Source organism: Cytobacillus sp. BC1816 (assembly GCF_051353635.1).
GTDB lineage: Bacteria > Bacillota > Bacilli > Bacillales > Cytobacillaceae > Cytobacillus > Cytobacillus oceanisediminis_C.
The window spans coordinates 2,957,193-3,072,535 of sequence record NZ_CP195611.1 but is presented as its reverse complement, the minus strand read 5'-3'; the positions used below and the strand labels follow the sequence as shown (position 1 = coordinate 3,072,535).

General features: G+C 39.3%; 106 protein-coding genes and 6 pseudogenes (2 of these 112 cut by a window edge). 80 read left to right on the top strand and 32 right to left on the bottom strand.

The window, feature by feature from the left end; all coding sequences use genetic code 11:
- On the top strand, positions 1–95 hold the 3' portion of the coding sequence (locus ACR42H_RS15675; RefSeq protein WP_436371693.1) for a hypothetical protein. It extends 256 nt beyond the left edge of the window; the window shows 95 of its 351 coding nt (coding positions 257–351); its start codon lies beyond the left edge, outside the window; the stop codon is at positions 93–95.
- 501 nt (positions 96–596) lie between these two features.
- Here the strand turns inward: ACR42H_RS15675 and ACR42H_RS15670 are convergent.
- Complete coding sequence (locus ACR42H_RS15670) at positions 597–815, bottom strand: GNAT family N-acetyltransferase (RefSeq protein ID WP_436371691.1); 219 nt, start codon at positions 813–815, stop codon at positions 597–599.
- Positions 816–1,305: 490 nt separating this feature from the next.
- Here ACR42H_RS15670 and ACR42H_RS15665 point away from each other — a divergent pair, with 490 nt between their 5' ends.
- The 3 genes from ACR42H_RS15665 to ACR42H_RS15655 all read left to right on the top strand — a co-directional run bounded on the left by ACR42H_RS15665 (position 1,306) and on the right by ACR42H_RS15655 (position 3,316).
- Entirely contained in the window at positions 1,306–1,950 is a 645-nt protein-coding gene (locus ACR42H_RS15665; protein ID WP_436371689.1) for a hypothetical protein, read from the top strand.
- Positions 1,951–2,377: 427 nt separating this feature from the next.
- Complete coding sequence (locus ACR42H_RS15660; protein WP_436371687.1) at positions 2,378–2,596, top strand: hypothetical protein; 219 nt, start codon at positions 2,378–2,380, stop codon at positions 2,594–2,596.
- Between the two features lie 153 nt (positions 2,597–2,749).
- Positions 2,750–3,316 (top strand): competence protein ComK, encoded by a 567-nt coding sequence (locus ACR42H_RS15655; RefSeq protein ID WP_436371685.1) that lies wholly within the window; start codon positions 2,750–2,752, stop codon positions 3,314–3,316.
- 89 nt (positions 3,317–3,405) lie between these two features.
- Here ACR42H_RS15655 and madM read toward each other — a convergent pair whose 3' ends face one another.
- Together madM and madL are read right to left on the bottom strand one after the other, a co-directional pair.
- Entirely contained in the window at positions 3,406–4,170 is a 765-nt protein-coding gene (madM, locus tag ACR42H_RS15650) for a malonate transporter subunit MadM (RefSeq protein WP_113881679.1), read from the bottom strand.
- Positions 4,151–4,564, bottom strand: coding sequence for a malonate transporter subunit MadL (madL, locus tag ACR42H_RS15645; RefSeq protein ID WP_436371683.1), 414 nt, complete (start codon positions 4,562–4,564; stop codon positions 4,151–4,153). The genes madM and madL overlap by 20 nt, the downstream gene beginning before the upstream one ends.
- A 287-nt stretch (positions 4,565–4,851) precedes the next feature.
- Between madL and ACR42H_RS15640 the strand changes: the two genes are divergently transcribed.
- The 11 genes from ACR42H_RS15640 to ACR42H_RS15590 all read left to right on the top strand — a co-directional run bounded on the left by ACR42H_RS15640 (position 4,852) and on the right by ACR42H_RS15590 (position 15,692).
- On the top strand, positions 4,852–5,517 hold the full coding sequence (locus ACR42H_RS15640) for a GntR family transcriptional regulator (RefSeq protein ID WP_113881681.1): 666 nt from the start codon (positions 4,852–4,854) through the stop codon (positions 5,515–5,517).
- A complete protein-coding gene (gene mdcH / locus ACR42H_RS15635; protein WP_436371681.1) occupies positions 5,514–6,440 on the top strand; it encodes a malonate decarboxylase subunit epsilon in 927 nt (308 codons plus the stop codon). The genes ACR42H_RS15640 and mdcH overlap by 4 nt, the downstream gene beginning before the upstream one ends.
- A 30-nt stretch (positions 6,441–6,470) precedes the next feature.
- The gene (mdcA, locus tag ACR42H_RS15630; RefSeq protein ID WP_436371679.1) at positions 6,471–8,117 is read left to right on the top strand and encodes a malonate decarboxylase subunit alpha; all 1,647 of its coding nucleotides are present in this window, start codon (positions 6,471–6,473) and stop codon (positions 8,115–8,117) included.
- A gap of 19 nt (positions 8,118–8,136) precedes the next feature.
- Positions 8,137–9,006, top strand: a complete 870-nt coding sequence (locus ACR42H_RS15625; RefSeq protein ID WP_436376959.1) for a triphosphoribosyl-dephospho-CoA synthase — start codon at positions 8,137–8,139, stop codon at positions 9,004–9,006.
- Between the two features lie 18 nt (positions 9,007–9,024).
- Complete coding sequence (locus tag ACR42H_RS15620) at positions 9,025–9,336, top strand: malonate decarboxylase subunit delta (protein ID WP_113881684.1); 312 nt, start codon at positions 9,025–9,027, stop codon at positions 9,334–9,336.
- Positions 9,314–11,005 (top strand): biotin-independent malonate decarboxylase subunit beta, encoded by a 1,692-nt coding sequence (locus ACR42H_RS15615; RefSeq protein ID WP_436371677.1) that lies wholly within the window; start codon positions 9,314–9,316, stop codon positions 11,003–11,005. Before ACR42H_RS15620 ends, ACR42H_RS15615 begins: the two co-directional genes overlap by 23 nt.
- Positions 10,999–11,646, top strand: a complete 648-nt coding sequence (locus ACR42H_RS15610; RefSeq protein WP_436371675.1) for a malonate decarboxylase holo-ACP synthase — start codon at positions 10,999–11,001, stop codon at positions 11,644–11,646. Before ACR42H_RS15615 ends, ACR42H_RS15610 begins: the two co-directional genes overlap by 7 nt.
- Before the next feature lie 251 nt (positions 11,647–11,897).
- Positions 11,898–12,449 carry a hypothetical protein gene (locus ACR42H_RS15605; protein ID WP_436371673.1) on the top strand — a complete coding sequence of 184 codons (552 nt, stop codon included), beginning with the start codon at positions 11,898–11,900 and terminating at the stop codon, positions 12,447–12,449.
- Positions 12,450–12,680: 231 nt separating this feature from the next.
- Positions 12,681–13,370 (top strand): hypothetical protein, encoded by a 690-nt coding sequence (locus tag ACR42H_RS15600; protein WP_436371671.1) that lies wholly within the window; start codon positions 12,681–12,683, stop codon positions 13,368–13,370.
- Positions 13,371–13,628: 258 nt separating this feature from the next.
- Positions 13,629–14,546, top strand: coding sequence for a heme o synthase (cyoE, locus tag ACR42H_RS15595; RefSeq protein ID WP_436371669.1), 918 nt, complete (start codon positions 13,629–13,631; stop codon positions 14,544–14,546).
- 483 nt (positions 14,547–15,029) lie between these two features.
- Complete coding sequence (locus ACR42H_RS15590; RefSeq protein ID WP_436371667.1) at positions 15,030–15,692, top strand: DNA alkylation repair protein; 663 nt, start codon at positions 15,030–15,032, stop codon at positions 15,690–15,692.
- Positions 15,693–16,125: 433 nt separating this feature from the next.
- On the opposite strand, the pseudogene ACR42H_RS15585 reads toward ACR42H_RS15590, so the two are convergent.
- Positions 16,126–17,359: pseudogene (locus ACR42H_RS15585) on the bottom strand (IS110 family transposase).
- Between the two features lie 511 nt (positions 17,360–17,870).
- On the opposite strand from ACR42H_RS15585, the gene ACR42H_RS15580 reads away from it, so the two are divergent.
- Together ACR42H_RS15580 and ACR42H_RS15575 are read left to right on the top strand one after the other, a co-directional pair.
- On the top strand, positions 17,871–18,380 hold the full coding sequence (locus ACR42H_RS15580; protein WP_394138927.1) for a DinB family protein: 510 nt from the start codon (positions 17,871–17,873) through the stop codon (positions 18,378–18,380).
- A 202-nt stretch (positions 18,381–18,582) separates the two neighbouring features.
- Positions 18,583–18,762, top strand: coding sequence for a hypothetical protein (locus tag ACR42H_RS15575; RefSeq protein WP_436371665.1), 180 nt, complete (start codon positions 18,583–18,585; stop codon positions 18,760–18,762).
- A 216-nt stretch (positions 18,763–18,978) separates the two neighbouring features.
- On the opposite strand, the gene ACR42H_RS15570 is transcribed toward ACR42H_RS15575, so the two are convergent.
- The 3 genes from ACR42H_RS15570 to ACR42H_RS15560 are packed head-to-tail and all read right to left on the bottom strand — an operon-like array spanning position 18,979 to position 21,720.
- Positions 18,979–19,803 (bottom strand): ABC transporter permease, encoded by an 825-nt coding sequence (locus ACR42H_RS15570; protein ID WP_113885173.1) that lies wholly within the window; start codon positions 19,801–19,803, stop codon positions 18,979–18,981.
- Between the two features lie 17 nt (positions 19,804–19,820).
- The gene (locus ACR42H_RS15565) at positions 19,821–20,627 is read right to left on the bottom strand and encodes an ABC transporter ATP-binding protein (RefSeq protein WP_113885174.1); all 807 of its coding nucleotides are present in this window, start codon (positions 20,625–20,627) and stop codon (positions 19,821–19,823) included.
- Positions 20,628–20,652: 25 nt separating this feature from the next.
- Positions 20,653–21,720, bottom strand: coding sequence for an ABC transporter substrate-binding protein (locus ACR42H_RS15560; protein ID WP_436371662.1), 1,068 nt, complete (start codon positions 21,718–21,720; stop codon positions 20,653–20,655).
- A 476-nt stretch (positions 21,721–22,196) separates the two neighbouring features.
- Here ACR42H_RS15560 and ACR42H_RS15555 point away from each other — a divergent pair, with 476 nt between their 5' ends.
- From ACR42H_RS15555 to ACR42H_RS15535, 5 genes are all read left to right on the top strand, one after another.
- A complete protein-coding gene (locus ACR42H_RS15555; protein ID WP_113885176.1) occupies positions 22,197–22,742 on the top strand; it encodes a helix-turn-helix domain-containing protein in 546 nt (181 codons plus the stop codon).
- Positions 22,743–22,785: 43 nt separating this feature from the next.
- Positions 22,786–24,831, top strand: a complete 2,046-nt coding sequence (locus tag ACR42H_RS15550) for a hydantoinase/oxoprolinase family protein (RefSeq protein WP_113885177.1) — start codon at positions 22,786–22,788, stop codon at positions 24,829–24,831.
- Positions 24,832–26,580 (top strand): hydantoinase B/oxoprolinase family protein, encoded by a 1,749-nt coding sequence (locus tag ACR42H_RS15545; RefSeq protein WP_436371660.1) that lies wholly within the window; start codon positions 24,832–24,834, stop codon positions 26,578–26,580.
- A 1-nt stretch (position 26,581) separates the two neighbouring features.
- The gene (locus tag ACR42H_RS15540) at positions 26,582–26,911 is read left to right on the top strand and encodes a cupin domain-containing protein (RefSeq protein WP_282139635.1); all 330 of its coding nucleotides are present in this window, start codon (positions 26,582–26,584) and stop codon (positions 26,909–26,911) included.
- A gap of 95 nt (positions 26,912–27,006) precedes the next feature.
- Positions 27,007–28,356, top strand: a complete 1,350-nt coding sequence (locus ACR42H_RS15535) for a purine-cytosine permease family protein (RefSeq protein ID WP_113885180.1) — start codon at positions 27,007–27,009, stop codon at positions 28,354–28,356.
- Between the two features lie 62 nt (positions 28,357–28,418).
- On the opposite strand, the gene ACR42H_RS15530 is transcribed toward ACR42H_RS15535, so the two are convergent.
- The 3 genes from ACR42H_RS15530 to ACR42H_RS15520 all read right to left on the bottom strand — a co-directional run bounded on the left by ACR42H_RS15530 (position 28,419) and on the right by ACR42H_RS15520 (position 31,014).
- Positions 28,419–29,417 carry an HAAS signaling domain-containing protein gene (locus ACR42H_RS15530; RefSeq protein WP_436371658.1) on the bottom strand — a complete coding sequence of 333 codons (999 nt, stop codon included), beginning with the start codon at positions 29,415–29,417 and terminating at the stop codon, positions 28,419–28,421.
- Positions 29,404–29,751, bottom strand: coding sequence for a PadR family transcriptional regulator (locus ACR42H_RS15525; protein ID WP_113885182.1), 348 nt, complete (start codon positions 29,749–29,751; stop codon positions 29,404–29,406). The genes ACR42H_RS15530 and ACR42H_RS15525 overlap by 14 nt, the downstream gene beginning before the upstream one ends.
- 639 nt (positions 29,752–30,390) lie before the next feature.
- Positions 30,391–31,014, bottom strand: a complete 624-nt coding sequence (locus ACR42H_RS15520; protein WP_436371656.1) for a LysE family translocator — start codon at positions 31,012–31,014, stop codon at positions 30,391–30,393.
- Between the two features lie 112 nt (positions 31,015–31,126).
- Here ACR42H_RS15520 and ACR42H_RS15515 point away from each other — a divergent pair, with 112 nt between their 5' ends.
- Positions 31,127–31,672: a helix-turn-helix domain-containing protein gene (locus ACR42H_RS15515; protein ID WP_436371654.1), complete on the top strand. Its 546-nt coding sequence runs from the start codon at positions 31,127–31,129 to the stop codon at positions 31,670–31,672.
- 214 nt (positions 31,673–31,886) lie between these two features.
- Here the strand turns inward: ACR42H_RS15515 and ACR42H_RS15510 are convergent, their stop codons facing one another.
- A complete protein-coding gene (locus ACR42H_RS15510) occupies positions 31,887–32,855 on the bottom strand; it encodes an NAD(P)-dependent alcohol dehydrogenase (protein ID WP_436371652.1) in 969 nt (322 codons plus the stop codon).
- A gap of 299 nt (positions 32,856–33,154) precedes the next feature.
- On the opposite strand from ACR42H_RS15510, the gene ACR42H_RS15505 reads away from it, so the two are divergent.
- Together ACR42H_RS15505 and ACR42H_RS15500 are read left to right on the top strand one after the other, a co-directional pair.
- On the top strand, positions 33,155–33,481 hold the full coding sequence (locus ACR42H_RS15505; protein ID WP_035329701.1) for an ArsR/SmtB family transcription factor: 327 nt from the start codon (positions 33,155–33,157) through the stop codon (positions 33,479–33,481).
- 88 nt (positions 33,482–33,569) lie between these two features.
- Positions 33,570–34,085, top strand: a complete 516-nt coding sequence (locus ACR42H_RS15500) for an SRPBCC domain-containing protein (protein WP_113885189.1) — start codon at positions 33,570–33,572, stop codon at positions 34,083–34,085.
- 353 nt (positions 34,086–34,438) lie between these two features.
- Here the strand turns inward: ACR42H_RS15500 and ACR42H_RS15495 are convergent.
- Positions 34,439–34,690 (bottom strand): annotated as a pseudogene (locus ACR42H_RS15495) (alpha/beta hydrolase); the annotation flags it as partial.
- Between the two features lie 534 nt (positions 34,691–35,224).
- Here ACR42H_RS15495 and ACR42H_RS15490 point away from each other — a divergent pair.
- From ACR42H_RS15490 to ACR42H_RS15480, 3 genes are all read left to right on the top strand, one after another.
- A complete protein-coding gene (locus ACR42H_RS15490) occupies positions 35,225–37,084 on the top strand; it encodes a GAF domain-containing sensor histidine kinase (RefSeq protein WP_436371649.1) in 1,860 nt (619 codons plus the stop codon).
- Entirely contained in the window at positions 37,059–37,706 is a 648-nt protein-coding gene (locus ACR42H_RS15485) for a response regulator (RefSeq protein WP_113885192.1), read from the top strand. The genes ACR42H_RS15490 and ACR42H_RS15485 overlap by 26 nt, the downstream gene beginning before the upstream one ends.
- A gap of 361 nt (positions 37,707–38,067) precedes the next feature.
- Entirely contained in the window at positions 38,068–41,709 is a 3,642-nt protein-coding gene (locus ACR42H_RS15480) for a S8 family serine peptidase (RefSeq protein ID WP_436371647.1), read from the top strand.
- 578 nt (positions 41,710–42,287) lie between these two features.
- Here ACR42H_RS15480 and ACR42H_RS15475 read toward each other — a convergent pair.
- A pseudogene (locus ACR42H_RS15475) lies at positions 42,288–42,877 on the bottom strand (IS3 family transposase); the annotation flags it as partial.
- Positions 42,878–43,380: 503 nt separating this feature from the next.
- On the opposite strand from ACR42H_RS15475, the gene ACR42H_RS15470 reads away from it, so the two are divergent.
- Positions 43,381–47,433, top strand: coding sequence for a S8 family serine peptidase (locus ACR42H_RS15470; RefSeq protein WP_436371645.1), 4,053 nt, complete (start codon positions 43,381–43,383; stop codon positions 47,431–47,433).
- Between the two features lie 343 nt (positions 47,434–47,776).
- On the opposite strand, the gene ACR42H_RS15465 is transcribed toward ACR42H_RS15470, so the two are convergent.
- On the bottom strand, positions 47,777–48,289 hold the full coding sequence (locus ACR42H_RS15465; protein WP_113885196.1) for a DUF3189 family protein: 513 nt from the start codon (positions 48,287–48,289) through the stop codon (positions 47,777–47,779).
- Between the two features lie 294 nt (positions 48,290–48,583).
- Here ACR42H_RS15465 and ACR42H_RS15460 point away from each other — a divergent pair, with 294 nt between their 5' ends.
- Entirely contained in the window at positions 48,584–49,102 is a 519-nt protein-coding gene (locus ACR42H_RS15460; protein WP_436371643.1) for a YhcN/YlaJ family sporulation lipoprotein, read from the top strand.
- 71 nt (positions 49,103–49,173) lie between these two features.
- On the opposite strand, the gene ACR42H_RS15455 is transcribed toward ACR42H_RS15460, so the two are convergent.
- On the bottom strand, positions 49,174–49,647 hold the full coding sequence (locus ACR42H_RS15455; RefSeq protein ID WP_436371641.1) for a hypothetical protein: 474 nt from the start codon (positions 49,645–49,647) through the stop codon (positions 49,174–49,176).
- 232 nt (positions 49,648–49,879) lie between these two features.
- On the opposite strand from ACR42H_RS15455, the pseudogene ACR42H_RS15450 reads away from it, so the two are divergent.
- Positions 49,880–50,203 (top strand): annotated as a pseudogene (locus ACR42H_RS15450) (DinB family protein); the annotation flags it as partial.
- A gap of 592 nt (positions 50,204–50,795) precedes the next feature.
- Here ACR42H_RS15450 and ACR42H_RS15445 read toward each other — a convergent pair.
- Both ACR42H_RS15445 and ACR42H_RS15440 read right to left on the bottom strand, forming a co-directional pair.
- Positions 50,796–50,927 (bottom strand): hypothetical protein, encoded by a 132-nt coding sequence (locus ACR42H_RS15445; protein ID WP_258549840.1) that lies wholly within the window; start codon positions 50,925–50,927, stop codon positions 50,796–50,798.
- Between the two features lie 531 nt (positions 50,928–51,458).
- A complete protein-coding gene (locus tag ACR42H_RS15440; RefSeq protein WP_113885199.1) occupies positions 51,459–51,617 on the bottom strand; it encodes an aspartyl-phosphate phosphatase Spo0E family protein in 159 nt (52 codons plus the stop codon).
- Positions 51,618–52,042: 425 nt separating this feature from the next.
- Between ACR42H_RS15440 and ACR42H_RS15435 the strand changes: the two genes are divergently transcribed.
- The gene (locus ACR42H_RS15435) at positions 52,043–52,204 is read left to right on the top strand and encodes a hypothetical protein (protein WP_436371639.1); all 162 of its coding nucleotides are present in this window, start codon (positions 52,043–52,045) and stop codon (positions 52,202–52,204) included.
- A 160-nt stretch (positions 52,205–52,364) separates the two neighbouring features.
- Here ACR42H_RS15435 and ACR42H_RS15430 read toward each other — a convergent pair whose 3' ends face one another.
- Positions 52,365–52,730 carry a winged helix-turn-helix transcriptional regulator gene (locus tag ACR42H_RS15430; RefSeq protein WP_113885200.1) on the bottom strand — a complete coding sequence of 122 codons (366 nt, stop codon included), beginning with the start codon at positions 52,728–52,730 and terminating at the stop codon, positions 52,365–52,367.
- A 211-nt stretch (positions 52,731–52,941) separates the two neighbouring features.
- Here ACR42H_RS15430 and hxlA point away from each other — a divergent pair, with 211 nt between their 5' ends.
- From hxlA to ACR42H_RS15345, 17 genes and pseudogenes are all read left to right on the top strand, one after another.
- The gene (gene hxlA, locus ACR42H_RS15425; protein ID WP_113885201.1) at positions 52,942–53,574 is read left to right on the top strand and encodes a 3-hexulose-6-phosphate synthase; all 633 of its coding nucleotides are present in this window, start codon (positions 52,942–52,944) and stop codon (positions 53,572–53,574) included.
- 5 nt (positions 53,575–53,579) lie between these two features.
- Positions 53,580–54,137: a 6-phospho-3-hexuloisomerase gene (hxlB, locus tag ACR42H_RS15420; protein ID WP_436371636.1), complete on the top strand. Its 558-nt coding sequence runs from the start codon at positions 53,580–53,582 to the stop codon at positions 54,135–54,137.
- A 499-nt stretch (positions 54,138–54,636) separates the two neighbouring features.
- Positions 54,637–54,909, top strand: coding sequence for a Na-translocating system protein MpsC family protein (locus ACR42H_RS15415; protein ID WP_436371634.1), 273 nt, complete (start codon positions 54,637–54,639; stop codon positions 54,907–54,909).
- 238 nt (positions 54,910–55,147) lie between these two features.
- Positions 55,148–55,350 (top strand): annotated as a pseudogene (locus ACR42H_RS15410) (N-acetylmuramoyl-L-alanine amidase); the annotation flags it as partial.
- A 112-nt stretch (positions 55,351–55,462) separates the two neighbouring features.
- Positions 55,463–55,942 carry an ArsR/SmtB family transcription factor gene (locus ACR42H_RS15405; protein ID WP_436371632.1) on the top strand — a complete coding sequence of 160 codons (480 nt, stop codon included), beginning with the start codon at positions 55,463–55,465 and terminating at the stop codon, positions 55,940–55,942.
- 21 nt (positions 55,943–55,963) lie between these two features.
- Positions 55,964–56,461: pseudogene (locus tag ACR42H_RS15400) on the top strand (SRPBCC family protein).
- Positions 56,462–56,803: 342 nt separating this feature from the next.
- Positions 56,804–57,505 carry a FadR/GntR family transcriptional regulator gene (locus ACR42H_RS15395; protein ID WP_436371630.1) on the top strand — a complete coding sequence of 234 codons (702 nt, stop codon included), beginning with the start codon at positions 56,804–56,806 and terminating at the stop codon, positions 57,503–57,505.
- A gap of 33 nt (positions 57,506–57,538) precedes the next feature.
- The gene (gene kdgD, locus ACR42H_RS15390; RefSeq protein ID WP_436371628.1) at positions 57,539–58,468 is read left to right on the top strand and encodes a 5-dehydro-4-deoxyglucarate dehydratase; all 930 of its coding nucleotides are present in this window, start codon (positions 57,539–57,541) and stop codon (positions 58,466–58,468) included.
- 52 nt (positions 58,469–58,520) lie between these two features.
- Positions 58,521–59,984 (top strand): alpha-ketoglutaric semialdehyde dehydrogenase GucD, encoded by a 1,464-nt coding sequence (gucD, locus tag ACR42H_RS15385; protein ID WP_436371626.1) that lies wholly within the window; start codon positions 58,521–58,523, stop codon positions 59,982–59,984.
- Between the two features lie 125 nt (positions 59,985–60,109).
- Positions 60,110–61,165: a tripartite tricarboxylate transporter substrate-binding protein gene (locus ACR42H_RS15380; protein WP_436371624.1), complete on the top strand. Its 1,056-nt coding sequence runs from the start codon at positions 60,110–60,112 to the stop codon at positions 61,163–61,165.
- A 69-nt stretch (positions 61,166–61,234) separates the two neighbouring features.
- Positions 61,235–61,645, top strand: coding sequence for a tripartite tricarboxylate transporter TctB family protein (locus ACR42H_RS15375; protein WP_436371622.1), 411 nt, complete (start codon positions 61,235–61,237; stop codon positions 61,643–61,645).
- Between the two features lie 16 nt (positions 61,646–61,661).
- On the top strand, positions 61,662–63,176 hold the full coding sequence (locus ACR42H_RS15370) for a tripartite tricarboxylate transporter permease (protein WP_436371620.1): 1,515 nt from the start codon (positions 61,662–61,664) through the stop codon (positions 63,174–63,176).
- Between the two features lie 33 nt (positions 63,177–63,209).
- Entirely contained in the window at positions 63,210–64,559 is a 1,350-nt protein-coding gene (gudD, locus tag ACR42H_RS15365; protein WP_436371618.1) for a glucarate dehydratase, read from the top strand.
- A gap of 259 nt (positions 64,560–64,818) precedes the next feature.
- Positions 64,819–65,838: a 2-hydroxyacid dehydrogenase gene (locus ACR42H_RS15360; RefSeq protein ID WP_436371616.1), complete on the top strand. Its 1,020-nt coding sequence runs from the start codon at positions 64,819–64,821 to the stop codon at positions 65,836–65,838.
- Positions 65,839–65,993: 155 nt separating this feature from the next.
- Positions 65,994–66,740 (top strand): SDR family NAD(P)-dependent oxidoreductase, encoded by a 747-nt coding sequence (locus ACR42H_RS15355; RefSeq protein ID WP_436371614.1) that lies wholly within the window; start codon positions 65,994–65,996, stop codon positions 66,738–66,740.
- Between the two features lie 361 nt (positions 66,741–67,101).
- Positions 67,102–67,302 (top strand): hypothetical protein, encoded by a 201-nt coding sequence (locus ACR42H_RS15350; RefSeq protein ID WP_436371613.1) that lies wholly within the window; start codon positions 67,102–67,104, stop codon positions 67,300–67,302.
- A 179-nt stretch (positions 67,303–67,481) separates the two neighbouring features.
- A complete protein-coding gene (locus tag ACR42H_RS15345; RefSeq protein ID WP_436371612.1) occupies positions 67,482–69,245 on the top strand; it encodes a Rieske (2Fe-2S) protein in 1,764 nt (587 codons plus the stop codon).
- Between the two features lie 454 nt (positions 69,246–69,699).
- On the opposite strand, the gene ACR42H_RS15340 is transcribed toward ACR42H_RS15345, so the two are convergent.
- The gene (locus ACR42H_RS15340; protein ID WP_436376957.1) at positions 69,700–70,803 is read right to left on the bottom strand and encodes a GerAB/ArcD/ProY family transporter; all 1,104 of its coding nucleotides are present in this window, start codon (positions 70,801–70,803) and stop codon (positions 69,700–69,702) included.
- Between the two features lie 751 nt (positions 70,804–71,554).
- A complete protein-coding gene (locus tag ACR42H_RS15335) occupies positions 71,555–71,692 on the bottom strand; it encodes a hypothetical protein (RefSeq protein WP_436371610.1) in 138 nt (45 codons plus the stop codon).
- A gap of 285 nt (positions 71,693–71,977) precedes the next feature.
- Between ACR42H_RS15335 and ACR42H_RS15330 the strand changes: the two genes are divergently transcribed.
- A complete protein-coding gene (locus ACR42H_RS15330) occupies positions 71,978–73,480 on the top strand; it encodes a multicopper oxidase family protein (RefSeq protein ID WP_436371608.1) in 1,503 nt (500 codons plus the stop codon).
- A 119-nt stretch (positions 73,481–73,599) separates the two neighbouring features.
- Here ACR42H_RS15330 and ACR42H_RS15325 read toward each other — a convergent pair whose 3' ends face one another.
- From ACR42H_RS15325 to ACR42H_RS15315, 3 genes are all read right to left on the bottom strand, one after another.
- The gene (locus ACR42H_RS15325) at positions 73,600–74,508 is read right to left on the bottom strand and encodes an EamA family transporter (RefSeq protein WP_436371607.1); all 909 of its coding nucleotides are present in this window, start codon (positions 74,506–74,508) and stop codon (positions 73,600–73,602) included.
- Positions 74,509–75,178: 670 nt separating this feature from the next.
- Positions 75,179–76,177, bottom strand: coding sequence for an NADP-dependent oxidoreductase (locus tag ACR42H_RS15320; protein ID WP_436371605.1), 999 nt, complete (start codon positions 76,175–76,177; stop codon positions 75,179–75,181).
- 41 nt (positions 76,178–76,218) lie between these two features.
- Positions 76,219–76,554, bottom strand: a complete 336-nt coding sequence (locus ACR42H_RS15315) for an ArsR/SmtB family transcription factor (RefSeq protein ID WP_436371603.1) — start codon at positions 76,552–76,554, stop codon at positions 76,219–76,221.
- Positions 76,555–76,945: 391 nt separating this feature from the next.
- On the opposite strand from ACR42H_RS15315, the gene ACR42H_RS15310 reads away from it, so the two are divergent.
- Positions 76,946–77,716, top strand: a complete 771-nt coding sequence (locus ACR42H_RS15310) for an alpha/beta hydrolase family protein (protein ID WP_436371601.1) — start codon at positions 76,946–76,948, stop codon at positions 77,714–77,716.
- A gap of 286 nt (positions 77,717–78,002) precedes the next feature.
- On the top strand, positions 78,003–78,752 hold the full coding sequence (locus ACR42H_RS15305) for an SAM-dependent methyltransferase (RefSeq protein WP_436371599.1): 750 nt from the start codon (positions 78,003–78,005) through the stop codon (positions 78,750–78,752).
- A gap of 1,060 nt (positions 78,753–79,812) precedes the next feature.
- Here ACR42H_RS15305 and ACR42H_RS15300 read toward each other — a convergent pair.
- Complete coding sequence (locus ACR42H_RS15300) at positions 79,813–80,280, bottom strand: hypothetical protein (protein WP_436371597.1); 468 nt, start codon at positions 80,278–80,280, stop codon at positions 79,813–79,815.
- Positions 80,281–80,501: 221 nt separating this feature from the next.
- On the opposite strand from ACR42H_RS15300, the gene ACR42H_RS15295 reads away from it, so the two are divergent.
- The 5 genes from ACR42H_RS15295 (at position 80,502) to ACR42H_RS15275 (ending at position 83,561) form a co-directional block, all read left to right on the top strand.
- A complete protein-coding gene (locus ACR42H_RS15295) occupies positions 80,502–81,140 on the top strand; it encodes a CPBP family intramembrane glutamic endopeptidase (protein WP_436371595.1) in 639 nt (212 codons plus the stop codon).
- Between the two features lie 213 nt (positions 81,141–81,353).
- Positions 81,354–81,854 (top strand): DinB family protein, encoded by a 501-nt coding sequence (locus ACR42H_RS15290; protein WP_436371593.1) that lies wholly within the window; start codon positions 81,354–81,356, stop codon positions 81,852–81,854.
- Positions 81,855–81,994: 140 nt separating this feature from the next.
- Positions 81,995–82,141, top strand: coding sequence for a hypothetical protein (locus ACR42H_RS15285; RefSeq protein ID WP_436371592.1), 147 nt, complete (start codon positions 81,995–81,997; stop codon positions 82,139–82,141).
- Positions 82,142–82,293: 152 nt separating this feature from the next.
- Positions 82,294–82,431, top strand: coding sequence for a hypothetical protein (locus tag ACR42H_RS15280; RefSeq protein WP_436371590.1), 138 nt, complete (start codon positions 82,294–82,296; stop codon positions 82,429–82,431).
- 35 nt (positions 82,432–82,466) lie between these two features.
- Positions 82,467–83,561: an MBL fold metallo-hydrolase gene (locus ACR42H_RS15275; protein ID WP_436371588.1), complete on the top strand. Its 1,095-nt coding sequence runs from the start codon at positions 82,467–82,469 to the stop codon at positions 83,559–83,561.
- Between the two features lie 238 nt (positions 83,562–83,799).
- Here ACR42H_RS15275 and ACR42H_RS15270 read toward each other — a convergent pair whose 3' ends face one another.
- Positions 83,800–84,840, bottom strand: coding sequence for a DUF3231 family protein (locus ACR42H_RS15270; RefSeq protein ID WP_436371586.1), 1,041 nt, complete (start codon positions 84,838–84,840; stop codon positions 83,800–83,802).
- Positions 84,841–85,432: 592 nt separating this feature from the next.
- On the opposite strand from ACR42H_RS15270, the gene ACR42H_RS15265 reads away from it, so the two are divergent.
- Positions 85,433–85,771, top strand: a complete 339-nt coding sequence (locus ACR42H_RS15265; RefSeq protein WP_436371584.1) for a VOC family protein — start codon at positions 85,433–85,435, stop codon at positions 85,769–85,771.
- Between the two features lie 377 nt (positions 85,772–86,148).
- Complete coding sequence (locus ACR42H_RS15260; RefSeq protein WP_436371582.1) at positions 86,149–87,780, top strand: metal ABC transporter solute-binding protein, Zn/Mn family; 1,632 nt, start codon at positions 86,149–86,151, stop codon at positions 87,778–87,780.
- A gap of 432 nt (positions 87,781–88,212) precedes the next feature.
- Here ACR42H_RS15260 and ACR42H_RS15255 read toward each other — a convergent pair whose 3' ends face one another.
- On the bottom strand, positions 88,213–88,743 hold the full coding sequence (locus ACR42H_RS15255; RefSeq protein WP_436371581.1) for a GNAT family N-acetyltransferase: 531 nt from the start codon (positions 88,741–88,743) through the stop codon (positions 88,213–88,215).
- A 379-nt stretch (positions 88,744–89,122) separates the two neighbouring features.
- Here ACR42H_RS15255 and ACR42H_RS15250 point away from each other — a divergent pair, with 379 nt between their 5' ends.
- Positions 89,123–90,397 (top strand): IS110 family transposase, encoded by a 1,275-nt coding sequence (locus tag ACR42H_RS15250; protein ID WP_436371579.1) that lies wholly within the window; start codon positions 89,123–89,125, stop codon positions 90,395–90,397.
- A 433-nt stretch (positions 90,398–90,830) separates the two neighbouring features.
- Here the strand turns inward: ACR42H_RS15250 and ACR42H_RS15245 are convergent, their stop codons facing one another.
- Positions 90,831–91,271, bottom strand: a complete 441-nt coding sequence (locus tag ACR42H_RS15245; RefSeq protein WP_436376955.1) for an Lrp/AsnC family transcriptional regulator — start codon at positions 91,269–91,271, stop codon at positions 90,831–90,833.
- Positions 91,272–91,393: 122 nt separating this feature from the next.
- On the opposite strand from ACR42H_RS15245, the gene ACR42H_RS15240 reads away from it, so the two are divergent.
- From ACR42H_RS15240 to ACR42H_RS15230, 3 genes are all read left to right on the top strand, one after another.
- Positions 91,394–91,810 carry a carboxymuconolactone decarboxylase family protein gene (locus tag ACR42H_RS15240; protein ID WP_113885218.1) on the top strand — a complete coding sequence of 139 codons (417 nt, stop codon included), beginning with the start codon at positions 91,394–91,396 and terminating at the stop codon, positions 91,808–91,810.
- Positions 91,811–92,409: 599 nt separating this feature from the next.
- The gene (locus ACR42H_RS15235; RefSeq protein WP_436371577.1) at positions 92,410–92,955 is read left to right on the top strand and encodes a hypothetical protein; all 546 of its coding nucleotides are present in this window, start codon (positions 92,410–92,412) and stop codon (positions 92,953–92,955) included.
- A 124-nt stretch (positions 92,956–93,079) separates the two neighbouring features.
- Positions 93,080–93,625, top strand: coding sequence for a helicase (locus ACR42H_RS15230; protein WP_436371575.1), 546 nt, complete (start codon positions 93,080–93,082; stop codon positions 93,623–93,625).
- A 363-nt stretch (positions 93,626–93,988) separates the two neighbouring features.
- Here the strand turns inward: ACR42H_RS15230 and ACR42H_RS15225 are convergent, their stop codons facing one another.
- Positions 93,989–95,545, bottom strand: a complete 1,557-nt coding sequence (locus ACR42H_RS15225; protein WP_436371573.1) for an amidase family protein — start codon at positions 95,543–95,545, stop codon at positions 93,989–93,991.
- A 446-nt stretch (positions 95,546–95,991) separates the two neighbouring features.
- On the opposite strand from ACR42H_RS15225, the gene ACR42H_RS15220 reads away from it, so the two are divergent.
- The 3 genes from ACR42H_RS15220 to ACR42H_RS15210 all read left to right on the top strand — a co-directional run bounded on the left by ACR42H_RS15220 (position 95,992) and on the right by ACR42H_RS15210 (position 97,634).
- Complete coding sequence (locus ACR42H_RS15220; RefSeq protein WP_436371571.1) at positions 95,992–96,690, top strand: MBL fold metallo-hydrolase; 699 nt, start codon at positions 95,992–95,994, stop codon at positions 96,688–96,690.
- 119 nt (positions 96,691–96,809) lie between these two features.
- Positions 96,810–97,019 carry a hypothetical protein gene (locus ACR42H_RS15215; protein ID WP_436371569.1) on the top strand — a complete coding sequence of 70 codons (210 nt, stop codon included), beginning with the start codon at positions 96,810–96,812 and terminating at the stop codon, positions 97,017–97,019.
- A 135-nt stretch (positions 97,020–97,154) separates the two neighbouring features.
- Entirely contained in the window at positions 97,155–97,634 is a 480-nt protein-coding gene (locus ACR42H_RS15210; protein ID WP_436371567.1) for a GNAT family N-acetyltransferase, read from the top strand.
- Positions 97,635–98,096: 462 nt separating this feature from the next.
- Here ACR42H_RS15210 and ACR42H_RS15205 read toward each other — a convergent pair whose 3' ends face one another.
- Positions 98,097–98,861 (bottom strand): SDR family oxidoreductase, encoded by a 765-nt coding sequence (locus tag ACR42H_RS15205; protein WP_436371565.1) that lies wholly within the window; start codon positions 98,859–98,861, stop codon positions 98,097–98,099.
- Between the two features lie 242 nt (positions 98,862–99,103).
- Here ACR42H_RS15205 and ACR42H_RS15200 point away from each other — a divergent pair, with 242 nt between their 5' ends.
- The 7 genes from ACR42H_RS15200 to ACR42H_RS15170 all read left to right on the top strand — a co-directional run bounded on the left by ACR42H_RS15200 (position 99,104) and on the right by ACR42H_RS15170 (position 104,347).
- Positions 99,104–99,496 (top strand): MerR family transcriptional regulator, encoded by a 393-nt coding sequence (locus ACR42H_RS15200; protein WP_166672542.1) that lies wholly within the window; start codon positions 99,104–99,106, stop codon positions 99,494–99,496.
- Positions 99,497–99,680: 184 nt separating this feature from the next.
- Positions 99,681–100,001 (top strand): thioredoxin, encoded by a 321-nt coding sequence (gene trxA / locus ACR42H_RS15195; RefSeq protein WP_436371562.1) that lies wholly within the window; start codon positions 99,681–99,683, stop codon positions 99,999–100,001.
- Between the two features lie 204 nt (positions 100,002–100,205).
- The gene (locus ACR42H_RS15190) at positions 100,206–101,402 is read left to right on the top strand and encodes an MFS transporter (protein WP_436371560.1); all 1,197 of its coding nucleotides are present in this window, start codon (positions 100,206–100,208) and stop codon (positions 101,400–101,402) included.
- 257 nt (positions 101,403–101,659) lie between these two features.
- Positions 101,660–102,430, top strand: coding sequence for an SDR family NAD(P)-dependent oxidoreductase (locus ACR42H_RS15185; RefSeq protein WP_113884721.1), 771 nt, complete (start codon positions 101,660–101,662; stop codon positions 102,428–102,430).
- 488 nt (positions 102,431–102,918) lie between these two features.
- A complete protein-coding gene (locus tag ACR42H_RS15180; protein WP_436371557.1) occupies positions 102,919–103,590 on the top strand; it encodes an ArsR/SmtB family transcription factor in 672 nt (223 codons plus the stop codon).
- A gap of 388 nt (positions 103,591–103,978) precedes the next feature.
- Positions 103,979–104,104: a hypothetical protein gene (locus ACR42H_RS15175; RefSeq protein ID WP_436371555.1), complete on the top strand. Its 126-nt coding sequence runs from the start codon at positions 103,979–103,981 to the stop codon at positions 104,102–104,104.
- Positions 104,105–104,182: 78 nt separating this feature from the next.
- The gene (locus ACR42H_RS15170) at positions 104,183–104,347 is read left to right on the top strand and encodes a carboxymuconolactone decarboxylase family protein (protein WP_436371553.1); all 165 of its coding nucleotides are present in this window, start codon (positions 104,183–104,185) and stop codon (positions 104,345–104,347) included.
- 195 nt (positions 104,348–104,542) lie between these two features.
- Here the strand turns inward: ACR42H_RS15170 and ACR42H_RS15165 are convergent, their stop codons facing one another.
- The gene (locus ACR42H_RS15165; RefSeq protein ID WP_113884723.1) at positions 104,543–105,055 is read right to left on the bottom strand and encodes a CBO0543 family protein; all 513 of its coding nucleotides are present in this window, start codon (positions 105,053–105,055) and stop codon (positions 104,543–104,545) included.
- Between the two features lie 596 nt (positions 105,056–105,651).
- On the opposite strand from ACR42H_RS15165, the gene ACR42H_RS15160 reads away from it, so the two are divergent.
- The 3 genes from ACR42H_RS15160 (at position 105,652) to ACR42H_RS15150 (ending at position 107,752) form a co-directional block, all read left to right on the top strand.
- The gene (locus ACR42H_RS15160; protein WP_436371551.1) at positions 105,652–106,767 is read left to right on the top strand and encodes a flavin monoamine oxidase family protein; all 1,116 of its coding nucleotides are present in this window, start codon (positions 105,652–105,654) and stop codon (positions 106,765–106,767) included.
- Between the two features lie 81 nt (positions 106,768–106,848).
- Entirely contained in the window at positions 106,849–107,157 is a 309-nt protein-coding gene (locus tag ACR42H_RS15155) for a hypothetical protein (RefSeq protein WP_436371549.1), read from the top strand.
- A gap of 109 nt (positions 107,158–107,266) precedes the next feature.
- The gene (locus ACR42H_RS15150; RefSeq protein WP_113884725.1) at positions 107,267–107,752 is read left to right on the top strand and encodes a PaaI family thioesterase; all 486 of its coding nucleotides are present in this window, start codon (positions 107,267–107,269) and stop codon (positions 107,750–107,752) included.
- 534 nt (positions 107,753–108,286) lie between these two features.
- Here ACR42H_RS15150 and ACR42H_RS15145 read toward each other — a convergent pair.
- Positions 108,287–109,024 carry an IclR family transcriptional regulator gene (locus ACR42H_RS15145; RefSeq protein WP_436371547.1) on the bottom strand — a complete coding sequence of 246 codons (738 nt, stop codon included), beginning with the start codon at positions 109,022–109,024 and terminating at the stop codon, positions 108,287–108,289.
- A 177-nt stretch (positions 109,025–109,201) separates the two neighbouring features.
- On the opposite strand from ACR42H_RS15145, the gene ACR42H_RS15140 reads away from it, so the two are divergent.
- The 4 genes from ACR42H_RS15140 to ACR42H_RS15125 all read left to right on the top strand — a co-directional run bounded on the left by ACR42H_RS15140 (position 109,202) and on the right by ACR42H_RS15125 (position 114,069).
- A complete protein-coding gene (locus ACR42H_RS15140) occupies positions 109,202–110,056 on the top strand; it encodes a dimethylarginine dimethylaminohydrolase family protein (RefSeq protein WP_436371545.1) in 855 nt (284 codons plus the stop codon).
- Between the two features lie 40 nt (positions 110,057–110,096).
- Positions 110,097–110,900 (top strand): dimethylarginine dimethylaminohydrolase family protein, encoded by an 804-nt coding sequence (locus tag ACR42H_RS15135; RefSeq protein WP_436371543.1) that lies wholly within the window; start codon positions 110,097–110,099, stop codon positions 110,898–110,900.
- Positions 110,901–110,951: 51 nt separating this feature from the next.
- The gene (locus tag ACR42H_RS15130; protein WP_436371541.1) at positions 110,952–112,586 is read left to right on the top strand and encodes a M20 family metallopeptidase; all 1,635 of its coding nucleotides are present in this window, start codon (positions 110,952–110,954) and stop codon (positions 112,584–112,586) included.
- 76 nt (positions 112,587–112,662) lie between these two features.
- The gene (locus ACR42H_RS15125) at positions 112,663–114,069 is read left to right on the top strand and encodes an amino acid permease (RefSeq protein WP_436371539.1); all 1,407 of its coding nucleotides are present in this window, start codon (positions 112,663–112,665) and stop codon (positions 114,067–114,069) included.
- Between the two features lie 811 nt (positions 114,070–114,880).
- Here the strand turns inward: ACR42H_RS15125 and ald are convergent.
- Positions 114,881–115,343: the final stretch of an alanine dehydrogenase gene (ald, locus tag ACR42H_RS15120; RefSeq protein WP_436371537.1), read on the bottom strand. The gene runs 671 nt beyond the window's last position; 463 of the gene's 1,134 nt are visible here — the last part of the coding sequence; its start codon lies off the right edge, out of view — the gene reads right to left on this strand; its stop codon occupies positions 114,881–114,883.

The window sequence follows — 115,343 nt, the reverse complement described above, 5'->3', positions numbered from 1 at the left end:
TGGAAACTATCGACAGCATTCGCAACTCATCAAAACAACTAAAGCCATTGGTGAAAAAGCTGATCCCTTATTTAGAAAAATTTAAATCAACATAATATATAACGGAATTTCTTTAACCCGGCTGTAAATAGCTATGATTTGTTTGTAAGGTTAGTCATTAGATTATATCTGTCACACGCTCTCTCAAATGCCAGTATTTAATTTTGTCTAGAGATGCTTTGGGCAATACTTTTTTGCGCTTTTCTAAAAACTTATTTCCATCATCAAAGCATAATCATAAAGACAAGCATGCAATAGATTTAAAGCAAAAAGTCTCTTAGATAAGTTTTCTGCTGAACATAGAAACGATACTCAAAGGGATAGCAGACACGGAAGCCAGAAATGCTAGCAGGATAATGACTTCAAGCTTGTTATCTAACCTTTCGACTGATGTTCTTGATAATATAATTATAGATAAGTGTATGATAATAATGGGAGCCAGGGCGATATAGAATGAAACCGCTGTAAAAATTTTTAGATCTATTCTTCCCAAAATCTTTACCTCTCCCAAAAAATTTTAATTACAAATCTGAACGCTTTCAGTTTGTGTTCTGGGATTAGTTGATTTTAATAGATAATAGCTGTAAATCAAGGCGGGAAATACTCCATGAGTTCTGTACATTGAACGTACTTATTTTTTTATAATAATTAACCGCTTCATCACTCTGCCATACGATGACAAATTCATTTTCATTGTCTTTGACCCATTTATTAATGGTACTTAATAGTTTGCTTCCAATGCCCGCTATTTTTAAATTCCGGAATGGTATAGACATTGGTCATATAGACAAATTAGTGTGTTATTCTGCCAGGGCGGGGCACTTTTTATAGTATCTCCATGTAGATGTGTGAATTAATTTCCCCTTGATCCTCTGCAATCCAAATATACCATTGGCTGCTATTTAGGGTATTCTATAGAAATGTTCGACATTCTATTTCAAATTCGTTATAAGTGGCGTCTTTTTTGGCTCTCATCAAATTCAATGGTATTATCCCATCTCATGTTTATTAACTTATCGATGTCTTTTGCCTCAGCAGGCCTGATATCACTTAGGTGCACCTCGTTTATCATTATTACTTATTTTACATATATTCCCTTTTAATAGGTTCTACTCTACTGCTCTGCTTTTTGAATATTATTTTGTTATTTAACAGAGAAAACAACCGTTCACCCTTCCGATTTTTTGAGAACCCTCCCTGATAAGCTATGAATATACCAACTAACAGGTATTTAACAAGAGAATTTATTAACAGGGGGAAAAAATTATGAGAAACAAGCATTTATTACGCCTAGTGTTGCTGTCATCATTTTTAATGATGGCAGGATGCAGCAGTGAAAAAGCAAAGGAAACAGGGACTGAAGCGGAACAAACGATAAAAGAAGAAGATCAGAACAATGCAGAAGGAAATGAGGCTGTCAAAGTTGATAAAGGTCTTTTAAATGTAGAGGTAACGCTGCCAGCTTCCATGTTCGAAGGGGAAGATATGGATAGCTCCATTGCAGAGGCTGAAAAGGAAGGCATTAAAGTCACCAGGTATGATGATGGCTCTGTCACTTATAAAATGTCTAAGAGTAAGCATAAGGAAATGATGAAGGAGATGGAAACTGAGCTGCAAAAAACCATTGCGGATACAAAGAATGGCGAAGATTATCCATCTGTAAAAGAAGTTTCTCACAACAAGGATTACTCTGAGTTTACCTTAGAGGTGGAAAGAGAAGCTTACGAAAATAGCTTTGATGGTTTTGCTGTGTTTGGACTTGGACTATCCGGAATGTTTTATCAGCTATTCAATGGGGTGGATCCGAAGGAATACGAAGTAAAGATCTTGGTTAAGGATACCGCAACCGGCGAAGTATTCGATGAAATCATTTATCCGGATGCGATGGAAGAGACAGGGGAAGAATCTTAAAATATAAATGAAGTTGGCGTGCCTTTGAAAAGATAAGGTACGCTTTTTTGATATCATAAATCAATAATCCGGACCATCTGCAGGCACATTCCAAACTCAGCTTGCCTCATGAATGATTGTCACAAAATATTCGAAATTAGAAAATAAATTTTCTTTGTTTGCTCCTGATTTTTCAGATAATAGCTAAAAAGAGGGAGGGGGCGAGTTATTTGTGACATAAATCACAAACAGAACACATATTTTAGGCCCTTTAATTTAAAGCATATATTATAATTATTCTTCCCTAACCTGTCAATAGTTTGGAAACAGTGTGAGTAAACAAAATCGATTCAAAGGCAATAACAATATCTTGGTATATTTAAAAAATAATTTACAATAATCAGACAAAATGCCTATAATAGACCTCGGGAAGGAGGTATTACAAATATTGGTGTATATTCCAGGACTATGGGATTATTTCGGTTTGGTGAAAGGTGCCAGCCACTCAGCTGTCCAATGTTATTTTGAAAGCGCTTTTTTATATGGAGAAAGCATAGGAAGTGGCGGAGATTTCAAGGAACTGTTGATTGGGAATTACTTTTACCTGGAGAAAAGCAAAGGAATATTAATTGAGATTTCGTATTGGTTTGAGGATCAAAGGAGGTGAGTCATTTGTAAACCTAATAAAAACCCTCAGGCAGGTCCTGGCAGACGATAGCCTGAGAGTCTCACTGAGATGGAGTATACCAGCTCATAAGTTAGTATACTCCTTAAATATCATTTTTTAAATAGTTAAATTAAAAGGAGGGTTTTGCTAACAATGAAAGCAAAACAAATAGTCAGTTATATTATTGTTCCCGAAACGAAATCGATTAGAGCGGAGTTTAATGATAATGGGGAATGCCACAGTCTCGTTTTGGAAAGTGACTATACGTTTAAGGTAGATATGAAACCTGCTGAGATCATTGATGAAAGCCTCAAGTATTATGGATTTGACTTGAATGGTGCCATCAGCGGTTCGAGAGCCATTCTTGGCCAATGCAAGGCTGTCCCTGTACGAATTCCAGGAGAGATTAACATGTATTGGTTTCCTCATACTTCGCCGGGGCAGGAGGAGTGCGTGTGGTTTGCTCTGCATCATGTTGAAGCTATCCTGGCTGAAGATCATGGCCTTTCAAACGTTTATGTGAGTGGCGGACATTGCTTTAAGCTGAACGCTGCTGAAAAGGATCTTACTTATAAATATGATCGGACAGAGAAGCTGGAATCAAGAATATCCAAACGCACGGTGAACACCTTCAGCTTTATTATGGAACGAACAACGAAAACCTACACAGTTGAAAAAGGGAAGAGGAATTACATTATCACAAGGAAAAAAGATAAGTAGAAGCTGGAGCCTGTTCCGATAAACTGGGGGCAGGCGCCCATTACAGCAGAAAAAAGCGGCACAATGCCGCTTTTACTGATTTAATGTATTTAGCCGAACACAGCTTTTGTCATTAAAAATAAAACAGAAGGTGCCATCAGACAGCCCAGTCCGGTGTAAAAGGTTGCTGTAACCGCTCCATAGGGCACCAGCTTTGGATCGGTAGCAGCCAATCCGCCGGCTACTCCGCTTGTCGTTCCCATAAGTCCTCCGTAAACCATTGCTGTGCGGGGGTTGTTAAGGCCGATATACTTTGCGACAAAAGGTGTTCCGATCATCGTAAGAATGGATTTTACTAAACCTGCTGCGATACTGAGAGTAATGACTTCTGAGCTTGCTCCAATCGCCGTTCCTGTTACGGGCCCAACTATGTACGTTGCAGTACCGGCACCAATTGTTGTAAGGCTGACCGCGTCTGTATATCCAAATGCCAGGGCAATTCCGACTCCGACCACAAAGGAGAGGACAACACCCAAAAAGAGGGAGACAACGCCATTTACACCAGCCTTTTTGATTTCACTGAAGTTGGCGCCGAAGGCAGTTGCCACAATGGCAAAGTCACGGAGCATGCCTCCTCCCATCAATCCGATTCCAGCGAAAATGCCGATATCCGATAGGCCTTTTTCTCCGCCGGTTACCATTCCGCCTATATAGGCGAGCACTAACCCCAGAGCTATGGCAATGGCTGAACCATGTATCCTTCCTTTTGTTAGTTTATCAGAGAGGTAATAAGAAACTAGCATTGTCAGCCCAACGACAGTAAAAGCAACGATAAGACCATTGTCCGTAAGAGCATTACCTAATGTTTCTAACACGCTGATCCCCTCCAGTCATTTCACTTTCAAGCGTTTCGTTTGCGTTGCCGCCCTTGCTTAAAAGAGGTACAATAGCCCAGCTGATGACGACTGCAGCTACTCCCGCTGTGAGGGCAAGAGGTCCTCCGTCCAGAGCTGCAGCCACATTTTGCTGTGCTGACATGGCAATAACGATGGGAATATACATGGCACTCCAGAACGATAGCCCTTCCTGGGTCGGAGCCTTTAATTTATCTTTTTTCTTCAAGTATTCAGCCAGAAGAATTAACATCAGCATGGCGATGCCTACACCGCCTACATTTGCGTCGATTCCAAGAATGTTTCCAAGAAGATCTCCCAAAAATACACCCGTTAATAAGCAAATAGATAACAAAGCAACCCCGTAAATAACCATCTCATCTCTCCTTTAATATTTTTGCTTTGGGCTAAGGAATAGAGAAGCAAAGAATCTAGTATTCTGACTGAACATAGGGGCCGGTAATAAATTTTGAAAAAAAGAAAGCGTTTGCATTTTTTTAAATCTACAGTCGACTGTATTCCTAGAACTCATCATAAAACGAATGAAAAGACGAAGTCAATTAATTTTTAAAATTTTCTCAAAATATTGAATTATCCAAAAGGCAACGTTATAATTAAAATCGACAGTCGACCAAATATTTTTAGACTGAAGGAGACAGTGTCATGAAAGCAGATAAATTTAATCAAAATGCATTATCAAATCATATAGCAGAGCATATCACCGAACAAATCATTAAGGGAGAGCTGGTTCCAGGGGATAAATTGATTGAGCATATTTATGCCGAAGAGTATGGAACAAGCCGTGCACCAGTAAGAGAGGCCATTTACTTGCTTTCGATTGAAGGACTTGTGGAAAGGATACCCCGAAAAGGAGCCGTCGTTAAGGATTATACAGAAAATGAAATTTATGATTTGCTGGAAATTCGCATCATGCTTGAGTCAATGGCTATGGATAGAATCAGCAGAAACGGAATCGATGAGCATGAGCTGAAAAAAATGAAAGAGCTCCTGGACAAGATGAACGATGTTACGGATGTTCATCAGTACACACTGTTGAACCACTCTTTTCATACTGCGCTTGTGGAAATGAGCAAAAGTGAAACGATCAAGACCATGTATTCCCGGCTTGGATGGCCATTGCTGAGAATACAGAGTCTTTCTTTTGCCAGCCAGGGAAATATTGAAAAGTCAGTGCGTGAACATGAACTGTTAATTGGCCTTTTAAAAGATGGGAAATTAGACGAGGCAGCAGAGTTGCTGACAAGGCATAATCAGGATGTAATAGCCAGCATGAAAAGAAAGATGGGCAAGCGGGAGGGTATGCAATGAAGCTTGCATTCGTATTTCCCGGCCAGGGCTCCCAAAAAAATGGCATGCTGCACAGCCTGCCGGACCACCCAGCGGTTCTTGAGGTTCTGCAGGAAGCAAGAGAAGTAATGGGGGAAAATGTCTTTACTCTTGATACTGACAAAGCCTTAAAGTCCACTGTTTCTGTTCAATTGTCTTTGCTTATTGCTTCAGTGGCTGTATCAAAAGCATTTAAAGCAGAAGGGGTGATGCCGGATTTTGCTGCAGGCCATTCAGCCGGAGCCTTTGGAGCTGCCGTTATGTGCGGGGCGGTGGATTTTACCGATGCTTTGGAGATTGTAAAGCTGAGAGGAGAGCTGATGGAGCAGGCTTTTCCATCGGGCTATGGGATGGGGGTGATTACTGGTTTTGATGCCAGGACTGTAAACGAAATCGCTGCAGCCATTTCTTCGGAAGAGTATCCGGTATATCCCTCGAATATTAATGCAGCTGATCAAGTAACCATTTCCGGCTCCATTCCAGGCATCAAAAAGGTTCTTGATCAAGCCGGTCAACGCGGTGCAAGAACAGCCGAGCTTTTGAATGTAAGTGTGCCATCCCATTGTCCTTTGCTGAAATCAGTCGGTGATTCCTTATATGACAAGCTTGCTTCTGTCAATGTCCGTGTCCCGGCTATTCCATATGCCGGCAATCGGACAGCCAGGCTATTAAGAGATTCGGAGCAAATTCGAGAAGACCTCGCTTTTAATGTTTCGCATCCAGTCCGCTGGTATGAAATCAGCTCTTTGCTTTGTGAGTATGGCACAAGGCTTTTGATCGAGATGCCTCCAGGGAATGTCCTGACCACTTTAAATAAAAGAACACTGCCTGGTGCCCGATCTGTCTCTGTGGATGAAAACGGGTTAGATAATTGCCTTTTCCTGGCAAAGAAATTTTGTTCTTAAAAAATATTTTAATAGAAAGGGGATTTTATCATGCAGGCTGCCAAACAGCGATCATGGAATACACGTCTTGAAGCCAAGCAAAAACGATTAGAGAAAATGAAGGGCATCACCAGCAATCGAATTATTCCAACACGCCAAATTGTCGAGGCTCTAGAAACACTGATTATGCCGGGGGATCGGGTGGTGCTTGAAGGAAATAATCAAAAACAGGCATCCTTTCTTTCAGCTGCTCTAGCTCAGGCTGACCCGAAAAAATTATTCGATTTGCACATGATCATGTCCAGCATTTCCCGTCCTGAACACCTGGATGTGTTTGAGTACGGCATTGCCAGCAAGGTGGACTTCTCATATGCTGGCCCGCAAAGTCTCAGGATGGCGCAAATGCTTGAAGATGGGAAGCTGACAATGGGAGAGATTCATACATATGTAGAGTTATATGGAAGGCTCTTCATTGATTTGATTCCTTCAGTGGCTTTAGTGGCTGCGGATAAAGCTGATTCAGAAGGCAACTTATATACAGGTCCTAATACGGAGGAAACACCAACTCTGGTTGAAGCAGCAGGCTTCAGCAGCGGAATTGTCATTGCACAGGTGAATGAACTGACTGACGAATTGCCTCGCGTAGACATTCCCGGCTCCTGGATTGATTTTGTTGTTGTTGCTGACAAGCCCTATCAGCTTGAGCCGCTATTTACACGTGATCCACGCCATATTACAGATATTCAGATTCTGCAGGCCATGATGGTCATAAGGGGAATCTATGAAAAACACGGAGTAAAATCACTGAATCACGGGATAGGCTATAATACTGCCGCGATTGAACTGCTTCTCCCTACCTACGGTGAATCTTTAGGCTTGAAGGGGAAAATTTGCAGGCACTGGGCTTTGAATCCTCATCCTACTCTCATCCCGGCCATTGAAAGCGGATGGGTAGAGAGTGTGCATTGTTTTGGCGGAGAAGTCGGAATGGAAAAATACGTCGCTGCCCGGCGTGATGTGTTTTTTACCGGCCATGATGGAAGCTTGCGCTCAAACCGGACCCTTTGCCAGCTTGCAGGACAATATGCAGTTGATCTATTTGTGGGCTCCAGCCTGCAGATTGACGAAGCAGGGAATTCTTCAACCGTAACGAGGGGGCGCCTTGCCGGTTTCGGGGGAGCGCCGAATATGGGACATGATCCGGGAGGGAGGCGCCATTCCTCTCAAGCTTGGCTTGACATGATGACGGACACGGACCCGCTTGCGCGCGGAAGAAAATTGGTTGTTCAGGTAGCTGAAACCTTCCAAAACGGAAATAAACCTGTATTTGTTGAATCGCTGGATGCTGTAGGCGCTAAAGCAGATATTGGTCTTGAAACAGCACCTGTCATGATTTATGGGCAGGATGTGACACATATAGTCACCGAGGAGGGCATTGCCTATCTATATAAAACGGACAGCATGGAAGAGCGGAGGCAGGCCATCGCAGCCATTGCCGGTGTGACTCCAATTGGCCTGAAGCATGATGTAAGGGCGACGGAAAAATTAAGAAGAGAAGGATTAATCGCTCTGCCGGAGGATCTCGGAATTAGAAGGACCGATGCAAAGCGATCCCTGCTGGCTGCCAAAAATGTTGAGGAGCTTGTGGAATGGTCGGATGGGTTATATGAACCGCCTGCCAAATTTAGAAGCTGGTAAAGGGGGCTAAATGGAAACAATGAAAGACGTAGAATCTTACAGCCTATATCTTGGGAAGCTGGCAGTACAATCACTCATTGAAGAGGCAGAGCTGACGCCAAAACCAGGACTGGTCGATAAGAAAAGCTCCGGCTCGCATAGGGATATGTCTTTAAACACAATGATACGGTCAGCTTATGCACTTGAAGATACTTTCAGGGAAATAGCTGAAATAAGCTTTAACAGGACTCCTTCTCGGGAGCTGCGCGAAGAGATTGCGATGATTGGCAGGCGGGGTGAACAGGAAATGTTCCAGTCTACAGGTGGCGTAAATACCCATAAGGGAGCGATATGGGCATTAGGCCTGCTCGTTTCAAGTGCTGCAATGGACCTGGGAAAAAGCCCAGGCAAAGTGGTAGCGGTTCAGGCAGGGAAGCTTGCCCGTTATGAAGATCGAAACATGCCTGCTGATAAAACAAATGGCAGCCGGGTGAAAGCAAGATTTGGAGTGGGCGGAGCAAGGGGAGAGGCCGAGCAAGGCTTTCCCCATATCAGACAGATAGCGCTGCCAGCTTTAGCTGAATCAAGAGGAAGAGGTCTGAAGGAGGATTTTTGCAGGCTAAATGTACTTATCGCACTGATGGCAGAGCTAAATGATACATGTATTTTGCATAGGGGAGGTGCGGAAGCCCTCGAAATTACTAAGTCTGATGCAAAGGAAATAGTAATGGCAGGAGGAGTTTCTGCCGACAAAGGATGGCAGTTATTAGAACAATTGGATCAATTGTTATGCAGCATGAATGTATCACCGGGCGGAAGCGCTGATTTGCTTGCGGCTGCCATTTTCCTGGATTATCTGGATCAGAATGTGCAAAGCGAGTTTAAGAGATTAGAGGCCTTACAAATTTAGCAGAAGGAGAGCTGCCGAATGGAAAAATTAAACTTTCGCTTTCCTGCAACTCAAATGCTTGAATCAAATGCCCATGTGGGAGTTGTAGGATCAGGCGACCTGGAGATTTTAATGGAGCCATCCGACCAAGGGTATGCAGATGTAACAGTCCGTACAGGTACCACGGGCTTTAATCAAATATGGGAAAAGGTATTAGAACGATTTTTCAGCCAGCATGCTATTTCAGCAAACATTAAAATCAATGATTTTGGGGCAACCCCGGGCGTTGTATCATTGAGGCTTTCACAGGCATTGGAGGTGGGCAAAAATGCTGGATACATTAAAAAATAGCTTTGTAGAGTGCGGAGGCAGAGAGCGTGCAAGAGTGCTTATGGATGAAGGCACATTCAGGGAGCTGTTAGGACCATTTGAAGGCCTTGAATCCCCACACCTGGAACCGCAGGGCATTGTTCCCCAAAGTGATGATGGGGTTGTGATTGCTAAAGGAACGATCGAAGGAAGGCCGGCAGTCGTCATCTCCATAGAAGGCAGCTTTCAGGGAGGCGGTATTGGAGAAGTTTCCGGTTCGAAGATAGCTGGTGCTTTAGAGATGGCACTTGATGAAAATAAGTCAGGCCATATCATCATTCCCATTTTCATCTTTGATACAGGGGGTGTCAGACTCCAGGAAGCCAACTATGGCCTCTTATCCATTGCCGAAATAGGCGCAGCGATCGTGGCTTTAAGGAAATACGTGCCTGTTATAGGAGTCATTCCCGGGAAAATTGGCGCTTTTGGCGGGATGTCCATTAATGCAGGCTTATGCAGTACGTTAATCATTACCCGTGAAGGACGGCTTGGATTAAATGGGCCAGAGGTAATCGAGCAGGAAGCGGGGATACAGGAGTTTGATTCAACTGACCGTAAGCGTATATGGAACACGATTGGAGGCAGACAAAGGGTGGCTGCCGGTTTCGCCGATATTGAGGCTGAGGATGACATCGCCTCTTTCAGAAAGGCCATATTGTCTGCCATCCTGCAGGGACCTGTGGAAAAGCCAAGAAGCTCACAGGTTGAAAGATATCTTGCTTTTCTTGGCTCTATAAATACTTCAGCCGTGCTCACTCCTCAGAAAGTACAAGATTTGTGGGCAGAAACTGACTATTATTATTCAGAAGAGTACGATAGCGCTAATAAAAATAATGTTGTAAAAATCAAAAGCAGGGGGCATAGATGGTTTAACCTTTTGTCAGCCGGCAGCAAAAATATCAGTGCAGTTCCTTCGGTTTTATGCTCCGATTCAAATATCGGCAATGAATCTGTTCGTTTCCTGGCAGTTGTCCCCGATCAATCAAGCCGGTTCCCTCGAGCCCGTTCTGGTGAATTTGGCCTGGAGCAGGGATGGATGATCGCCAAGCATGTTCGTGATGCGATCGAAGAAGATAAATATAAGGAAGATAAACGCGCAATTGTAGCGGTCGTTGATGTTCCTAGCCAGGCTTATGGGTACCGTGAAGAGCTTTTGGGAATCCATCAGGCATGTGCTGCAGCCGCAGATGCCTATGCAACAGCTAGATTGGCAGGCCATCCGGTCATTGCTTTTATTCCAGGAAAGGCTATTTCAGGGGCTTTTTTATCCCATGGATTGCAGGCGAACCGATTAATTGCCTTGGATGATGAAGGCGTCAATGTCCATGTGATGTCCAAAAAATCAGCTGCAAGAATCACGCAGAGAACTATTGAAGAACTTGAAGAAGCTGCAAAAAAAGTGCCGTCAATGGCTTATGATATCCGGTCATTTGAAAAATTGGGTGCGCTCCATGAACTGATTTCCGATCTAAATGCCGATGCTCCAGGGGAAACTGACCGTGACGTCATCTTTAACAGCATCCAGGCAGCAATCAAAGATATCCAAAATAGCCCGAGTGATTTGAGCAGCAGGCTGTCCTCAGATTTTGCCAAAGAAGAAGGAAGATCCGCTTCCATTTTAGTCAGAAAGATGCTGGCGGACCAATGGTAATCGAGCCGCATGACTTATTGAAGATTGACGCAAAACATCTCATAAGCCATTCACCAATTCCGGACTGGGCAATTCAAGCACTGAACATAGCACCCTATGTGGTTGTCCGGAGGGCACATGCTCCGAAAGGGCAGATCTCCGTAGGGATTAGGGGGAAGGCAAGGAATGAAAGATTCGGTGCATTTCTGCCAGCTGATTCGTTCATTTGCCAAATCAAGCCTGAGGATTTAACTGAAAGCACTCTTTTTGAAAATAAGCCATCACCTGTATTCTTATCTCTTAAATTAGCAAGTGAGATATTGGTGAAACATAAGCTGGTATGGGGGCCAGGAGGGAGTGCCGGATTTGAATTGGCCACCGGAATTGTATCTGTAACAGCGGAGAGCGATCTTGATATTGTACTCCGTGCCCCGAAGCCAATCCCTATTCATATAGCAGCAGAGATCATCCATGCAATGAAGAGCTGCCCTGCAAGAGTCGATATACAGGCTGAAACGCCAGCAGGTTCGTTTTCTTTATTGGAGTATGCCAATGGTTCAGCCACAATGCTGGTAAAAACGAAATTTGGACCAATACTCTGTGAAAACCCTTGGAAAAGTGAAATGAATAAATCAATGGAACTGTTGAAAAACCCTTCTTAGTAAATTAAGAGGGGTTTTTTGAGCTTTAGCAGTCTTTCAATCTCTTTAACTGCCGGATGGAAGTCCCAATTTTACAGTTTTAAAAGGATGTGAGAAAAAGTGTCGAATTAAAGAAAAGTAAAAATTTAACATTGTAAGGGGTTTAAACAGATTATGAAAAGAAATTGGCTGATTATTTTCGCTATTCTCATCACTCTTTTTATTGCAGACAGATTTATAAGGCCAGGAATGGAATCTGCAGGAGTGGAAAGGTGAAGGAAGAAACCAAGATTAACAGGGAAGAGCTTAAGGTTGAAGATTACGAGAAGATATATTTAAGGGCAATTAAGAAAGCGGAGAGTTATGACATAAAAGACAGGGAAGTTTTAAGATGGATAGTAAAAGGAATAGCAAGCAGGGAATTGGATCATAAGCCGGAATTAACGAAAAAGGCACTGATCAGGAATGCCAGGGAAAAAATTCAACTGGAAAATGCCAATATCCAATATGCGGAAGTAAAATATGACATTAGAGCGACTGAACAAGAGATGGAAGCATTGGCGCATGAACAATTAAGACACCTCTTGTCAGATATTTCTTTAGATGGATATCTCAGAGCATTTGCAAAGACTTATAATTTAAGTCCAAAGGAAGTGCTGCTGGAGATCGAAAAAAGTTCCCTTATGGTAATGGTTACGAACGAAAAGCTGTACCCAAAATTAGCGGAAGCATATAATTCGGATGACCGTGCAGAAGTAAGCAGAAAATATGGAAGTGAAGTAAAAAGCTTTATGGCGGGTGTAGATCCGGAGATTGATGCATAGTTTTGGATAATTCTGCCCATAGGGAACCTCACCATCCAATTAAAATTATGAATACTATCCTTTACTGCTTCCATCTAAATAATACTCCCCAAAGTAAGCACCTGACCTACAAGTACCGTACAGGACAAAAAGGGCAGGTGTTTTAGTTTTCCTGATCCACCCAGCTGAAAATTTAATAGGCTTGCAATTTATACCATTTTCACAGTCTCAGCGACTAGAACTAATCTGCTGGTGAATTCTGCAGATGACCGAATTGAACCGCAAGCCGGCTGGAGCATTTCGGCTGAAAATCCGGAAGATATTATTCATGGCTTCTCTCAATTAAAGATAAAGAAAGAATACAAGTTAAGAGGATATCAATATTTCAGCGGAGGAAACGGCAATGGAATTGTGTGGGCGATTCCAGCTTCAGAGGAACTTCTTCATCCTGACATCTGTGACCGTTTAGATGAAATGTTTCTTAGCCCGCCCAAGCCTGAAATTGCCCTGGATGATTTTATGGGTGCGATTGATGGTGACAAATCTCCATTATCTTATCTGCAGGCGGCGATTGCATGGCATGAGCTTCATGAATTTGGGGCTATGTGGCATGGCTGTTCATGGGGGCAGGATCGGATATTGCCGTTTACGGATGATTACAAAGAAGAAATGCTTTCTGAAATCGACGATCCAGATGAAGATTCAAGCATAGCAGATTACTTGAATTTCATTCACCCATGGGATGAACTCAAAGAAATTCCCGATATCCTGAATCCTCATTTCTTCTATCAAAATGGAAAACCGACAGTCGTTTTCTATACGATCAACGATATTGGCTATTATAAATTAAGCAGGTACACCCATACCTTTGAAAAAGAAACTTATATTCAGAAAGTAGAACGTGAAGAAATTGGAGCAGGAGACGGCGGTATTATTTTTTAGAGTCCTTATCCAGTAAAGTGATACAAAGCTGTCACGATTATAAGCCCCTTTTCAATGTGAACAATGGTAGAATGGACAAAGAGAACTATGCACCTGAGCAAGGTTCTCTTTTCAATTTGACATTTGCATTTCAGCATAGTGATTTTTCAGAAATCATTAAGTGGCAACACCTGTTATAATAAGTGTATACTGTTTATCTAATTAGTATTTTTTTAGATAGAGAAGAGAGATAATCAATAAAAGGGGAATAGATCGATCATGAAAGAGGAAGCAACCCTGAAAATGCAGGGACGGCCTTTATCAAAGATCCTCGCACTGACAGTCAAGACAGGGATTATAAAATCAAACCTGATCCCGATGTTTGCAGGATTAACATTGGCCTTATATACCTATGACTTCGGCCTTTTGGAGAAGCTGCCTGAAATTTTACTGGCCTTTATTGGCTCAAGCCTGGTAATGGGGGCAGCCGGGGCTTTTAATAACTTATATGACCGTGACATCGACTCGATTATGAAGCGGACTCAAAGCAGACCAACTGTTACAGGGGAAATTAAGCCACAGCAGGTTTTATGGCTTGGTTCCCTCATGTCTGTTTTTGGAATCCTCGCTCTTGCCTTCACGACTCCTTTGGCGGGCTTCCTTGGGTTTTTGGGGCTGTTTTTTTATGTGGTTCCTTATACGATGTGGAGCAAGAGAAGAACCATTTACAATACGGAAATCGGAAGCATTTCCGGTGCGATGCCGCCGCTCATTGGCTGGGCTGCCATCCATCCAGATATCACGCATCCTGCGATCCTTGGTTTGTTTATCATCACGGTCATTTGGCAAATGCCGCACTTCTATGCGATTGCCATTCGGAAGCATGATGAATATAAAGCGGCAAACGTTCCGATGCTGCCCGTAGTAAAAGGGGTCAGAAGAACGTATATCCAGACGAATATTTATTTGATCGTTTTGATCGGGATCAGTTTTCTGTTAGGCTCCTTAAGCCTTGGCCTTATGCTTGTTGCCCTGCTGTTGGGGATTATTTGGCTGGGCATAAGTGTATATGGCTATAAGCGTATGGATCCGGAGAAATGGGCGAAATCCCTGTTTATTTTTTCGCTTGTTCACATGACAGTCCTGTTTTCGACGGTTATTATATACTCGATTATGGGGATTATATTTGATTTGTAAAAAGGAAATCATCAAGCCTCCAGATGTAATAAAATTTAAATTGTAGTTAAGTTATCTAAAAAATTTGATACAGCATTCCGTTTCAGGGTGCTTTATTGATAAATGGCATAAAAAATGACGTGTGAATGGCACACGTCATTTTCCTTATTTATTAAGGTTTTTAAGTCTCCTTCATCGTTTTTGACATAGTAATTGACATTATATTTTATATTGGACAATAAGTAATGTACGATTAAAATGTAGTGCCAAAATAGTGTCAATTTCAATGCCACTTGGGCTGCCGGCATTATCTTTTTTTTCTTATTCAACTAACGGGGCTGCTTAGTTGAACAATATAGGTGGAGAAAGCTTTAATACGATATATTCTACATTATTAAAAAAGGTAAACTTTACTGCAATAAGACTTATAACGAAATTAAGTTCTTGATATATCCCGTCAAGGACATATTATGAAACAGTGCTCTTATAAAGGAGTTGTATAAAATGGATGAAAAAAAAGGCACAAAAATAAAACGCTCTTCAAAAGCAGAAAACATTCTAACTCAGATCAATAGTAAAACTAAGCTAGGCGACTTACGAAAAATCGCGAAGGACATTAAAAAAGATCATGAACTAGCTATGGAATTTTGGTCAACCGAAGAGTTTTTGCCCAGACTATTAGCAATCTTAATTATGGACAAAAAACTTCTTTCACAAGATGTGCTAAATAAGCTTGATAAGGATATGCAGACTCACACTTTTGATGAGCGAAATAACTTAATGGATTGGTTGATGGCTAATCAGCTCACCAAAGACAAGAAGAAAATTGCATTGATGGAGTCATGGGAAAATAGTCCTTCTGCTCTTCAAAGGCGAGCTTTCTGGTATTATCAAGGGCGATTGAGATGGACTGGACAAACACCGCCTGATAACACCACAGACCTGCTATCTGCATTAGAAGCTAATATTATGCAGGAAGAACCGGAAGTTCAATGGGCTATGAATTTCACCGCAGGCTGGATAGGCGTTTATGATGAAAAGAATCGTGCACGTTGTATTAAACTTGGTGAGAAAACGGGTCTTTACAAAGATGAAATAGTAGCAAAAGGATGTACTCCCAGCTATTTGCCGGAGTTCATTACGATTGAAGTTAACAAACGGACATAAAAATTAGTTACCTCTGAAAAATTTATTAGGGTTTAATTCAAATAAAGGAATTCAAAGCCTGAATATGAAAATTGTAATAGTCTTGGACCGAAAAATAAAGAGAACATCGCGTTAATAGCAGCTAGTCAGTGACCTATGCAAGGAAGATGTAAAGGATTAACTTACTATCTCTTTTTGATCTGTAGGGCGCTTATCTTTAAGAAGATCAACTTTCCAGCTGCACAGTACAAGGATACTGTTCAGTAGGAAATAAAAAAGGACGATAGCCATAAAATTGGTAATGGTCCTTCTTCAACTAAACCAGCTAATAGTTTGTCAACATTTTTCAATGAAATTGAATTTTATATTATGGTATGCTAAAAATAAGCATGTCAAATAACCTTCCTAACCTGGATGTTTGGAAGGTTTTGCTTTTATTAGTCCATTTGGGTAACTAAGCTAGATCTTGGAAAGTCGTTCTGCTTTCAAAAGGGCATAAATCCATTGTAAAAGCTTATTGGCACAGGCTATTATTGCTACTTTAAAGGGTTTTCCTTCTTCCCTTTTTTTTCATAGAATTCTCTCAACCTTTTATTGCGAGGGATTAGTTCCTCCGTCGTTTTGCTTTTCCTGGAATCCCGAATAGCACACCTAACGGCCATATACAGTGTATGCCTAAGTCGGCTTGAACCTCTTTTGGTAATCCTGTTTACGGTTCCTCTGAATTTACCTGATTCAAAGATACTCGGGTCAATACCAGCAAATGCGACAAGCTTTTTAGGGTGATCAAACCGTTCAATCTCGCCAATTTCGGAAATGATCGTTGCAGCGATCTTTTCCCCTATCCCAGGGATTGATTGGATGATTTTATATTCTTCAATATCTTTTGCCAAGGCATCTATCTCTTCTTCAAATTTGGATAGATGCTTTCGGTATTCCAGAAGCATTTTTATATACATTTCCACGCTTAAAATGTGGCTTTGGTAGAGATTTTCCCTAAAGGGATTTTGCCTTGCGGCAGCTAAAAGGGCTATTGCTTTTGTCTTAGCCCACTTGATGGAGCGCCTTGGACATAACTTTTTTATTGTGTTAGTAACTGTCTCTTCGCCTGCTTCTAAGATACTTTGAGATGTTGGAAATTCAAGTAAGGTGAGTAGAGAGACAACAAAATATAAGTCCCCAAAAACTCCTCTATATACTGGAAACACCTGATCCAAGACGGCTTGGAATTGCAGTTTTGTTTGCACATAAATCCCCGTAATATTTTCGTGCTGTCTAGTCAGGTTTCGAAGTTCAAGAGCTGGATACTGCGTTTTTTATAAGGCTCCAAATCCTCTTTGTAATACATCTCGCAGAGATGATTGGCATCAATTATATCTGTCTTTACCTTTCTTAAACTTGAACTCTTTGCCCGATATGAGACTAAAGGGTTAACAATAATGATCAAGTATCCTTTTTCCTCAAAATAATGGACTACCGGAGTATGATAGTGACCGGTTGACTCCATGACTAATGGAGGATTTTATCCCAGTTATTCTCTCAACATCTGAGAGAAAGGAATGCAGTTTTTCCAGACCTTCAAGAGTGTGTTCAACTTTAAAGCTTTTTTGATAAGGTTTTTTCTTATCCAGGAAAGCTTGTATCTGGCTTTCACCTTTGGCTACATCCAGTCCAACCACTGGATTCATTGGCTTCTCCTCCTAAATCATATTTGCCGGTACCCCTAATCCTTCTTGCAGTATCATAGCTTCGCTTGTTATACGAGATCAACGTCCCAACCAGCCTCAATCATGTTTCTACAAGTAGGGGGCGAACGGTTTAGTTGACGGGATAAAGTCCCACGGGTGCTTACGTTCTACCCCGGCTACGGTTATCATATATCGATATAAAAAATGGTCAATCAGAAATATTTTCATTTCTAGTTGACCTTATAATACGAACGGGTGCTTTTCTTAAATAAAAATTGTTTATTCATTTCCATAAGTCTATTAAAATGCCAAAAATCCCTGCTTTTTGATTGATATCAGGGATTTTTTCTATGTTTAATCATTATGGTTTATTTTGAAAACACTACACTACATTTAATTTGCAATTATTTTGCGGTAATGAAATTAAATATCAAAAATAAAGGAAATATCTTCTTGACAGTCGAATATTAGCCTAGAATCATCATTAACTATTCCGATGAGGAGGATTCTTGTGCGTCCACGACCATTATTTATTGAAAATCCAGAGCATGATAGATATGTTAGTCTTGTGCCAGATGGAGATATTGAAGAAATACTTAGTAAGCAACGAACTAAGACCATTACCCTCTTAAGCAGCGTATCAGAGGAGTCAGCAAGGAAGGCGTACGCACCAGGGAAATGGACTTTAAAAGAAGTGATTGGGCATATGACCGACTCGGAACGTGTGATGTCGTATCGAATGCTTGCCATTGCACGAAATGAAAGTGCACCACTCCCAGCAATGGATCAGGATCAATACGTTTCTGCGGCAAACTTCAACAAATTATCCTGGAAGCAGTTATTAGCTGGTTTAGACACGGTACGCTCCAACACGTTAAGCCTTATTTCAACCATTGATGATGCAGCGTGGGTTCGTAATGGAACTGTAATGAACAGCCCAGTTTCGATAGGTACCATTGCATATGGCATTGCCGGGCACGAGTTACACCATATGAAAGTGATTAGTGATAAATACTTATAAGTCTTTTTCTATTAATGAAAAAACCTAATTTCTCATTTAATGCTGAAAAATTAGGTTTTTTAATATTGAAACTTCCTTAACGTTGTAAATCTGTTTTTTCCTGACGCTACCCCTTATAGCGAATTTACTATACTTTCAATCAGAACTAAGGAGATAATTTATGTTGGATTTTTAAAAACAAAAGAAAAAATCATTGCCTTAGATGAATCAGATGCTAAAAACCATTGAAATGATGACCGCCGCTTATTTGGAAATGGCAAAAGACGGAAAAGGTGACTTTACAAGCGATAAATGTGTAGATGAACTAATAAAGATAGTAAATAATATCCCTGGACCAGATGTACTAAAAGAGATGTATAAGAAAAAGCAACAAGAGAATTAAATAAAACTACTTCTTCAACAAACGGATGCTTTAATTTAAGATGGGCCGGAATTTATAACAAAGAAAACTCGCCAAATTTTAGGGCGAGTTTTGTTTTTTTTATATTTCATTTGAAATGCCAAATGGACTGATAATTCGGTGCATTTTTTTTAGAAAAGCACCTCCTATCGGAATCCTTTACAAATTTGAGAGGGGCTTATTTTATTACTTAGAGAGTTAATCTTTTTGCGGTCGCCATGAAGAAAAATGTTTCTCTAATAATCCAACTAATCCAGAAAGGATAAGACCAGTTATCGTAATAACAAATATCCCAACGAACATTCTAGCTGTTTGCAAATTCTGGCCATCAATGGTTAATTGAAAACCAATACCTGCAGATGAAGCAAATAATTCACCGACTACTACCCCGATCAAGCCCTGTCCAATACCCAAACGGATGCCTGCTAATAAAAACGGAACAGTCGAAGGCAAGGCAATCGTTTTAAAAACTTGAAACTCGCTAGCTGTAAAGGTGCGAGCGGCTTTTATCAAGTTTTGATCTAGTGTCTGCATTGCTTTTTGTGCATTTAAAACAATTGGGAAAAATGCCATCAAAAAGACAATCAGCATTTTGGATTCAACCCCAATTCCTAATGCAATAACGATTACAGGTAATAAAGCTACTTTTGGTGTAACATATAATCCGGAAATAAAAGGGTTCACAATGGCATTAAAGATTTTATTCCAGCCCGAAAGTACACCAATAGGTATCCCGATAAGGACTGCGAAAACAAAGCCTATTGCAAACTCATACCCGCTTACGCCCATATTGCTCCAAAATGCAGGTTCCTGCACCATTACAACAGCTGCTTGAAATATCTCGGAAGGCGAACTAACAAACAGTGGGTCAATCCATTCTTTTTTAGAAACTAATTCCCACCCTAAAATAAATAAAGCAACCGAGAAGACACTTATAACGATAGTAAAGTCTTTTTGTCTTAAAACTTTTGGCTTTTCCTTTATGAGCTTCCTTGTTTCCTGAGTAATTTCAGTGTTTGCCATGGCCCGCTCCTTTCCCTTTAATGAAAACCTTGTTTAGTAGATTCTTTTTCTATCAAAGACCAAATATAATCTATCTGTTTTAAAAATTCAGGATCCCGTTTTATATTTAAATCCCGTGGTCTTGGAATTGTAACATCCACTATATCGACAACCCTGCCTGGTCTTGCTCCAAATACGAATACCCGATCAGCCAAATATACTGCTTCATCTATTTGGTGGGTAATAAATAAGCTTGTTTTCTTAGTTTCATTCCAGATTCGAAGTAACTCTTTCTGCATAAATTCCCGTGTTTGAGCATCAAGCGCGGAGAATGGTTCATCCAGTAATAAAAGAGAAGGCTCTACTGTTAATGCTCTTGCAAGATTAACACGCTGCTGCATACCTCCGGATAATTCATGAGGATAATGATTTTCGAATCCTTTCAGCCCAACCATCTCAATATACTCTTTCGCCTTTATCTTAGTTTCCCTGGACACTCGTTTTTGAATCTCAACGCCATATAGCACGTTCTGAATAACAGTACGCCAAGGAAAGAGACTTGGAGTTTGAAAGACAACAGATCGATCAATGCCAGGTCCATTTATTTTTTTTCCATCGAGTAAAATGTAACCGCTGCTTGGTTTTATTAGACCGGCAACTGTATTTAAAAAGGTTGTTTTACCACATCCACTGGGTCCAACGATACAGATAAATTCGCCTTCCTTTATATTTAAATTAATATCTTGAAGCGCAATGACTTCTGTACCCGTTTTATTGTTCACATAAGTTACGTCAAGATCATTTGATGATAGTTTATAGGTTTGTTCAATCGCTGCTCCACTCACTATATTCACCCCATTTCATTTAGAATTATTCAGGAAATGCTTCCTCTATATATTCATTTGTCCAAATACTCCCAGGTTCTGTATCCTGTTCCTTCGTAATTCCAGTTAAATCTCCAAATTCAACCAAAGGAACTTGAGCATTGTCCCATGATTCTTTAGTCATTTCTCCATATCCCTGGAACGTATCTTTTAAATCTATTAATGAATTTTCTAAAACCTTGCGGTCAGTTCCTTCGAAATAAGAAGCAATGGACTCTGCAGCTTCCTTTGGATTTTCACGAGTAAATTCGATTCCTTTTCCAATAGCCCGAACCACTTTAGCAGCTATGTCAGGGTTCTCTTTAAGATATTCCCGATCTGCAAATACAACCTCCCAAACCATGTTCGCATATGTGGGCTCTTCACTCGCTTTAATCACAAGTTCTCCTACGCCTTCATCCTTGACTTGTGTGGCAAATGGAGGTGAACTGATACCACCTGAAACCACGCCTTCCTTCATACCGCCAATTTTAGGTCCGGTGCCAGCTAATTTCACCATTTTAACTGTCGATGGATCTATGCCATGTAATTGCATTAAATATCTTGTATAAATGTCCCCTGAATCTCCGACTACATTTGTCCCGATGCTTGCGCCTTCTAAGGCAGCAACACGGTCTTTAAGGGGATCATCTATATTGATATTCTTTTCTTCCATGTATTCATTCGATAAGGCAATCTCAAAGGTGAGCGCAGAATTTAGAGATTGAATAGCTACAAGATCTTCACCTTTTTCCAGTGGTACAAACATACTTCTGGGTCCAGAAATCGCAAACTGAGCTTGTCCTGATAATAAGGAAGCAATCACTTGTGAACCGCCGCCCCCAGAGGCAATTTCAGCTTTAATTCCTTCTTCTTCCAAGAAACCTTTTTCAACGGCTGCATAAAAAGGTGCCAAAGAGAGAATTCTAGCTGGTTCAGAAAAAGTAATCTTGGTCAATTTCTTCCCGTCTTTACCAGTTTCGTTTGTTGTTTGATTGTTTCCACCACCAGAACATCCTGCTAAAACTAAAGCTAAAACTAATAGGAGCACGGCTCCACTTTTCTTAATAAGCATATAATCCCTCCTAAAAATTATTGTGTGTTTTATATTTAAAACACTGTTTTGTATACATTAGCAATTATAGCATTATTTTTTGAAAATTAAAATATTTCGGAGTTAGAAAACGCAGATTATTGATGCCTGAATTCCAGGGTGCTTTCCTTAAGAAGCAATATCCCTCTTTATATTGTCAACTCGATCGGCAACAATAAAATTTAACATTATTACAATAAACGTGTGCATATTTGCCAAAGAATGAAGGGGATAGGGAATAGTTTAAATAATGAGCTAAGAAGCAAAGTCAGGATTATAAACATCAGAGTTAATTTATGTTTTAACTTTTCCGAAAAAAAATCAGGCTCCATCATTTTATTTTAAATTTTCTTTTAATTTTAAATATTTTATGATATTATACTTTTTAATTACAGTATTACTAAAACTTAATTACACTCATACTGTATTTTTTCAGTTCTGCTTCAAAGGAGTTCATTATGGAAGAAATTTATAAGAAAATAAAAGATTTAAGACTTCAGCATGGCTATACCTTAAAAGAATTAAGTGAACGTACTGATTTGTCAATCAGCTTTCTTTCTCAAGTGGAGAGAGGGGCAACTTCATTAGCTATTACCTCTTTAAAAAAAATAGCGGATGCATTAAATGTTAAAATTTCTGAGTTTTTCGAAGATGAGAAACCAAATCAGAATTTTATGGTGAAGGCAAGTGAGCACAAGCCGTTTAATATCAAGGGATCGGAATTTACTTATGTTCGAGTAAATGGTGAATTTCCAGGCAGAAGCCTTGAACCTCTCTTGGTTACATTAGCCCCTAACCAAAAACAGATACAGCAATTTGGACATCCGGGTGAGGAATATTATTACGTATTAAAGGGATTTGTTATTTTTCATGTAGATGGGAAGGAATATGTTGTCAGGGAAGGTGATTCCATTCACTTTCCATCCGCTTACCCGCACACGATGGAAAATCCTATTAATGAAGAATCAAGATTACTCTGTGTTTTAACGCCAGTTATTTTTTAATTGGCTGATAATAAATATCTCATTTTATGAAAGGTGGAGTATCATGCGTGTAGCTACAGATATTGGCGGGACTTTCACTGACCTGGTTTATGTGAATGATGAAGGTGAAATTGGGGTTGCTAAAAGCCATACCACACCTCCCCATTTTGAAAAGGGAGTGATCGATGTTATTGAGAAAAGTGAAATCGATCAGACAGCCATCAAGACTTTTATCCATGGTACCACGGTAATTATCAATGCACTTACTGAACGTAAAGGGGTCAAGACAGGTTTAATTACAACCAAAGGTTTCCGTGATGTGCTTGAAATTGCCAGAGGAAATCGCCCGGATCTTTTTAATGTCCGATACGAAAAGCCGGTGCCTTTTGTCGAGCGCTATTTACGCCAGGAAGTAGAGGAGCGCTTGAATTATAAAGGTGAGGTGCTTGCTCCGTTAAACAAGGAACAGTTAACGTCTGTTATTAACTATTTCAAGGAACAAAAAGTAGAAGCTATTGCTGTCGCTTATTTACACTCTTATGTTAATCCAGTACATGAAATTGAGACTGTGGAATTAATAAAAAAGCTATGGCCTGAAGCAGCCGTTACAGCATCATATGAAGTGACAAAGGAATGGCGGGAATATGAGCGGACAAGTACCACGGTTCTTAATTCATATGTTAAGCCGATTGCTGCTACCTATGTAAACCGTCTGCATAATAAATTAGTAGAAAACAAGACTGAAAGCCAGAATTACATAATGCAGTCAAACGGCGGAACAACAACCTTTAATAGTGCAAAACAAACCCCTATTAATATGGTAGAGTCCGGACCTGTTGCGGGGATTTATGGTGCGGCAGTACTTGGTGAGATCTTGAATGAAAAAAATATTATTGCTTTTGATATTGGCGGAACTACTGCAAAATGTTCATTGATTAATCAGGGAGAAGTAAAGGTTTCAACTGATTATTTTATCGAAAAAAATGAACGAAGTGCTGGTTATCCAATAAAAGTGCCAGTTGTTGATATCGTTGAAATTGGCAATGGAGGAGGTTCAATCGCATGGATAGATGGTGCGGGTTCTTTAAAGGTTGGTCCTCAATCTGCAGGCGCATTACCTGGTCCAGTGGCATATGGACAAGGAGGTACAGAACCAACAACTACTGATGCGAACCTTGTAACGGGAAGGCTTTCTCCGAAAAACTTCGATTATGAAGTAGATTTAGATAAAGTAAAGTCTGCCATTAAAGAGAAAGTTGCCGATCATTTTGAAATGACGGTTGAAGAAGCTGCATTAGGGATTATTCGAATTGCAAACTCCAATATGCTGAATGCGTTAAAGCTTATATCAGTAAGAAAAGGACATAATCCCCGTGAATTTTCATTGGTCGCTTTTGGCGGCGGAGGATCTATGCATGCACCTGCATTGGCTAAAGAGCTGGGTGTGAAAAAAGTGATTGTTCCAGTAGCCTCTTCCGTGTTTTCTGCATGGGGAATGCTCATGACTGACTTAAGGCATGACTACATCCAGACATATATCAGAAGAATAAATGAACTCGATCCTGCTGAGCTGAATAAAGAATGGAATTCAATTGAAACACAAGCACTTAAACAATATCAGGAAGAGGGCGTTTCGGAGGAAAAGGTCTTATTTGCGAGATTTGCAGATATTCGATATCTTGGGCAGGAGCATACTGTAAAGGTTCCTGTTCCGAACGGGGAATGGTCTGATGAAACCCTTAAAGAAGTGGTAAAGCGCTTTGGCGATCTTCATGAACAGCACTATACTTTTAAGCTTGAAGGTACACCAGCAGAAATTGTTAATCTGCATTTAACAGCTTTTGGGAAGGTACTAAAACCTCAGTTGAAAAAAATTAGTTCTAGAAGCAGCAATATACAAGAAGCATACAAAGAAACACGGCCGGTCTATTTTGAAGAGGAGGGCTGGGTTGAAACAAAGGTATATCACCGCAGTTTATTTGGTGAGGGCATGGAAATTTCCGGGCCAGCCATTGTAGAGGAACAGTCTGCTTCTACGGTTATTTATCCAGGTCAGTCCTTGACTGTAGATGAATACGGAAATCTAATCATTGAAACAGGGGTGGAATAAATGACGCAAATTGTTCGCAGTAAAGTAGATCCATTTACACTTGAGATTGTGAAAGATTCACTAGTTGCCATCGGAGATGAGATGTTTATTGCCCTTGCCAAAACATCAATGAGCCCCATTATTTATGAAGTCCTGGATTATGCGAGCGGTCTTACGGATGCGAAAGGGCAGCTTTTGACTCAAGGGAATGGTGTTACAGGATTTATTGGGATGCTTTCAGATATGGTAAAGCAAACACTTAAGAAATTCGGGGATGGAAAGCTAAAAGAGGGCGATATTATCATCATTAATGATTCATATGGCGGCGGCGGTTCCCATCTTTCTGATGTTGGACTGGTGATGCCGATATTTTATAAAGGAGAAATTGTTGCTTTCTCTGCCAATAAGGCCCATTGGACTGAGGTGGGAGGAAAAGATCCAGGTTCCTTCAGCAACGATGCTACAGATATATTTCAGGAAGGCTTGCAGTTTCCAAGTGTAAAGCTCTTCAATGAAGGCGAAATCAATCAGGCTATTGTCGATATCATCGAAGCGAATGTCCGATTCCCGGAATTGTCGCTGGGAGATATGTGGGCTCAGGTTGCAGCCCTTAAAACAGGTGAAAAACGGGTTAAGGAATTATGCGAAAAGCACGGGAAGCAATTATTTTTATCATCAGTTGATTATCTGCTTGACCACGGAGAACAGCTTGCGCGTCAGGAATTAACCAAGCTTCCAAAGGGTACTTTTCATGCAGAAGGATTTATTGATGATGATGGCTTTGGAAATGGCCCTTTTCAAATCAAAGTCAAAGTAACCATCTCCGATGAAAAATTCGTTGCTGATTTCAGGGGCAGCCATCCTCAGGTTCCGGGACCTGTTAACTGTTCTTATACTGCACTTGTCTCGGCAGTTAGAACGATTTTCCTTGCCATTACGAACCCATCGCAAGATGCGAACGATGGAGTGTTTCGCCCATTGGAGGTTATTACGGATAAAGGTTCAGTTCTTTCAGCAGAAAGGCCAGCTCCTGTTTCAATCTATTGGGAGAGCATGCTTGCAGGAGCTGATTTGATCTGGAAGGCTCTTGCTCCTGTAATTCCACATAGGCTTAATGCCGGTCACCTTTTATCTGTTTGTTCGGTCGTCTTATCAGGATTGCATCAGGATACAGATGAACCCTTTTTAATTGTTGAACCTTCAGTTGGCGGCTGGGGTGCATCTGAAGGCCAGGATGGTGCGAGAGGGCAATTCTGCATTGGTGATGGGGAAACATATAATGTCCCAGTTGAAGTGGCTGAAACAAGGTATGGAATTATGGTTGATGAGTACAGCTTGCATACGGATGGAGCCGGAGCAGGAGAGTTTATTGGCGGTTCAGGTGTTATTCGCTCTTATAAAGCCCTGACTGACAACCAAATGGTTTCCGTAACTTTTGGACGGAATAAGTTTGTTCCATGGGGAATGAATGAGGGCAAGGAAGGTTCAGCTAACCAAGTTTATATTGAAAAAGCAAATGGTGAAGTCGATGGTCCATTTGGGATCTATCCTAGGTACCCGCTGAATAAAGGTGATGTCGTAAAATTAGTCACTGCCACAGGCGGCGGATACGGAGAGTCTTACAAGCGTCCTGCAGAAATGGTAGCCAAAGATGTGAAAAATGGCTATATCACTGTGGCGCAGGCAGAAGCTGACTTTGGGGTAAAAGTAAATGAGAAAACATATGCTGTCGAAGGTTTAACAGAAGAACGTCAGAGGAGAGGTGAATAAAGTGGATGTATTAAATATAGAAGATATCCAGATTGATTCGAATGCCGCAGTTCCTCTTAAAACTGTATTCTCACAAAAAGCATTAGCTGGAGATTTGAAAGTTGGAACGGTTGTCATTCCTCCAGGAAAGAGAGTCCCTTTAACAGGAGTTTCGAATCACAAAGAAAATGAATATTCGATTATAGTAAAAGGTTCAATTGTCACCGAAACGAAGGGAAGAACCTATCGGGTTTCAAGCGGAGATGCAACCTTTATCCCTGCAGGGCAAGAACATATTGCCTACAATGACAGTGATGAGGATTGTGAAATTGTGTGGGTTTTGGTTGGTTAACATTTTCATAATAAAGGCCTTGCATGGGCAAGGTCTTTATTATAAGAAAATTTTACAGAATATTCCGATATAAAATAAAAAGGAGCTGGACAGGGATGGAGGATGTGTCTTTAAGGAAAACCGGAGGAAAAGATGAAGCTCTTGCTTCTGTGCCAATAAATGAAAGGCAGCACTGGATATCACCTGCCATAATTTTTGGGGGACTTGAATTTACAATTCCAGTTTTAATGGTAGGTGCAACATTGACAGCAAGCTTTGGTCTCGGGAAGTTGTTCTGGATCTTGGCAGCAGCTTTGTTTATTTTCCAATGGATCGGTAATGCCCTTGCAGGATACATCGGTGCAAAAACTGGCCGCTCATCGTCAGTGATTGCCAGAACAAGTTTTGGGTCCAATCAGGCACGATTTATTGTAGGATTGACTATATTTATCGTTTCAATGGGGTGGTGGGCACTCCAGACAGCTGTGGCAGGAAATGCCATAGCAGCGATGTTTGGAATAGATTATCAGACTGAGTGGTTCCTTTGGGCTATTGTAACTATCATTGCCGGCCTTCTATTTGCCCTTCCATCCATTATTGGATACTCATCCATGAAGTGGACAGATTATTTAGCTGTCCCAGCTGGATTATTATTAATTGCAGGCGGTATTTTCTATGCTTTAAAAAATATTGGCTGGGAAAAGATAGCATCCTGGAACCCTGAACCACAAATGACTTTTCTTGCTGCCGTCAGTTTAGTTATTGGCATAAACGTTTCACAATGGGTTATTGCTTCAGATTATACACGCTATGCAAAGCCATCTGTAAAAGACAATGTACTAATACCCTTGGGTATAATCGCTGTTGGTTTCCCGCTATTCTATGTAGGCGCCATCATGTCCATAGGGGTTGGCGATGCGGATATTGTAAATGTCATGATGAACTTAGGATTTCCGGTATGGGGATTCCTCATCTTATGGTTAGCCACTTGGACCAGTCAATTAGTAAATAACTATAGTATGGGCCTGGCATTGGCTAATATGCTGAATGTTAACTCTAATAAAGGGAGAGCCTTGCTGACTTTGGCTGGTACGATCATTTCCATTGTCGTTGCTTTAGCAGGTATACTGGATTATTTTATGGATTTTCTTTATATGACTGCTTTAATTTATCCAGCCATTGGCGGTGTTATGATGGCAGATTTCTTTTTTATCAGAAAACAGCAATGGACCGATAATAAAGGATGGAATTGGATGGCGACCATTGCATTAGCAGCAGGAACTTTTGTTGGCTATTATACTCAATATGTACATTCTTTTGGCCTCCCAGCTGTCCAGTCCATAATTGCTTCAGCAGTTGTTTATATCATTGCCATGAAAATCAAAGCAAGAGTGGCACCTGATCACTTTACCGAGATTAGCAGCCAGCCAGACTTATATTCTTCTGATAATGTTAAAATTCTATAATCTATTCAATAAAGCCTGTTCTCTATTTTTTGAGAACAGGCTTTATGATTTTAAACTTCACATTATTGAATTCTTGATTTGCGTATCCCATCAAAGATACTCATTCCAGCATAAAAGATAAATACAATCATAATGCCGCCAAGCAGCCAGTTTTTAAATTGAGCGGCTGAAATCGAGAATAAATCGCTCATGTAGGCTGTGAATTTAGGCTGGAGCAAATTCGGATTCAGCAGGATGAAGATGAACACGATGGTGGCGAACAGTTCAAGGATGGTGTTGAAGATCGCCATTCTTTTGGTCCATTGGCCAATGATTAATTTGTAGAGTGCCAACCCCACTTCGAGCGCAATGATGACCACAACAATTGGCCAGTACCCGAGCAGAACCTCCTGGTTAACTGCGGCAATCTGGAACTCCAGTCCTTCACCGCCGCCTCTATAGATTCCCATTAGCCGGTCTGCATAAAAGTAAAGGGTTGCCCAAATGGCAGTCCACATCAAGCTTCCGAAAACCTCGAACTTGGAAATGGCTTTCTTCTTCGGAATATAGGTGATGCTTTTCAAGTCTTCCGGAGTCCACGGTTTTAAGCTTGGAGACAACGGGTGCTGCTCTTTTCCTTTATCCATCCGCTCAATAACGGCGAACACAATCGTCAGCCAGAAGAATACCTGGACCGCCACTTCAATCAGTCTCCAGATTCCATAGCCCATGAAACCGAGCACCGCATTAATGATGGTATCATCGCGGTTAAAATCGAAAATGAACTCGGCAGCAACGGAAATCAATGCAATCGCTGCGGCAATCGGCAGGATCATTTTTAATAGAGACACATAAACATCAAAATAGCGCGGTCCAATGAGATGCATCGGCTGGTCCCGGTATCCGGCCGCTAAAGCGGCAGGGCTTCCGAGTTTACCGAGGACCTCCTTAACATCCTCCTCAGTGTAATCATCCGGAAGCATATCCCCAATCGTTGACTTCAGCTCGAGAGCGATATCCGCACGGCTCTTTTCAGGCAGCCTCCGGGTCACTTCCTGTATATATACCTCAATTAAATTCATCTTCCTCATCCCCTTTCAACAGCCCGAACAGCTGTTTTGAATTCTTGATCCATTCCTCTTTTAACTGCAGAAAGGTCTCCAGCCCCAGTTCGCTCAAAACATAATACTTGCGCGGCCGGCTTTCGGTATGATCCCAGCTGCTTGTCACTAGCTCCTGTTTTTCCAGACGCCGCAGCAATGGATATAACGTGCTCTGATCAATATTTATGCCGGAGTCCTCCAATAATTGAACTAGCGAATACCCATATTGCGGTGTCCGCAGCTGGCTTAGAACAGCCAGCGTCAGTGTTCCTCTCCGAAGTTCTGTTGTTAACGAATTCAGCAGCGTACTCATTTACTCACCTCGCTTGATATACTATATGTCATACACTATATGGTTTATACTATGTATCATACAGTATGGACGTGACAATAATCAACTGCTTCTTTTCAGTTTTTTATCTGGCACTGCTAGGATAAGCCGTTAGTTGTGCAGGGAAAAGCTCCTTTTGTAATACAGTTTCAGGTGGGCAATGTATTCATTTTTATAACATCGGGAGAATGGTCTGTCCAAATGAATTTTCAGAAATATGATGGTTCTAAAGGAGGTGATAGTATGCTTGGTTTAGGAAAATGCTGGTGGTGTGAACTGCTGCCATCAGCTTGTGAGGGATGTGCCTGCAGCATTCTCAGGAATGCGCGGAAGGGTCAGGAGTTTTTGCTTATGCTGAAAGGAACTGCGGAATTTTAGCTTTAGGTCCTGGTTAAAACCCTCAGCCTACAGAGTTTTCTTTTGTCCGATTTAAAGAAGAGACGTGCTGCGCAATTTTTACTTTCTCCCAGCAGCCAGGAGCAGTTCCGGCAGAAAGGGAATTTATCATTGATTGCCGAAGCATTGCTGCTCTTTCACCATTACCTTTTCCTCTCTAAATTGAATACTGGCTTAACGTGGGAGTAAAAAAAACATTGGGGTTATCCAATGTTTTTTTACAATCTAATGCTGTTTATCCAAGGCGAGCTTTAATCCAAATCCAATTAGCACAAGGCCTGTTGCTTTATCCATAACCCTTTGAACTTTCGGGGACATTAGCCATTCCCGCATATAATTAATGAAAAAGACATAGATGAAAAACCAGGAGATGCTCAGCAGTGTGTATATAATTCCCATGATGATCAGCTGCTGTGTTGCGTTTTCGCCTGTCTTCACAAATTGCGGCAGAAAGGTTAAGAAGAACATCGCAACCTTTGGATTCAGCACGTTCGAAAGCAGTCCTTGTTTAAAAGCAGACTTTTTCATATTGGATTTAACCTCAGGTTCTATACCAGCATCTTTCTTCTTTTTCATCGAGATGAACGAAGATAACCCGAGATATATCAAATAGACAGCCCCGGCATATTTTATGATTTCGAATGCAGCAGCAGACTGCATTAAGATGGCTGATAGGCCGAAAGCAGCCGCAAGGGTATGCACTAAAGAACCGGCTGTAATCCCAAGTCCCATTTTATAGCCATCTGCTCTTCCGTCTGCAATCGTCCTTTTTGTAATAAGGGCAGTATCGATTCCTGGACTCATGACCACAAACAAAGAAAGAACCAAAAACGTAAAGAAATCATTCATTTTCTTCACTCCTTGCTGATGTGTTAAAATACAATTTAACAAACGTTAAATATAATTTAACACATGATGATCATATTTTGTTAAATATTAAAAAAAATTAAGGGGCGGGGTTATGGAAAATATAGATATAGGCAAAAAAGTGGAGAAATTCAGGAAGGAGAAGGGCTATAGCAGCAGAGAATTAGCCAGAATAGCTGACATTACTCCTTCCATGTTAAGCCAGATTGAACGGGGGATCGCGAATCCTTCGATTCAGACCTTGAAGGTTTTAGCAAAGGCCCTTGATGTTCCTACCTTTAGCTTTTTACTCGAAGAGACGAATACAGAAGATTTAGTTGTACGATTCAATGAACGTAAAAATATGGTTGTTGAAAATATATCCTATGAATTATTATCGCCTGATTTTACAGGGACACTGTCAACTGCAATCATGAATATCCCTCCGGCGACCTCCTCATCGGAGAAGCTTTTGGAGCATAAAGGGGAAGAGGTTGCTTATGTATTGGAAGGAAAAATCAAGGTGTACCTGGATGAAGCTGAATACATATTAGAAGCTGGTGACAGTGTCAAAATACCAGCTTATATGAAGCATAAGTGGGAAAATAATTTTGATGGAAAAGCTGCTATCCTTTTCTCTGTGACTCCGCCATCCTTTTAATCTGGGACCCGCTTCCAATGGGTGTGGGCATTGAACCGGAGTCAGTTACTGGGGAAGGGGCGGATCTAAGATGATCCATAAATAAAAGAAGAATGCTGATAAAAGCTAAAACCCATGCAGCCCATGTCTTTCATTTTGGGGGAGATGACTGCCTATTTCGGTTTAACCTTCTCCTTCTCCTCCCCCACACTGAACACACAAAGAATCTTAACCTCTAGGAAGCTTCTGCAATTGTAATGATTACTTTTCCTTGAGCGTGCCCTTCTTCAAAGTATCTGAAAGCTTTGTCCACTTCACTAAATTTAAACAATCGATCAATGACCGGCTTTACTTTGCCGGTTTCAAGAAGTTCGCTCATAAAAAACAGGTCTTTTTGATTTTGCCTCTGCAGCATGCTGCTCATTTTTTTGTTTCCGGTTAAAGAAATCCACGGGCCCATGACCATTGCCTGTGTAAATTGTGCTCCTGAACCACCGGCAAGCACATAAGTTCCATCAGGCCTTAAAGCCCGCTTATAAACTGAAATCGGCTGATACCCGTTAACAGCCAGAATCAGGTCATACTTCTCTGTCCTTTTGGTGAAATCCTCCTTTTGATAATCGATGGCATGGTCCGCTCCGAGAGTACGCAAAATGTCTAAATTTCTTGTACTGCATACGCCGGTAACTTCAGCACCAAATGATTTGGCAATTTGTACGGCGAAAGTTCCTACACCGCCTGAGGCCCCATAAATCAAGACCTTCTGGCCTGCCTGAATATTTCCTTTATCTCTTAAGGCCTGGAGTGCCGTGACTCCCGCCATGGGCACTGCGGCCGCCTCCCCGAAGGAAATATTGGCTGGTTTTAATGCCAGGGCCTTTTCAGGGACAGATACAAATTCAGCATAACCGCCCCACCCGAAGCCTGAGAGATCTCCGAACACATTATCGCCTGGCTGAAACTGCGTGACTTTTTTGCCGACTGCTTCCACCTGACCGGCTATGTCACCTCCTGGTATCGTGTGTTTTGGTTTTAGAAGACCGTAAACAAAGCGTGCCAGGTATGGTTTTCCTTTTAAGAGGAGAAGATTCCCATAATTCACAGATGCTGCGTGAACCTTTACAAGTACCTCATGATCCTTTGGAACTGGTTTATCTAGATATGTCAATTTAAGATTATCTGGCGAACCGTATTTTCGATACACGATTGCTTTCAGAAAAAATCCCTCCTAATTTTCCAGGTAATACATGAATTCGTTTAAAATGACATCTATTAATACTATTCGAGGAAGAAATATTCAAGACTATATTCCTTCTTTGACTGATGAAGAGGGCCCTAAAGGGTCAATGTAGCCTATTTTTCAAATTATTTATAATATTCCTTTACAGGAATATTCCTTATGATGTATATTGTTATTAAGGAAAGTTAAACTAAGGAAGCGGGGGTGGGATCGACAATAGAAATAGAAAAAGAGAACACAATTACACTGGGAGATGATTCAACATGAACGGGCAAATTTTCAGTGCCCTGGCTGAGCCCAACCGCCTGGATATCATTGACCTGCTGCTGGAAGGAGCACTTCCGGTGGGGGATATTGCAAAAAAGCTTGATTTAAACCAGCCTCAAACCTCCAAGCATCTTCGCGTTCTTTGTGACGCTGGCCTCGTGGAGGTTCAGCCGATCGCCAACCGCCGGATTTATAAAATCAGGCCTGAACCGTTTCAAGAACTGGATAGGTGGCTTGATTCCTATCGTCGATTATGGGAAGGCAGGATGGATAGATTGGATGATTACCTTAATGTATTGCAGGGCAAAAAACCTTTGAATTGATGGAAGAAAAATAGACGAAGGCTAAACAAGATCTGTCCCTTGAGCTACAGACGGCTTTACAAATACAGCTTCTAATGGAGGAGTAACAATGTCAAATAATGCAATGCTTTCAAGAGTTGAAGATGAACGAGTGCTTGTATTGGAGCGCGTATTCGATGCACCGCGCGAGCTTGTCTTTAAAATGTTTAAAGAGCCGGAACACCTGAAACATTGGTGGGGCCCGAGAGGCTGGGAGCTCCCAGTTTGCAGTGTTGACTTCAGACCTGGCGGAGTATGGCATTATTGCATGAAGTGTGTTGATCGGAATCAGGGCCAATTCTATGGCATGGAATCTTGGGGCAAGGGGATATACAAGGAAATTAGCGAACCGGAGAGCATCAGCTATACGGACTATTTTTCCGATGCTGAAGGGACTATTAACGAGGAAATGCCTTCTACTGAAGTGACTCTGGAATTTGTGGATGTGGACGGCAAAACAAAATTAATTAACCGTGGAGAATATGTATCCGCAGAGGCGCTTCAGTCCGTAATGGAAATGGGTATGCTGCAAGGTATTACAGATACTTGGAATCGTCTGGAAGAGCATTTGAACGAGGTCAAATAACGAAATTTAACATAAGGCAAGAATTGCTGCAAATATATTATTTAACATGGCGTTGATCCAAGAGGGGATTAACGCTTATTTTATGAAATAACTTTTATTTGCGAAACTTTAATTTCTAAAAAAGCTAAATTTACAGGAAATCTCAGTTTTACTCTATAGTACATAGAAATCTATTTTAAGTAACAATTTGTAATTTGGGCCAGGTGTCATAATGGATTTATAAAACTAAGGCAGTTTCAAGCCAATTAAAAAACCGTTTTCCTAACTTACTAGGAAAACGGCTGAATAATTAATGATAACAATCTTCTGTTTTAATTTATACCACACATCTAAATTTTAAAATGACCTTATATTTAAAGGTTTTCTTTATAGAAAGCTTCTAGTTTTTTAACAGCCTGACTAACTGGTTCTGGTTGGTGGTATAAATCATAGTGAGATGCACCTTCAACAATAAACAAATCCTTTTTATCGGAAGCTGCTCTATTATAAAGTTCATGACCATCTTTATAGGAACCGAATGCACCTTGTACGTTACCAACAATAATCTGTAACGGTTGCGTTAGTAGCTCTTCGACTAAATGGAAAGCATCAAAACCTATCAACGAAGCCTGCTTGCGTGTCTATAAAAATAAAGGTGCAAATCAAATGGTTAGATGGGAGCTTATTAGATCTCTCGCTTAAAATTAAACAATCGGACTAATTTAGGAATTCTGATAGATAATCAAACTGATATTTTTAATTGGATATAGATAAAGACACTACGGTAATACTTCTGTACTATAAAAATACCCCTTAAGATGAATAGCTTTAGGCAACTTAATTTGAAATAATAAATTCAACAAAACCTTGAATAGGTTTTGCCCAGCATTGGTTAGTGGTTTCGCCATTAGACTAGTGTCTGGGTTTTTTATATTTTTTGAGGTCTCATAATTCTAAACTCATGGGGAGTTTAAGTATCTACTTCCCTCTAATCTGAGTGTATTGACTGCAAAGGTTCTTAACCCATTCTTTACGAAAGAAAAGTTTATACTTCTCCTCGCTTATTATCAGATCTACACTATTTCTTTTTGTTGTATTTTAATAGTTATAAAGATAAAATCAAATAACAGAATATTCTTAATCAAAGGAGGTGGAAGAGGTTGGAAAAATACCTTTTTAAAAAAAGAGAAGAGTATTCCAAATATTTTCTTTGGATTATTTCCATGATAGGATGGACAGTTATTTTACTTTCAGGTTTCCATATTGAAAAAGTAGATGATTTTTTGATTTTCATACTTTTAGTTGTATTTTTATTTATTAGTGAGTATTATCCAATGCCAATATGGAAAGGTTTTACATCCGTATCCTTTCCCCTTGTATATATACTCTATCTTGCCTACGGTTTTCCCGCTATGTCTATTACATATGCATTTGTTATCCTTTTAGTCTACATATTTAGACGCCGTCCTTTGCGAATAATTCTTTTCAACCCCGCCCAATTGGTCTTGAGTTTTTTTGCCAGCTTATACATGCTGCAGCTCTTTCATCCGATGATAGAGAGATTAATCGAAATCTCGACTGTAAGAGGAATCACAGAGTACCTCTTTCTACTCTGCTTCTTTAGTATTTTTAATAATGCAATCGTGGATATTTTGCACCTCATACGACCGCAATTATACTCAGTTAAGATGTGGAAGCAAAAAACACTTACGGAATTAAGCAGTGCAGCTGTATCGCTTGTATATGGAATTCTCCTTTACCTTCTAGGAGGTCTAGACCGAGGCGAAGTCGATATTTTTTCATACTTTTCCTTTTTTTCACCGTTAGTGGGATTCTCCCTTATAAGCTCAACCATTACGAGACTTAAAAGGGAGAAAAAAAGAATGAAAGCACTTTTTTCAATGACGACAGAATTAAATCAAATGCTTCCAACAAAAGAATGGCTGTCTACTCTTAAGAAAAGCTTTAATGAGTTAATTAAAGTAGAGGCAAGCATCTTATGGATTAAGGAAGAGGGAGAGTGGAGGCTGCGTTTTCAAGATGGGAGGACAGTTCCAGGATTCAGTGTAAGAACGGTAACATTAGAGGGCTTTGAAGAAATAAGAAAGCCAACTTTATACACTTATGGAAAAAAAGAAGATGGAATTGCTACAGAATGTTTTGAAAAGGATTTAAAAACATTCGTTTACTCGCCTCTCGTTGTTGAAAATGAAGCAGTAGGAATGTTCATTGTGGCAAGAAGCCTGACCAAAAGCTTTGAAGATCATGAGGTACAATCCATTGCTACACTTGCCAATCAGCTTGCTGTAAACATTAAAACGAGAATGCTAATTACGGAAAAGGAAAAGCGTATTATTTTAGAAGAAAGAAATCGGATTGCTAGGGACATTCATGACGGAATCGCTCAAACTTTAGCAGGTGCAGTTATGAAGCTTGAAACGGCAGAGAAAAAATTCAGTAAACATCCTATTGAAACGAAAAAATTAATAGAGGAAAGTATTAAAGGACTACGGGAAAGCTTGAAGGAAGTTCGTGAATCTATTTATGCATTACGCCCGTACCCAACGGAAAGAGTAGGTTTAACAACTGCTATTTCTAACAAAATTGAAGATTTACGCCAGGAATATAATCAAGCTATTTATTTTGTAATTAGAGGAAACGAGATTCAGCTTAGTCCTATGGCAGAAAAAGTATTATTTGACACTTTTCAAGAAAGCATTCATAACAGCATAAAACATTCAATGGCATCAAAAATAGATATCTTATTATGCTATCAAACCGAAAATATTTTATTGAAAATCAAAGATAACGGAAAAGGTTTTTCACTTTTTCAGGCCATGCTTAAAGCTCGTAATCAGCCACACTTTGGCATACTGCAAATGAATGATGCTGCTGATAAGATCAATGCTTCGTTGCAAATAGACAGTAAGGAAGGAGCTGGAACAATAGTGACGATGAATATACCGAAAATGGGATTAGAAGGGGGAGACATAGTTGATCAAGCTTATGCTAGTAGATGACCATGCAGTTCTTAGAGATGGATTAAGGAATATTTTAGAGATGGAAGAAGATGTTCAAGTAGTTGGGGAAGCGGTATCAGGGGAAGATGCTCTTATAAAAGTAAACGAATGCAAACCAGATATCATATTAATGGATATCAATATGCCTGCTAGAAGCGGTGTAGAAGTTACGGGTATTTTAAAAAAACAGTTCCCTGGCATAAAAATACTTGTGCTCACCATGCATAGCCATGAAGAGTTTTTTATGTCAGCGATTCGCGAAGGAGCAGATGGTTATCTATTAAAGGACGCCCCTTCCTATCAGGTAGTAGAGGCTATTCGAACAGTTGCACGTGGCGAGTCCGTGATACACCCTTCGATGACCAAAAAGCTGCTTTCATTCCATCAACAAAAGAATATTGAAAATGAAGACACTGCATTAACCGATCGAGAAAAGGAAGTTCTCTTTTGCCTAGTTGAAGGTTTAAGCAATAAGGAAATAGCAGGCCGCCTATTTATAAGTGATAAAACCGTAAAGATACATGTTAGCAAAATCTTTAAGAAATTAAATGTAAAAAGCAGATCGCAAGTTGTGATTTTTGCGGTGCAAAATAAGCTAGTACCGATTCACATAGGTTCCTGAAATAGGAACTTTTTTTATGCATTTATTAAAAGATCTTCTCATTCCCTCTGAAGTTATTCCCGGCGTCTACTAATACTTAAGTAGTAGAGAAGATAGTACGCTAGCAAGAGCATTTTACCCCTTATGCATAATTCTTGTTTTGATCAAATCATGAGAGAATACCAAAAAAGGCAAGGAGATGAAAATGGATGAAGTTTAAAGTGTTGTTATAAGTTTAGGAAAATTTGAAATGACCATCCAACGGTTATTAAGCCAACAAAGGAGGTCATTGAGAAACGGGGAAATTGTTTTTCAGTATCGATAGACTTTTTATTTAGTAGATAAAAAGTTTTTCGAGGTTAACATTTTGAGGGGAGGAAGAATGTTGAATAGAAAACAAAAACAGGTTAGAGCATTCAGTATGATAGCAACTTTCCTAATGATCTTTTCACTTATTGCACCTGGACTTGCAGGGGCAGAAACAAGTGGTAATAACTCGGCGAGCGCCGAGCGTGGTGCCGTCGAAGTGACAACAGCGGCTAGCGGCTCGACGGACCAAGCCCGCACCAAAGCCCGTAAGAAGGGGACATATCTCATCCAGATGGCTCTGGACCCGGTCGTTACCTATGAAGGTGGCGTGAAGGGCTTGAAACCGACGCGCCCCCACAAAGGCAGCAAGATGAACCCTGCTGCGCAAGAGGTGGAGGACTATGCCGAACATCTGAGAGGTCGCCAACGAGCAGCGCTGACGAAGGTTAACGGAGGCAGCCCAATCTACAACTATGTCTATACGTACAACGGCTTCACAGCGCAGCTAACTGGCGACCAGGCCACCAAGCTGGCCGAGCAGCCTGAGGTCTTAGCAGTGCACGAGGATGTGCTGCACGAGATCAACACCGCCTCGACGCCAAGCTTCCTCGGATTGGATGACGAAGACGGCCTCTGGGAACATCTCGGCGGGCCGAACGGAGGCAGGAAAGTTCCAGGAGCCGGTGAGGACATCGTGATCGGCGTAATCGACAGCGGGATCTGGCCGGAAGCAAGCAGCTTCTCCGATCGCGATGAAAACGGCAAGCGCACCTATTTGGGCAGGCCGAAGGACTCCCGAGGCACCTGTGCCTCGGCCGAGACGGTCGGGGACGACTCTTGGGACGCGAACCTGTGCAATAGCAAGCTAGTGACTGCCCAGTACTTCAACGCCGGGTGGGGCGGAAACGACGTGTTGAAGGAGACACGTCCGTGGGAGTTCCTCTCACCGCGTGACTACAACGGACACGGCACCCACACTGCCTCAACGGCAGCAGGTAACCACGGAGTTGACGTAACCGGGCCGGCGGAGGTATTCGGTGAAATCAGCGGCATCGCTCCACGCGCGCGGATCGCCGCGTATAAGGCGCTCTGGTCCACTGAGGACGGATCGACTGCCAACGGCTACACCTCTGACCTGTTAGCCGCGATTGAAAGTGCGGTTGCTGACGGTGTCGACGTTATCAACTACTCTGTCTCCGGCACCAGCACGGACTTCCTCGATCCCGTCGAGGTCGCCTTCCTTAACGCCGCGAACGTCGGCGTGTTCGTCTCAGCCTCCGCGGGGAACTCTGGACCGTCCACTTCGACGGTGGCCCACCCGAGTCCCTGGGTGACGACAGTCGCAGCTGGAACCCACAACCGGGTTACCACAGGCACAGTCACACTGGGCAACGGCAAGAGCTACACGGGCGCCTCGGCAGCTGCTTCAGCCGTCGGCCCTGTGCCGCTCATCTCAGGCAGAGACGCAGCGTTGGACGGAGCCAACAAGAATTTGGCGGCACGTTGCTACGCCGACATCGACAATGGTGGAAAACCGGTGCTTGACCCAGCTAAGGTCGAGGGTAACATCGTCCTGTGTGAACGTGGCGGATCGACGGCCCGGATCAACAAGAGCCTCGCAGTCGCAGACGCTGGGGGTGTCGGCATGATCCTTGTCAACGCGTACGAGAACACTCTGAACTCTGACTTCCATGCAGTTCCTACGTTGCATTTGGCCGACTCGGCCCTTGCCGAATTGAAGGCATACGCTGCCACGAACGGTGCGACCGCCACCATCTCCGCGGCGCGTATTGAAGACGGCGCCGAGGCTCCTTACATCGCTGAGTTCTCCTCCCGAGGCCCACTCGTGGCTGGTGGCGGAGATGTACTGAAGCCGGACCTCATCGCTCCGGGTCAGGACATCCTAGCCGCGGTTGCGCCCCCGGGTCAGGGTGGCATGGAGTATAACCTGATGAGCGGTACCTCTATGTCGGCGCCGCACGTGGCCGGTCTCGCAGCCCTGCTGCGCGACCTTCACCCGGACTGGTCGCCTATGATGATCAAGTCCGCGCTGATGACTACCGGGTCTAACGTCCTCGACGGCGATGCCAACGATCCATCGGTGACCTTCGGCCAGGGCGCCGGGCATGTGCAGCCTAACGACGCTACCGACCCCGGCCTGGTCTACGAGAGCAACGCCGAGGACTGGCTTGCCTTCCTGTGCGGGTCCACACAGGGTGTCGATGAGGCGGTGTGCGATAATCTAAAACAATCGGGCCACTCCTTAGACCCGAGCGACATGAACACGCCATCGATAGCGATCGGGCTGCTTGACGGCACCCAGACGGTCACCCGCACGGTCACCAACGTCGGGGAAACGAAGGCCACTTACACTGCGTCCGTCACTGGCCTCAAGGGTGTCGACGTCAAAGTTGAGCCGAGTACTCTCACCATTGAACCGGGGAAGAGCGCATCGTTCTCTGTCACCTTCACGCTGACCGACGCCGAGGAGTTCACCTATAACGGTGGGCAGCTGAGCTGGGCAGATGGCACGCATACTGTACGCTCGCCTATCGTACTTCGGGCACGTCAGGCCGGTGACGAGGAATGGGCCGCACGCTACGACGGCGAGCGGGGCCAATTCGGCACCTCAAAAGACTCTGGAGAAGAGCTCCTGTTGCACCCGGAGGGAAAGAGGGTGTACATGAATGGGACGAGCGCACCGCCAGTGGCGGGTGGATTAGTCACAGACATCCTCACTGCCGCCTACGACCCTGACTCCGGTGAGGAGCTGTGGTCAGTTCAGTGGGACGGCTCAGAGGGCGGATCTGACGAACCGGGCGGCTTCGGGATGAGCCCGGACGGAGAGACATTGTACATTGCAGGCACTAGCGGTGGGGACGCCGTCTTAATGGCCCTCAACGGTGCGACCGGCGAAGAGCTGTGGCAGGTGAGGCAGGATGGTCCCGGCGCCGCATCGGACGTGCTGAAGGACATAGTGGTTAGCCCGGACGGGTCGACATTGTATGTGACCGGGTACTCCAACATGGGAGGGACCCAGTTGGACTACGCCACAGCCGCCTATGACGCTGCGACCGGCGCTCAACGCTGGTTGTCCTACTACGATGACGAGGTGGAAGGCACCGACGACGCCCGTGCCATTGCGGTGAGCGCGGACGGCGGGACGGTCGTCATTACTGGGCAAAGTGCCGGCGAGGGCACTGGCCTTACCGACTGGGGCACCGTGGCCTATGACGCTGCCACGGGCAAGCAAATCTGGGATGTCCTGCACAATGGCTCCCAGGGCAGAATCGATGTTGCCGACTCGGTCGCGATCGTCGGTGACACCGTGATCGTCGCGGGTGCTGTCAGCAACCTCAACGCACAAACCGACTGGCATACTGTCGGATACGACCTCGCCACGGGCGAACAACGTTGGGTCTCAGAGTATGGAGGCTCGGGGACCGACGTTCCGCGCGCTGTGGCTCCGACGCCTGACGCCAGCACGGTCGTCGTGACCGGAAACGTCGACGGTACCAACATGGACTACGCCACGATAGCCTATGACGTCGCAACCGGTGAGGAGTTGTGGGTCTCGGTACACAACGGTACGGCTAACGGCTTGGACATTGCTTGGGACGTTACCGTCACCGAGGACGGCACTCGGGCAGTCGTGACAGGAGAATCCACTGATACGGCGACACGGAGCGACTACTTCACATCGCTTACGACCTAGAGAACGGTGAGAAGGTGTGGTCGGCCGCCTATGATGCAACAGCCGCGCCGGATGGTGCAAGTGCAGTCGCAGTCGACGCCAGAAAACGAGTATTCGTCACCGGCTCGAGCAACAGCTCTTTAGATAAGGAGTTCGGACTGGACTCTAACTTCGACGCTGCGACCGTGGCCTACCTCGAACCGCTTGAGTAGATCACCAAGGTCTGTAACCATATCAGCCTCCCTTTTGTAAAATTTGAGTATTAATAGAATAGAAAAGACGAGTCTGCGATAAGTGAAGAGACCCAGTTAAATGAGACATGGAAAAAACACCCCCTGAGTCGTATAAATAAATACGATATTAAGAGGGTGTTTTTCTTATGGGAAGAAAGAAGAACTTTTATTCAGAAGAAACAAAAATGAAAGCCATTGAAATGAAATTGTCAGGACAATATCCGAAATCATGAAATTATGGAGGAGTTAGGGATCATTAATCATTCACAGAGTAATTAGGATGATGCTTTAACATCGGCTTTTGCCGCCTGAGGCTATCATGCCCGCCACTCCATATAAAGCATGCGGACAATTAGAGTTTAGTGACTAAGCTACACCTCTAATATAGTTTTCTAACTCTTGAGGGGTTTTGTAGCCTATACTTCCGTGAATTCTCTTAGTACCAGCCTTCAAATAAAGCTATTTTCGCCGATTGATAATCGATATATGTGACATGATGGATCTCTTCTTTTGTCAAAATGGCTTGAATGACACCATGCAAGCATTATCGTATGGCATCCTTTATTACTGATTGATTGTCTGATTCCTTTTGATTGACACCTTTTCAAACTCGTCACTGGTATATTGAGATCCTAGATCCGTATGAAGAATCTGCCCTATATCGGGTTTTTGCGTTTCATACGCATTATTGTACGCTTTAATGACTAGATCCGTAGTCATTGTTCGTGAAAATGAATAACCAATAATTTTTTTGAATGTAAATCCATGACAAAAGCCAAGTAGCACCAACCATCCCTAAGTGTCTTGATATAGGTGATGTCTCCAGCCCATTTTTCATTAATGGTTTCGGTGGTGAAATCCTGTTCAAGCAGATTTTCACGTTTTTCCACTGTGTGTTTACTGGAAGAAGTGCGATATTTTTTCTGTGTGATCGAACGAATCCCGGCCTTTTTCATTTCCCCTCTGAAGTTATTCCCGACGTCTTACTAAAACTTAAGTAGTAGAGAAGATAGTACGCTAGCAAGAGCATTTTACCCCTTATGCATAATTCTTGTTTTGATCAAATCATGAGAGAATACCAAAAAAGGCAAGGTGATGAAAATGGATGAAGTTTAAAGTATTGTTATAAGTTTAGGAAAATTTGATATGACCATCCAACAACCGTTTACGACATTTGCGAATGAAACATTCAAAGATGATAAAGAAGGTATGAAGATAGCAAAACATCCTACTCTTGTACATTCACTAAAGCTAAGGAATCTACTTCTTTTATTTTAGTCAGTGATCTTAGTGTTATCTTACCCACTAAGATGGTAGATTTAAACGGTTATTAAGCCAACAAAGGAGGTCATTGAGAAACAGGGAAATTGTTTTTCAGTATCGATAGACTTTTTGATTAAGAGTTTTTCATGGTTTAAATTATTAAAGTTCTATTTTAATTGAGAATGGAGGAATAATTTTGGGAAAGGAAGTATCATCGAAGCTTTCAAAGGGGCTGTCGACTTTTGCGTTAGCAGGTGCTTTGGTCATGAGTGGGTTGCCTTTGGCACAGCCACATTCTGTCGTAGCAAAGACGGAGTCTGTTGTGACATATAAAGAAGTATTGAACAATATAACTCCAGAACAAAGACGGGTCATAAAAGTGATTACGAGCGCGTCTGCAGATGTAGGTATCCAGCTTCCTTCTACGATTGATCTATCAAGTGATAAAGAAATTTCAGTCATCGTAGAGTTTAAAGGAAATGCACCTATGACAAATGTATTGCTTGAAGAGTTGAAAGGTAATAAGCTTTCGATTAACGATGCGAAAGCTCAGGTAGAGAAAGAACATAAGAATTTTAAAGAAGATCTTAAGAAGTTAAAGGTAAAAGGAAAGATTACAAGTTCTTTCCAGGAATCCTATAATGGGGTATCAATGTCACTGCCTGCATCTCAAGTTAGCAAACTAGCAGAATCCAAACATGTAAAGAACATTTGGGAAAATCAAAAGGTAGAGCTAATACAACCGGTTAGTAATGAAGCTGAGCAAAGCAGTATATATATAGGGAAGCATCCGCATGAAATGTCACAGGTGGATAAGCTTTATGAGAAGGGTTTGACGGGGAAAGGAGTCAAAGTAGCTGTTCTTGATTCGGGAATTGATTATAATCATCCGGATCTGATGGATGCCTATAAAGGCGGATATGATTTCGTAGATGAGGATAACGATCCGATGGAAGCGACCTACGAAGAGTGGAAGGAATCAGGACAACCGTTATACAATCCAACGCTGTATTACACGTCTCATGGCACTCATGTGTCCGGGATCCTTGCAGGTCAAGGGGATGGCAAATCGCCATTATCGGTAAAAGGAGTGGCACCTGACGCAGATTTATATGTTTATCGCGTCTTAGGGCCTTATGGATCAGGGACAATCGAAGATGTTCTTCAGGGAATTGAACAATCCTTAAAAGACAAGATGGATGTGATTAACCTTTCGCTTGGAGATGTTCTGAATGATCCGCTCTCGCCATTATCGGCTTCCATTAACAATGCCGCTCTTGCTGGTGTCACGCCTGTTCTGGCCGCAGGAAATGAAGGCCCGGGACTTTATTCCGTTGGATCACCGGCCACATCTGCGCTTGGCATTACAGTTGGATCAACGGATACAAAGGTAAGCTATCCCAATTTCACGGGAACACTTCAATCTAGCCAGTTGCAAGGAAATATTGAACTTCGTTATTCAACGTCTGAATTAGGAGTCAATCCTCGTGATTTAAAAGGAAAAACACTTCCAATAGTAGATGTTGGTCAAGGGACTGAGACAGAGTATGAAGGAAAAGATGTAAGGGGCAAAATTGTATTAATTCAAACGGGGGGCACCGAACGACTAAATGTCGCATTTTCCATTGCAAAAGAAAAAGGCGCGGCTGTAGCCATTGGCTATTCCAAATACGGAGGATTTATTTCCGATTCGTTCCCAGAAGACCCACATTTGCTTCCGGCTTTCACGATGGAAGGCAGTTTAGCAAAGGAATTATCGAATGCACTGAAAACAGAAGAAGTGACGGTAACATTTGATGAAATTAAAGAAAGAGAAATAGAAAGGGATGATTATATTTCTTTCTTTAGTTCAAGTGGTCCTGCAAGACTTACGTATGATATAAAACCGGAAGTGGTCGCACCGGGCGGGAATATTTTATCTACAGTGCCAAAGTACTACTATCAAGTGGATGATTACAAACAATCCTATGCAAAGTTCTCTGGCACATCTATGGCAGCACCTCATGTGGCTGGAATCGCAGCCCTGCTTCTTCAAGCAAATCCAAAGAGCGCCCCCGATGACATTAAGGGTATGCTCATGAATACAGCAGATGATTTAGAGCCGAACTACAGTGTTTTTGACTTGGGTGCTGGGAAAGTGGATGCGCTTGAAGCAGCTGAAGCATCGCTCCTTATTCAAGTAAAGGATACGGCTCCTCATATGAAAAATGGTAAATTTAAGACCGTAAAAGACTTAACAGGTGCTTTAAGCTTTGGCACCAAGTTTGTAACGGGTTCTGATATTGTAGACTCCCGAGAGATTTCTCTGCAAAATCGTTCGGATCAAGATCAAGAATACTCAGTTGATATAAGCTTTAATGTGAATGCGAGAGGCTCTTTAGACGGACAGAAGCAAGGGGTAGAGCTGAAGACTGCTGAAACCGTTGCCTTGAAAGCAAACGGGAAAAAAGAGATATCAGTTAACCTGCTCATACCAGAAGCAGCAGAAATAGGGATTTACGAAGGGTATGTGACGTTTACCAATGTAAATCAGGAAGGTGAGGTCTATCAGCTTCCATTTGCAGTACGAAAAGTGAAAGAGGGTGTAGATTATGTTGAATCTTCTAACTTTTTATCTACAGTACGAGAAAATGGCTATTCAAGTTCTCCAAGCTTAAATGGAAGTTTTTCACTGAACTCTCACATGAAGAACATAGACATTTTCCTTGTGGATACAGAAACTAATAAGGAAATTGGCTTCCTTGGAAGCATGGATGGAAGGTTTATTCAAGAGAATACACATGTTAACCTTTATGGTTATTTTAACGGCAGTTATTACCCATTAACGAATGATCCCCGTCAGCCGATTGCTTATGAAACCAAAGAAGCTATTCAAGGGACTTTTAAAACAAAATTTGTATTTACAGCTGATGATGGTAAACAAACGATTATCGAAAAGCCGTTCGTCCTGGATAATGAGATGCCAACCCTTCACACAGAACTCAAAGAGAGAATCATTGAAGTGGATTCTGATGCTTCCTTCATCATACCAGGGGCGATTCAAGATCCGCAAATCGACCTTGCTAAGGGAGCGGGAATAGAAGTGAATCAAGGGAATAATCGTGTGACATACCTAGCCAGCGACAGGGGGTATGATCAGTATGCTACTGTTAATGAAGCAGGAAACTTCCAAATTAACGGTTATTTGCCTAGTTACAGAAAGGTAGTTTCCTATACGGTAAAAGGAATGGACAGGGCGGGAGTTAATTCCCTTCAAAAAGAATATTTCTACGTAAGAAAGGGAACTCCTTATCTCGCTACTGTACCTGACAAGGAAGAAGTGAAGACAGGAGAAAACATTCACTATTCTGTTTCAGCTCATAACCACGTGGCATGGAAACAATTAACTAATACTTATACATTTAATAAAACGAATTTAAGTATAGATACTGTTGAAGTGGTAGATGAATTGAAAGACAAGGTGATATTGGAAACAGCGGAAACGCCTCAAGGAATGTCCATTACATTAACATCAAAAACAGGCGAAGCCATCGATGCTTCTGAAAGCGGGATATTATTGAACATTGAAGTAAACTTGAAGAATAATACATTTTACAGCAGCTATCTTCCATTAACATCAAGCGGAATTAAACTGACGAAAACAGATAATACCACTATTGCTTTAGAAGGAATTTCTCCTTCTGTCAAAGTATGGTCCAGCCTTTCTGAACTAACAAGCGAGATGAATGGTGAAGCAGTATTCCTTCGTGATAAGTATGGAAAACTTTTAACCACAGATATTGACTATAAGCAACTTGGCGCAGTCATTAAAGCTGTAGATCAGGCAGGCAATGAATATCAAGGTGAAGTGATTAATGATGGCAAATTCAAGATACTGCTGCCGTCCACACAAGAAAACATGACACTTATATTTGAAGCACCAGGCCATTTTAAAGTAGTAAAAGAATTCCAGATCGGCCGTGAAGCAGGATATGGGGAGCAACAATTTATCCAATTCTTCCCGGCAGTTGCAGGAGATGCCAATAATGACCAAATCGTGGATATCAAAGATGCTGTCTATCTAGAAGAACATTGGAGAACAGCTGATCGCCAGGCAGACTTCAATTTTGACGGCAAGGTTGATATGGAAGATATGAAATATATCCAGAACAATTTCTTAAAGGTGAATCCGATGGTGAAAGTGAAGGATAAACCTAAAGAAAAGTTAGCCGGAAGAAACCTTGAGGATATTGTGAATGGGTTGAAGTGATGAATATGAAAGCTATATAGAGATTGAGATATTTGTTTAATCAAGTTTGTGCCTGTCCGTAAAAGGCTAATGTGGGAACAGGCACTTTTTTACCCTTTGCTTAATCAGTTCACCCGTCAGCACGGTGGAAGGGATCGTTTCCCTAATTTTGGTGCCTGCCCCCCAATGTGCTAAAGCTTTAGCGTAGCGTGTTCCTAAAGGTTTAAGTGAGAAATATATTAATAAATAACATCGTTGGATTATAGACAAATTTCAAACAACAAGACCACAGAATACAATAAAATGAAGTAAAATAAACGTCCAATTTAAGCCCACCCGTTCCCCAGGGTGGGTTTAACATTTTTTATGCTTGGTATTCCTTATTCTCAATATTTACAATCGATTTGTTTGATTCCTTCGCAATCCTCTTTGTCTCATTCACTAATTGTGTGATATTCCCACAACACTTTTGTGCACCATTTACAAGAAGAGGGACTCCAATAACATCAACTCCTAATCCTCGGGAGAAGAAGCCTCCTAAAGTCATTGCAAAAGGTACAACAGGAGAGGTATTTGAGAGGACAACTTTCTCTTCCATCAGTTTATTGCTGTTTAACATTTCACAAAAGTTATGTAGAGATTTAACAGCAATTTTTGAAGATCGCCTGCCAAGTGTGTAAACCTGATTTCCTTCGTCATCTTCCCCATGAAAAATAAACTTTCCGGCGTCTTTCTTTTTTAACTTGTTAAAGTAAGGAACATCAAGTATTTCATCTTTGCTAGGTACAGTATTTGATTCACTTAAAATGTTAAGGTGATAGGCAGCAGCTAAAGAAGTAGTATGTGTGCCGCCAAAATCATGATAAATGTAAATCAAAATTTTCACTCCCAATGACTTTATGTACTTGTATAAGAAAGGAATATCTATTCGAAAGAAAGTTTAGGCAAGATACCTTCAAATAATTATTTGAAGGTAACAGACACTAAGAAAGGAACTTGAATAAATCGCTTCTTTTAGTATTTTGTTCTTTGGATACCTTTAAAATTCATTTTTGAAGATTTAATATTACATGTTTGTGTAAAGTGTATTCATTATAAAATTTAATTACCATACATACTTGTAATAAATTTGTCCAACATATACTTGAAAATAATTTTAGGAGTGATAATTGTGAAAAAGGTTACATATTTGGCATTAGCTTTTTTACCAATTCCTTTATTATTTGGTTGTGCAGCCAACCAAAACAACGAAGCGGTGGATAATGGTGATAACAATGGAGTTAGAAACGTTCAATACAGACAGAATGATATGAACATTTTAGATACTCGAAACGGTGTTGACCGTAATAATGATAACAAAATGAAGGTGGCAAATGAGGCGGCTGATAGAATTTCAGAACTCAAAGAAGTAGAAACAGCAAATGTTATTGTTACCAATAGAAATGCCTATGTTGCAGTTGTTTTGCGTGATGGGGCAAAAGGAGACGTAACAGATCGTTTAGAAAATAAGATAGCAGACAAAGTAAGGGGCACAGATAAAGATATTCAAAATGTATTTGTATCATCAAATCCAGACTTTGTAGAGCGAATGAAGGATTATGGAAACCGAATTAATGAAGGGGATCCGATAGAAGGTTTATTCGAAGAATTTACTGAAACAGTTCGAAGAGTATTTCCAAATGCTCGTTAATTAAGAATAATAAAAAGCTCTTCGCTTCTCAATCGAGAGGAGCTTTTTATTATTCAAGGGAAAATTTTTTACTAAATAAGAGAAGGATTATTCCTTTTTTCAAAAAGGTATTGAAATCCATATAATATGGGTGCTTTATAAAAAATATAAAGGAAAAATTGCCAATGATTTAATCGATCTAATGTAGCAACTTTTAATTTTTTCATTAAACTTAAATGTGGAAATGCAAAGAAAAAATCTATAATAGCATTAAGCAATATAAAACGTTTAAAATTTCCATAAGTCAATTTTAATATCCACATGGAACCAACTAAATGCGGCCCGATGTTGAAAGGGAGTTCTCCTGAAACGTATGATTTTGGGTTGTTATAAAAAAACCACCACTTATACTTTTTACCAAATTGAACATTTATTCCCTCTAAAATCACTATAAGGATTGAAGCAGGTAAAAACCTTTTAACATTCCTAATCCCTAGAAAAGGTATTGTCGACCATGCAAGTAAGATCATTATTATATTAATGGTCCATTGCTTCTTTAAAGACATATTATTTTGTCCCCCCTTATCCTTCTTAGAATGCTCCCGACTATTTTAAAGTATCCAAGCTTATGACAGGAAAAAATCATAAAAGATCTAGAGAAGCATCTTTATTTTCGATAAAACAGCCGGTACCTATTTATAAAGTAAAAATGCTTATGATATTTTGCACAATGAGAGCTGCTTACTTTTTGGTGAAATACTCCTTATTAGATACCTAATTTTAAAGGAGAAGATGTTAATGAAACGAACTGACCTGCTATTAAGAATGCTCGATACTATGTACGATAATGAGAGTTGGTATGCGCCTATCAAACCTGCAATAGAAGAGCTCACCGCAGAACAAGCTAGGTGGAGACCAACAGGAGACACAACAAAATCAATTTGGGAAAATGTTAATCATTTTATTTACTATAAAGAAAGACTTGCAGCAAATTTAGAAGGCCGTGAATTGCCACTAAATCTCGATGGTGATGAAACTTTCTAGCTAACGATACAATCAAATAATGAGAAAGAATGGATTGGAGTCGTTGAACGCGCGGAAATGGTTCAACGCAACCTACGCCCTAAAAGGTCAAATCATTGCTCTATAACAGGGCGAGGAGATGGAGTTTTTTCAGAGAAAAAGAACGGCTGCTGATTCAGAAGAATAACAAGTTCAAAGGCGTTTGTAATTATCAGGGATCAGGCTTTTCTGGCGTTGCTTTTCATCTGAATGAAAAAGGTCGATTTGGCGGATTAGATATCTTTGTAGCAAGTAAAGACCGGTGGCAGGATGCTGGGGCTTGAATGAAAGAAAAGAGAAACAAAAAAGGCCATTAATGGGCCGAAGAGTGTGCTGAAGAAGAATCACTCTTAATAAGGAGTTAATACATCTATATGCTTGACCTAATTAATAGGTGAATGTTTATGAGCCTGCTTATAAATAATCAAAAGTCCCCTGAAAGGGAACTAGTTGGAGTGAAACCTACAAGAGCTTATACACTATATGTATATCTAAGAATAAGGTTTAAATTTTTAAGTTAACAAATGAGCAAAGGAGTGAAATAGATGGTATTCATAGATGTGAGAATGCTAAAAATATCCAAATTTTGTCTTAAAAGGAGAAATAAGTGTTTGCGATAAATGATGCATAGAAACTAAATAAGCAGCCAGTTTCATTTTCCTTTTTTTTCGGCTCTAAAAGTCCAAGCAACTACTAAGAGCCAAAAAGCTGTTAATATACTTGGAACACCAAGTGTTGCGAAAAATACATTTTTTAAAGTGTATTGATCAATCCAATTGAGCATGGTATCACCTTCTTCAGTAAGTGAGCAAGGGCCTAATTGAGGTGATGGAAAATTAGTGGATTGACCTTGCTCGTGCAGATAGTATGTCCAGGTAAAAATGCTTTATACACTCCTGACACGAAATAAGATTTAGAGGGTGGGGAAATGTAACATCAATTATCTAATTTCCAAACCGTATAAGAGTGGAATATGAGAAAGAAATATTCAAAAGGCATCAAAGTGGAGGAATACTAACAAAGGAAAACTTTAAATATGTATTACGGACCATCGAAAGATGATGGAGCTTGAAATGCACTTAAATACTGAAACTGACTTCTTCTATACATGAATTTCATTGAGAATGAATGGGGAATTGACAAAAATTCATTGACTACTTAATTAAAGACAATCTCGCATCTGCAACTGGTTTTTTATTAAATCCAAGTTTTTTAATGTATAGTTGGATAATTAGTACGAAACAAAATGATAGAGGAGTTAAGAAATAAAAAAATCCCCTAATCGGGGTCAAAAATATGAGTTCTTTAAATGTTATTACTTACATTTGGATTGGAACCTAAAAATTAGTTCGTCCAACATCTGACTATTTTTTATAGTCTCAGGATGTTTCAATCCTTTTTTGATACCAGTTTCAATGAGTACTTTTCTTAAAAATTGAATCTTTTTATTAAGCTCTCGGCAGAAATTACACATTAATTCGCTCCTTTAATTGATAAAAGTCCAGGAACAATTATTACAGATGAATGGGAATTTATGAATCTTTTCGACAAAACTTGTCTCAAATCGACAAGAAATTAATAAAAAAAGTGGAATCAGTAAATTAAAAAAGAGTAACAACCGTTACTCCTAAATGAAGAATTCATAAAAATTCAAATAAAAAATTAAATAAATCAAAATAGCAAGACCGATAAAACAAAAGAATCCGATTAATTTATTGGTAAAATTCTTTGATATACCGATTCGATTTAAGAGTGTGGAACTAGGCAAAAAACTAACATTGTTACAAACAATGAGGCAATCGCAAGTGCTAAGCCATTTATTATGCTGTTGTTCGCTTTATACATTAAAAAACCCTTTTTTATAAAAGGTTTAAAATCTTCCACGAGGATGCATAAAATATGAGTGAAACGATTGAGATTTCGGACATTACCGTTGAACTTGATGAAAGCGGAGACAGAAGAGCTTATATTGGTGATTTTAAAGAGCCAGTATATTACGGTATGCGGCCGGAGCATGATCTTCAGCAGCCGCAATTCCTCCATTATCGTAAACAGAATTGATTATGCGATGTAATTCTTCCCCCCCATGACCTCCAACAATTAATACAACATCATACATAGCATTCGACTGGTTACTTTAGGCATTTAGTAAATGTGCTGATTCGATAAAGAAGCGCTCAAAGATAATAACTTAAAGCTCACCATTTTGGCGAGCTTTAAGTTATTTCGCTGAATTGATTTTTACTGTATCTTTTTCAAAAGTTGTTTTCATGTAATCTTTGCCCCATTCGTACATAGCGTCAAGGATTGGCATTAAGCTTAATCCCTGCTCTGTCAGGGAATATTCCACTTTTGGAGGAACAACAGGATATACTTTACGGGAAATAATTTTGTCTTCTTCCAGTTCACGTAATTGGTTCACTAACATTCTCTGCGTGATCCCTGGAATGAGCGCCTTTAATTCACCGAAGCGCTTTGTTCCTTCTTTACCTAAATGCCATAAGATAATCATTTTCCACTTTCCGCCGATTACAGATAGGGTCAATTCCTTTTCACAATTAAACATTTTACCATCCAAACGGGACAATCTAATCACCTCATCCCCAATTATACCTCATGGTATACTTTTTGGCACTATGTAAATAAATTGTGCGTACTTACATAAATTTGTTATAACTACTATAATATTTTCTACACAGTGACCTTTATTCTATTTGCCTAACATTAACATGCAAAAAATCAAATGAAATAGAGATTTTTAAACTGTGCATCAATTTTTATTATAGAGGAGTGGCATAATGGAATTACAACTAGCATTAGACCTAGTTAACATCCCGGAAGCAATAGAACTAATCACAGAGGTTGAAGAACACATCGATGTTGTAGAAATCGGCACACCCGTTGTGATCAATGAAGGACTTCGCGCTGTAAAAGAAATCAAAGAAGCCTTCCCTAATTTAAAGGTACTTGCAGATCTTAAAATTATGGATGCTGCTGGATATGAAGTTATGAAAGCATCAGAAGCTGGTGCAGATATTATAACGATTTTAGGCGCTGCTGAAGACGAGTCCATTAAGGGTGCTGTAAAAGAGGCGAAAAAGCAAGGAAAAAAAATCCTGGTAGATATGATTGCAGTAAAAGACATCGAAGGAAGAGCTAAAGAATTGGATGCCCTTGGTGTTGACTTTATATGCGTTCATACAGGCTACGATTTACAGGCTGTCGGCCAGAACTCTTTTGAAGATCTAAGAGCCATTAAAAGCGTAGTTAGAAATGCAAAAACAGCTATTGCTGGCGGCATTAAGCTAGAAACACTTCCAGAAGTGGTAAAAGCAGCCCCTGACCTTATTATTGTTGGTGGGGGCATTACAGGACAAGCTGATAAAAAAACTACTACTGCAAAAATGCAGGAAATGATACATCAAGGATAAAGACAATGCAAACAACGAATTTTATGGAAACAATCCTTGACGAGCTCCAAATGGCAGCTGGCTATATATCGAATCAAGAGGCGGAAGAGCTAGTCAATAAGATTCTTGAATCTAAAAAAATATTTGTGGCAGGTGCTGGCAGATCAGGGCTTATGGCAAGATCTTTTGTGATGCGACTGATGCATGTGGGTCTTGAAGCTTATGTTGTCGGCGAAACGGTAACACCCAATTTTGAAAACAAAGACACCCTGATTATCTGTTCTGGATCAGGGGAAACAAAAAGCCTTGTTTCCATTGCTGAAAAAGCAAAGAATATTGGTGGAACAATCTTAGTTATTACAACGTCTCCTGAATCAAGGATTGGACAGTTGGCAGATCGGACCATCAAAATGCCTGGATCTCCAAAGGACCAAGCAAAGGGTGACTACAGGACGATTCAACCGATGGGTTCATTGTTTGAACAAACACTGCTATTGTTCTACGATGCAACGATTTTACGAATCATGGATAAAAAAGAACTGGATACAACTAAAATGTATGGCAAACATGCCAATCTTGAATAAAAGTTACTTTATCTGAGATGGGAAGACTAAAGAAGGCTGAGAGGTGACGAGTAAAAGCTCTTTTCAGTCTTCTTTTTCTTTATGGTTAAGCCAAATATATACTTTACGAAGGGCATGGAGAATGCAATCTGTTAGTCTGGAAAATAGGATTGGTCAACCAGAAATATTTTCATTTCTAGTTGACCTTATAATACGAACGGGCGCTATAGTTGAATACGGTCTTTATGGTCAGCGTTTGCGGTAGTATAAATGACCCTTCTCGAAGGAAGGGCACTTATTTTTTACTTTTCTACAGAAAGAATGATGACCAGGAAACGTAAAAAAGAGTGGATTGTGCTTTTTACATGAGAGTGTGCGTAGCAACTGAATGTTTATCACTAGAGGAGAAAATCCAGTTTGCTTTTGTGAATTCTAAAATGGCATTATGGTGGTAGCCGTACACTGTTTATATAATAAAACAATTTAAAGAGCAAATGACTAACGGCTGTAAAAAAACGGTATGAATATTCGAATAATACAAATTAACGCTTTTATAAACCTGATTAAAAAAGTGCCCAACCCCTTGGTATACATGGTGTTGGGCATTTTTAAAATTATATCATATTTAACGTTAAGAAGGATTAACGTTTATTTTGTGAAAGGCAATCTGACTAATACAGAAAAATTTATGATTGAATCAAGTGAAGGTCATCAGATGGTTTATGAGGCAAGGACAACATTAGTAAAAAGAATCGATGAAGATTCGGCTGAAGTGAAGAAGTTGGAGAATTAGTCCAGGCGAAGCTTGTCAGCTTTAATGTGGATATCAATATAGCTATGGATACTGCCATGACTGTTTTTATTTTTGACAAAGAAATTAAAGTTTATTAAAAATAATGGCAACAAATTATCGTGATTAGAATGAATAAAGGATACTTTAATGGAGAGTAAGTATAGGCAAGAGGATTAGAAAATAGCTGTCTTTTTGGAGGCTTTTTCTTAAGATATTTTAACTCTTGAATATGATATATATTTCAATACGCAAGAGTCGTACAGTGGATCAAACAGTATCTTTGTCAGAGTGTACGAGTGCTGAAAATGCATAGGGGGCTGAATTCTTTTTGTCAGTCCATTTAACGCTGGAGGGGGAAACGGGTATGAAGATTATGTTTATCCAGGAGTTTGGGCACCAACTACAACATATCAAAACAATATCCATGCAGAGGTGAATCAACGCTTATTAGTATTTCTCTCTCTCTCTGTTATCTTTATGGGGAATATTAGTATTTTAATAACAATTTAATGCATCATTTAATTTAGCTGCAACAGATGATCAAAGTTCCCTTTTGAGTAAGGGTGGTGAAAGAATCGTCTTAACTATTATTCAACAATCGGGCTATATTAAAGGAGAAAAAAATAAGTTAAAGGTTTTATATTTAACCAAATGGTTTAATGTGAATATTATATCTGCTATATTTAACTACATGGTTAACCATAATAATGATAATTTAAATAAAATATTTCATGCTTTAGCTGATTCAACAAGAAGAGAAATGGTTCATATGATGGCGCAAAAAGAAAGGACAGTGTCTGAATTAGCAGAGCCTTTTGATATGTCCCTTGCTGGGATTTCAAAGCATATTAAGGTTCTTGAGGGAGCAAATTTAGTAGAAAGGAGTATAAATGGAAGAACTCACATTTGCCGCTTAAATACTGAATCATTATCCCAAGCAACGGAATGGCTCCTTTTTTATGAGAAATATTGGAGCAATCGTCTTAATCTTCTGGAAAGTGAGTTATTGAAAGCTAAAATGAAAGAACACTAAAATTAAAGGAAGGGGAATTTTATGAATAAAATCTCAACTAAAACTTTAACTATGAGAAGAGAATTTAATGTAAAACCTGAAAGATTTTTTGACGCATGGTTGAATCCTCTAATGATGAAAAAATGGTTTTTTACCTTAGAAGGGACGAACAAGGTCGCACAGAATGACCCCAAAGTAGGAGGGGGTTGGGAGATCGTGGATCATAGAGAGGGTAATGACAATCGAGCAGTAGGAGAGTATCTTGAAATTGATCCTCCAAAAAAATTGGTATTTACTTTTAAGATGCCTCAATTTAGTGATTTAGAAGATATAGTTACTGTCGAGATAAAAGAAATTTCTACAGGTTGAGAAATGACTTTTACCCAGCTCATACACGTTGCTCGAGAAGAAAGCTGGACAAAAGCAGACATTGAAAGGGCTCTAGGGGAGTATCATGATCAGTCTGAACATGGTTGGAACTTAATGTTTATGGGACTTAAAGAACTAGTTGAAAGTGGATATATCAGCTATAAAGGTTGATCAGGGCGGATAAAACTGACAAGAATTACAATATTCTGATAAGACTAAGCAGATAACGGTTGAGAAACAAAGTAAAGAGGATGTTCAGGAAGCTAGATTAACGATACTTATTAAACTGGCAACATTCCAACTTCGGTTGGGATGTTGCTTATTTATTTTAGTGGATATTATTAGTGACTTTTAGCAAGACAACTATTTATTGATAACTCAATTGAATTGGATCCGTCCCTTAATAATTGCTTGTTTAATAATTAGAAAATTTAATTTATTAGATTGACATACTAATTTATTTGTCTTACAATTTTAAAAAAAGACAATACTTTTTGAAAGGAGTGGGTAAGCGTGGATGAGAAAGCAAGTAAATTAAAAATGCAATCAGTTAAAAGAAAATCATTATCCAATCAGGTAATCGATCAAATTATTGATTTACTTATGTCTGGGAAGCTGCACCCCGGGGATAAACTCCCTACGGAGATGGAATTAATGGAGATGTTGTTTGTAAGCAGACCTGTTTTAAGAGAGGCGCTTAGTTCGCTTGAAACAATCGGGATTATCCACCGTAAAACGAGGGAAGGGACATTCCTATCAGATAAAATTGGAAGCCAGCCGTATCGCATTATGTTAGCGCTTGCAGCCGGGGATATAAAAGCCATTTTAGAAACACGGCTTTCGCAAGAACTGGGACTGGTCACGTTAGCTGCAGAGAAAATTTCTGAGCTGGAGTTAAAGAAATTAAAAGAGACCATTCTCATTATGGAGGATTCAGAGGGTGATTATACCGAGGCAGATCGTGAATTCCATCGAATCATCGCCCGCAGTGCCAGTAATTATATGCTGGAAGGTTTAATTGACCCTTTGCTGAATATGTATGACAAAATTTTGGAAAACATCTCATATGAAAATCGAAACAAAGAAATCACTGTTCAACAGCACAAAGATATTTATGCTGCTCTAGAAAAAAGAGATCCAGTTGAATCGTATTTAAGTATGTACCGTCACCTTGATTATGTAAGGAAAAAAACTTTAAAAAGTATAGAAGAATAGAAACCGACAATAAAATGGAGAGGAAGAGATAGCATGGAGAAGACTAGAAAGGCTCCAAAGGGAATACTGGGTTTTCCTGTTACACCATTTAAAGAAAATGGAAGCATCGATGAAAAAGGTTTGGCTCGAAACATTCATTTTTTACTTGAGGAAGGATTGGAAGCCATCTTTGTCTCATGTGGTGCTGGGGAATATAACTCCCTCAGCTCTAAAGAATTTGAATCCACAGTTGAATTAGCGGCATCAGAAGTGAAAGGCAAGGTTCCGGTTTATACCGGAGTCGGCGGTAATTTATCAGAATCATTAGAAAAGGCTGAAATATCTGCTAGATGTAATGCTGATGGATACCTCATTTTACCTCCATATTTAATAGAAGGAGAACAAGAAGGTATTTATGAATACTATAAAACTATTGTTCGCAGCACAGATCTAGATGCTATAGTCTATCAGCGGGCGAATGCCGTTCTGCAGCTGGAACATTTACAAAAGCTGGTCGAATTCCCTCAGGTAGTAGGGGTAAAAGATGGCATTGGAAATATGGATCTGAATGTCGAACTAACACAAACAATTGGTGATAAAATTGGCTGGTTAAACGGAATGCCGATGGCCGAAGTAACCCACCCTGCCTATTTGCCTTTAGGATTTGATTCTTACTCATCTGCTATATCAAATTATATTCCGCATATTTCAAGAATGTTTTACGAGGCGCTTCTAGACAATAACCAGCAACTTGTTCAAGAACTCTATCAAGATGTGATTCTGCCAATCAATCGAATTCGAAAACAAAGAAAAGGCTATGCTGTTGCACTGATTAAGGCAGGAATGGAAATTGCAGGATTACCTGTTTCCAAATCAGTTAGACCACCTGTGACTCCTGTGGAAAAAGAACACTTCAGGCAACTGGAAAAAATTATAAAGAATGCTCTTGAAAAATATCCAAGAAACACAAAAACATTAGCATAATAGGGACGGTTCAGGCCCAGAAATTAGGAATGACAAATAGGAGGGATTTGAAATGGCAGTTCAAACAGAACAGAAGCATTATTTGAATTACATAAATGGAAAGTGGAAATCTTCTAGCAAAAATGAAGTAATCAAAATAAGCAACCCTGCCAATGTAGATGATGTGGTCGGTTATGTTCAAAGCTCTACCTCAGAAGATCTGAATCATGCAGTTGCTGCCGCTAAATTAGCCCAAAAGAAATGGAAGAAACTATCTGGGGATCAACGTGGAAAGTATCTTTATAAAGCAGCCGATATTCTTGAGACCAGATTGGATGAAGTGGCAGAATGTATGACCAGAGAGATGGGGAAAACATTACCGGAAGCTAAAGGTGAAACAGCACGAGGAGTTGCGATTCTACGTTACTATGCAGGAGAGGGGATGAGAAAGGTAGGAGATGTGATTCCTTCTACAGACAGTGGGGCGCTTATGTTTACAACTAGAGTGCCATTGGGAGTTGTAGGGGTCATTACTCCTTGGAACTTCCCTGTAGCGATCCCAATCTGGAAGATGGCACCTGCCTTAATATATGGAAATTCTGTTGTCATCAAGCCTGCAACTGAAACAGCCGTTACCTGTGCTAAAATCATTGAATGCTTTGCCGAGGCAGAAATTCCTGAAGGCGTTATCAACTTGGTAACAGGGTCTGGTTCAGTCATTGGTCAAGGGTTGGCGGATCATCCTGATGTAAACGGTGTAACCTTTACGGGATCTAACGGAGTAGGTAAGAAAATTGGTCAGGCAGTCTTATCCCGCGGCGGGAAATATCAACTCGAGATGGGTGGGAAAAATCCTGTCATCGTAGCAGCTGATGCAGATCTTGACCTGGCTGTTGAAGCAACCATAAGTGGAGGATTGCGATCTACTGGCCAAAAGTGTACTGCCACGAGCCGAGTGATTGTTCAAAGTGACATTTATGATGTGTTCAAAGAAAAACTTCTTGCCAAGGTAAAGGAAATCACTGTCGGTGATGGACGAGAAGATGGAAATTGGATGGGCCCAAGTGCGAGTGAAGGACAATTACAGACGGTCCTTTCTTACATTCAAAAGGGGAAAGAAGAAGGAGCAGCCTTACTTTATGGCGGTGAAAGGTTGACTGGTCCCGAGTATGACAAGGGATATTTTGTACAGCCAACCGTTTTTGACGCCGTGACTTCAGAAATGACCATTGCTCAAGAAGAAATATTCGGCCCTGTATTAGCCTTAATGAAGGCAGATTCACTTGACGAAGCGCTAAAACTTGCAAACGATGTACAGTATGGATTAAGTGCGTCCATATTTACAACGAATATACAAAAAATGCTTACCTTTATTGAAGAAATGGATGCTGGACTTGTCAGAATAAACGCGGAAAGCGCGGGTGTCGAGCTGCAAGCACCATTTGGAGGCATGAAGCAATCCAGCTCTCATTCGCGTGAACAGGGGCAGGCCGCAATCGAATTCTTTACTTCTATTAAAACTGTTTTTGTTAAGTAATCAAATGGAGGGGGAGCATAGACTCCCCTCTCTCAAAACATCGGATTTGTAAGCGCTTTAGAAGACCTTCTATGGCAGATCATTGTGGGTAAATGCTGACAAAAAATAAGTTGAGGGGTGTGTTTATGAAAAAATTTTTATCTGTCCTGGTTGTCGCCTTTCTATTAATGATAACAGCTGCATGTGGGAACCAAACGGGTGGAACAGAAGCAGAAGCCAGTAAAGAAGGAGCAGTTGATTTATCCAGAGTAAGGGTGCTGATTGGATCCACTTCAAATGGCGGAGATACCTACCAGATTGCAGACCTGATTAGCAGGAATATAGAAAAAACGTTAGATACGAATATGAAAGTAGATGCAGTGGGAAGCGAAAGAGCTTTTAATGAATTAACGAAGTCAAAAAATGACGGAAGCGAAGTGATGTTCTTCCATGATATGGCGTATTTAGGAGTAGAATACGGCAGCTTTGGAGATGAACATGAATTAGAGAATTGGACAATTGGACCAGTGGTTGCAACCAACCCGGGAAATGCGTTCTTAGCGAAAGCAGATGCCCCCTTCAACACAATGGCGGATTCAGCTGAATGGTTAAAGGATAATCCATATGAGACGGTTACCGTTGCCATTGAAGCTGGGGGAGTATCGCAAATTGGCTTTGACGGATATTATTTATGGGTGAAGGAAGAGTATGGCCAGGAAGTTGCGGATCGTATTAAAGTTTACGTGACTGGTTCACAGAAGGATAAGGATCAAGCACTATGGGATGGGAATGTTGATATTATTCATGGTTCAATCGGTTCCAACAATGAGTACACAAAGGAAGGCGTAGAAGACAAGATTAAGATGAAGTTTTTAGGGCTGACAGCTGGAGAAAGAGTAGAAGGTTATGATATCCCTACTTTTGCGGAACAGGGAATTAAGGTAAATGGGAAAGAATTTGTATTCGATAAAGAATTCTTCTTTATCCTGCCGAAGGATATTGATCCCAATTTTGTAGATGCTTTGGATAAAGCTGTTGCGGAAGCAGTGGAAAATGAAGATTATCAAAGCGATTTATTGAAAAGTGCATATTTAGCAAATTACGTCCCAGCCGATCAATCAGAAGATTATCTGTTGGAAAAGAGAGAAACATTGCGTTATATCATAAGTAATGCACCAAGCTTGGATGATATAGCAAAATAACTTCACTTTACCGTAAGGCTGTCTAAACAAGGCAGCCTTGCTGTTCTAAATATCCACTAAAGAAGGAAGGTGGCAGTATTGAAAGACCTGCTAACGATTGAAATGACCTATAGTGAATACCATCTCATCTTTCCAAGACTGGTGTTTAAGATTCTTATCTTTCTGATAATCGTGATGTTTCTCCTTCATCTTGGGAAGCGGATAAAGACTGGGAATTTTACATTTAAACCAAAATTCTTTAAGGGAAATTATGATAAACAAAAGTTTTTTGGAACGATTCTTTTACTCATAGGTTATGTCTTTTTACTTGAGATTATTGGGTTTTTAGCTTCAAGTATCTTATTTATGTTTGTAATCATGCTATTATTTGTTGGAAATTTAAAAAGGAAATCAATCATTGTCTCTGTCTTAAACTCTGTTGTGACTTCCTTTGCGATTTGGTATTTGTTTGGGACAGTTTTTAATATTACTTTACCGTAGAGGCAGGTGAATTTATATGGATATCTTAGAATTATTTACACCCGTGACCATTCTGTTCTGTTTTGCAGGTGTCTTTGTCGGAATCATCTTCGGAGCGATTCCGGGAATGACAGCCACGATGGCAATCGCAATTTTTCTGCCAATTACTTATACGTTAGATATGATTGATTCGATTGCTTTATTGCTCGGTTTATATGTTGGCGGAATTAGCGGTGGATTAGTACCGGCAATTCTATTGAATATTCCAGGTACTCCCTCTTCGCTTTGTACCACCTTTGATGGCTACCCGATGACACAGAAAGGGGAAGGGGAGAAAGCTTTAAAAATAGGAATTACAGCTTCATTAATAGGCGGGATTATCAGTTTACTCATTTTATATTTCTTTACACCAGTTCTGGCCTCTTTCGCCATTAAATTTTCATCCGTTGAAAAATTCTTAATTATTGTTTTTGCCCTAACCGTGATAGCATCCATTTCCAAAGGAAGCTTGCTTGGCGGAATCTTCAGCGGTTTCTTTGGAGTATATATCAGCTTAATTGGAACGTTCCCTGATAATCATGAATTGCGGCTTGTTCCACCAGGCTTGGAAGAAGATTTACTTTACGGTTTCTCCCTTCTGCCGGCCTTAATTGGATTATTTGCGATTACGCAAATATTAGAAGAAGCGGAAAGCGGAATGAAGGTTTCTGCTCATCAAAAGTTTAAATTTCAAAAAGACAATGAAAAGAAGTTTTCTTTTAAAGTTTTTAATAGTCAAAAAATGAATACGATTAGATCCTCAATCATTGGTACTTTCATAGGGATTCTTCCGGGTGTTGGAGGAAGTGCCGCTTCTATTACAGCTTATTCACAGGCGAAGAACTTCTCGAAAAACCCTGAAAAGCTGGGAAAGGGAGAGGCGGAGGGACTCATTGCCAGTGAGGCATCCAACAATGGATTAACTGGCGGTGCATTAATTCCATTATTATCGATGGGGATTCCCGGAGACAGTACAACCGCTGTCTTAGTTGGAGCATTTTTATTGCAAGGGATTCAAGTAGGCCCTTTATTCATAAGTTCCAATCCAGATTTGTGGAATGGAATCATATACGGATTGCTCATTGCAAATGTGTTTATGTTTCTTCTTATGTTTTTCACTATCAAATATTTTTCGAAAATTGTATATATTCCAAAATCAGTTATCTATCCAATCATCATAGTAATGTGTGTGGTTGGCTCATATGCCATCAATAATGGTGTTTTGTTTGATGTTTGGACACTATTATTGTTCGGATTGGCAGGATATATATTTGTGAAAATTGGGATTCAGGTGATTCCATTTTTAATTGGCTTTATCTTAGGAAAAGACCTGGAAAAGTATTTTATAGATAGCTTAAAGAGCAGCAGCGGTGACCTCATGATTTTCTTTACAAAAGGGCCGATTGCTCTTGTCATTTGGGGCCTTATTGTGGCGTCTCTTATCTATGCATTCTTGGATTACCGTAAAACGAAAAGGGCAGACGCTGATGATTCTGTCACGTTATCAAACTAAGCTGATAGTTTAATAGAACAGGAGAGTGTACAAATGGTAACCGCTTTGAAAACAAAATATAATACTCCAGTCATCGTAGATTTGTCCGTGATTCCAATTGCAGGTCATGATAGTATGCTTTTAAATTTAAGCGGGGCGCATGGTCCCTATTTTACAAGAAATGTAGTGATTATAAAGGATAGCAGCGGAAACGTTGGAGTCGGGGAAGTTCCTGGCGGAGAAGGAATACGGAAAACATTAGAAGATTCTAAAGCGTTATTAATGGGTGCATCAATTGGGAACTATAATAATCTCTTAAATAAGGTGAGAAAGACGTTTGGAGAAAAGGATTCCGGCGGCCGCGGCCAGCAAACCTTTGATATGAGAATTACGATTCATGCGGTAACCGCATTAGAGGCTGCCTTACTGGATTTATTAGGTCAATATTTAGGCGTCCCTGTTGCTGCATTGCTTGGTGAGGGACAGCAAAGAACAGAAGTTGAGATGCTGGGGTATTTATTTTATATCGGCGATCGCAATAGAACAGATTTGCCGTATCTAAGTGATCCTGATGCAGATAATGACTGGTTTCGTCTGCGCCATGAAGAGGCTCTTACACCAGAGGCAATCGTCAGGCTGGCTGAAGCAGCATATGAGCGGTATGGATTTCGCGATTTTAAATTGAAGGGCGGCGTTTTAAGCGGGGATGAAGAGATTGAGGCAGTGACAGCTCTGGCCGAACGTTTTCCGCAAGCTCGGATCACTTTAGATCCAAACGGAGCTTGGTCATTAGAAGAGGCCATTAGAATTTGCAGGGATAAACATGATGTTCTAGCTTATGCTGAAGATCCTTGTGGAGCTGAGGATGGATATTCAGCCCGAGAGGTGATGGCTGAATTTAGAAGGGCAACCGGATTGCAAACCGCTACAAATATGATTGCCACTGATTGGCGGCAGATGGGGCATACTATTCAATTACAAGCAGTTGATATTCCTTTAGCCGATCCTCATTTTTGGACTATGCAAGGTTCGGTCCGTGTTGCTCAGATGTGTGCGGAATGGGGATTAACATGGGGTTCTCATTCTAATAATCATTTTGATATTTCATTGGCGATGTTTACCCATGTTGCGGCTGCTGCACCTGGAAACATTACTGCCATTGATACTCATTGGATTTGGCAGGATGGCCAGCAGCTGACAAAAGAGCCTTTCCAAATTGTTGAAGGTAAAATTACCGTTCCAAAAAAGCCTGGTTTAGGAATTGAAATCGATATGGATAAAATTGAACATGCACATGAGGTATATAAAAAGAAAGGGCTTGGGGCAAGGGATGACTCCGCTGCAATGCAATATTTGATACCTGGATGGAAATTTGATAATAAACGGCCATGCTTAGTTCGCTGAGAAAAAATAAGAGGATGGGGATTGCTTGTATTTAGGCAGTAAATAAAAATAATTGCGTTCTTGCAGATTGCAGGGGCGCTTTCCTTTATTACAGGATAGTGGAAGAAAGCGAAGGAAGGAAAGTTGTGTATACAGTATGATCATTACAAGTGAATGGATTAAATCGAAGCCGTACGGATGAAAAAAATGGGAAATAGTCAGATAAAAGGTTTTTTATATAAAAGAATTTAATCTATACTGAACGGGAAGAAGGAATCATATGAAATCAAAGGTCATCGTCTATCAGAAAACATTTGAACAAGTATTAGAGATGCTTCACGACAAGTATGAAGTGGTTTATTTTGAAGGCGTCAATTCTGCTAATCAATCTGAATTTTATTTTCATTTAAAAGATGCGCAGGCATTATTAGGGGCAGGGATGAAAATTGATAAGGAGCTATTGGATCATGCCCCCAACTTAAAAGTTGTCAGTAATATCTCCGTTGGGTATGACAATTTAAATATTCCGGAGCTAACGAAAAGAAAAATCATGGCGACTAATACCCCAGGAGTCCTTAATGATACGGTTGCCGATGCAATATTTGGATTAATGCTAACAGCAGCACGAAGAATTTCGGAATTAGATCAGTTTGTCAAAAGCGGAGAATGGAAAGCCAAAATAAAAGAAGAGTATTTTGGTGTGGATGTTCATCATAAAACACTAGGAATTATCGGAATGGGTGGGATTGGTTCAGTAATTGCCCAGAGGGCCCACAATGGATTTGATATGAAAGTTTTATATCATACCCGATCCCGTAAAGGTGAAGCAGAGGATTTATATAATGCTGAATACCGAACTTTAGAGGAACTGTTAAAGGAATCTGATTTTGTATGTAACATGGCACCTCTCACCACACACACTGAAAAATTAATTGGGGAAAGAGAATTCGGCTTGATGAAAAAGACTGCAATCTTTGTAAATGGGTCCCGTGGTGCAGTGATTGATGAGAAAGCTTTATACAATTCTCTGAAAGAAAAACGCATTTTAGCAGCTGGCTTGGATGTTTATCAACATGAACCGATTAATCTGGATCATCCGCTTTTGAAACTGCCTAATGTGGTTACCTTGCCGCATATAGGATCTGCCACTGTTGAGACTCGCCTCAAAATGGGTCTGCTAGCGGCGAATTCTCTTATTGAAAGATTAAATGGAAAGCGTCCTGCTACCTTAATCAACGAAATGGTTAAGGGGACAACACTTCATTCTAACGAGTATAAACTTTGTAGCGAATACGTATAGAATATATTGATATTGTAATTTGGGGATAACTGAAAAGGTCAATAGTCTTAGAGGAATATGGGTTCCCTAGTAAGGTTTAATTGAATAAGCATTAGAGGGAACGAATTTTTTTATTTAAATAAATGGCATGATTGTTAATAAGGAGGTACATTATAATGACAAAACAAATGAAGCGTTTTGAAAACAAGGTGGCGCTCGTTACAGGCGGGCGTTCGGGGATTGGCCGGGCCATCGCCCGCCGGCTGCGCGACGAAGGAGCAATTGTGATCACCGCACAGCGCGGCGAGGACGATGAACTTGATTGGATTGCGGCAGATTTCTCCGATCCGCATACACCGGAGCAGATCATTAAAGAGGTCATCACGCGTACTGGGCGGCTCGATGTACTGATCAACAACGCGGGCATGATGCTTGAATCCTCAATCGAAGATATGAGTCTTGAAGATTGGCAACGCAACCTCAACGTGAACTTGACTGCCCCCTTCCTGCTGATCCGTGCGGCGCTACCTTACCTCCGCAAGACGCGAGGCAGCATCGTTAATACCGGATCGATTGAGGGATTGGCCGCCAACCCCGGTCATGCGGCCTACTGTGCCTCGAAGGCCGGGCTTCACGGGCTGACCCGTTCGGTGGCAATTGACCATGGCCATGAAGGCATACGCTGCAATGCGGTGGCGCCCGGCTGGATCGACACAGATCTAAACCTCGACTTCATCGAAAGCTCACCTGATTCAGAAGCATTCAGACGCAACATTGGGCGCATACACCCCGTAGCTCGCGCGGGCTCACCCGAAGAAGTGGCAGCGCTCGTGGCCTTTCTCGCAGCTGATGAGGCAGGATTTATTACTGGGCAGGTCTATACAGTGGATGGGGGTAGGATGGCCAAGTTAAGCCTTCCTTAAACAATGGTTTCATATCGCATTGCCTGCCCTGGATTCTATAAATTTTAATATAAAGATAAAATAAACAAAGATTGTGAAGAACTATTTAAACAAAAGGGGCTTTCCTCAAATAGGGAAGCTCTTTTTCATATGAAACAAAAGCCTTTCGAAAGACTGAGAATTCGTTCCTATAATTAATGATTATGTAAAAAAATTTGTATTCAGTATTCATGTGATGTGATAAAAGGAAAGTAATGAATGTGTTACTGCGAAATCAAATGGACATAACTGCTTATCAACATAAATATTTTCGTTTATCTTGTTCGCCAACACTTGGGAATACCTCCAGCCTTATTATGACAAAACTTACGACCAAATCCAGGTGCATGCAGAATTAATTAAAACCCCTGAAGATACTCTTTTTAACTATTTTAGTATTTTGCGTGAAGCCTCTAGTATTGGAGGGCAAAGCTGCGGATCTATTGATCATGACCGAATTCCGGTTCCACTTGCCAATAGAGCCTTAAATCCTGGGGAGTTTGAAAGTTTTGCAGTTATAACAATAATTAAAACAGTTTGTTGAATTTAAGTTAATCCATCTCTTTTAGGGTTTATCTATCAGCCTTTTGGATGAGAAAAGTCCACACTAATGAAGGATTACTGTATTCCATCAATAATATAAAGTAATAGATAACAATTTTTGTACGCCCTCTATCCTTATTTAGAGGGTCCATTGAAATTTCATTTTTGGGAGTGATATCATTGTCAGAATTGATTTATGCGGGTTCATTAAAGACGCTTGAAGATGAAGGTGCAAAGGTAATTAAAGGTGGAAGTCATGCAATTGCAGTATTTGTTTACGAAAAACAAGTCTATGCGGTGGATAACCGTTGTCCGCATATGGGCTTTCCCCTAAATACAGGAAGCCTATGTGATGGGATTTTGACGTGTCACTGGCATCATGCTCGCTTTGATATAAAAAGCGGTGGAACCTTGGATCCATGGGCAGATGATGTCCCTACTTATCCTGTCGAGATTAAGGAAAAAGAGGTTTGGGTTTACCCGGTTCCTTTTAATAAGGTGACAATCGGAAAATTGAGGCAGCGATTACGTGACGGCCTAGAGCAAAATATTAGTCTTGTCATAGCAAAATCGGTTGTCGGATTGATGGAAGCTGGTTTTCCAGCGACTGAGATTGCAAAGATCGGCGTCGACTTCGGAACTGCACATCGGAGGCTCGGATGGGGATCGGGATTAACCATTTTAACAGCCATGACAAATGTATTGCCTAAATTGGATAAAACCGGACAGGTTTTAGCGCTGTTCCAAGGCCTGGTTCATGTTGCACGGGAAAGTTCTGGAATGGGAACACGCTTTTTACTTGGATCTCTTCCTGTATCAAATGAAAAGAATACCCAATCATTCGAACAATTATCAGAATGGTATCGTCATTGTGTGGAGGTGCGTGATTCACAGGGAGCTGAGCGGGTCCTATTGACAGGGATAGAATTGGGATTCTCGAACGAGCAGCTTGCTGACATGATGATGACAGCGGTCACGGATCATTTTTATGTAAATACAGGTCATACTCTTGATTTTCATAATAAAGCATTCGAGATTTTAAATCAGATTGGTTTTAAGCATCGGCCCTATGTATTGTCATCATTGTTACCTGGTATCGGTGATGTATCCCGCAGTGAGGAATCCCATAGCTGGCAATCACCTGTGAACTTGGTCAAACCATTAATGGAGGCGTTCCCGAAATTACCTGATATCCTTGCTAATGTTTCATCACGAGGCGACGCTGATATAGATGAAGCAGTATTGGTTGAACAAATTTTAGCAGATGACCCTATAAAAACGGTAAATATGATGGTGGATGCACTAAAAAACGGCGTCACTCCTTCCCGTTTGGCCCAGATCGTAACTTTAGCGGCTGCTGACCGGATTTCCCGTTTCCATGTACAAAATGATTTCAGGGATTGGATTACTGTGCTTCATACTTTTACTCACGCACATGCAGTACATGAATCGTTACGCCGCTCTACTACACCAGAATTGACCCGGGCTGTTTTCCATGGAGCAATGAGTGTGTATCTTGATCGTTTTCTCAATACACCATCTGCAAGAAGGCCAGAACCAAAGGACGTGGAAACTGAACCGCAGAATCCTTCAGAATTATTGGAGATGATGAATCAACAACAACAGGTTGCAGAATCAGCAAGATGGGTAGTGAATTACCTGGCACGCGGCGGCGACAAAAGTGAACTCTTCAATACACTCGGGCACGCTTTATTAAGAGAGGATGCAGAGTTTCATTCATTTCAAATGTATGAAGCAGCAATGATCGAACATGATCATTGGGAAAAAGAGGATTCCGAGCTTGCCAGATATGCACAGGAAACATTGATCCTCGCAGTAACACGTTATCTAGCAGGCCATGCCCCAACTGCTAGAGAAATGCCACATACAGCACAAATTGCAATGCGCCTCCACCGGGGAGAAAAATTATTTGAAGATGATTGATCGATCGAGGACTATTCCTGCTTTACAGCAAAAAATAAGCTGCGGACAAGGCACAGAATTGCAAGCAGGCAATAAGCCGGCAAGCCCGCCCAGGCGATGATCAAGATTTTAAACAGACTATAATTGTTATTTTATATAATAAAGAAAAAAGCCGATTTTCCTTTTTCTAAATAAGATAATCGGCTTTTTTTATGAAGGAATTTACTTACAGTTAGCATTAATATATTGCAGTTCGAAGGATTGGATGCAAAAATAGATAGTCTGCTTGATGAAATACCTGTGTACCGCAAATGTTTGCGATAAAAGGTGTGGGCAGGGATACTATTGCCGGCTTCTTTGCGAAAGTAGGGATTTAAGCGATTACACCATCTCCGGGAAATTATTAAGCTTGCCGGTTTAAGCTTAATAGAAAATACATCCGGCAAGCAGCAGAACCACATTAAGATAAACCTTTTCATTTCTTTATCACCTTCTTTTTTACCCTCTTGGCAATCATGACGGCGGTAAAGAGCAAGGGGATATAAATGAATGTAAAGCCAAATCCTACTTTCCCAAAGAAGTCATTAACCATACTAATCCTTTCGCGCGTATTAATAAAGTTAATTACTATTAATAAAGCACTGACAACAAAAAACACTCCGATCTTTTGTCTAATATTAAAGATCCTCTTGATAAGTCTAGAAGAAATCCAAATGGCAATACACACATTTGGAAGCATAATCAAGTTCCAGTTTGCAATTCCAATATATTCGAAACGTTCCACAAAAGGCATTTCAACAATTTTCCACATAGTCAAAGTGGGCCAGACCTGTTTAGCAAGCAGATCTTCCGAATAATAGGCAAACGTAATGACTGCTAAAATTGTATATATCAAGGTAGTGGTAAAAACAGCAAGGTGGGCCCACTTTTTGGATTTCTTTGGTTCTTTTATAAAAGGATAAATGAACGGAATAATCTCAAAACCGATGAAGGTAAGCGACATATTGTAGGAACCGATGAGAAGTTCCTTTACTGAATGATCCCAAATAGGGAGGAGATTATAGAAATTTGAGAATTTAATGGCCCAGCCAAATGTCAAAAGGAGATAAGCCGGCAATACCAGGCCGAAAAAGGCTATACCGACTACCGTTCTGAATCCTCCAAAAATGATATAAGTACAGAGCATCATGAATCCAAAGGAGAACCAGAAAGTGCTAAGCTCCGGAAACATCCACACTTGAATGACCTCGATAAATGTTCGTACTATAGCTAAGACGTACAAAAAAAAGTAGCCTGTGAAAATGGAGCTGATTGCTTTGCCGATCAAATTGCCTGTAAGGTACTTATGGGCTGTCACAAAATCTCCATCAACCGTTTCAGCAATTTTATAAATCATCCAAATGATGATATGTATGCATCCCCCGGCAAATAAGATGGAAATCCATGCATCATAGCCTGCAGCCTTTGCGATGACTCTCTGATAGCCAAGAACCCCAATGCCAATTTGCATGGACATTATTAAATAAAACACTAGAAATGGAGATATCTTCAATCTGTCTGGTATTGGCTGCTCCTGTATCTGGTTCACCTCCGTTTCATGATTGGTAAATTGACTGCTGTAAAACCGGGTTCCCGTTCCCGCGTTATTCATTTCCTTTTTCTCTTGTGCTTTTTCTTGCTAAAGGAGATAGGAATTTTAGTTCGCAAAAGAGTGGCCCCTTGGATTACATTTGAAACGGAAGCCAGATAATTGCATCTTTCCTATCTGTAGCCTTTGGCGGATATAGATGCTTAAGTTCTGGTTCAATCGTCGACATGACGTAGCCAATTAAAATTTTTTGTTCGATTAATGAAGGGTCATCACGTGCACATCTGTAACAGGTACAGCTGTTTAATGTTCGCGATTTCCCGGAATTCCTCTTCCAGAAGATATACCATACTGGATCATATTTTCAACAATTAAAGTGGTTAAGAAAGTGAGTCCAACGCACATTTGTTTATTTGTTGTAGTAAAAATTTTTGGGATTAAAATAGGATTTTTCCCATACCTCATGCTGGACATCCTCTTTCACCTTTTATTAACCAATTCCTCATAAGTAAACCACCATTATTTTCTGCATTACTCTTAATGTTGCCGGTTTTGGAAAACTTATGAATGGAAGGCAGTAAAAAAAGGAATGTGTGGCGGTAAGGCAGTTATATAGGAGAAATAATCTGGGCAAATAAAAAAGGAAGTTGGTATAGTTTCCTTTAGCATGTTAACTCAACTGGAGATTCTGTATCTTTGTGGGTGGAACGGGATTCTAATTCCTCAGCTTCTTATGAAATTATTAATACATAGCAATAAAAATAATGCTAAAACCAATGATAAATCCAACTGCACGCAAATAAAGTTTCTTCAGATCCACTTGCATTAGAGTCTTATCGATTCTTCCTCCAGTCAGGTGGGTATCATAAGCGGGCAGCATCGGTAACAAGCAAGGGGAGAAAAAAGACAGCACTCTGGCTGCAAATGCAAAAAACATTCCAATATCATTGATAATGATTCACTCCTTCCTTTACCTCCATAGTGATCGGTTATTGTTGAGATTTTATCAAGAAATAGATTTTTTAAGTCAGGGGTTCCTGCTTTTATAATGAAAAAGCTATCGTGTAATACTCATAAAAACAGTTTTTTCAATAAACCTCCACAAATTCTCGATATCTAATTGCTATTGTTACCTTTAGTGATAGAAATAGAGGGAGGAAACAAAATGAAATCTAAATTTTGGATTTTTTCATTATTAATAAGCACGGTTATGATTGGTGGATGCAGTGCGGGGGATGCACAGCCGGAAAATGAATCTGAAAAAAATCAAGCCATGGACCATACAAAAATGAAACCTGAACAGAAAATGGGGGATATGGAGGAAATGGAAGGGCACATGAACCATGTAAATCCTCCAGCACTTAATGATTCGACAGAGGAAAATGAGCTGGCGGTACCTCCTTTGCTTGAACCCAAGGATGGAAGTTATCCTATTACTGCACAACAGGGAACAACGGAAATATTCGAAGGCATTCAAACAGAAACGTATGGATATAATGGTTCATTCCTGGGTCCAGTGATTCGAATAAAAAGAGGGGATGCCGTCACATTTAAAACAAGGAATGGGTTAACTGAGCCAACAACCTTTCATTGGCATGGATTGGATATTCCGGGTAAAGGAGATGGAGGACCACATCAAATAATCGAACCTGGTGAAACAAAATATGTAAAATTCACTGTCAATCAGGAGGCATCTACCTTATGGTTCCATCCCCATCAAAAAGGCATTACAGCTGAACAAGTGTATAAGGGTTTGGCAGGCCTCATTTATGTGGAAGATGAAAATTCTCAAAAACTTGGTTTGCCAGATCATTATGGAGTAAATGACTTTCCATTAGTTTTTCAGGATCGTCAATTTGATGATAAAAACCAATTAAATTTCAAAGCAGTGCATAATGATGATGGAACAATTGGCAATACATTATTGGTTAATGGCACACTGAATCCTAAATTAACAGTAGGAGCGGAAAAAGTCCGGTTGCGTTTATTAAATGGATCGAACGCCCGTAATTATACGTTTAAATTAAATACTGGTGACTCATTTCAGCAGATTGCAACGGATGGCGGATTCTTAAATGAACCGTTAGAAATGAGTGAAATTACTCTGACACCTGGCGAAAGGGCCGAAATAATCGTTGATTTTTCAAGGCAAAAATCAGACAGCGATATTGCACTACTAAATGAAGAAGACACCATTTTGTTACCGTTTAAAGTCAAAAAAGAACAAACAAACTCGGCTGAACTTCCAGAGAGTCTGAATGACTATAAAGTAACAGATGAAGAAAGGAGCTTGTCGGTATCTAAAAGACTAGAACTGTTTGGAATGGGGAAGCATGTAACCATTAATAAAAAACAATTTGATATGAATCGAATTGATTTTACCCAAAAACAAGGGGAAACTGAGATTTGGGAAGTGTATAATAAGCCAGATCCGATGGGTGGAATGATCCATCCATTCCATATTCATGGAACACAATTTAAAATTGTTTCAATTGACGGAGAAGATCCTCCTGAAATCCTCCAGGGATGGAAGGATACTGTCGCAATTGAACCCGGTCAAACAGTAAAGCTGGCAGTAAAGTTTAAAAATAAAGGAATTTATATGTACCACTGTCATTTACTGGAGCATGAAGATAATGGAATGATGGGGCAAGTAGAAGTAAACTAATAGGAAATAATAGGAATGAAATCTTTCTTATTTACTTAGAACCCTAGGCCTAGCCCAAGGGTTTTCTTATAGATGAAACAAAGGGCAGTACCAACAAGATTTCTTGCTGGTACTGTCTATCACGAAGCAGCTTTGGTTTGTATAGACACGGATTCTTTTTTATCTTTTGGTTTTAAATTGCCGGCCACAATTCCAATTAATATGATGATAACTCCTAGCCATTGTGAAAAACTTACAAATTCACCTAAGATAAGGGCAGATAATGTTACAGCTACTGGAAGCTCCGAAGCAGTTAAGATCGTGCCAAGCCCTGGTCCGACATGGGGCATTCCAATTGAAAATAAAAGAGGAGGTAAAGCAACACCAAACAAGCCGAGTAATAAACCATAAGGCGCCACCCCCATTAAGACGGGTAAATCAAATAGAAACGTTGGTGGATATACTAAAAGTACGACAATTAATCCACCGGTAGATAAGAAAGCACTTTTCAGGACAGGTGGAGTATCTTTTCCGACAGAACTGCTGAGAAATATAAAAGTTGTAAACGTCAAAGCCGAAAGCAGACCCCATGCAGACCCATGAAAGGATAGAGCAGCTTCACTTTTAGCAAGTAAACCGGCAGCTAGTATTGAGCCGATAATAAGAATACCAATTGAGGTGATTTTCCCTTTCGATGGTTTTTTCTTATTAAAGACCCACTCAAAAAGCGTACCAATCCATACAAATTGAAATAAAAAAATGATTGCTAGGGAAGCATTTAGCGTCTGTAGCGCTTGATAATAAAACACACCAGTCAAACCAAACGGAATTCCGGATAATAGTAGTTTGAGAGTTTGATTTACAGTTGTTTTTTGCTTTTTTGTAAACATAACCAGCATCCAGGTAAGTAATGCCCCAAATAAATATTGGCCACCAGTTACCTCTGTTACCGAATAACCTGCTGAATAAGCAAGCTTAACAAATGTAGACAACACCCCATAGCAGCACCCGCCTAAAAAAACAATTAGTGCATATTGCCAAGTTTTCATTTATTCTACCCCTTTCTTCACATAAAAAAGCCACACAATTGTCAGTTGACAGTTGTGTGGCGAAAATAGAGCTGGCTCTAGAAAAATCCACGTCCTTAATAGGTTTTATTATTCAAGTCAATTAGAAGTATAAGATTTACAATGCCAATTGTCAACGAACTATTCTCGTATTCTACTAACGAGCGCCTTCTTAAAGATCCGCCGGCCAATCCAGGCTGCATAAGAGAATAAGCAGTATTGCTTTTGTTTCCTTAGTATTTCATAGTTATTTACCTTAGGTAAATATTCTTATTATAAAGGATATATTTGGATATATCGAGGGGTTTTTATTGAGGGAGATTTATAAGCTAGGATGAATCCAATATTGTATTCATGCTCTTGTTAATAACTAATTGATAAGGATTCTACTAGTTTCCTGTGTAGTCTTATAAGTCAGAGTGACTTCCGAAAGATTAATTTAAATATACCGTAAAGAACTCCCAATGCGGGTGGTAACGGTAAACAAGTGGAGTTCATATGTTTTGGGAGTTTAGAAATAGCCCATATATTTAACATCAAAACAAAATACTCCCTTTTGAAAAGAAAATTGACTAAAAGGGAGTGACTTCTATAAAATCATTAAAAAGAAAAAATGGAAAGTAAGGACATATTATTCTCTGAGTTTGACAACTTATCTGATTTTTAATATTATTTTTCCTTTCGCCCTTCCTGACTCCGCATATTCCATCGCTTTTTGAGCATCTTCAAAAGGAAAAACTCTATCAATTATAGGTTTAATTTTACCAGTCTCAATAAAGTTTGCAATTATACGTAATTGCTCTCCACTTGGCTTCATAAACAAAAACGTATATTGAACATTATGCTTTTTTTCAAGCGCAGTAAGTTTATGGCTTGCTGCTGAAAACAACAACGTTTTAAAAAATCCGGAACCATATTCTTTACCAAAACGAGCATTCGGTAATCCCGAAACGGAAACAATTTTCCCTCCTCTTTTTATCACTTCGAATGATTTTTCGAGTATCTCGCCTCCAATAGTATCAAATACGGCATCATAGTTTTTCAGTATCTCTTCAAATTTTTCTGTCTTGTAGTTTATAATTTCATCTGCACCAAGAGATTTCACTAAATTCACACCAGCAACACTTGCAGTCGTTGCAACAGTGGCGCCCATTAATTTGGCCAGTTGAATAGCAAAGGTACCGACACCACCAGCCCCAGCTTGAATCAAAATCTTTTGCCCCTTTTGTAATTGCAAAATGTCAGTTAGGGCTTGATAGGAGGTTAACCCAACAAGCGGGATCGCTGCTGCTTCTTCAAAGCTCAAATTTTTAGGTTTTAAGGCGATGTCATCTTCATGAATAGCGATATATTCAGCAAAAGTACCGATTTTACTCTTACGTGGACGTGCATATATTTCGTCACCAACTTTAAACCGAGTCACTTTTGCGCCAACCTTTGCAACGACACCAGAAAAGTCATTCCCTAAGATAAGAGGCATTTTATATCTAACTAACAATTTCACTTTCCCATCGCGTATCTTAAAATCAACAGGATTAATACTAGCCGCATGAATTTCTGCGAGTACCTCATATTCACCAATTTCAGGTGTTGGCATTTCTGCCAAGCGCATTGGAACCTTCCCATACCTATCAACAACCATTGCTTTCATAGCCTATACCTCCAAATACTGTGTGTTTAAATTCCATCATTTTAATAAAAGTTCTTCATGAACTTATCAATATCCAACATAAGTGTTCTTAATAAACCTAATTCTGTACGTACATTAATATAATAAAAATTCTTTGTTCCTTCTTTACGCATTAAAATAACACCGGCGTCTCGTAAAACCTTAAGATGATGAGACACAGCGGGTCGAGAAAGATGTGTTTGTTCTGTGATTTCACCCACACGTAATCCTGTTTGACAATCAGTCCCCATTAGAACTAACAAGATCGATTGACGTGTTTCATCACCAATTGCCAATAGTACTTTTTGACAATTAATAAAATCCTCTTTGATTATATCTAGTTGGTCCTGTTTATTCATTAGAGTAAAATACCTCCATTAATCGGTTTAATGGTTTAAGTTGATAAACCATATATACAACAATATCCTATTGTTATGTTAGGGGCAATATTGAGAAAGCAAATCGAGACGAATACATCTTAGAGAGGAAGCATCATTAACTTTTAATGTTCAGAAACTTAAAAAGGGGACTAAGAAATAAAGCAGCTTTAGTATTCCACTTGATCGGTTATTTAAAATAAACACTAAATAAGTAATCTTGAATTTTAGAGCAATAGTAAAATTGTGATTAGTTTATTGAGGGAGTTAATTTAAATTAGCGATACCCTAATAGCTGCTCTCTATAAAGGAAGTGTGGCTTTTTTTATCGAAGTAAATAGTTATTAAAAATACGCTGCAAGGGGAGTAATAAATGGTGAATAAAAGTAAGTTCTATTATGGAGAACATGAATCTCAATTTGGTGTATTACGAATGCCTGAGAATTCAAACTCATGTCCAGTAATAGTATTAATTCACGGAGGCTTTTGGCAAGCAAGATATAACTTAGAGGAGAATAACCCAATTGCTGATGATTTAACCCATAAAGGTTATGCAACGTGGAATATCGAATATCGACGAGTGGGGGAAGAAGGGGGAGGATGGACTGGAACGTTTAATGATGTTATTAATGCTGTAAATCATCTATTAAAGCTAAATGAGTCATATCCTATAGATCTTTCAAGAGTTGTTGTTATTGGTCATTCTGCTGGTGGACATTTAGCACTTTGGTTAGCTTCAAGAATAAAATCAATTACAAATGATAGTCCCTTTAATCAACTTAGTGTTTCTATTCAAAAGGTGATTAGCTTAGCAGGAGTTACAGACTTAGTAAAGATGTGGAATATACATGATCATAAGAAAATAAAGAGTCACACAGCTGCACTATTAGAGGGTTCCCCTGAAGAAGTTCCTGAGCGTTATAAATTATCTTCTCCAGCTGAATTATTGCCAATGAATGTTGAACAAGTATTAATACATGGTGAATTGGATCATCATGTTCCTGTAAATTTAAGCAAGGAGTATTACAAATGTGCTGTAGAAAAGGGGGGAAATATAAAGATAGTTATTCTCCCAGATATAGACCACTTTAAAATTATTGAACCGGCTTCTTCTGCATGGAACTCGGTTATTAACTCAATTTAGTTGCTTTATTGAACTGTAGGGACAGCAATCCTGTAATAAATGAAGTACGAAAAAATCTTTGTGAAGAAATACTTTAACTAAAGGGGCGGGTTAGTGGGACAAGACTTTGCAGGAGAATAAGGGATTTTAATTGAATAAGTATTAAAACCTGGAGGTGCTGCCGTGCACAGTTTTGTATATCACATGGTCCAAATAGAGATAAGGGGATACAAGCTATTTCCTCTGTGACAGCTGCCCATTGCTTAAAATATGATTGAGAGTAATAAAATAAGTTTCTGGAGGTCTTATGGATAGAAACAGATATTCAGCAATAGCCCATCAAAGTCACACTTTTTATAATCCAATGAATCCATCAAAGATAGAAAAAGTTATTGAAATACTTGATTTAAAAGATAATGACAAAGTAATTGATATCGGTGCTGGGAAAGGTGAGATTCTTTTTCGGATCATTGAAAGATACAGTGCTAAATGTGTTGCTATCGAAAAATATGTTGGTTTCACAGAACAACTTCAAGTAAATGCTGAAAATAGAGGGGTTTTAAATAATATTGAAATCATTACAAAAGATGCTAAAGTAGCAATGAAGACAATGAATGAACTGTTTGAAGTAGCGATTTGTATTGGTTCAACTCACGCATTAGGTGGATTACATGAAACTTTGAATACGCTGAGGAAGTGTGTAAAAAAGGGTGGATATGTGCTCATCGGTGAAGGCTACTGGAAGCAGCAGCCAAGTAAAGAATATTTAGATGCGCTGGGGGGAGCTGAAGAATCCGAATTACTAAGCCACTTCGAGAATGTGAGGGCAGGCGAAAAACTTGGCCTAATTCCACTATGGTCATACACTGCTAACGAAGATGAATGGGATGATTATGAGTGGCTTTATGCTATGTCCATTGAGAATTATTGCTGCGAACATCCTGATGATCCAGATCGAGATGCGATGTTACAAAAGATCCGGACTTGGAGAAGTACATATCTGAAATGGGGCAGAGATACCCTTGGATTTGGGATATATCTTTTTAGGAATATGTAAAATTCAATTTAAGGGCGATTGTTGATAATCATAGGTAGAAAATGATCAAACTTTGTTATAAAAACCACTATAACTGCTGAAAAGGAATCCATTTTGATTAATTTTTTTCAAATGGACTCTTCCTATTACTCGTAAAAAATGGTTGAGATTGTTGAAATGGAATTGATTCAAAGCATTCCAAACATTGACGTAAAGTCCTATCCTGTTCCTCACTTTGAATTTTGTAATCCTGAGGTAAGAGAATGAGTTATTGCAGACCAAATAGCATTTCATAAAAAAGTGCTTCCCTGCTTGATGAGAATGTATGGAAACCATTCAGAGGAATCCATAGAAAGAATTATTAACGAATTTTACAATTAGTTTAAGTTTGTCTAGGAAAAAACAACTTTCGCAAATATAGATTGTGTAAAGTTTTCATACTCATTTATGTATATCGCATATTCCTTGATGGGGGAGTGTTATTTTTGTTTTGTTTGGCATGGGGTAAATGAATAACACCCTCCACCTCACCAGGTAAAAATTAAGCAATTCTTAAAACAGAGCTTTTCCTCGATTCGCTTTGCTTCGGTATTAAGCCCTTGAACTCCTGGTCCTAGTGCCTGCAAAATGCGCACCTGTTTGAAGACCTTTTGTCATTGTGACTTTCGAAAGATTAATTTTGCCATACCGTAAAGAACTCCCAATGCCAGTGGGAGCGGTAAAAACCATACTAGAAATTTATCTATAAAAGGACTCACTGCCACCAAAGGATTCACCGTCATCACTCCTAAAGTAATATTGGTTACAGTTTTCCCCTATAGTTAATTCTAATTCAAATTGTCTGTGTTGCTGAGGGCAAATCTAATCAAATTACCTTTAGTTAACTAATACTTAACTATCTTATATGTCTTTAGGGTTTTGGGAATTAAGAAATAGCAAAGCAGCGAAGTATAAGATCAGCTGCCTTATTTAATGAAACAAACATTGTGTGCGACAAATGGAATTGTCCTTTGATTTGGTAAACTCCCCAAACTGTTAAGGACAATTAATTTTATAGAAGCTTAAAGGTTCTTTATTATACTTAACCCTTCTGATTCCTTCTTAAAGGTTCAATAAATAATGATTGATATAAGTAGTTAAGTACTGCTACTGCAATGCTTAAAAGAAAAAGCTGCTTTCGGTTCATTCTTATCATTTTATATATGCGTAATTTCTCTGCTATTGTTGTTAATGGAAAGGCAAATAAGTAGTCAGCAAAAATATTGGTCAATAAATATAACCAAAATTTATTAAATGTCAGTTTAAAAATCCAAAAATTAATGATGGTAAAAGGCCCAAAAACAAAAGAGACATCTGTCGCTAAATTAGGGAATAAAGGATTTCTTACTTTCCACCATTTTAACTTTTGAGATAGCTCACTTATTAATGCAATAACTAAGTCACTAAAAATAATAGTTGGCAGAAAGCGGAGTAAGGTGTTTTTTCCAAGTTTTTCTACAGTTAACCAAGGCAGAACTAATAACAAATACATTTTCCAATTCCCTCTCATATACAGCCTCCCTTAGTATGGAAATATATTATATTGAATTATAAATCATTGGTATTCTTACCTAATAAATTTTTATTATTCCATTTGTTAATACTTGGGAAATGTGCTGTATAAGGCAGATTTTTTTATTATGCTAAAGGGAAAGGTTAGATGAGTAATGGTAAAAAGTTTACACTTAGCGAATATATATTTTATATAATTTGAGGAAAGGACTTTTTCCCATGAAGCCAGAATTAAATAAACCTTCTCCGAGTAGCTCCTTTCTTAACATTGCAGGAAAAACTACACTTTTTATATTAATTGTCATAATCGGATATTTTCTTCGTGGCATTAAAATATCAGAGCAATTTATATTCATTACCGATACGTTGCCAGAGGGTTCATTTAGTTTTCAGCTGCAAAATAGAGTTTTATTAATGCTATTTTTGATTATAGTATTTTTTATATTGGGCAAAAAATACAACTATCTATTTAGCGTATCGCCTCTTAAAAAGAAAGTTACCTACTTTTGGATATTTGGGGTAATGGCATTGGTTATTTTACTGATGCACCAGCCATTATCTTTTCATTTGCTGCCTTTACAATTCGACGAATATATCCAGTTTCTTATAATTGTCTGCATTATTGTCCCTTTTGAAGAAGAATTCTTTTACAGGGGTATGCTCCTTTTAATCCCATACAGAAAATTGCAATATGTAATGTTAATCATTTCCTCTCTTTTGTTTGCTTTGATCCATTCTGCGGTTTTTAGTACGCTACTGTTAGGTCTTGCTCTTGGGACTCTTGCTATTCGGTTTAGAAATTTATGGGTTCCAATCCTGGCACACTCTCTTTGGAATGCGTTCTCGATGTTTTTCTAATTTATTTCTAAAAAAACTAAGTTTGTGAAAAATGCAATTAAACTAACGTGTACAAGAGTTGAAGCTCCCGTGTGGATCGGCAACTCTTTTTTATTCGTCTAACGGGGCAGGTTTGTAGAAGGTATTTGTAATCGAAAATTGAATAATTAGTTACATATATATAAAATGTAAAAGTTTTAGACTTATGTTAATCATAATAAAGGAGGAATTAATTTGGGCGAACTTAAACTAATTAAGACTTACAAAAACGAGCTTCAAAAATACTCTTTGGAACAGCTGAGACATAAATCTGAAGAAACGGTTTGGTCTATTGGGCAAATGTATGACCATTTAATCCTTGTTGCCCATGAGTATCTAGATAATATGGATAGATGTTCCACCTTAAATGAAGAACAGCCCCTTGGTAAAACGGAGTTTGGTGAGCATTTATATAAGATTGGAGGGTTTCCGCCAATAAAAATTAAATTACCGGATGAACTAAATACTCCACCTAATAATTCAGATAGCAAGGAACATCTTATCAGCAGAATGGATCAAGTAATTCTAAGGTTAAGCCAATGGGAATCAAAAGTGGATAATATAAATCCAAATTATAAAGTCGAGCATGGAGGTTTCGGATGGCTGAATGCAAGGGAATGGTATGATTTGGTTGGTATGCATTTCCGTCATCACTTGCGCCAAAAAGAGGAGTTAGAACAAAGGCTTGTTAAGTGACGGATGTGTAAGTTTGGGATAGGATTGTTTTGGCGAGCCTGTTATCTAGTAACGAGTAGCAGCAACCCGTACTGGTAAATTGTTAAACACTCACCGATAGTAAAACATGCAGTGGATTATGATATATATCTGATATAGAATTGGCCTTAGCAAATAATGATGCAGTCATTATTGAGTTTGCAGGTTCAGTCGGGGTTGCAAAGTCTACTGCAAATATTATTCAGGCTAAGAAAAAACAAAATATAAAACGTCTTGAGCTTTTAATAGCATTTGAACAAGTCCTGTAGCACGTAAACAATCAGGTGTTCTTATAAGTTTAGCACTTATACCTTTTAATCCCTGGTTTGGCGATATGCCATAACAAATTTCGACCAGGTGGCATCATTCCCATTCACGGTGTAAAATCAAAAACAAAGCGGTACCAAATTTTTATGGTGAATTGAGACCATTTAATCGGTTAGTCATTATGTCCAGCTATGTCATTTCTTCAGAGGAACTGGGGAAAGCGATGATAAAAGCTGCAAGAGACGGTTATTCAAAATCGATTATTGAGAGTAGCGAACTTAAAAAGGTTTAGTGTCAGCATATAAAGGAAGGAATCATGAAAAAATAATGAGCTATTTATTCATCTTTTTACTTGCTATTTGTGTTGTCGTGACATTGTTTATAAACTTGCATCCTGTATTTGGCAGGAATCCAAATAGCGGGCAGAAAGAACGATACAGTAAGTTTGGTAATTACGATAATGGGAAGTTTGTCAACCAGGTGCCGACCAAAATGGACATGAATGCATTTGATTACTTCTCTATGATTAAGGATTCTATTTCAGGCGCCAAAGACCGTAATCCTGCCGGTCAATTGCCTGTTTCCAAAATTGATTGGAACAAAATCAAAAGTGAGGAAGATAATTTAACTTGGTTTGGTCATTCTGCATTTTTACTAAGTATCGATAATAAAAAGATACTTGTAGACCCCATGCTAGGTCCAACTGCTTCACCTGTTTCTTTCGTGGGAAGCAAACGTTACAGTGAAGATATGCTGCATCTTATTGATGAAATGCCGACAATTGATGCTGTTTTTATTACTCATGATCATTACGACCACTTAGATTATCCATCGATTAAAAAATTAAAGAACAAGGTCAATCACTTCTTCGTTCCTCTTGGTGTAAGTGCGCACTTGATTGGTTGGGGAGTTAAAAAAGAAAAAATAACAGAACTAAATTGGTGGGATGAAACAGAGTTCCAAGGCTTAACTGTAGCATTCACTCCTTCAAAACACTTTTCTGGCAGAGGACCATTAAATAGAAATTCCACCCTTTGGGGCGGTTGGGTCATTCTTGGAGACAAGACACGTTTCTATACAAGCGGAGATGGTGGCTATGACACACATTTTAAGGAAATTGGGAAGAAATACGGACCTTTTGACCTTACTTTAATGGAAGGCGGACAATATGACCGGCGTTGGTCTTGGGTTCATATGACACCTGAAGAATCTGTTCAGGCTCATTTAGATGTAAATGGTAAGAATATGATGTTAATTCATTGGGGAGCCTTTACCCTTGCTTATCATGGTTGGACAGAACCTATAGAAAGAGCATTTAATGCGTCTGAAAAATCTGGAGTATCTATGATAGCTCCTGCAATTGGCGAAACAGTTCCATTAGATGGGGAGTTTTCCATTCCTGCTTCATTTTGGTGGAAATAATTAGTCTGAATTAGATTTTTTAATTCGAGACTCAATAAGCACTCTTTCAACGAGTATTTTTTTTTCAAGAAGGTTGATAACATTTGGCTTTACCAATTTCTTATTGAACTAATCTGTTCCTTTAGCTTTGTAATAAAGGTTTTTTATCAACTTTTAAGAAGGTAGAGCTGGAAATTCTGAATTATGTAATTAAGCTTCTGCGTTTATGCTCCTTTTTTATACCCGTTGGTACAGGACGCTACTTCTTTTTTTTGAAAAGTGCTTTATGGTCGGTCGCCTTTGGTGGTTCTTCTAAATATGCATGTTTAATCATTATGTTCGCTCCATCTTCCGCATACAAAGCAATTTCTGCAGAAAGTCTTGTATAAGTGGCACTTAAGTCCATTCGTTGGCAAGTTCCTGCGGCCGTACCGTAATTTCCTATTCCTACAGCAATTAATGTAGTTGTATGAAACATCATTAACTTATCGGAAAATGGGGAAACCGTACTATCCGTTACGTGAGAATCCCAGCTTATTGGTGCGGGAATATCTTCATTAGTTAAGATTGAACCAAACTTCTTAATATGCTTATTTGAAATCCCCTTACCTTCTACAAAGAAATGCCTGATATCTTCATTCTTACAAACTTGTGCAAATGCCATCATCATTGCTTTACCCATTGCATTTGTTTGAATATTAATAAAAAGATGTGTGATTTCAATAGCTGTTAAGGGGCGTTTATGAGAACCTAAAAAATCAAAAAGAAAACTTTGTTTGTCTATAAAATCAACCTTATCAGGACTAGGTATTTGCGCTGATCGGACATATACACCTTTCGATAACATGACTTTTCTTGACTTATCGTGTAATTCAGAAACGGAAGTAAGTAAATTTCTAAAAAAGTTACTTACATCAGAACGTGCTGAAACACCAATGGCTACTCCAATACTCGCCATTGCAATGATCTCCAATTTTTGTATATACATAAGGATAAATATGTCGGAAAATAACCTTGGTGCATTCAGATTCACATCTTCATCCGTAAAGCCGATTGGTATCGGATGGTTTTCTTTTGTAAAAATCTCTGTAATAATTTTGATGTCATTTTCTGCTATACTTAATGAATTTTCTATTAAGGGAAGGATTTCTTTATCTTCACATATGCTTTTAAAATACTTCATTACACAAACAGCTAAGCTATCGTTTATATATTGCGACCAAAGAGTGCCCATTTCTGAAGCAGAAAGCGGAATGTTATGTTCTGTCAATACTTTTTCATCTTTATTGGTATTTGTCATTCTATCCCTGTCCTCCTTAATATTTCCTTAACCCTTCCATCTTTTTATGATGTTATTTAAACCCAAACATTATTCATTTTTACACTAATTCCTCAATGCTTTTTTAACAGTCTATTTCCGCCATTATCGACTTAACTCTTTTCCCAATATAATAACCAAAAGAACGTTACCCTTTGTAAAACTAAAAATATCTATCATTTGATAGGCAAACCAATTATTATTGGACTTTAGGTTACTTATTGCACTAATGGGGGCTTTCCTTGGATAAAGGGAAGCCTTTTTGTTATGTTGCTAAAGGGGCAGCATTCCTGTAATAACTGAAAATCTTCTAGAGTTTGTTAAATATAGTACCTAAACCAATCCTTGTGTTGTCTCGCATATAAGGGCGGCCTTTACAGTAAATTACGTTATTTTTGTATTCGTTCAATAAACCTTAGGCTTAATTTCAATCTAAAGTTGCAGGGAACTTCATTCCATTTGTCGATTCCTGAATCTTTTTTAAACACTACAATAGAGTGGAAGAAGCAAGAATTCTAAATCAAGCTTGTAAAACAGTTTAGAAAAGTTATGCTAAGAAAAGGAAGTGTACCCTATGAAACTAAACCATATCAATCTTACGGTCACTGACGTTAAAGCTGCTCGAGAGTTCTTGGAGAAATATTTCTACTTGAAAACCAAGAGTGTAAATAGCGATTCATTTGCTGTTATGACTGACGATGACGGATTGTTACTAGCTTTGATGAAAGATACTCGGGCCAACTACCCTAAGTCCTTTCATATTGGCTTCTCTCAAGAAAGTGATGAACGAGTAAACGAGATCAATCAACGATTGAAGGATGATGGATTTGATGTGAAACCGCCTAAAATGGCTCATCGATGGACATTCTATGTTAAAGCCCCAGGAGGTTTTACAGTGGAGGTACTTAGTTGAGCAAGATATATTCGAAACATGGGTTACCTAATGTTCCAAAGAACCAGAAATACTTCAGCTGCTAATCCGGCAGCTTTTTTTTCTTGTTAAACTACCATGAATATAAATTTCCTCAAGATTAGATAAATGACAATACTATGAAGACACTGCTCAATCGTTTTAAAAAAGGAGGAGTGCGTTGATACGGTTGACTGAATTATGGTCAGTATTGGCATTTCCTATCCATTCTCATTCTCTGGTGAAGTGCTGATTTTTGCGCTTCATGGATCGCTAAAGGGCAGGTAGTTGAATGGCTGCAAAACAAAAATCGTAATGATTACTATTTACAAATCGTAATCATTACGATAAAATATTCCCTAAGTAAAGGGGGAGTAAAAATGTTAAAAAAATTTGTAGGCTTTCTTAGTTTATGTATTGTCATCTTCACGCTAGCTGCGTGTGGAGGAAAAGCTACAAACAGCAGTGAAAGTGAAAAGGAACCAAAAGGAGCCAGCAAAGAGTTGAAGATTTATACAACTGTATATCCTCTTCAGTTTTTTGCTGAACAAATTGCAGGGGATCAAGCATCTGTGGAGTCTATTTTGCCACCGGGATCAGACTCGCATACATATGAACCAACCACCAGCGATATGATAAAAATATCTGAATCCGATGCTTTTATTTATAATGGGGCAGGTTTAGAATCATATGCAAATAAAATCTCGAAAACTATTCAATCTGATGACGTTAAGATACTTGAAGCATCAAAAGGAATTGACTTGGAAAATCATGTACATAACCATGAAGAAGGGGATGGCGGCCATGAGAGTGACCACACTCATGAAGAAGAAGGCAGTCATGAGGACGAACATGCTGGACATAATCATGGGGATCAGGATCCTCACGTTTGGCTGGATCCTATTCGTTCAATTCAGCTGGCAGAGCATATAAAAGATGTATTAGTTGAATTAAAACCTGGGCAAGAAGAGATTTTTAACCAAAACTTTGAGGAGTTGAAAGGAAAGCTCGAAAACTTAGACCAAGACTTCCGTGCACACCTTGAAAATTTACCTGAAAATAAAATTATTGTATCTCATGCAGCTTATGGCTATTGGGAGAAAACCTATGGGATAGAGCAAATTGCAGTTTCTGGCTTGAGCCCTACTAACGAGCCCTCACATAAAGAGGTGCAAAACATCATTGGGACTGCCGAAAAGCATGGTTTGAAGCATGTATTTTTTGAACAGAATATAACTCCTAAAGTAGCAGACATAGTAAGGAAGGAAATTGATGCAGAGACTTTACGTATACACAATTTATCGGTTTTAACAGAAGAAGATATAAAGAATAATGAGGACTACTTCACTCTCATGCAGCACAATTTAGAGGAACTGACAAAAGCTTTATCTGAACCTTCATCGGTGGGAGCTTCAGGGACAAATGAGCAGGGTGAACACGACCACGGCCATACTCATCAACATAATGAAGAAACAGCAAAAATATACGAAGGATATTTTGAAAACAGCCAAGTGAAGGATCGATCCTTATCCGACTGGGAAGGAGACTGGCAGTCTGTATACCCATATCTTCAAGATGGTACGCTTGACGAAGTATTTACTTATAAAGCAGAACAAGAGGGGAAGATGACAGCTAAAGAATATAAGGAATATTATAATGAAGGATACCAAACAAATGTTGGACGAATTCAGATACAGGGCAACAAGGTAACGTTTTTCAAAAATGGAGAAGAATATTCTGGGGAGTATATCTACGATGGGTATGAAATTTTAACTTATAATGCGGGAAATAGAGGGGTTAGATATGTATTTAAACTAGAAGCAGAAGCTGAAGGTCTTCCACAATATATTCAGTTTAGTGATCATAGTATCTATCCGACAGAGGCTGCTCACTATCATCTGTATTGGGGTGACGACCGAGAAAAATTGTTGGATGAAGTAACCCATTGGCCTACTTACTATCCATCAGATATGGATGGCCATGACATTGCCCATGAAATGATGGAGCATTAAACTAAAAGTTGTAGGGGAGTATAACTTCAGACTCCAGGGGTGCTAATGGTAAAAGGCTGCTAATAAGGCAGCTTTTTCCTTTTAACACCAGGGGAGGGTTTATGGAAGGAGGATTTATCATACAATTCAATGTTAGGAGTAATTAGAGGTTGAACTATAGTAGAGCATATCTGAACGATACGAAAAAATGGTTCAACAAAAAAATAACCATTAGTTGATGAGGGGTTAAAACCAAGTATTGATAAGTTATCGTAATAGTCTAGATAGCAGGCAATGGCCAATAAGCTTTGCTTCTTCTTATTCGATAAAAGGGCAGGTTTGTTTAATAAGAATATATTCTGTTATGTCACATTAAATAAATATCTTGTAACCAGTTGTAACTCCATCGAAAAAAAAAACAGCCTATACTTTTACAAGTATAGGCCAGGCGATTTAATCAGTTATTAACAATGAATAAAGATTGAGATCTATAAAGCGTCCTTTTGATCTTTCCACTTTTCTCATTTTTCCTTCAAAAAGGAAATTTAATTTCCGCAGGACTTTAATTGAGTTCAAATTTTCAGGCTCAACTTTTGCTTCTATTCTATTAAGTTTTAAATCGTTAAAAGCATACCTTATCAAACAAGTAACAGCTTCAGGAGCATATCCTTTGCCCCAATAATCTTTATTAATTTCGTAACCAATTTCAGTTTTTGCATTTTCATAATCTATAATGTTAAAACCGCAAGAACCAATAATTTTATTTGATTCTAATTCAATTATTGAGTAGCGAATTGCAGTGTTTTCCTGTGACAGCTTATCAAATAGTAAAATGATTTCTTTTGCTTGTTTTTTATCAGTGAACCTATCAATATTCATAAATCTTGTTACTTCTGGATTTGACCAAATTTGAAACAAGCTTTCTGAATCTGAAACCTGCATTTTTCTTAAAATTAATCTTTTTGTGCTAAGATCTCTAATCAATATTTTTACCTCCATTATTGTTTTTATCTGGGGTTAAGATATTGATATCTGCGCATAGTTCAGTCCTTTCATATATAGATAATAATATTATACTAGCTTTCTGGTATATTTTGAATATTTATTAGACACTGTGGTACAGTTCGAGAATAGGCGTCAAATTGGTGTTTTTTTATGCCGAGGATAAGCGGGCTGTTCGGAGCCTATAAGTAGTTCACCACTATTAGTCCAGGCTGTCGTTGCGGCAGCTTTTCTTATTGTGTTAACGAGGCAGATTAGCATTCCTGTAGATCGTTATTTTTGAGCTTTGAAAAAAATAGGGCTCCTCAGTAAGATATGAGTAAGACACGACTCTAACTCAAACTTAGGAGGAACCCTTATTATGAAGTTTAAAATGCAGGACAAACAAAATCAACTAATAGAAAGAATTACTGATAAACATCTTGTGGTTGGTGTGGATATTGCACAACAATTTCACGTAGCCAGAGCAGTGAATTTCCGTGGGATTGTAGTAGGAGATCCAATCACTTTTCCAAACAACGAAGAGGGATTTTCGTCCCTGTTAATCTGGATTAATAGCATTAAAAGATTACATAAACTTGAGGCTGCCATAGTTGGTATGGAACCTACCGGTCATTATTGGATTAACCTTTCTAAATGGCTGATGAAACAAGATATTGAGGTAGTGACAGTTAACCCTCATTTGGTGAAAAGAAATAAAGAAAACCGTGATAATACCCAATCAAAGAGTGATAAAAAAGACGCTCTTGTAATAGCCGATATGGTGAAGAACGGTTACTATGCCTTTGTAAGGGATACTTCTGAGTCGTTTGAAAAGCTCAGGGTACTCATGTCGAATCGGGATGTCATTGTTAAGAGGCTTGTAAGCTCGATTAATCAATTGAATCGCTGGGTGGATATTGTCTTCCCCGAGCTTAGACAAGTATTTAAAGACATCACTGCTAAAGGGGCCATCGCAACACTTCGGCTTTTCCCATCTCCGATGGAACTGGGTTCCATGAAGCCTGAAGAGATCGTGGCCGGGTGGAAGTTACTGATGAAGCGACAGCCTGGATTAAAGAAAGCCTATTTACTCCTCAATGTAGCCAGGAAATCAGTTGGTACAAGGCAAGCATTAGAAGCTTATAAATTTCATCTTGAACAATTACTCGAAGAGTATGACCTTGCGATTCAACAACTTGAAAGAGTTGAGCTGGCAATCAAGGATGAACTACCTAAAATTCCTTTCGCGAATAAGTTACTTATGATTAAGGGAATTAGTGAAATTTCGTTAGCTGGTATTTTAGGGGAAGCAGGAGATTTAAGTGGTTTTTCACACGGCAACTCTTTACTTCGCCATGCAGGACTCCATCTAGCCGAAGCCAGTTCAGGGAAGTGGAAAGGGCAAATAATCATTTCAAAGCGTGGAAGATCAAGGTTAAGACGTTTCCTCTATTTAGCTACTATGAGCCTGGTAATGAACAACCCAGAATTTAAAGCCCTCCACTCGAATAATGTTAAGGTCAAGAAAATGAAAAAAATGAAATCTATAATGAAGCTGATCGGGAAGTTAGCTAGGATCTTTGTAGGGATAGCGCGAAAAAACGAAGCTTATTGTGCCAAGAAGGTCCAGCCGTTAACTGAGTTGGCAGCGTAGTTCAATTCACTTTTTCTCGAAGTGAATCATTTACCCCTTATATTTTTAAAGATCGAGTGTTGGCTTATTCGCAGGATTTCAAATATGTACGGAGTACCAGGTTTGTTCAACAAAAGGGCACTGACCCATCAGGTTAGCATAACTGGCCTCCACCCCTTGGATAGGCATGACGAAGGAATGAGAGGGCAATTGACCCGTTGAGACATGGGAGGGAAAGCCTCCAAGGGCTGGCGTGGAGAAGTACATCATATGGTAGAATTTGGAGTATAATCCTACTCCTCTATTTAACTATGTCTTCACGTAGCCATTTGTCCAGAATCTACTCTTTTCAATTTAGAAATATATATCCATGGAGGATGAAATCCTGCGAATAAGCGAGCATTCGTGAGTAAATCGTATTAAACTGAGGGAGTTAAACAGACTTGATTATTACCTATTGAGTACTCATTTTCAAATTGGTCTGGACCTCTGAAAAAATAAAATGTGTGACAGTACGGGCATACGGACTTACATTTTCAATAAACTCTTCTGCCTTTCTAAAAGTGTCGAATTGTATTTTAAGCATATAACAGGCATTTCCTGCAATCCGATAACAGAATTCTACATTTGATAACCCCTCAATATATTTTTTAAAAGAGTTATAGTCCCCATTTTTAACAGTTGCTTCAATGATGCATTGGATTGGAAGCCCTAATTTCTCATAATCTACTTCCAATGTGTATTTTTTAATTATTCCAAATGATTCCATTCTCCTGACACGATCTGTAACAGATGGAGAAGATAAATTGATTCTTCTTCCAAGCGCACTCATTGATAATCGGCTATCTTCGCTTAATACATCTATTATTTTCTTATCAATATCATCCATTTTCATGTTAAATCTATTTTCCCTCATTTTCGTTAAATTTTAAAAGAATTATTGAATACTGCACTTCAAATTTAATGTGAAGAAACGAAATATTTCGATATGATAAATAATACAAGGAGGCATAAATTATGGCAAGAATTAAGGAATCACATTACGGAGCAACCCCGTTTCAAAGACTTTTGGGATATAACAAGGAAATAATGATTATGTGGAGCCGGCTGGGAAGTGAGCTGGAGAAAGACGGGAAGCTTACTGCTCAATTAAAAGAACAAGTGAGAAGAACTCTTGCGCAAAGTAATGGTTGTGCTTATTGCAAAGCTAAAGGAAAACCAGAACCTCATTTGTTCGATGAAAAGATTTCAATTGCAGTAGGATTTACGGAGGTATTTATTAAGCAAAAAGGGGATGTCTCAGATGCAACTTTTAATGTGTTAAAAGAGTACATGTCTGATGATGAAATTAGCGAACTTTGTGCGTTTATCACTTTTACAACTGCATCACAATTTTTTGGTGCCATTATGAAATTAGAAGCAGCAGGCACCTGATCTATAACTCATATTAAAGAAGATATTAAAGTCCCAAACTGGAAACCGTTATGTGTAATATATCGATAAAATGATTAATATTTGTTGAACAAAAAAGGGTTAAGAATGGAGGTAACTGCAGTACCTCCTTTTCTAATTCCAAAATTGTTTTATGAAGGGCTGTACTAAAACTCAAGGGTGCCTATGTTCAAGATCAGCTGCTAACCAGGCGGCTTTTTTTCAAGGGTGAAAGAAGCTAAATTCCCGCATGATTTCAGAAATGCTATAGGGTCGTGGTTGTTGATATACCGCTCATACCATTAATATGTTCAAAGAAATGAGGAAACCGTTGCGTTTTTTACATCTCAGGCCTTAGCTAAAAATATATCCCAGGTCCATTAAGAGAAAATTCATTTGCATTGTAAGATAGAAATATAAAGAAGGAAGTAGTCGAAATGGACATAAATGAAAAGCTTAATTTTAGATTATTTTCATAATTGCGAGGAGCGTGAATAAGGAAAACCAATGACCTTTTTGGCGACCGCTTTTGAATTTTCTGCTTTTAGGCAGTTTTTAAAACTAATGGGTTTCATTTCTTAAATGAGAAGGGAGAATGTCTTTTGAGCTTAAGATATGAGAAACATAGGATATCAGAAATAACTGATAAACCTTTTTTGACTAAAAAATGGGGCTATATTGCAGCTCTTGCTCTGTTGCCGTATGCGTTTTTAAAATCGCTTTGGGCATCGGGATTAACGGCAGGACTTACAACAAAACAAGCTATACAAGATGTGGCAGGGTTTGGTGATACATTAAAGGAAGGCCCTGCTTTTCTTTATACGTTGTATACCAACGGAATAGACTTCACAGCGATCTTGGCGATACTGGCATCTTTATTTGCTTTAGCACTCGTGACTTCCTGGGGAGAGAAACTGCCAAAATGGCTATTAATTATATCAGGATGGTCAGTTGGGATAGTGACAGTTCTAATTAGTTTTATGACAGCTCTTCAATTTTTTGGAGTTTTTCCAAAAGGATACTCCGAGGGGTTAGCCATTTGGGTGTATGTGGTAACGTACGGAGGATTATTCTTATGGGGAATAACTATATTTATAGCGACTCTGTCGTTTCAGCATCGGATTAAAAGCAAACAATCTTCCAAATAAGCAATAATCTACTTCGAGGGATCAGCCTTTAACAAGGAAATGTATTGGCAATTGTAGAATATTTATATGTAGTCCATAGTATCGTTTCTTCAATCTATGTGCTATATGTTAGGAGTGACTACGATTGTGTTTTGAAAATGAGAAAATATACCCTAATTGTTCAGTTATTACCAGAAAAATAGAAGTTGGTGGACTCACGAAATCGGAGCTTATCCAGAAATTGCAGCAATGCTCTATCTTGATGAATGCGTATGGAGAAAAACTATTAGCAGATGATAAATTTACTACCTCTGATACGAAGTACACTCTTCAGACCGTGGAACTAACGGTAGGCGATCTTGGCTTCCCTGATGGTGCTGCTACGGCTCAAATCTTTAAAAAAGCGAGCGAAATAGGTTTGGAATTGTGTCCGCTTGAACTGGGGCCTTATTTAAGACTGGAATATCTGGATCAGCCTGAGGATTATTCCGGAAATCCTTTACAGCGGAATCAAGCTCCATCCGGCTCCATCACAATAGCCTCGGAGATACTATGTGAAGACGATGATTTTCCAAAAGGTTTTTATCTTAGACGAATTAATGGCGTGTTGTGGCTGCGGGGATACATTGCAGATTATCTGCACGTTTGGAATCCTAATGATCATTTTATCTTTTGTCAAACTGAGATCTAAGAGGGATCTTTTTTGGATTAACGGGCAGTATACCTTGGTGCTTTTGTTCAAGATCAGCTGATATTCAGGCAGCTTTTACTTGGATTATTCAATAAGAATGCCGCCTTTTCCTTATTCAACGGGTGCTAATGATTAAAAAAGGGGATCGCTGCAGCGATCCCTATTCTTATATTAAGGAAATAAAGCGATTCTTCTTAATTAAAGATAGACTCCAATTTGGAATAAGAAATAGAAATGAAGTAAGAATCCTTTAGTACTCTGCTCAGATCCTTTTTACAAAAATGATGTACTTTCTTTAGGAAAACTTGTTATTTTTTCAAGATTTGCAGGGCTATCGGGACTGATCTCTTTTCTAGGAAGTTCTTATTGCAGTTCAGGCGCTTTTCGATGGTTAGTTCCTTCTTGATAAGCATAGGCTAGTTTAATCAATGTGGGCTCGTCGAATTCTTTTCCTAGCAGCTCGAGCCCGACTGGAAGGCCGTTGTCACTGAAGCCGGCAGGAACCGAGATTGCAGGGAATCCTGAATAAGGACTTAAGCGATTAGCGTTCCCAGCACCTTGACTTTTGCCCACCTGTGCGGGTAAAGCACTCGAAGTTGGATAGAGTAGTGCATCAAGGTCATGTTCATTAAACGTTACCATTAAGCTTTCCCTTGCCATTTTAGGACGATTGGTAATAATGTCTTGGTATTCCTCATCATTTTCTAATGATTCTCTTTCATTACGTGATTTTAATCCACTTTCCAAACTTGGATGGAATTTCCCGCTTTCAATAATATCTGATAACGATCTTACAGGTGCATCCGGCCCAAGGCTAGCCAAATAATCATTTAATTGAAATTTAAATTCGTATCCGCTTAAGCTTGGATAAGAAAGAATTGGACTTAGATTGGGAACGGTTACTTCGAACACTTCTGCTCCAAGCGCTTCCATGTCCGCAATCACTTGATCCATCACTTTATTGACACTAGGATCATTCCCAAACAGGTCGCGAATGACGCCTATCCGAGCTTTCTTTAATCCGTTTTTCTTAAGATAATGAGTATAAGTTTTTGGGACTGCTCCGATACTGGCTTCAGTAACTGGATCTGCCGGGTCATAGCCAGCTATTGCATCGAGCACGATAGCCACATCTTCAACCGTACGACCCATCGGTCCGCCGACATCCTGTGATAGTGCAAGTGGAATGATTCCATTACGGCTGGCAAGTCCCATAGTAGGGCGAAGTCCAACCAGGTTATTAAAGGACGAAGGTATTCGGATGGACCCACCAGTGTCTGTCCCTAATCCGACGGCGGCAAAGTTGGAAGCAACCGCTGCTGCCGTACCACCGCTTGAACCACCAGGGTATCTTGTTAAATCATATGGATTATAGGTTTGTCCACCAAGGGAACTAATTGTTTGGAATCCGAAAGCAAATTCATGCAGGTTCGCTTTCCCTATGATGATAGCACCTTGATCTCTTAATCTTTTTGTTTGATAGGCATCCTTTAGAGGGATGGAACCTTCAAGTGACAGGGATCCTGCAGTAGTTTGCATATCGAATGTATCATAGTTGTCTTTTAATATAACCGGAATTCCATGCAGGGGACCGCGAACTTTTCCCGCTTCGCGCTCTTTATCTAGTTGTTCCGCTTCTTCTAATACATTTTCGTCAACCGTAATGATGGAGTTAATGCTGTCATCGTACTCCTCAATTCGATTAAGGTAGAATTGAACCAATTCCTCAGAGGTTAACCGCCCCCCCTGCATCGCATGCTGCAATTCAAGTATCGTCGCTTCCTCAATCTCAACAGATAAAACTCTTTCAGCTGCGGGGCTCGCTAAATTAGAAACAGCCCCTGCTGGAACTGCGTACAGCCCCAAAGCCATTACTAGAGCAGTGAAGAAAACTATAAATTTGTTATACCATTTTTCCATTTAGAACCCCTTTCGTTTTTCGGAATAATTAGAATATACCAATCTATTTTTATACTGTATATAAGAGGAAGGTCATGAAAGAAAAGGTTATATGGGAAGTATTAACCAATTATAAGGATTCATTTTATTCCACTTGAACAGGCAGTAAAAAGTACGGTGCCTGTAACCGCCTTAAGTTTAGGTCCTAAATGATACAAGTTGAAATAATAGGTAGAATGAGAGGATTCATCATTAAATTGACAAAATATTCACAGCTAGCGGATTGGATTCAACAAAACGGTGATCAAGCAGAGCACGAGTGTGGAAGCCTTTTTTGAATTTACCTGGAGCAGAGGATATCTTCCCTTTTCGCTGAAATCCTTATTTAGCAAAAGGTTAGTTATAGAAGGTATTAATAAAGATTGAGCGAAATATATATAAAAAATTGCTGATTAGGGAGGAGTAAAATGAAAACATGTTTGGAGGCAGTGGCTAAAAATCTATATGCTTTTTTAGTATGGGATGAATCTTGGAACTCTTATAATAACTGCTATTTGTTGCTCGAGAACAATAATGTTATTCTTATTGATTCAGGAAAGAAAGAACATTCACACTTGCTGTTTTCCGCACTAAAAAAGAAAGGAATTTCCAAAAACGATATAACTCATTTTATTGCCACACATGGTCACAAAGACCATATTGGATCAGTTCAATTTTTTGGTAATATTGAAGGCTATATACATAATCAGGATTTAGAGTTGATTCCAGGAAATGTTAGAAACAAATTAAATATGAAACTTCCAGATAACGGTCCAACTGTAAGTAATTTAGAATGTGTTCTCCTTGGACACCATACTAAAGGTTCTGTTTTACTATATCAGCGTGTTAGCAAAGTATTATTTTGCGGAGATCATATCTGTTTTTTTGGAGAACAATTGAGCGGTAATGTTGTCGATACAGGTGTTGGGGAGAGGGAGAAATATAAACAGTTTGTTTCTGAATGGTCTCAAAACGAGGAAATGAGAGAACAGCACAATTTTAGTTTATTTATCGAAGGGTTAAAAAAAATTTCCAAATATGATGTTGAGTATTTATGTACGGGGCACGGAGTAGTTTTAAAAGATAAAGTAAATGAATTTATTTCTGATTTGCTTGAGTTTGAATAGCCTTTTCTTATATAAGAAAACGGGTCAGGTTTATGGTATGGAGAAACTTTTTCCTTTTGAATTCGTATGTAAAGTTAATTATTCGCAGGATATTCTAATTATAATAAGGGAGCTTCAAAATGCCAGTCATTTTAATCAGTATATTTTCAGCTATAATTATTTTTATTACTGTTTTTTCCTTGATTAAAGTCATAAGTATCGCTTATAAAAGAGAAGAAATTTCAGTTCTTAAATATAGAGTTTTAGCAGCATCTTTTATAGTAATAGGAATATTAGTTGCTTTAGTTTTGCCCTTTGGCTATCAAAGAATATTCGATATAATCCTTTAATCTCTTATATAGGTAATGATTGAATTTAATTTGTAAATAAATGTAATTATTTTCTGATCAAGATCAGCTGCTAAATTAGTAGCTTTTCTTAAACTAAAAGGTAGGGTTACTTGAAGAAGATTGAGGTGGCTTATAATGAAAACTTGCACAGTTGAGGATTTACCGAATAATAAAATAATAGAATTTTTTAAGTTGCATTGGGGAAGCCCTGAAATGGTTACTTCCAGTGGAATTTATGATTGTAGTGCATTAGATGGCATTACGGTTGTAAGTGATGAAGACATAATTATTGGCTTAATTACTTACATAATTAAAGATAAGGAATGCGAAATTATATCATTAGATAGTATGGAAGAAGGTAAGGGGATAGGTACTTTGTTAGTTCAAGAAGTAGAAAATCTTGCTATTAAGAAAAATTGTAAAATCCTTAAGCTTATAACAACAAACGATAATTTATCAGCTTTAAAATTTTATCAGAAACGAGGATTTATCCTGTCCAAAATTATTAATAATGCGGTTGAGAAAGCGAGAAAGTTAAAACCCGAGATACCCTTAATTGGGAATGATGGTATTCCAATCAGAGATGAAATTGAACTGGTAAAGGTATTGAACTAATGGGTTATATTCAAAATCAGCTGTAAATCAGGAAGCTTTTTTCTTTTTAACTAAAGGGGGAGGTTTGTTGTACTAAGAAATGGACATAAATCGATTCAATCGAAACCTTATTTTTACTATTGTTTATCAAACGTTCCAACCCATCCTCTATATTTGGAAGAGAAGCAGGCAAATAGGGTTTCGCCGATAATGTTCAGTTCTATATTACCAACATTTCCTAGGTGGATTAATATTCGTTCTGTTAATACATTTTCAGCAACAGCATATGGCCGGAGGGGGAGAATTAAGACCCATACCGACCAATGCTCTCGCCATTAAACTAATCAAACGTACATACTTTGCTTATCATAAGTTGTTAGCAACGCAGATAAATATGCTGAGCAGAAATTTGCATTGTATACATAACACCCATAATGGGATTTGTCACCGGAATCTATTAGAAGTTCAATTACATTTGGCCAATTAGAGTAGCTGTCCACCTGATGCCTCGAGACGAGTTGCATTTACCCAGCCCATCTCATCCGTGCACAAGGACGCAACAACCCCTCCGATATCGTCTGCTTCACCGACCCTCCCTAATGCTGTATTTGTGGCCACAAATTCATTCATTTGAGAATCGTCCCTTACTTTACCACCTCCGAAATCAGTGGCGATAGCTCCTGGGGCGACTACATTGACACGAATACCTCTTGATCCCCATTCTTTGGCCATGTATTTTGTCAAGATTTCAATCGCACCTTTCATTGCAGAATAGGCTCCGAAGCCCTCAATTACAAATCGAGTCAAACCAGTTGAAATATTAATGATCCTTCCATTGTCAGCAATTCTTGAAATCAGCTTTTGAGTTAGGAAAAAAACACCTTTGAACTGTACGTTCATTAATCTGTCGAATTGCTCCTCAGTAGTTTCGTCTATTGAAGCGTGTATTCCGAATCCAGCATTATTGACCAAAATGTCGAAATGTTCCCGATTCCAGTTTTCTTTAAGTATGTCTGACAGTCGAGAGGAAAAATCTTCAAACGAAGATACAACACCTGTATCCAGCTGCAACGCCACTGCTTTTTGGCCGTTATCTATAATTTCATTAACGACCGCTTCCGCTTCTTCCTTCCGGCTATGGTACGTAACGATAACATCAATTCCTTTTCTGGACAACGCGATGGCAGAATTTCGTCCTAATCCGCGGCTTCCTCCTGTTATAAGTGCAATTTTTTGAGTTGAATCCATGATTTTTGTCCTCCTTTTATATTTAAGAACAACCACTTGCAATTTTTATTTGTGGTCAATAATGAGCATATACCCTCGTGTTAACTCAAGGTCAAGGGGAAAGAAAAAAAATACTGATTGTATTCAAAATTTTTTCTCCTCTGATTATAAAAATCAACTACTTGATAAGTCTTAATTAGTGGACCATAATGAGGATGAAATCTCGAGTTAACTCCAGATCGAGAGGAAAGGTGAGAAGAAGAATGAAATATTCCATTAATGAGGTCTCGAAGAAATTTGGCCTGTCCATACATACGTTGCGTTACTATGATAAAGAGGGGCTAATGCCTTTCCTTGAGAGGGATAGAACTGGCAACCGTGTTTTCAGTGAAACGGATCTCAACTGGATTTCCATGATCTGCTGTCTGAAAAATACTGGAATGCCCATCAAAGAAATCAAACAGTACGCCGATTGGTGCACACAGGGGATGCAAACGATTAACGAAAGGAAAGTGATGCTCACCAATCACCGCAAGAAAGTCTTAATGCAGCTTGAAGATTTGAAAAAAGACCTTAATCTTATTGATTCAAAGATAGAGGTCTATGATAACCCAGAGCTGGCACAAAAGATGTACGGTGGTCTCGAAAAGCAATAGGGAAAAGCAGCTGGTTAATTGGCGATTCTTATAGAACCTCTTTTTAATGTTTTCAGACCCAACATTATTCCTTATTAAAAAACAAAATTATTGGGTTGACGAAAAAATTTTTTAAATGTATCATTCAATTAATCAATTGATTAATAAATCCTTATTAATTATCATAAAAAAGGAGGTTAATTCTATGGGAGCAATAGCACTGACAAAAGAGTCATTTCAAAACCACGTTCAATCTGGCCTAACATTGGTTGATTTCTGGGCTCCTTGGTGCGGGCCTTGTAAAGTTCAACTTCCAATCGTAGAAGAATTAAGCGATGAAATGAAAGGACAAGCGACAATTGCCAAAGTCAATGTGGATGATGAACCTGAATTAGCTTCACAATTTGGAATCAGTAGTATCCCTGCATTGATTCTTTTTAAAGATGGCAAGGTGGCAGACACAATGAGGGGTTTAAACCAAAAGCATGAATTAAAAGATAAAATCTTAGAATTAAATAGTAATTAAAGAAGAGAAAGTCGGCAAATACCCCTTATGGTAATTGTCGATTTTTTTGGTAAATTAAATAAGTTAAGTTGAGAAACATATTATTATAGAAATGAGAGACCATTGATAGTAAAAGGCGAAAGGCCTGACGGACATTTAACGTCTGAAGATACTGGTTTCAGCTAATGTAGACATGTGTGAGATTATAATAAAAAGGGGGATATTATGATTCCAGGTTCTTGGAGAGCATTAATATGGATTGGATTATCAGAATTATGTGCATTAAGCTTATGGTTTAGTGCATCTGTTATTGCGCCAGAACTAATTATTATTTGGAACCTTAGTTCAAACTCGGAGGGTTGGCTGTCTGCTTCTGTTCCAATTGGTTTTGTCATTGGCTCTTTATTTATTTCATATTTTGGGATTGCAGATCGTTATAATTCTCGGAAGGTTTTTGCAGCTTCAGCGTTTCTAGGAGCAATTTTGAATAGCTTGCTTATACTAGCCGATCAAGCCTTTTTAGGTATCCTGCTTAGGATTTTTACGGGAATAACTCTCGCAGGGGTATACCCAATCGCTGTAAAAATTTTATCACAATGGTTTCCGATAAAACGAGGCCTGGCTATCGGAATCTTAATCGCCGCATTAACCATAGGATCATCTTTACCCCACTTTTTAGTGATGTTTTTTTCTGAGTTTAATTGGAAGATAGTGATTATTTTTAGTTCATTTCTAGCTTTAATAGCAGCAATGATTGTCCAATGGCTCTTAGAAGATGCCCCAGAAACATCGAAAAACTTGACGCCTTTTTCTTTTAAATTAATTAAAAAAGTAATTACGAATAAACCAGTAATGCTTGCTAACTTCGGCTATTTTGGCCATATGTGGGAATTGTATGCAATGTGGACTTGGCTTCCTGCTTTTTTGACCGCTAGCTTTACAAGTTATTCATCAGAAATTCCCATTAAGTTCATTGCATTTTCTTCGTTTATTTCAATAGGAATTGCAGGGGCAATTGGTTGTGTAGTAGGCGGGATAATCTCGGATAAAATCGGAAGATCTAATCTTACCATTATCTCTATGTTTATAAGCGCTATATGTTCCGTTTTTATTGGGTTTACATTTGGTCAATCTATTTGGTTAACTTTAATACTTTCTATAATTTGGGGGATGTCTGTCATATCAGATTCTGCCCAATTTTCTGCAGCAGTTTCAGAAGTTGCGGAAATTGAATATGTCGGGACAGCTCTTACTTTTCAAATGTGCATTGGGTTTCTGATAACCATATTTTCTATAAACTTAATCCCTATTATTCAGAGCTTTGTTGGTTGGGGATGGGTCTTTTCCTTATTAGCGATTGGACCTATTTTAGGTATAGTGTCTATGGTCAAATATAAGAATTTCGAATTAGATAAGGCATAAATTTTATAAAAAACAGGGTTGCTTCAGCAATCCTGTTTTTTTTGGTGCGAAGTTGAGGCTTCAAAAGAAATCAAATTTATTACTTGACGTAAATCATTATCAGATTTAAAATACAATTATTCAATTGATTGATTGAACATTTTAATTAAATCTACTATTGGTAGGCGGTTGTTATTAGTAGAGATGAAATTAAAAAGGACTAATAGTGGTTGATGTAACCACTGAAAACCAAATTATAAGACATGGAGATGAATATAATGAGATTTGAAAACAAAACTGTAATCGTAACTGGTGGAGGTACTGGAATTGGAAAAGCCACTGCCAAAAGATTCTTTGAAGAAGGAGCAAATGTAATTATTAATGGACGCAGAGAAAATGTGTTAAAGGAAACAGCTTTAGAAATTGACCCAACTGGCAAAAAAGTGTTATATGTAGCTGGTGACATCAGCAAAAAGGAAACGTCGGAGAATTTGGTTAACAAAGCAGTAGAAATGTTTGATGGTGTAGATGTATTAGTTAATAATACAGGGAAATTTAATCCAACACCGTTCCTTGACCATACAGAGAATGATCTACAATCCTATTTAGATACTATCGTTAAAGGAACATTCTATCCTTCACAAGCCGTTATCCCTGAAATGAAAAAACGCGGAGGAGGAGCAATCGTAAATACTGGTTCCATGTGGGCAATTCAAGCAGTGGAAGCAACGCCTTCATCTGCATACTCTGCAGCAATGGCCGGCAGACATGCATTAACAAGAAATTTAGCCGTAGAATTCGCTGGGGATAACATACGAGTAAATGCAGTAGCACCTGCGGTTGTTGAAACACCCATTTATAATACTTTTATGACAGAAGAACAAGTAGCAGAAGTATTGCCAACCTTTAATGCGTTTCACCCTCTAGGACGCAACGGTACTCCAGATGATGTGGCAAATGCAGTGTTATTCCTAGCGGATGCTTCATCATCATGGATTACAGGCATTATCATGCCGCTTGATGGTGGGGTCACAGCTCGATTAAGATAAAAATTAAAAAAGGAGCAATCATAAAAAATGGTTGTTCCTTTTTCTATAATCGAAGATAGTGAGATAGATTAATAGCATCTTTTTCTATTAAGGGAAAGTTGGATGGATGAATACTTAATTGAAGGGAAGGGTTTTTTTTTGAAAATCAGTCACCATAGTTCAAAACTACAGAGAATCATGGATGTCGGTAAAGAAACTTGTCCAAGAACGAGGATATAATTAGGTTAGTTTTGCAGATATAGGCGAAGCTGCAGGAATTCGTATGAAACCTAAAAAGGTTGCTTGTGCTAAGTCCTGCTTGGTGGAAAAATAGAATGAAAATTGAAGGAGCTATACATTGTAAACGGTGATATGTTAATTTCCAGCTAACCAGAAAAAAACCTCTGTAATCTTCTTCACTTGAGCATATGAAATCATAACTTGTTATTCTCACTTCAACTATAGTATTATCAACAATGTAATCAATTGAATAATAAAGGATGATTAGTATGGAAGAGCTCTTTTTATCTGCAAAAAATTATACAGATGAACTATATAAACAATTATCAAGAGTCGGAAAAAGTTTATCCAGCGATAAGCGCCTTGAGATATTAAATTTATTAAGCCAGGGTCCAAAAACAGTAGAAAAGATAGCGAAGGATTCAGGTATGAGTGTTGCAAATGTTTCTCGTCATCTTCAAATTTTGAATGACTCAAGATTAGTTAAATTTACTAAAAAGGGAACGTATGCTTTTTATACATTAGCTGATCCATCTGTTGCAGACTTTTTGTTTGCCCTTTGGAAAATTGGGGAGACTCAACTTTCAGAAATCAATCGGATTAAAGATGATTTTTTAGGTGGCCTAGGAGACTTCTATACACTAACGATGGATGAAGTATACGAGAAGATGAGCAACGGGAATATTACGCTTATAGACTTGCGTCCAAAAGATGAATATGAAGCTGCACATATAGAAGGAGCGGTCTCTATTCCTATGGAAGACTTGGATTCATATCTTCAAGAATTACCGAGAGAGAAAGAAGTTATAGCCTATTGCAGAGGTAAATTCTGTGCTTTTTCAGCTATAGCTGCTCAAAAATTGAAGGATCAAGGGTTTACTGCCTACCGTATGGCGGAAAGTATTCTTGAATGGCAGAAGTATCTGGAACAAAAAAATTAATATATCTATCATGACTATAGAATATGAACGTTTATATGATTTCTATTTGATTGTTTTTACAAAGAACAATGTGAATTGAAAGCATTCCTTGGCTAATGCCATACACTATTAAATCTACAGGGTTGTTTTTATAGCAATAAAAATGTTCTTTAATAATGTCAGTAAGAATGGAATAAGAGAGTAAATAATGTTTTTATTTTTGTACTTATTGGGAAAGACAAATTTTATAACACATTCTTTCATCGGTGTGATTTTCATAATTTATGCTTCCTTTCTTACTGACATACATTTTTCACTAATGCATTCTTGAAGATTATATGAAAACCTTTTAAACCATTGATGCTCTCATATTTTTCCGAATATTTTGATAAATAGAGAGGGAAAAATAATGAATAATGATAGTCTATATAAAAAATCTAATATAAATCGTTTAGGAGAATTTAGCAAATTGTCTCCTGATGTATTTAATGCATTTGCGGCTTTTGACAAGAAGGCATTGGAAGCTGGTAAATAAGCTCCAAAATAAAAAAGTTGCAATAGCTGCAGCCCTTACAACAGGGTGTCCTTATTGTATAGAACTCCATGTTAAGCAATGAGACCTGAAGAACTTAGTGTTAAGGAAAAAGAGCTGATCGCAATTGCCGTAGCCGATACAACAGGGTGTCCATATTGCATCGACATTCACACTAAAGGAGCAAAAAAAGCCAAAGCGACAAAGGAAGAAGTAGCTGAATCTATTTGGTTGCTACAGCATTAAAATCAGGAACTGCCCTTGCATATGGAGTAAATGGATTAATTGCATTTGTTGAGTCCATTTAACTTTTTATCCTTCTCTAACCAAATTTAAAAAATGCTATATATTCAGGAGTGTTAAAGCGGTTAAAGATAAGAGAGCTTATCAGCTGCAAGCACACCAATAATTGGTTTCAAAAGGTAGAAGGCCAGTATAACTTTACAGATTTTTTCTTTCTGCCGGATGTGGGGGTTTGTGAATTTTATTATCTAAAAAACAAATTCCCTCCATGCATCCTTTAACAAGCAAAAACGTAGATGAGAGAACTGCAAATGTAATATAGCCATTCCATCCCTTATGATATTTGACTAAATTTGTATTCTTTTCAAGCCAATTCTCAAATAGCGTCATGGGTCCGCTAAAAAGGATAACACTTAAGATTGTTTTTATTGGCTTCATTTTATAGGTAAATTGATTATACATAACACATGATAAAGGAAACAGTATGTATAAAAACACAATGTTTGAATCAAAAAATTTAGGTAGATAGCGATGTGGATATTCCAAATATTTTGTTTTTATTACTGGTCCATCAAATACAGTAGAGACTAAAGTTTTAATAAAGTAAATTAGAAACCAGTCCTTTAAATCTCCTTTTTTTCGCGTTAAAAAAAATATGCTTCCGCCAATTCCAAACATGGTCAATAAATTCAATATTGTTCTGTCCTTCATAAATACACCTCCTAAAAATAATTTATCCATTGCAAAATGTATTATTAGCTGAAAAACAAATTATTAGTTTCACCAACAAGAAACTGGTTATTTTATACTAACGCTCATTTATCAAGTTTAATTAATGTAAATTATCTATTTTCGCCCGCGGAATAAACAACTGGGCTTTATGAAAATTTATTGACTCAGATGAGTATCGCGTGTAATTACAGAATTAAATTTGTCTGCCACCTGGGATAAAGAAGAGAAATAGGGGGATTCTGGTTCAAACATACTTAATCCTACTGATGATGAGAAAGAGACTTTCCTCTTGACTAAAGAAGTCACACCTCATATAATTCAATTATTCAATTTATGAATTGAATAATGTCTTTTTGAAAATGTTATACACAAAAATCTGCAGCAATTTCTAACCAGCCAATACTGTTCTAATAATTGGAGGTATTCATGAAGATTGATGTTTGTTCGAATAAAATAGATATCACATTTTGTTACATGGGGAAAGTTTACTTTGATGAGGCAAATACTAAAAAGAAAAGCTCTTTCTCACGCATATGTAGAAAGCCTGCACACACGATGGGAAGGAGGAATGAATTTTGGGCAATCCTATAGTTATAGTGGGAGCTGGTTTAAGCGGCCTTCGTGCAGCGTCTCTGCTTTCTGAACTGGGCATAAAATGCAGGGTTCTGGAGGCTAGAGATAGGGTTGGAGGAAGGGTGTTGAGTACTCCACATCCAAACAGATCTAACGCGGGTAAGTTTGACCTCGGGCCGACATGGTTCTGGCCACAGCATGAGAAGACTATGGCTAATTTAGTCAAGGAACTGAATTTAGAAACCTTTGACCAGTACACTAAAGGAGCAATGCTTTCAGAGCGATACCATAACGCATTACCTGAGCGTTATGTACTGCCAGAAAATTCTCTTGAAAGATCGGTGCGATTTACAGGAGGAGTTCAATCCCTTATTGAAGCTATTGAAAATACAATTCCGCCTGGCATAGTTGAGTTAGAAACGAGAGTAACAGCAATTCGACTAGATAAAACCGGTGCAATCACACTTGACGCTGAGCATGCAAATGGAAGTAAAGAAGAAGTCTATGCCATTGCTGTTATCTTAGCGTTGCCGCCTCGAATTGTGGCGAGTCATATTGAATTCTCTCCTTCACTCCCTAAAAACCTTATGACTGATCTTGTAAATAAACCTACCTGGATGGCAGGGCAGGCGAAGGCAGTTGCAATTTATGATCATCCTTTTTGGAGGGAATCAGGGCTCTCTGGCTTCGCAGCGAGCTGGGTTGGACCTCTGCAAGAAATCCATGACGCTTCTCCTAATACAGGCTCTGGTGCCTTATTTGGTTTCTTCGGGATGCCAGCAAAAATGCGAAGAGAACTCGGGGAGGATGAAATATTAAAATTGGTCATTGACCAATTGGTTCGGCTATTTGGACCTGACGCCAATAAAGTGAGTTCTATACTTTACAAAGATTGGTCCGGAGATTTCGAAACGGCTGTTGAGGAAGACAGCAATCCCCTTAGGGACTTTCCTGTATATGGTAAACCGCCGCAAGGAGGAGTATGGGAAAATAAAATCATTTTCGCTGGTACAGAGACTAATTCACAATATGGAGGACATCTTGAAGGTGCACTTCAGTCAGCTGAACAGGCAGTATTTGAAATCACTAATCTAAAAAACAAAACCTTATTAAGATAACTTAATACAATTAAACAATTTATTATGATATTTTTTTCTCTTATCCTCAAAAATTCCATTCACAGCAGCAGGAGGCCGTATGTGATGAAAATGATGAAAGCTATTTCATCTCTGATAAATGGCCTTGGTTCAGACAGTGAGCTTATAATCGCAGCTGGCTCTGGTGAGCAGCTGGAATTGTCAGCAATGGACTTTTTAAAAGGATCAAATACGGTTAGAGGTTCATTTACTGTCCAAGCAAAGGAAATCCAAGAAGCCGTTAAATTCAGTGTTTCCACTGATGTACGCCCAATGATTGAAACTTTACCATTAGAACGTGCTAGTGAAGCATACGATAAAATGATGGCTGTTTCGACTGGATTTCGTGCTGTACTAAAAATCTCTGAGTAATTTTTATCAGTGGTTTTACCTTTCACAATGTCATAAAATAACAGTTAATAGGGATATAAAAGTTAAATCGACATTTAAATCTCGGGAATAACCTTATTGAGGAGGAAGAATGGTGGAGGAAAGAATTGAAAAAGCAATTCAAGATATTTACCCTGATGACTTTGCCTGGTGTTATGGATGTGGAAGATTGAATAAGGATGGTCATCATCTTCGAACGGGCTGGCAAGGGGACAAGACCGTTACAATTTTTAAACCCGATTCAAAGTACATGGGTATCCCAGGCTTTCTTTATGGTGGACTTATGGCATCATTAATAGATTGTCATGGATCCGGCTCAGCTGCACTTGCTTTACATTATAAAAACGGAAACGAAATCGGTGATGGGACCGAACCGCCTCGATTTGTTACGGCTTCTCTTAATGTGGAATTCCTAAAACCTACTCCACAAGACGTTCCGCTAAAAGCTATTGGAACTGTAGAGGAAATTCATCCAAAAAGATGGAAAGTCCATACAGAAGTATATGCCGATGATAAATTATGTGCTCGTGGAGAAGTAACTCTTGTCGTAATGCCAAGTACTTTTATAAATAAATAGATTGATAAAAATGTTTTATCAGGAAAAGTTAATTTTTATATTAATAAATTATTTCTATATCACTCAAATCCTATAACTTTTTTTCCACCCAAACATTTTCAATAGTGTTCATAGATTACAATTAACACTTTCATAAAAAATGCCCAACTCCTTGGTATATACGGGATTGGGCATTTTAAAATTTACTTCATATTTAATGTTAAGAAGGATTAACGCTTATTTGCTTGGTTCGACTAAAAAATTTCAATTAATAAATGTTTTAAGATTGCTGCATTGGTTTAATATGGCTTTCAGTACCTTCAAGATAAAATATTAGAGAAAAAGTAAAATAGTAATTTAAGCTACTTCAATAAGATTTGATTAATTACCTTCAATATTCGTGCTTTTCTGATTCAAAAATACGCGTTCTCTTTATTGTTTTAGGTACTGATGGGAGATAATGCATTATAAACGCATGGCAAATTTCAACCTTGCGTTTTTTTTATGGACAATTTTCTTCCTAATAGTTGTTAAAATGAATCTTTGTTAAATACCTCAGTATTTACTTCCTAATTTATTGGAGATTCGCAAGCCGTATTCGATTACTTTTTCGATTAAGCCGTTTTGTCTTTCTTCTGTGATATTGAAATTAACATATCCGATGCTTATGGCTCCAAGGAGTTCATTTGCATGATCGAAAATAGGTGCAGCGACAGAAGAGGTTCCAGGCGTTTGTTCACCATGACTCTCCCCATAACCCTGCCTTCTAACTTTGCTTAATAGTTTTATAAACGAATCTCTTTCCTCGGAGGGGACTAATGAATTAATAACTTTGACAGTCTCGGAGTTTGGCATATTAGCTAACAGCACTTTGTTGGCTGCCCCAATATTCAACGGAATTCGAATCCCGAGCTGATCATTGATGCGAATAGGATTGTTGAGACAATCAATTCTTTCAACTACTAGTGATTCTAATCCAATTGGCTTGCTGAAATACACACTTTCCTCCACCTCATGCATTAATTTTTCCATCTCTGGGCGAATCAGTCCAACAAAATCAAAGGTGTCATACATTTTAAGTCCATATTCCAACCAGGTGTTACCCATAGAATATAATTTCAAATCTGGGTCCTGCTGAATAAGCCCGTGCTGCTTCATGGATTGAAGGAGGCGATGAAGTGTACTGACAGGCAAGTCGCATTCCTTTGATAGATCTGTAATGGAAATCCACATTCTTGTATCATTTTTAGACAAAACCTTGATTACCTGCATGGCACGATCGATTGTCTGCATCTTTTATCCTTCCATTCCTTTTAATTTACATTATTGTATTGAAATAAATTATTCAGTAAATTCAAAATATATTGACATGAAGAATCTATCACTATAATATCATATTATAAGTTTTCCTGTCAGAGGAAACTAATTCCGATATGCGGAAAAAGGAGGTTGAGCCAATTAGTGACTTCAATGTACAAAAAGCTAAACACTGTCATTTTAAAGCATCCAAAAGAAGCATTTATCAGTCAGGAGCATTTAAGGAGTGAGTGGAAAAAGTTTAACTATATCAACGAGCCGGATTATATGAAAGCCCAGCAGGAATACGAACAGTTTCTAGCCATTATTAAGAAACATGTCACCCATATTAAATTTCTGCCTGTTTCAGAAAAGGTGGGGCTTGATTCGCTTTATGCTCATGATCCCGTTAAATTTACGAAAAAAGGCGCAATAATTTTAAAATCAGGGAAAACATTACGCCAGCCTGAAGCAGAAATTTATAAAGAATTTTTACAAGAAAAAAATATCCCGATTCTGGGAGAGTTATCTAATGATGCTGTGGCTGACGGGGGAGATCTTGTTTGGTTAGATGACCGCACATTATTAATTGGACGCGGTTATCGAACAAACGATGAGGCGATTCGCCAAATTAAAGAAATGACAAAAGATATAGTTGATGAATGTATAGTTGTCCAACTCCCTCATGATCAAGGGGAAGAGGAGTGTCTTCACCTTATGTCTTTTATAAGCATCGTAGATGAAAACCTTGCAGTAGTGTATTCACGGCTTATGCCGGTATTTCTAAGACAGATGCTTCTGCAACGCGGCTTCCAGCTGGTTGAAGTACCGGATGATGAATACCGGAGGCTCGGCTGTAATGTGCTCGCTGTTGCACCGCGCATTTGTGTCATTGTTTCCGGAAATCCTCAAACCAAACAGGGGCTGTTGGATGCAGGGGCGACTGTCTATGAATATGAAGGTAATGAAATTTCATATTTAGGCACTGGAGGACCAACATGCCTCACATGCCCTGTGGAACGTGTTTAACCAAAGTCTACTAATCTGAAAAATGATGGAGGAATCATACATGTTAAGAGAATCAACAACAAAATCAACACAAGCTGCCAAAATATTTCATAACACAATTGTAAAAAAACCCGGCTCAACTTTTATCAATGGATTAACAACATCTGACCTTGGAACACCTATTTTAGAAAAAGCATTAGAGCAGCATGATGCCTATATTGAAGCACTTAGAATGTGCGGTACAGAGGTAACAGTTCTTCCAAGCAGTGATCAATATCCGGATTCTACGTTTGTAGAAGATACAGCTGTTTTAACACCAGAGTTCGCAGTCATTTCCAACCCTGGTGCGGAAAAAAGAAATGGAGAGATTCACGAAATAGAGCCGGCAGTCAAATCCTTCTTTGATAAAATTTATTATATTAAAGCGCCTGGCACACTTGACGGCGGCGATATTTTACAAATCGAAGATCACTTTTACATCGGAATCTCTACACGGACGAACCAGGAAGGCGCCGAGCAGCTTAAACAAATTTTGGAATCCGAAAACTATAAGGCAACCATCATTCCGTTACAAAAGTTCTTCCACTTGAAAACTGGAATAGCTTATATAGGCAATCAAACGATTGTTGTTGCTGGAGAATTTATCAACCACTCACATTTCAGTTCCTATCAACAAATTGTGGTGCCGCCGGAAGAGGAATATGCCGCAAACTGTATTCGCGTCAATGACTATATCATCATCCCTTCCGGCTACCCGCAAACAAAGCAAAAAATTAATGAAGCTGGATTCCAAACGATTGAACTTGATACATCTGAATTCCGTAAACTTGATGGCGGTTTAAGCTGTTTGTCACTGCGTTTTTAAAAATTTGTTAAAAAAGGTTCGTTTTAATTCGCATAGAAGGAGCGTTAAGTTATGACACAGCTAAGGTGGGGAACCCCAGACGCATTGCGTAGGTTATTGTGTGAAGTAGTAAGCTGGAAAAGTATGACACTTACGGAGGGAGAGCGTAAATTTTCTTTTAAAGTGACAGCGAAGCTCAAGGAGTTAACCTATTTTCGAGAAAATCCTGATTACTTGAGGCTCCATGATACCGATTTCGGCCGGTGCTTTGTAACCGCTTTATATAAGCACCCTGATGCCACAGAAACGATTGTGTTAATCAGCCATTTTGATACAGTAAATACAGAAGAATATGGTGATCTTCAGGAGTATGCCCATCTCCCGGAGGAATTGACGAAATTGCTTCATTCCAGAGCAGATGAGCTGCCAGAAGAGGCCAGGCAGGATCTTCTCTCGGGAGAGTTCTTATTTGGCAGGGGTACGATGGATATGAAAATGGGCCTTGTCATGCATATGGGATTAATAGAAAAAGCAACTGTTGAACATTGGCCAATTAATCTTATCCTGCTGACGGTTCCAGATGAAGAAGTGAACTCATCCGGAATGCGGGCAGCTGTTCAGAAACTTATAGAATTGAAGGAAAAACATCAGCTCACCTATAAGCTTTTCCTGAACGGAGAACCGGTATTTACACAAGAGCCGGGTGACAGAAACTATTATGTGTATTCAGGCTCTATTGGTAAAATCATGCCTGCCGCACTTTTTTATGGAAAAGAAACGCATGTGGGGGAACCGCTTAGCGGTATAACAGCACCTTATATTGCCTCGTTTTTAACACAAAGAATGGAGTGGAGTATGGCGCTGCAGGAAACAGATAAGGGAGAGGAAACTCCGCTGCCGGTGACACTGCAGCAAAAGGATCTTCGTCTGGAGTATTCAGCTCAAACACCGTATCGTTCATCGGCTTTGTACAATGTATTCTTAATGAAACGGAATGCAGAGGAAATCATGAATATATTCGAAAAGGTAGCGCAAAGTGCAGCTCACGCCTGCAACAAAGCCTATAAAGAAATTTGTAAGGAACGGAATGTATCTCCCGTAGGTGAGGTCCGTGTGCTGCGCTATGAAGAACTTGAAAAGCATGCTATTCGAAAATTTGGTGCAGATTTTGTTGCGGGTATCAAAGACTTGGTACAGAAAAAAGTGGAATGGGATGACCGGGAGAAATCTATCCGGATTACTGATTCGTTAATTATTAATTGTCAAGAGCTGACACCGGCAATCGTTCTGCTTTATGCACCGCCTTATTATCCGGCAGTCAATTCTTCTGAGGATAAGCTGGTCGCAGAGTGCATTGAATATGTAAAACAACAAGGCTTTGAAAAGTTTGGACTGCCTGTTAACCAAGTACATTATTTTAATGGAATTAGCGATTTAAGCTATGTCAATTATCAGGATGCTGGTGACGGCTGGATCGTATTTAAAGAAAACACGCCGGTTTGGGGCAGCAGCTACAGCATTCCATTCGATGAAATGACACAGCTCCAGGCACCGGTACTAAACGTTGGCCCATTCGGAAAAGACGCTCACAAACGAACCGAACGCCTCCACATCAAAAGCGCCTTCGAAGAAGTACCCGCCCTTGTAGAAGGGATGGTCAAAATGCTGGCAAAAAAGCACCTAATGGTATCAGGCGCAACTAGGTGACAATATGATGATTTTGTCCATTCAGGTGGACAATTCGCGCAGGCTGATACCAATTTAAATAAGGGATGTGATCTAGATGGTAGAGCAAGAGGGTCAGAAGAATCAATTAAACCGGTCAATGAAGCGTCGTCATTTATTTATGCTTTCTTTGGGTGGAGTAATAGGGACCGGATTGTTTTTAAATGCCGGCTACACGATCAATCAAGCAGGGGCAGGAGGGGCTTTAATCGGGTATTTATTCGGTGGTGTAATTCTGTATCTTGTCATGGTTTGCCTGGGTGAGCTTGCTGTGTACATGCCTGTTACGGGATCGTTCCAGACTTATGCCAGTAAATTCATTAGTCCTTCGGCTGGTTTTTCATTAGGCTGGATGTATTTCATTGGCTCAGCCACAACAGCTGGTGTAGAATTTACGGCTGCCGGAATTTTGATGAAACGCTGGTTTCCGGATATTTCAGTATGGGTATGGTGTGCAATATTCATCCTTCTTTTATTTACACTCAATGCCTTAACAACAAGGGGATTTGCTGAGGCGGAATATTGGTTTTCCGGAATTAAAGTTGTAGCTGTGATCTTCTTTATTATTATAGGCTTCAGTGCCATCTTGGGCATCATACCACTGGCGGACAGGCCGGCGCCATATATGGAACATTTAGCTCCTAAAGGCCTTTTTCCTGCTGGAATTGCCATCGTGTTTGTAACGATGATGAATGTCATCTTTTCCTATCAGGGATCAGAATTAATCGGAATTGCCGCCGGTGAAAGCGAGGAGCCTCAAAAGAATATTCCGCGTGCGATTCGAAATGTCCTATTTAGAATCATTATCTTTTATATTGCTTCTATAATTATACTATCTGCTATTTTCCCAACAAAAGAGCTCGGGATACTAGAAAGCCCGTTTGTAACCCTGATGGACTTGGCTGGAATTCCATTTGCACCTGATATCATGAATTTTGTTATTTTAACAGCTATTTTATCTGTAGGAAACTCTTGTATTTATGCTTCGACCCGCTTACTTTGGGCGATGGCTCATGATGGAATGGCACCAAGAGTTTTTGGAAAACTCTCAAAACGGAAGGTTCCGTTCACTGCTCTCGTATTCACCATGATATTTTCACTTTTATCATTGCTCACAAGCGTGTTTGCAGCTGAAACCGTGTTTGTACTATTAATGTCTATTGCTGGTATTTCTGTCACTATATCATGGATGGGAATTGCTCTCTCTCAATTCATGTTCCGACGTAAGTATATACAAGCAGGTGGAAAGGTAGAGGATCTGAAATATAAAGTCCCATTCTACCCAGTCATCCCGCTAATTTGTATCATATTCTGTGTCTCTATTCTGGTATTCCTGGCTTTTGACCCAACTCAGCTGGCAGGACTGCTTATCGGAATAGGATTCCTGCTTGTCAGTTATATTTTCTATTACTTCAAAAATAGAAAGACAGATAAAGTGAGTTCAAATAATGAGATTGGTGCATGAGAGTAATTATCCTGGCTACCATAAAAACTAAATAGGATTGCACCCATTGGGAACTTTTATTAAGTTCCCTTTTTTCATGTTTAACCCCTGCTAAATTAAAAGGTGTTTATGGTCAATTTCAGCTGCTGAATCAGGCTGTTTTATCTTATCAGTATGAGAGAGTTCTGAACCCGGGAAGCGAAAAGGACATACTCAAATACCAGGGGACTTTAACTTCCAATTGAAAATATTCTAATCCATGGTGCAAGAAGGAATTTTCCGGGAATTTACTAGAGTTAACAATTAGAAATGCCATTGACGGGTTCACCATTGAATTAATGAGAAAGCCACATTTAGATGTTCAGGCATATACTGGGGAACTGGTTACAATCTTTGAAAAATCCACTCAAAAGTAATATGTCACTTAGAAGGATCACTATGAATTACTATGAGGTACTTTGTTATAATGCAAAAAACATTCAGAGTATACGAAGGTTCACTAATATATATATAATTTAAGGAAAATAAGACAAAGATTTTTTGCTGCGAAGATTGTAGTTTTAAAATATACATTAATGTAATAAAAAACTTCTTTCGATAGTTTTTGAGGAGAGTCCATAAATTGTGAAGCAGCAAAAGCTGTCTATCTAATAGAAGAGGAAGAGAAGGGAGTGTTTCTCCGAGGAAAAGAATATCTTCTAAATTTAAATGGCGGAAAATGCGAATGCAGCAATTTTGTCAGCGCTCATATGCCAAACATTAAGCCTGACTTAAATGCCAGACTTAATGTTTAAAAAAAATGGAACAGATTTAAATATGATGGAGCGGCTTCCTAATTATTAACTTCCTCTTTGGCTAATATTTTCATCGGTTGAACATATTCATAGCCAAGATCCTTTGCTACTGCTTTATAGGTGACTTCACCATTCATTGTGTTCAGTCCTGCTGCAAGAGCTGGATTTTCAGTCAATGCAATCTTTACACCCTTATTGGCAATTTGCAGCGCGTATGGAACTGTTACATTTGTAAGGGCTATAGTAGAAGTTTGCGGAACAGCTCCCGGCATGTTTGCCACAGCATAATGGATAACACCGTGCTTAATATAAGTTGGGTTATCATGAGTAGTGACTCTGTCAGCTGTCTCAATAATACCTCCCTGGTCAACTGCGACATCAACAACTACAGATCCTGCTTCCATCGATTTTATCATTTCTTCCGTCACTAGTCTCGGTGCCTTTGAGCCTGGGATGAGCACAGCTCCGATCACTAAATCGGAATCTGCAACCGCCTTGGCA

Excerpts from the sequence above, each read along its gene's own strand:
- ACR42H_RS15670 (WP_436371691.1), bottom strand. The coding sequence starts at position 815 with ATGTCTATACCATTCCGGAATTTAAAAATAGCGGGCATTGGAAGCAAA.
- ACR42H_RS15655 (WP_436371685.1), top strand. The coding sequence starts at position 2,750 with ATGAAAGCAAAACAAATAGTCAGTTATATTATTGTTCCCGAAACGAAA.
- cyoE (WP_436371669.1), top strand. The coding sequence starts at position 13,629 with ATGAAAGAGGAAGCAACCCTGAAAATGCAGGGACGGCCTTTATCAAAG.
- ACR42H_RS15620 (WP_113881684.1), top strand. The coding sequence starts at position 9,025 with ATGGAAAAATTAAACTTTCGCTTTCCTGCAACTCAAATGCTTGAATCA.
- ACR42H_RS15440 (WP_113885199.1), bottom strand. The coding sequence starts at position 51,617 with ATGTGTAATTTCTGCCGAGAGCTTAATAAAAAGATTCAATTTTTAAGA.
- ACR42H_RS15615 (WP_436371677.1), top strand. The coding sequence starts at position 9,314 with ATGCTGGATACATTAAAAAATAGCTTTGTAGAGTGCGGAGGCAGAGAG.
- gucD (WP_436371626.1), top strand. The coding sequence starts at position 58,521 with ATGGCAGTTCAAACAGAACAGAAGCATTATTTGAATTACATAAATGGA.
- madL (WP_436371683.1), bottom strand. The coding sequence starts at position 4,564 with ATGGTTATTTACGGGGTTGCTTTGTTATCTATTTGCTTATTAACGGGT.
- ACR42H_RS15320 (WP_436371605.1), bottom strand. The coding sequence starts at position 76,177 with ATGAAAGCAATGGTTGTTGATAGGTATGGGAAGGTTCCAATGCGCTTG.
- ACR42H_RS15150 (WP_113884725.1), top strand. The coding sequence starts at position 107,267 with ATGGTGGAGGAAAGAATTGAAAAAGCAATTCAAGATATTTACCCTGAT.
- ACR42H_RS15545 (WP_436371660.1), top strand. The coding sequence starts at position 24,832 with ATGACGCAAATTGTTCGCAGTAAAGTAGATCCATTTACACTTGAGATT.
- ACR42H_RS15505 (WP_035329701.1), top strand. The coding sequence starts at position 33,155 with ATGAACGGGCAAATTTTCAGTGCCCTGGCTGAGCCCAACCGCCTGGAT.
- ACR42H_RS15135 (WP_436371543.1), top strand. The coding sequence starts at position 110,097 with ATGTTAAGAGAATCAACAACAAAATCAACACAAGCTGCCAAAATATTT.
- ACR42H_RS15220 (WP_436371571.1), top strand. The coding sequence starts at position 95,992 with ATGAAAACATGTTTGGAGGCAGTGGCTAAAAATCTATATGCTTTTTTA.
- ACR42H_RS15640 (WP_113881681.1), top strand. The coding sequence starts at position 4,852 with ATGAAAGCAGATAAATTTAATCAAAATGCATTATCAAATCATATAGCA.
- ACR42H_RS15625 (WP_436376959.1), top strand. The coding sequence starts at position 8,137 with ATGAAAGACGTAGAATCTTACAGCCTATATCTTGGGAAGCTGGCAGTA.
- ACR42H_RS15300 (WP_436371597.1), bottom strand. The coding sequence starts at position 80,280 with ATGAGAGGGAATTGGAAAATGTATTTGTTATTAGTTCTGCCTTGGTTA.
- ACR42H_RS15170 (WP_436371553.1), top strand. The coding sequence starts at position 104,183 with ATGAGACCTGAAGAACTTAGTGTTAAGGAAAAAGAGCTGATCGCAATT.
- ACR42H_RS15165 (WP_113884723.1), bottom strand. The coding sequence starts at position 105,055 with ATGAAGGACAGAACAATATTGAATTTATTGACCATGTTTGGAATTGGC.
- ACR42H_RS15335 (WP_436371610.1), bottom strand. The coding sequence starts at position 71,692 with ATGCTGCCCGCTTATGATACCCACCTGACTGGAGGAAGAATCGATAAG.
- ACR42H_RS15275 (WP_436371588.1), top strand. The coding sequence starts at position 82,467 with ATGAGCTATTTATTCATCTTTTTACTTGCTATTTGTGTTGTCGTGACA.
- ACR42H_RS15265 (WP_436371584.1), top strand. The coding sequence starts at position 85,433 with ATGAAACTAAACCATATCAATCTTACGGTCACTGACGTTAAAGCTGCT.
- ACR42H_RS15360 (WP_436371616.1), top strand. The coding sequence starts at position 64,819 with ATGAAATCAAAGGTCATCGTCTATCAGAAAACATTTGAACAAGTATTA.
- ACR42H_RS15185 (WP_113884721.1), top strand. The coding sequence starts at position 101,660 with ATGAGATTTGAAAACAAAACTGTAATCGTAACTGGTGGAGGTACTGGA.
- ACR42H_RS15225 (WP_436371573.1), bottom strand. The coding sequence starts at position 95,545 with ATGGAAAAATGGTATAACAAATTTATAGTTTTCTTCACTGCTCTAGTA.
- ACR42H_RS15270 (WP_436371586.1), bottom strand. The coding sequence starts at position 84,840 with ATGACAAATACCAATAAAGATGAAAAAGTATTGACAGAACATAACATT.
- ACR42H_RS15480 (WP_436371647.1), top strand. The coding sequence starts at position 38,068 with ATGTTGAATAGAAAACAAAAACAGGTTAGAGCATTCAGTATGATAGCA.
- ACR42H_RS15500 (WP_113885189.1), top strand. The coding sequence starts at position 33,570 with ATGTCAAATAATGCAATGCTTTCAAGAGTTGAAGATGAACGAGTGCTT.
- ACR42H_RS15355 (WP_436371614.1), top strand. The coding sequence starts at position 65,994 with ATGACAAAACAAATGAAGCGTTTTGAAAACAAGGTGGCGCTCGTTACA.
- ACR42H_RS15310 (WP_436371601.1), top strand. The coding sequence starts at position 76,946 with ATGGTGAATAAAAGTAAGTTCTATTATGGAGAACATGAATCTCAATTT.
- mdcH (WP_436371681.1), top strand. The coding sequence starts at position 5,514 with ATGAAGCTTGCATTCGTATTTCCCGGCCAGGGCTCCCAAAAAAATGGC.
- ACR42H_RS15610 (WP_436371675.1), top strand. The coding sequence starts at position 10,999 with ATGGTAATCGAGCCGCATGACTTATTGAAGATTGACGCAAAACATCTC.
- ACR42H_RS15550 (WP_113885177.1), top strand. The coding sequence starts at position 22,786 with ATGCGTGTAGCTACAGATATTGGCGGGACTTTCACTGACCTGGTTTAT.
- ACR42H_RS15370 (WP_436371620.1), top strand. The coding sequence starts at position 61,662 with ATGGATATCTTAGAATTATTTACACCCGTGACCATTCTGTTCTGTTTT.
- ACR42H_RS15455 (WP_436371641.1), bottom strand. The coding sequence starts at position 49,647 with ATGTCTTTAAAGAAGCAATGGACCATTAATATAATAATGATCTTACTT.
- ACR42H_RS15250 (WP_436371579.1), top strand. The coding sequence starts at position 89,123 with ATGAAGTTTAAAATGCAGGACAAACAAAATCAACTAATAGAAAGAATT.
- ACR42H_RS15210 (WP_436371567.1), top strand. The coding sequence starts at position 97,155 with ATGAAAACTTGCACAGTTGAGGATTTACCGAATAATAAAATAATAGAA.
- hxlA (WP_113885201.1), top strand. The coding sequence starts at position 52,942 with ATGGAATTACAACTAGCATTAGACCTAGTTAACATCCCGGAAGCAATA.
- ACR42H_RS15305 (WP_436371599.1), top strand. The coding sequence starts at position 78,003 with ATGGATAGAAACAGATATTCAGCAATAGCCCATCAAAGTCACACTTTT.
- ACR42H_RS15590 (WP_436371667.1), top strand. The coding sequence starts at position 15,030 with ATGGATGAAAAAAAAGGCACAAAAATAAAACGCTCTTCAAAAGCAGAA.
- gudD (WP_436371618.1), top strand. The coding sequence starts at position 63,210 with ATGGTAACCGCTTTGAAAACAAAATATAATACTCCAGTCATCGTAGAT.
- ACR42H_RS15520 (WP_436371656.1), bottom strand. The coding sequence starts at position 31,014 with ATGAATGATTTCTTTACGTTTTTGGTTCTTTCTTTGTTTGTGGTCATG.
- ACR42H_RS15260 (WP_436371582.1), top strand. The coding sequence starts at position 86,149 with ATGTTAAAAAAATTTGTAGGCTTTCTTAGTTTATGTATTGTCATCTTC.
- ACR42H_RS15205 (WP_436371565.1), bottom strand. The coding sequence starts at position 98,861 with ATGGATTCAACTCAAAAAATTGCACTTATAACAGGAGGAAGCCGCGGA.
- ACR42H_RS15665 (WP_436371689.1), top strand. The coding sequence starts at position 1,306 with ATGAGAAACAAGCATTTATTACGCCTAGTGTTGCTGTCATCATTTTTA.
- ACR42H_RS15130 (WP_436371541.1), top strand. The coding sequence starts at position 110,952 with ATGACACAGCTAAGGTGGGGAACCCCAGACGCATTGCGTAGGTTATTG.
- ACR42H_RS15560 (WP_436371662.1), bottom strand. The coding sequence starts at position 21,720 with ATGCTTATTAAGAAAAGTGGAGCCGTGCTCCTATTAGTTTTAGCTTTA.
- ACR42H_RS15145 (WP_436371547.1), bottom strand. The coding sequence starts at position 109,024 with ATGCAGACAATCGATCGTGCCATGCAGGTAATCAAGGTTTTGTCTAAA.
- ACR42H_RS15245 (WP_436376955.1), bottom strand. The coding sequence starts at position 91,271 with ATGAAAATGGATGATATTGATAAGAAAATAATAGATGTATTAAGCGAA.
- ACR42H_RS15295 (WP_436371595.1), top strand. The coding sequence starts at position 80,502 with ATGAAGCCAGAATTAAATAAACCTTCTCCGAGTAGCTCCTTTCTTAAC.
- ACR42H_RS15530 (WP_436371658.1), bottom strand. The coding sequence starts at position 29,417 with ATGAATTTAATTGAGGTATATATACAGGAAGTGACCCGGAGGCTGCCT.
- ACR42H_RS15330 (WP_436371608.1), top strand. The coding sequence starts at position 71,978 with ATGAAATCTAAATTTTGGATTTTTTCATTATTAATAAGCACGGTTATG.
- ACR42H_RS15415 (WP_436371634.1), top strand. The coding sequence starts at position 54,637 with ATGAATATTCGAATAATACAAATTAACGCTTTTATAAACCTGATTAAA.
- ACR42H_RS15240 (WP_113885218.1), top strand. The coding sequence starts at position 91,394 with ATGGCAAGAATTAAGGAATCACATTACGGAGCAACCCCGTTTCAAAGA.
- ACR42H_RS15200 (WP_166672542.1), top strand. The coding sequence starts at position 99,104 with ATGAAATATTCCATTAATGAGGTCTCGAAGAAATTTGGCCTGTCCATA.
- ACR42H_RS15125 (WP_436371539.1), top strand. The coding sequence starts at position 112,663 with ATGGTAGAGCAAGAGGGTCAGAAGAATCAATTAAACCGGTCAATGAAG.
- hxlB (WP_436371636.1), top strand. The coding sequence starts at position 53,580 with ATGCAAACAACGAATTTTATGGAAACAATCCTTGACGAGCTCCAAATG.
- ACR42H_RS15435 (WP_436371639.1), top strand. The coding sequence starts at position 52,043 with ATGAGTGAAACGATTGAGATTTCGGACATTACCGTTGAACTTGATGAA.
- ACR42H_RS15315 (WP_436371603.1), bottom strand. The coding sequence starts at position 76,554 with ATGAATAAACAGGACCAACTAGATATAATCAAAGAGGATTTTATTAAT.
- ACR42H_RS15325 (WP_436371607.1), bottom strand. The coding sequence starts at position 74,508 with ATGAAAACTTGGCAATATGCACTAATTGTTTTTTTAGGCGGGTGCTGC.
- ACR42H_RS15380 (WP_436371624.1), top strand. The coding sequence starts at position 60,110 with ATGAAAAAATTTTTATCTGTCCTGGTTGTCGCCTTTCTATTAATGATA.
- ACR42H_RS15190 (WP_436371560.1), top strand. The coding sequence starts at position 100,206 with ATGATTCCAGGTTCTTGGAGAGCATTAATATGGATTGGATTATCAGAA.
- ACR42H_RS15515 (WP_436371654.1), top strand. The coding sequence starts at position 31,127 with ATGGAAAATATAGATATAGGCAAAAAAGTGGAGAAATTCAGGAAGGAG.
- kdgD (WP_436371628.1), top strand. The coding sequence starts at position 57,539 with ATGGAGAAGACTAGAAAGGCTCCAAAGGGAATACTGGGTTTTCCTGTT.
- ACR42H_RS15575 (WP_436371665.1), top strand. The coding sequence starts at position 18,583 with ATGAATCAGATGCTAAAAACCATTGAAATGATGACCGCCGCTTATTTG.
- ACR42H_RS15555 (WP_113885176.1), top strand. The coding sequence starts at position 22,197 with ATGGAAGAAATTTATAAGAAAATAAAAGATTTAAGACTTCAGCATGGC.
- trxA (WP_436371562.1), top strand. The coding sequence starts at position 99,681 with ATGGGAGCAATAGCACTGACAAAAGAGTCATTTCAAAACCACGTTCAA.
- ACR42H_RS15215 (WP_436371569.1), top strand. The coding sequence starts at position 96,810 with ATGCCAGTCATTTTAATCAGTATATTTTCAGCTATAATTATTTTTATT.
- ACR42H_RS15445 (WP_258549840.1), bottom strand. The coding sequence starts at position 50,927 with ATGCTCAATTGGATTGATCAATACACTTTAAAAAATGTATTTTTCGCA.
- ACR42H_RS15535 (WP_113885180.1), top strand. The coding sequence starts at position 27,007 with ATGGAGGATGTGTCTTTAAGGAAAACCGGAGGAAAAGATGAAGCTCTT.
- ACR42H_RS15525 (WP_113885182.1), bottom strand. The coding sequence starts at position 29,751 with ATGAGTACGCTGCTGAATTCGTTAACAACAGAACTTCGGAGAGGAACA.
- ACR42H_RS15180 (WP_436371557.1), top strand. The coding sequence starts at position 102,919 with ATGGAAGAGCTCTTTTTATCTGCAAAAAATTATACAGATGAACTATAT.
- ACR42H_RS15570 (WP_113885173.1), bottom strand. The coding sequence starts at position 19,803 with ATGGCAAACACTGAAATTACTCAGGAAACAAGGAAGCTCATAAAGGAA.
- ACR42H_RS15140 (WP_436371545.1), top strand. The coding sequence starts at position 109,202 with ATGTACAAAAAGCTAAACACTGTCATTTTAAAGCATCCAAAAGAAGCA.
- mdcA (WP_436371679.1), top strand. The coding sequence starts at position 6,471 with ATGCAGGCTGCCAAACAGCGATCATGGAATACACGTCTTGAAGCCAAG.
- ACR42H_RS15175 (WP_436371555.1), top strand. The coding sequence starts at position 103,979 with ATGAATAATGATAGTCTATATAAAAAATCTAATATAAATCGTTTAGGA.